This is a genomic window from Embleya sp. NPDC050154 (assembly GCF_044460165.1).
Classification (GTDB): Bacteria; Actinomycetota; Actinomycetes; order Streptomycetales; family Streptomycetaceae; genus Embleya.
Window position 1 is genome coordinate 1 of sequence record NZ_JBITJP010000023.1, and the last position, 115,343, is coordinate 115,343.

The 115,343-nt window shown below is 70.2% G+C and carries 84 protein-coding genes, 10 pseudogenes and 4 CRISPR repeat arrays; of the genes and pseudogenes, 49 read left to right on the forward strand and 45 right to left on the reverse strand.

Annotated elements, in window-relative coordinates; translation table 11 throughout:
- Window positions 1-174: 174 nt before the first annotated feature.
- Window positions 175-1,729: a CRISPR direct-repeat array (repeat unit 29 nt; unit sequence CGGCTCACCCCCACCTGCGTGGGGACTTC).
- A gap of 361 nt (window positions 1,730-2,090) precedes the next feature.
- From ACIBSV_RS36910 to ACIBSV_RS36985, 16 genes are all read right to left on the reverse strand, one after another.
- The gene (locus ACIBSV_RS36910) at window positions 2,091-2,609 is read right to left on the reverse strand and encodes an ATP/GTP-binding protein (protein ID WP_395871013.1); all 519 of its coding nucleotides are present in this window, start codon (window positions 2,607-2,609) and stop codon (window positions 2,091-2,093) included.
- A 317-nt stretch (window positions 2,610-2,926) separates the two neighbouring features.
- Window positions 2,927-3,361, reverse strand: a complete 435-nt coding sequence (locus ACIBSV_RS36915; protein WP_395871015.1) for a hypothetical protein — start codon at window positions 3,359-3,361, stop codon at window positions 2,927-2,929.
- A 530-nt stretch (window positions 3,362-3,891) separates the two neighbouring features.
- Window positions 3,892-4,509 (reverse strand): hypothetical protein, encoded by a 618-nt coding sequence (locus ACIBSV_RS36920; RefSeq protein WP_395871017.1) that lies wholly within the window; start codon window positions 4,507-4,509, stop codon window positions 3,892-3,894.
- Window positions 4,510-4,804: 295 nt separating this feature from the next.
- A CRISPR array of direct repeats spans window positions 4,805-5,626; the repeat unit is 29 nt; unit sequence CGGCTCACCCCCACCTGCGTGGGGACTTC.
- A gap of 217 nt (window positions 5,627-5,843) precedes the next feature.
- A complete protein-coding gene (locus ACIBSV_RS36925; protein WP_395871019.1) occupies window positions 5,844-9,989 on the reverse strand; it encodes a LysM peptidoglycan-binding domain-containing protein in 4,146 nt (1,381 codons plus the stop codon).
- Window positions 9,986-10,762: a pilus assembly protein TadG-related protein gene (locus tag ACIBSV_RS36930; RefSeq protein ID WP_395871021.1), complete on the reverse strand. Its 777-nt coding sequence runs from the start codon at window positions 10,760-10,762 to the stop codon at window positions 9,986-9,988. The genes ACIBSV_RS36925 and ACIBSV_RS36930 overlap by 4 nt, the downstream gene beginning before the upstream one ends.
- A complete protein-coding gene (locus tag ACIBSV_RS36935) occupies window positions 10,759-11,187 on the reverse strand; it encodes a TadE/TadG family type IV pilus assembly protein (protein ID WP_395871023.1) in 429 nt (142 codons plus the stop codon). Before ACIBSV_RS36935 ends, ACIBSV_RS36930 begins: the two co-directional genes overlap by 4 nt.
- 283 nt (window positions 11,188-11,470) lie before the next feature.
- Window positions 11,471-11,890, reverse strand: coding sequence for a TadE/TadG family type IV pilus assembly protein (locus tag ACIBSV_RS36940; RefSeq protein WP_395871025.1), 420 nt, complete (start codon window positions 11,888-11,890; stop codon window positions 11,471-11,473).
- A gap of 1 nt (window position 11,891) precedes the next feature.
- Window positions 11,892-12,104: a hypothetical protein gene (locus ACIBSV_RS36945; RefSeq protein ID WP_395871027.1), complete on the reverse strand. Its 213-nt coding sequence runs from the start codon at window positions 12,102-12,104 to the stop codon at window positions 11,892-11,894.
- A 34-nt stretch (window positions 12,105-12,138) separates the two neighbouring features.
- A complete protein-coding gene (locus ACIBSV_RS36950; RefSeq protein ID WP_395871029.1) occupies window positions 12,139-13,029 on the reverse strand; it encodes a type II secretion system F family protein in 891 nt (296 codons plus the stop codon).
- Window positions 13,026-13,946, reverse strand: a complete 921-nt coding sequence (locus ACIBSV_RS36955; RefSeq protein ID WP_395871031.1) for a type II secretion system F family protein — start codon at window positions 13,944-13,946, stop codon at window positions 13,026-13,028. The genes ACIBSV_RS36950 and ACIBSV_RS36955 overlap by 4 nt, the downstream gene beginning before the upstream one ends.
- A 5-nt stretch (window positions 13,947-13,951) precedes the next feature.
- Window positions 13,952-15,565, reverse strand: a complete 1,614-nt coding sequence (locus tag ACIBSV_RS36960; RefSeq protein WP_395871032.1) for a CpaF family protein — start codon at window positions 15,563-15,565, stop codon at window positions 13,952-13,954.
- On the reverse strand, window positions 15,555-16,409 hold the full coding sequence (locus tag ACIBSV_RS36965) for a MinD/ParA family protein (RefSeq protein WP_395871034.1): 855 nt from the start codon (window positions 16,407-16,409) through the stop codon (window positions 15,555-15,557). The genes ACIBSV_RS36960 and ACIBSV_RS36965 overlap by 11 nt, the downstream gene beginning before the upstream one ends.
- On the reverse strand, window positions 16,406-17,038 hold the full coding sequence (locus ACIBSV_RS36970; protein WP_395871036.1) for an SAF domain-containing protein: 633 nt from the start codon (window positions 17,036-17,038) through the stop codon (window positions 16,406-16,408). The genes ACIBSV_RS36965 and ACIBSV_RS36970 overlap by 4 nt, the downstream gene beginning before the upstream one ends.
- Before the next feature lie 963 nt (window positions 17,039-18,001).
- Window positions 18,002-18,449: direct repeats of the CRISPR family, unit length 29 nt; unit sequence GAAGTCCCCACGCGAGTGGGGGTGAGCCG.
- Between the two features lie 25 nt (window positions 18,450-18,474).
- Complete coding sequence (locus ACIBSV_RS36975) at window positions 18,475-18,879, reverse strand: DUF6009 family protein (RefSeq protein WP_395871038.1); 405 nt, start codon at window positions 18,877-18,879, stop codon at window positions 18,475-18,477.
- Window positions 18,876-20,384, reverse strand: coding sequence for a phage/plasmid primase, P4 family (locus ACIBSV_RS36980; protein WP_395871040.1), 1,509 nt, complete (start codon window positions 20,382-20,384; stop codon window positions 18,876-18,878). The genes ACIBSV_RS36975 and ACIBSV_RS36980 overlap by 4 nt, the downstream gene beginning before the upstream one ends.
- Window positions 20,381-21,415: a bifunctional DNA primase/polymerase gene (locus ACIBSV_RS36985; RefSeq protein ID WP_395871280.1), complete on the reverse strand. Its 1,035-nt coding sequence runs from the start codon at window positions 21,413-21,415 to the stop codon at window positions 20,381-20,383. The genes ACIBSV_RS36980 and ACIBSV_RS36985 overlap by 4 nt, the downstream gene beginning before the upstream one ends.
- 1,163 nt (window positions 21,416-22,578) lie before the next feature.
- On the opposite strand from ACIBSV_RS36985, the gene ACIBSV_RS36990 reads away from it, so the two are divergent.
- The 6 genes from ACIBSV_RS36990 (at window position 22,579) to ACIBSV_RS37015 (ending at window position 35,108) form a co-directional block, all read left to right on the forward strand.
- Entirely contained in the window at window positions 22,579-22,770 is a 192-nt protein-coding gene (locus tag ACIBSV_RS36990; RefSeq protein ID WP_395871042.1) for a hypothetical protein, read from the forward strand.
- Window positions 22,771-25,258: 2,488 nt separating this feature from the next.
- Window positions 25,259-26,500 (forward strand): hypothetical protein, encoded by a 1,242-nt coding sequence (locus tag ACIBSV_RS36995; RefSeq protein ID WP_395871044.1) that lies wholly within the window; start codon window positions 25,259-25,261, stop codon window positions 26,498-26,500.
- A gap of 265 nt (window positions 26,501-26,765) precedes the next feature.
- A complete protein-coding gene (locus ACIBSV_RS37000) occupies window positions 26,766-27,521 on the forward strand; it encodes an AAA family ATPase (protein WP_395871046.1) in 756 nt (251 codons plus the stop codon).
- Window positions 27,518-28,453, forward strand: coding sequence for a ParB/RepB/Spo0J family partition protein (locus ACIBSV_RS37005; protein ID WP_395871048.1), 936 nt, complete (start codon window positions 27,518-27,520; stop codon window positions 28,451-28,453). The genes ACIBSV_RS37000 and ACIBSV_RS37005 overlap by 4 nt, the downstream gene beginning before the upstream one ends.
- Before the next feature lie 761 nt (window positions 28,454-29,214).
- On the forward strand, window positions 29,215-30,111 hold the full coding sequence (locus ACIBSV_RS37010; RefSeq protein ID WP_395871050.1) for a hypothetical protein: 897 nt from the start codon (window positions 29,215-29,217) through the stop codon (window positions 30,109-30,111).
- A gap of 1,655 nt (window positions 30,112-31,766) precedes the next feature.
- Window positions 31,767-35,108 carry a hypothetical protein gene (locus ACIBSV_RS37015; RefSeq protein ID WP_395871052.1) on the forward strand — a complete coding sequence of 1,114 codons (3,342 nt, stop codon included), beginning with the start codon at window positions 31,767-31,769 and terminating at the stop codon, window positions 35,106-35,108.
- Window positions 35,109-35,301: 193 nt separating this feature from the next.
- On the opposite strand, the gene ACIBSV_RS37020 is transcribed toward ACIBSV_RS37015, so the two are convergent.
- The gene (locus ACIBSV_RS37020; RefSeq protein ID WP_395871054.1) at window positions 35,302-35,973 is read right to left on the reverse strand and encodes a nucleotidyl transferase AbiEii/AbiGii toxin family protein; all 672 of its coding nucleotides are present in this window, start codon (window positions 35,971-35,973) and stop codon (window positions 35,302-35,304) included.
- Window positions 35,970-36,161: a hypothetical protein gene (locus tag ACIBSV_RS37025; protein WP_395871056.1), complete on the reverse strand. Its 192-nt coding sequence runs from the start codon at window positions 36,159-36,161 to the stop codon at window positions 35,970-35,972. Before ACIBSV_RS37025 ends, ACIBSV_RS37020 begins: the two co-directional genes overlap by 4 nt.
- A gap of 228 nt (window positions 36,162-36,389) precedes the next feature.
- On the opposite strand from ACIBSV_RS37025, the gene mobF (ACIBSV_RS37030) reads away from it, so the two are divergent.
- The 10 genes from mobF (ACIBSV_RS37030) to ACIBSV_RS37075 all read left to right on the forward strand — a co-directional run bounded on the left by mobF (ACIBSV_RS37030) (window position 36,390) and on the right by ACIBSV_RS37075 (window position 48,214).
- The gene (gene mobF / locus ACIBSV_RS37030) at window positions 36,390-37,844 is read left to right on the forward strand and encodes a MobF family relaxase (protein ID WP_395871058.1); all 1,455 of its coding nucleotides are present in this window, start codon (window positions 36,390-36,392) and stop codon (window positions 37,842-37,844) included.
- Window positions 37,845-38,763: 919 nt separating this feature from the next.
- Window positions 38,764-39,174, forward strand: coding sequence for a hypothetical protein (locus ACIBSV_RS37035; RefSeq protein WP_395871060.1), 411 nt, complete (start codon window positions 38,764-38,766; stop codon window positions 39,172-39,174).
- A 524-nt stretch (window positions 39,175-39,698) separates the two neighbouring features.
- Window positions 39,699-40,385 carry a hypothetical protein gene (locus tag ACIBSV_RS37040; protein ID WP_395871062.1) on the forward strand — a complete coding sequence of 229 codons (687 nt, stop codon included), beginning with the start codon at window positions 39,699-39,701 and terminating at the stop codon, window positions 40,383-40,385.
- Between the two features lie 318 nt (window positions 40,386-40,703).
- The gene (locus tag ACIBSV_RS37045) at window positions 40,704-42,002 is read left to right on the forward strand and encodes an aminotransferase class III-fold pyridoxal phosphate-dependent enzyme (protein ID WP_395871064.1); all 1,299 of its coding nucleotides are present in this window, start codon (window positions 40,704-40,706) and stop codon (window positions 42,000-42,002) included.
- A gap of 360 nt (window positions 42,003-42,362) precedes the next feature.
- Window positions 42,363-43,601 carry a hypothetical protein gene (locus ACIBSV_RS37050; protein WP_395871066.1) on the forward strand — a complete coding sequence of 413 codons (1,239 nt, stop codon included), beginning with the start codon at window positions 42,363-42,365 and terminating at the stop codon, window positions 43,599-43,601.
- Window positions 43,602-43,717: 116 nt separating this feature from the next.
- Window positions 43,718-45,103, forward strand: coding sequence for a UDP-glucose dehydrogenase family protein (locus tag ACIBSV_RS37055; RefSeq protein WP_395871068.1), 1,386 nt, complete (start codon window positions 43,718-43,720; stop codon window positions 45,101-45,103).
- Window positions 45,100-45,594 (forward strand): GNAT family N-acetyltransferase, encoded by a 495-nt coding sequence (locus ACIBSV_RS37060; protein ID WP_395871070.1) that lies wholly within the window; start codon window positions 45,100-45,102, stop codon window positions 45,592-45,594. Before ACIBSV_RS37055 ends, ACIBSV_RS37060 begins: the two co-directional genes overlap by 4 nt.
- A 210-nt stretch (window positions 45,595-45,804) precedes the next feature.
- Complete coding sequence (locus tag ACIBSV_RS37065) at window positions 45,805-46,641, forward strand: SDR family oxidoreductase (protein ID WP_395871072.1); 837 nt, start codon at window positions 45,805-45,807, stop codon at window positions 46,639-46,641.
- 439 nt (window positions 46,642-47,080) lie between these two features.
- On the forward strand, window positions 47,081-47,398 hold the full coding sequence (locus ACIBSV_RS37070; RefSeq protein WP_395871074.1) for a hypothetical protein: 318 nt from the start codon (window positions 47,081-47,083) through the stop codon (window positions 47,396-47,398).
- Between the two features lie 534 nt (window positions 47,399-47,932).
- Entirely contained in the window at window positions 47,933-48,214 is a 282-nt protein-coding gene (locus tag ACIBSV_RS37075; protein ID WP_395871076.1) for a hypothetical protein, read from the forward strand.
- Between the two features lie 468 nt (window positions 48,215-48,682).
- On the opposite strand, the gene ACIBSV_RS37080 is transcribed toward ACIBSV_RS37075, so the two are convergent.
- A complete protein-coding gene (locus ACIBSV_RS37080) occupies window positions 48,683-49,399 on the reverse strand; it encodes a hypothetical protein (protein WP_395871078.1) in 717 nt (238 codons plus the stop codon).
- Between the two features lie 440 nt (window positions 49,400-49,839).
- Here ACIBSV_RS37080 and mobF (ACIBSV_RS37085) point away from each other — a divergent pair, with 440 nt between their 5' ends.
- Together mobF (ACIBSV_RS37085) and ACIBSV_RS37090 are read left to right on the forward strand one after the other, a co-directional pair.
- Window positions 49,840-54,576 (forward strand): MobF family relaxase, encoded by a 4,737-nt coding sequence (gene mobF / locus ACIBSV_RS37085; protein WP_395871080.1) that lies wholly within the window; start codon window positions 49,840-49,842, stop codon window positions 54,574-54,576.
- 483 nt (window positions 54,577-55,059) lie between these two features.
- Entirely contained in the window at window positions 55,060-56,694 is a 1,635-nt protein-coding gene (locus ACIBSV_RS37090) for a hypothetical protein (RefSeq protein WP_395871082.1), read from the forward strand.
- A 931-nt stretch (window positions 56,695-57,625) separates the two neighbouring features.
- Here ACIBSV_RS37090 and cas6e read toward each other — a convergent pair.
- From cas6e to ACIBSV_RS37120, 6 genes are all read right to left on the reverse strand, one after another.
- Complete coding sequence (gene cas6e, locus ACIBSV_RS37095) at window positions 57,626-58,330, reverse strand: type I-E CRISPR-associated protein Cas6/Cse3/CasE (protein WP_395871084.1); 705 nt, start codon at window positions 58,328-58,330, stop codon at window positions 57,626-57,628.
- On the reverse strand, window positions 58,327-59,196 hold the full coding sequence (cas5e, locus tag ACIBSV_RS37100) for a type I-E CRISPR-associated protein Cas5/CasD (RefSeq protein ID WP_395871087.1): 870 nt from the start codon (window positions 59,194-59,196) through the stop codon (window positions 58,327-58,329). The genes cas6e and cas5e overlap by 4 nt, the downstream gene beginning before the upstream one ends.
- Entirely contained in the window at window positions 59,193-60,389 is a 1,197-nt protein-coding gene (gene cas7e / locus ACIBSV_RS37105) for a type I-E CRISPR-associated protein Cas7/Cse4/CasC (protein WP_395871089.1), read from the reverse strand. The genes cas5e and cas7e overlap by 4 nt, the downstream gene beginning before the upstream one ends.
- A gap of 37 nt (window positions 60,390-60,426) precedes the next feature.
- Window positions 60,427-61,089, reverse strand: a complete 663-nt coding sequence (gene casB, locus ACIBSV_RS37110; protein WP_395871091.1) for a type I-E CRISPR-associated protein Cse2/CasB — start codon at window positions 61,087-61,089, stop codon at window positions 60,427-60,429.
- 29 nt (window positions 61,090-61,118) lie between these two features.
- A complete protein-coding gene (gene casA, locus ACIBSV_RS37115) occupies window positions 61,119-62,753 on the reverse strand; it encodes a type I-E CRISPR-associated protein Cse1/CasA (RefSeq protein WP_395871093.1) in 1,635 nt (544 codons plus the stop codon).
- Window positions 62,754-62,917: 164 nt separating this feature from the next.
- Window positions 62,918-65,731 carry a CRISPR-associated endonuclease Cas3'' gene (locus ACIBSV_RS37120; protein ID WP_395871095.1) on the reverse strand — a complete coding sequence of 938 codons (2,814 nt, stop codon included), beginning with the start codon at window positions 65,729-65,731 and terminating at the stop codon, window positions 62,918-62,920.
- Window positions 65,732-66,461: 730 nt separating this feature from the next.
- Between ACIBSV_RS37120 and ACIBSV_RS37125 the strand changes: the two genes are divergently transcribed.
- On the forward strand, window positions 66,462-66,710 hold the full coding sequence (locus ACIBSV_RS37125) for a hypothetical protein (protein ID WP_395871097.1): 249 nt from the start codon (window positions 66,462-66,464) through the stop codon (window positions 66,708-66,710).
- Between the two features lie 45 nt (window positions 66,711-66,755).
- Here the strand turns inward: ACIBSV_RS37125 and ACIBSV_RS37130 are convergent.
- Window positions 66,756-66,944, reverse strand: a pseudogene (locus ACIBSV_RS37130) (hypothetical protein); the annotation flags it as partial.
- 280 nt (window positions 66,945-67,224) lie between these two features.
- Here ACIBSV_RS37130 and ACIBSV_RS37135 point away from each other — a divergent pair.
- The 4 genes from ACIBSV_RS37135 (at window position 67,225) to ACIBSV_RS37150 (ending at window position 71,152) form a co-directional block, all read left to right on the forward strand.
- Window positions 67,225-68,673 carry an ATP-binding protein gene (locus tag ACIBSV_RS37135; RefSeq protein ID WP_395871282.1) on the forward strand — a complete coding sequence of 483 codons (1,449 nt, stop codon included), beginning with the start codon at window positions 67,225-67,227 and terminating at the stop codon, window positions 68,671-68,673.
- Between the two features lie 80 nt (window positions 68,674-68,753).
- On the forward strand, window positions 68,754-69,059 hold the full coding sequence (locus ACIBSV_RS37140) for a hypothetical protein (protein ID WP_395871100.1): 306 nt from the start codon (window positions 68,754-68,756) through the stop codon (window positions 69,057-69,059).
- Window positions 69,060-70,139: 1,080 nt separating this feature from the next.
- Window positions 70,140-70,433: a transposase gene (locus ACIBSV_RS37145; protein ID WP_395871102.1), complete on the forward strand. Its 294-nt coding sequence runs from the start codon at window positions 70,140-70,142 to the stop codon at window positions 70,431-70,433.
- Window positions 70,430-71,152, forward strand: coding sequence for an IS3 family transposase (locus tag ACIBSV_RS37150; RefSeq protein WP_395871104.1), 723 nt, complete (start codon window positions 70,430-70,432; stop codon window positions 71,150-71,152). The genes ACIBSV_RS37145 and ACIBSV_RS37150 overlap by 4 nt, the downstream gene beginning before the upstream one ends.
- 152 nt (window positions 71,153-71,304) lie before the next feature.
- Here the strand turns inward: ACIBSV_RS37150 and ACIBSV_RS37155 are convergent, their stop codons facing one another.
- A complete protein-coding gene (locus ACIBSV_RS37155) occupies window positions 71,305-72,528 on the reverse strand; it encodes an IS4 family transposase (protein ID WP_395871284.1) in 1,224 nt (407 codons plus the stop codon).
- A 165-nt stretch (window positions 72,529-72,693) separates the two neighbouring features.
- On the opposite strand from ACIBSV_RS37155, the pseudogene ACIBSV_RS37160 reads away from it, so the two are divergent.
- Window positions 72,694-72,894 (forward strand): annotated as a pseudogene (locus ACIBSV_RS37160) (integrase core domain-containing protein); the annotation flags it as partial.
- A gap of 155 nt (window positions 72,895-73,049) precedes the next feature.
- On the opposite strand, the gene ACIBSV_RS37165 reads toward ACIBSV_RS37160, so the two are convergent.
- The 3 genes and pseudogenes from ACIBSV_RS37165 to ACIBSV_RS37175 all read right to left on the reverse strand — a co-directional run bounded on the left by ACIBSV_RS37165 (window position 73,050) and on the right by ACIBSV_RS37175 (window position 79,606).
- Entirely contained in the window at window positions 73,050-73,742 is a 693-nt protein-coding gene (locus tag ACIBSV_RS37165) for a hypothetical protein (RefSeq protein WP_395871106.1), read from the reverse strand.
- Window positions 73,743-74,161: 419 nt separating this feature from the next.
- Window positions 74,162-77,208: pseudogene (locus ACIBSV_RS37170) on the reverse strand (Tn3 family transposase).
- Between the two features lie 955 nt (window positions 77,209-78,163).
- Window positions 78,164-79,606, reverse strand: coding sequence for an erythromycin esterase family protein (locus ACIBSV_RS37175; RefSeq protein WP_395871108.1), 1,443 nt, complete (start codon window positions 79,604-79,606; stop codon window positions 78,164-78,166).
- Window positions 79,607-80,236: 630 nt separating this feature from the next.
- Between ACIBSV_RS37175 and ACIBSV_RS37180 the strand changes: the two genes are divergently transcribed.
- The gene (locus tag ACIBSV_RS37180; protein WP_395871110.1) at window positions 80,237-80,527 is read left to right on the forward strand and encodes a hypothetical protein; all 291 of its coding nucleotides are present in this window, start codon (window positions 80,237-80,239) and stop codon (window positions 80,525-80,527) included.
- Between the two features lie 169 nt (window positions 80,528-80,696).
- A CRISPR array of direct repeats spans window positions 80,697-80,909; the repeat unit is 28 nt; unit sequence GGAGCATCCCCGCGCTCGCGGGGCCGAC.
- 545 nt (window positions 80,910-81,454) lie between these two features.
- Here the strand turns inward: ACIBSV_RS37180 and ACIBSV_RS37185 are convergent.
- The 3 genes from ACIBSV_RS37185 to ACIBSV_RS37195 form a co-directional block, all read right to left on the reverse strand.
- Window positions 81,455-82,171, reverse strand: coding sequence for a DUF899 domain-containing protein (locus ACIBSV_RS37185; RefSeq protein WP_395871112.1), 717 nt, complete (start codon window positions 82,169-82,171; stop codon window positions 81,455-81,457).
- A 943-nt stretch (window positions 82,172-83,114) separates the two neighbouring features.
- Window positions 83,115-83,498, reverse strand: coding sequence for a peptidase inhibitor family I36 protein (locus tag ACIBSV_RS37190; RefSeq protein WP_395871114.1), 384 nt, complete (start codon window positions 83,496-83,498; stop codon window positions 83,115-83,117).
- Window positions 83,499-83,669: 171 nt separating this feature from the next.
- Window positions 83,670-85,163 (reverse strand): BTAD domain-containing putative transcriptional regulator, encoded by a 1,494-nt coding sequence (locus ACIBSV_RS37195; RefSeq protein WP_395871116.1) that lies wholly within the window; start codon window positions 85,161-85,163, stop codon window positions 83,670-83,672.
- A 133-nt stretch (window positions 85,164-85,296) separates the two neighbouring features.
- On the opposite strand from ACIBSV_RS37195, the gene ACIBSV_RS37200 reads away from it, so the two are divergent.
- From ACIBSV_RS37200 to ACIBSV_RS37210, 3 genes are all read left to right on the forward strand, one after another.
- A complete protein-coding gene (locus ACIBSV_RS37200) occupies window positions 85,297-85,497 on the forward strand; it encodes a hypothetical protein (protein ID WP_395871118.1) in 201 nt (66 codons plus the stop codon).
- A 161-nt stretch (window positions 85,498-85,658) separates the two neighbouring features.
- A complete protein-coding gene (locus ACIBSV_RS37205; RefSeq protein WP_395871120.1) occupies window positions 85,659-85,823 on the forward strand; it encodes a hypothetical protein in 165 nt (54 codons plus the stop codon).
- 107 nt (window positions 85,824-85,930) lie between these two features.
- Complete coding sequence (locus ACIBSV_RS37210) at window positions 85,931-86,650, forward strand: GGDEF domain-containing protein (protein WP_395871122.1); 720 nt, start codon at window positions 85,931-85,933, stop codon at window positions 86,648-86,650.
- A 107-nt stretch (window positions 86,651-86,757) separates the two neighbouring features.
- Here ACIBSV_RS37210 and ACIBSV_RS37215 read toward each other — a convergent pair whose 3' ends face one another.
- Entirely contained in the window at window positions 86,758-87,015 is a 258-nt protein-coding gene (locus ACIBSV_RS37215) for a hypothetical protein (protein ID WP_395871124.1), read from the reverse strand.
- Between the two features lie 416 nt (window positions 87,016-87,431).
- On the opposite strand from ACIBSV_RS37215, the gene ACIBSV_RS37220 reads away from it, so the two are divergent.
- The gene (locus ACIBSV_RS37220) at window positions 87,432-87,557 is read left to right on the forward strand and encodes a hypothetical protein (protein ID WP_395871126.1); all 126 of its coding nucleotides are present in this window, start codon (window positions 87,432-87,434) and stop codon (window positions 87,555-87,557) included.
- A gap of 482 nt (window positions 87,558-88,039) precedes the next feature.
- On the opposite strand, the gene ACIBSV_RS37225 is transcribed toward ACIBSV_RS37220, so the two are convergent.
- Window positions 88,040-88,399, reverse strand: coding sequence for a hypothetical protein (locus ACIBSV_RS37225; RefSeq protein ID WP_395871128.1), 360 nt, complete (start codon window positions 88,397-88,399; stop codon window positions 88,040-88,042).
- A 264-nt stretch (window positions 88,400-88,663) separates the two neighbouring features.
- Window positions 88,664-89,386: a DUF6193 family natural product biosynthesis protein gene (locus ACIBSV_RS37230; RefSeq protein WP_395871131.1), complete on the reverse strand. Its 723-nt coding sequence runs from the start codon at window positions 89,384-89,386 to the stop codon at window positions 88,664-88,666.
- Window positions 89,387-90,168: 782 nt separating this feature from the next.
- Here ACIBSV_RS37230 and ACIBSV_RS37235 point away from each other — a divergent pair.
- Window positions 90,169-91,059: a hypothetical protein gene (locus ACIBSV_RS37235; RefSeq protein ID WP_395871133.1), complete on the forward strand. Its 891-nt coding sequence runs from the start codon at window positions 90,169-90,171 to the stop codon at window positions 91,057-91,059.
- A pseudogene (locus ACIBSV_RS37240) lies at window positions 91,017-91,157 on the forward strand (IS5/IS1182 family transposase); the annotation flags it as partial. The gene ACIBSV_RS37235 and the pseudogene ACIBSV_RS37240, both read left to right, overlap by 43 nt.
- A 48-nt stretch (window positions 91,158-91,205) precedes the next feature.
- Here the strand turns inward: ACIBSV_RS37240 and ACIBSV_RS37245 are convergent.
- Complete coding sequence (locus ACIBSV_RS37245) at window positions 91,206-91,541, reverse strand: hypothetical protein (protein WP_395871135.1); 336 nt, start codon at window positions 91,539-91,541, stop codon at window positions 91,206-91,208.
- A 277-nt stretch (window positions 91,542-91,818) separates the two neighbouring features.
- Between ACIBSV_RS37245 and ACIBSV_RS37250 the strand changes: the two genes are divergently transcribed.
- From ACIBSV_RS37250 to ACIBSV_RS37270, 5 genes and pseudogenes are all read left to right on the forward strand, one after another.
- A complete protein-coding gene (locus ACIBSV_RS37250) occupies window positions 91,819-92,022 on the forward strand; it encodes a hypothetical protein (protein WP_395871137.1) in 204 nt (67 codons plus the stop codon).
- A complete protein-coding gene (locus ACIBSV_RS37255) occupies window positions 92,019-92,510 on the forward strand; it encodes a hypothetical protein (RefSeq protein WP_395871139.1) in 492 nt (163 codons plus the stop codon). Before ACIBSV_RS37250 ends, ACIBSV_RS37255 begins: the two co-directional genes overlap by 4 nt.
- Window positions 92,503-92,724, forward strand: coding sequence for a hypothetical protein (locus ACIBSV_RS37260; protein WP_395871141.1), 222 nt, complete (start codon window positions 92,503-92,505; stop codon window positions 92,722-92,724). Before ACIBSV_RS37255 ends, ACIBSV_RS37260 begins: the two co-directional genes overlap by 8 nt.
- A gap of 163 nt (window positions 92,725-92,887) precedes the next feature.
- Window positions 92,888-93,979, forward strand: coding sequence for a tyrosine-type recombinase/integrase (locus ACIBSV_RS37265; protein WP_395871143.1), 1,092 nt, complete (start codon window positions 92,888-92,890; stop codon window positions 93,977-93,979).
- 66 nt (window positions 93,980-94,045) lie between these two features.
- Window positions 94,046-94,126: pseudogene (locus tag ACIBSV_RS37270) on the forward strand (hypothetical protein); the annotation flags it as partial.
- Between the two features lie 598 nt (window positions 94,127-94,724).
- Here the strand turns inward: ACIBSV_RS37270 and ACIBSV_RS37275 are convergent.
- Window positions 94,725-95,315 carry a DUF6891 domain-containing protein gene (locus ACIBSV_RS37275; protein ID WP_395871145.1) on the reverse strand — a complete coding sequence of 197 codons (591 nt, stop codon included), beginning with the start codon at window positions 95,313-95,315 and terminating at the stop codon, window positions 94,725-94,727.
- A gap of 216 nt (window positions 95,316-95,531) precedes the next feature.
- Between ACIBSV_RS37275 and ACIBSV_RS37280 the strand changes: the two genes are divergently transcribed.
- The 3 genes and pseudogenes from ACIBSV_RS37280 to ACIBSV_RS37290 form a co-directional block, all read left to right on the forward strand.
- The gene (locus ACIBSV_RS37280) at window positions 95,532-95,732 is read left to right on the forward strand and encodes a DUF5131 family protein (protein WP_395871286.1); all 201 of its coding nucleotides are present in this window, start codon (window positions 95,532-95,534) and stop codon (window positions 95,730-95,732) included.
- Between the two features lie 1,195 nt (window positions 95,733-96,927).
- A complete protein-coding gene (locus tag ACIBSV_RS37285) occupies window positions 96,928-97,215 on the forward strand; it encodes a hypothetical protein (RefSeq protein ID WP_395871147.1) in 288 nt (95 codons plus the stop codon).
- 5 nt (window positions 97,216-97,220) lie between these two features.
- Window positions 97,221-97,333, forward strand: a pseudogene (locus ACIBSV_RS37290) (AAA family ATPase); the annotation flags it as partial.
- Between the two features lie 484 nt (window positions 97,334-97,817).
- On the opposite strand, the gene ACIBSV_RS37295 reads toward ACIBSV_RS37290, so the two are convergent.
- A complete protein-coding gene (locus tag ACIBSV_RS37295) occupies window positions 97,818-98,198 on the reverse strand; it encodes a hypothetical protein (RefSeq protein WP_395871149.1) in 381 nt (126 codons plus the stop codon).
- Window positions 98,199-98,387: 189 nt separating this feature from the next.
- Between ACIBSV_RS37295 and hisC the strand changes: the two genes are divergently transcribed.
- Window positions 98,388-99,557: a histidinol-phosphate transaminase gene (hisC, locus tag ACIBSV_RS37300; protein WP_395871151.1), complete on the forward strand. Its 1,170-nt coding sequence runs from the start codon at window positions 98,388-98,390 to the stop codon at window positions 99,555-99,557.
- Window positions 99,558-99,609: 52 nt separating this feature from the next.
- Here the strand turns inward: hisC and ACIBSV_RS37305 are convergent.
- Window positions 99,610-100,035: pseudogene (locus tag ACIBSV_RS37305) on the reverse strand (IS481 family transposase); the annotation flags it as partial.
- 119 nt (window positions 100,036-100,154) lie between these two features.
- Here ACIBSV_RS37305 and ACIBSV_RS37310 point away from each other — a divergent pair.
- Window positions 100,155-100,784 (forward strand): annotated as a pseudogene (locus ACIBSV_RS37310) (serine/threonine-protein kinase); the annotation flags it as partial.
- Between the two features lie 249 nt (window positions 100,785-101,033).
- Here ACIBSV_RS37310 and ACIBSV_RS37315 read toward each other — a convergent pair.
- The 3 genes from ACIBSV_RS37315 to ACIBSV_RS37325 form a co-directional block, all read right to left on the reverse strand.
- Window positions 101,034-102,083 carry a CU044_5270 family protein gene (locus ACIBSV_RS37315; RefSeq protein WP_395871153.1) on the reverse strand — a complete coding sequence of 350 codons (1,050 nt, stop codon included), beginning with the start codon at window positions 102,081-102,083 and terminating at the stop codon, window positions 101,034-101,036.
- Window positions 102,080-102,730 (reverse strand): RNA polymerase sigma factor, encoded by a 651-nt coding sequence (locus ACIBSV_RS37320; RefSeq protein ID WP_395871155.1) that lies wholly within the window; start codon window positions 102,728-102,730, stop codon window positions 102,080-102,082. Before ACIBSV_RS37320 ends, ACIBSV_RS37315 begins: the two co-directional genes overlap by 4 nt.
- 79 nt (window positions 102,731-102,809) lie before the next feature.
- On the reverse strand, window positions 102,810-103,655 hold the full coding sequence (locus tag ACIBSV_RS37325) for a hypothetical protein (RefSeq protein WP_395871157.1): 846 nt from the start codon (window positions 103,653-103,655) through the stop codon (window positions 102,810-102,812).
- A gap of 140 nt (window positions 103,656-103,795) precedes the next feature.
- Between ACIBSV_RS37325 and ACIBSV_RS37330 the strand changes: the two are divergent.
- Window positions 103,796-104,217: pseudogene (locus ACIBSV_RS37330) on the forward strand (TSUP family transporter); the annotation flags it as partial.
- A 716-nt stretch (window positions 104,218-104,933) separates the two neighbouring features.
- On the opposite strand, the gene speB reads toward ACIBSV_RS37330, so the two are convergent.
- Entirely contained in the window at window positions 104,934-106,001 is a 1,068-nt protein-coding gene (speB, locus tag ACIBSV_RS37335) for an agmatinase (protein WP_395871159.1), read from the reverse strand.
- A 2,666-nt stretch (window positions 106,002-108,667) separates the two neighbouring features.
- Between speB and ACIBSV_RS37340 the strand changes: the two genes are divergently transcribed.
- Window positions 108,668-109,330, forward strand: coding sequence for a ParA family protein (locus ACIBSV_RS37340; protein ID WP_395871161.1), 663 nt, complete (start codon window positions 108,668-108,670; stop codon window positions 109,328-109,330).
- On the forward strand, window positions 109,330-110,382 hold the full coding sequence (locus ACIBSV_RS37345; RefSeq protein WP_395871163.1) for a ParB/RepB/Spo0J family partition protein: 1,053 nt from the start codon (window positions 109,330-109,332) through the stop codon (window positions 110,380-110,382). Before ACIBSV_RS37340 ends, ACIBSV_RS37345 begins: the two co-directional genes overlap by 1 nt.
- A 901-nt stretch (window positions 110,383-111,283) precedes the next feature.
- On the opposite strand, the gene ACIBSV_RS37350 is transcribed toward ACIBSV_RS37345, so the two are convergent.
- Complete coding sequence (locus tag ACIBSV_RS37350) at window positions 111,284-111,547, reverse strand: 4a-hydroxytetrahydrobiopterin dehydratase (protein WP_395871165.1); 264 nt, start codon at window positions 111,545-111,547, stop codon at window positions 111,284-111,286.
- A gap of 148 nt (window positions 111,548-111,695) precedes the next feature.
- Between ACIBSV_RS37350 and ACIBSV_RS37355 the strand changes: the two genes are divergently transcribed.
- The 5 genes and pseudogenes from ACIBSV_RS37355 (at window position 111,696) to ACIBSV_RS37375 (ending at window position 115,247) form a co-directional block, all read left to right on the forward strand.
- Window positions 111,696-112,259: a hypothetical protein gene (locus tag ACIBSV_RS37355; RefSeq protein WP_395871167.1), complete on the forward strand. Its 564-nt coding sequence runs from the start codon at window positions 111,696-111,698 to the stop codon at window positions 112,257-112,259.
- A gap of 498 nt (window positions 112,260-112,757) precedes the next feature.
- On the forward strand, window positions 112,758-113,321 hold the full coding sequence (locus ACIBSV_RS37360; protein ID WP_395871169.1) for a hypothetical protein: 564 nt from the start codon (window positions 112,758-112,760) through the stop codon (window positions 113,319-113,321).
- Window positions 113,291-113,725, forward strand: coding sequence for a tyrosine-type recombinase/integrase (locus ACIBSV_RS37365; RefSeq protein WP_395871171.1), 435 nt, complete (start codon window positions 113,291-113,293; stop codon window positions 113,723-113,725). Before ACIBSV_RS37360 ends, ACIBSV_RS37365 begins: the two co-directional genes overlap by 31 nt.
- Window positions 113,726-113,859: 134 nt before the next feature.
- Window positions 113,860-114,188 (forward strand): annotated as a pseudogene (locus tag ACIBSV_RS37370) (helix-turn-helix domain-containing protein).
- 576 nt (window positions 114,189-114,764) lie between these two features.
- Window positions 114,765-115,247, forward strand: coding sequence for a hypothetical protein (locus tag ACIBSV_RS37375; protein ID WP_395871173.1), 483 nt, complete (start codon window positions 114,765-114,767; stop codon window positions 115,245-115,247).
- Window positions 115,248-115,343: the final 96 nt, after the last annotated feature.

Sequence of the window (115,343 nt, forward strand, 5' to 3'; positions counted from 1 at the left end):
AGGCCCTGCTTTCATGCGCTCTCAGCGCCGAGACCACTCCAACGAGAACCCAAGTCCTATAACCCGACGCCAAGTTCGGTATGACAACGGCTTCTAAGAACGCGTTCAGCGCGGTGGCGGCGGCCTCGAGCGGGGTGAGCTTCTCCGCGAGTTCGAAGTACAGCGCGGTGAACTCGGCTCACCCCCACCTGCGTGGGGACTTCTAGGTGTCGAGCTTGATGGCCGGGACGACGTCCGGCTCACCCCCACCTGCGTGGGGACTTCGAACTCCTTGAGCTTCAGCCGGAGTCCTTCGGCGGCTCACCCCCACCTGCGTGGGGACTTCGGCCGCCGCTGCCGCGCAGGCCCGCGAGGATGCGGCTCACCCCCACCTGCGTGGGGACTTCCCGGCGTTGTTGCTCGACCATTCGGCCTGGAACGGCTCACCCCCACCTGCGTGGGGACTTCGCCCCTGTTTCCGTCAGGGGCGCCGTCCGCTTCGGCTCACCCCCACCTGCGTGGGGACTTCGGATCATCGCTCGCCCTGGAATCCCGTCGAGCCGGCTCACCCCCACCTGCGTGGGGACTTCGTCGTCGTCTCCAGGTACCACGTGCCCGCAGTCGGCTCACCCCCACCTGCGTGGGGACTTCAACTCGTCTACGTCGTCCGCCGTTTCGATCAGCGGCTCACCCCCACCTGCGTGGGGACTTCGAGATCCCCGGACACCGGCCCCGCGGAACCGCCGGCTCACCCCCACCTGCGTGGGGACTTCGGCGTCGGCGTCCGGCAGGACCAGGTCACCGGCGGCTCACCCCCACCTGCGTGGGGACTTCGTCCGCCACGGTCGCGCTCCAGAGCGAAGGCGCGGCTCACCCCCACCTGCGTGGGGACTTCCACGTCGCGTCGATCGCGCACGCCCGGAGGGACGGCTCACCCCCACCTGCGTGGGGACTTCATGGCTGACGAGCACTGCGGGCAGAACCAGATCGGCTCACCCCCACCTGCGTGGGGACTTCGCCAACGAAGACGGGACGTTCGCAGACGCCTCCGGCTCACCCCCACCTGCGTGGGGACTTCGCGAGATCCCGAGCCTCGTCGAGACGTGCCTGCGGCTCACCCCCACCTGCGTGGGGACTTCCACGCGGCCCGCCCGGCGGCGGTGGGTCGGCCCGGCTCACCCCCACCTGCGTGGGGACTTCTCCATGCCGCTCGCGTCCGGGACGACGAAGTACGGCTCACCCCCACCTGCGTGGGGACTTCCTCCGCTTCGTGACGCTGGGAGCGCTGACTCACGGCTCACCCCCACCTGCGTGGGGACTTCCACCGCGTGCTGGACGCCGATCGCCTCCTGACGCGGCTCACCCCCACCTGCGTGGGGACTTCGCTCGGCGTACAGCTCGGTGAGGTGGACGGCGTGGCTCACCCCCACCTGCGTGGGGACTTCTCGTCCCGGTCGTTGTCGATGATCCCGAGCGACGGCTCACCCCCACCTGCGTGGGGACTTCTTGTGGGCGTCGTACAGGTCGTAGGCGGCGGCCGGCTCACCCCCACCTGCGTGGGGACTTCAACGGGTCGATCACGGTGATCCGCAGCAGGGCCGGCTCACCCCCACCTGCGTGGGGACTTCGATGCCGGGCACGTGGTTGTACCCGCAGACGAGGGCTCACCCCCACCTGCGTGGGGACTTCGCGAAGGACGCCGTGGAGGCGGCCGAGAGCGCCGGCTCACCCCCACCTGCGTGGGGACTTCCCTTGCTGACCTGCACGTTCTCGGGGGCTTTGCTGATTCGTGATGCAAATCGGGCTATTGAGGCAAGGTCCTTGCCTGAGTTCGCTCGTACGGCAACGGCCTCTGCCAGAGGCAGGCATTATCGAGCGGTCCCCCTGTGCGTGACGACTCCCGAAGAGATGCGCATGTCAGTTAAAGGTACCGGCGCGGCACCGACGGATGCGTCGACACCGCCGTCTACGCGGACTTCTGCGCACGGCACAACAACGGCGAGTTCCTGCACCACTCGCCCGCGATCAAACGCAAGAAGGACAGCACCGTCGAAAGGGCTTCCGACGCCATCGAGCCGCGGGCTCCGAGATCGATCGTGGTCCTGGTCGGGCTACGAGATGAGGGCCTGCATCTCGCCCGTGCGAATGTCGCCGACGGTGGTGGTCCGCGCGGCAACCAGCGTCCCGGTCTGTCCGCCGCCCGCCCAGGTGACGGTCCAATGCGTGGTCGCGGTCACCGTGCGAACGCCGGGGCGGGTGTAGGTGTGTCCGCAGTCGGGGCTGGGTTGGGCGCCGCGGGCGGGGGTGTACAGGGTTCCCGGGGTGGTGCAGACGACGGTGGCGCCGTCGCCCATGGTCCAGGTGATGCGGTCGACGACCGCGGTGGCGGTGACCGACAGCCCGGGGACCGCGGCGGTCGCGGTGGCCGGCCCCCACGTGGAGGGGGTGGCGTCGACCCACAGCCAGGTGGGCAACCCCACGAGGCCGGTCTTCCCCGGGCCGGGCGTCAGGTGCAGAGTGGGCGCGTCCAGCGGGATCTGCGCGGACGCCTGCGCACCGAGCTGGGCGGGTGTCGGCGGCGCGCCCCCACCGGCTCCGGGCGGTGGCGGGGGTCCGGGCCGCTCCGACATGCAGGCTCCACCGGGACCGAGGTTGGTCACGACCGTGGGGGTTCCGGGGCACAGGGTGTTGTCAGGGTCGTTCGGATCCACCGGTGCCGGTGGATCCTGGCCCGACGCGCCACCGGATCCGCCACCGGACCGGCTGCCCGACCCGCCGGTGTTCCCGACTCCAGGCGTCGTGGGGCGGCCGGGCGTCTGCACGTCGACCACGACCCGCTCGGCGTCCAGGCGGACATCGGTGTCGGGCGGCGGTTGGGGCGGGGGAGTCGGCGCCGCAGCGGCGCTCGGCACGCTGGTCGCCACGATGGCAATCACGAGGACGGCCCTCAGCACGTGCGGTCCCGCTGCGCGCGCACGTCCGACACCAACCACCCGCTCGGCTGCTGCTGTTGCACGGTGTAGCTCTTGATGTACCGCGGCGACTGGGTCGGGACCGGATAGACCTCACCGGTGTCCCGGCGCGTCACGACCAGGCGGGACACGTCGACGCAGTCCTCAATGACCACCGACGGCGGGGTCGACGTGAGGGACACGCTCACGACGTGCGGAGCACGCTCGCCCTGTGGCCCTCGAATCACCGTGCCACGCTCGCGTCCGACCGACACCACAGTCTCCAGGATCGTCATCGCGCGGCCCGTGGAGACCGTCCGCGCGGTGGCGGGGTCCAGGTCCGCACCCGCCTCCAAAGCAACCTGGAGGTCCACGTACCTGCCGTACACCTCGAGCGCTTGGTCCCGCGCGACCGTCTCGGGGTTCGGCATCGCCGAGGTCTGGCTGGACGGCGGCGCCACCGTTGGCGGGGTCGACGGCGACGCCCTGTCGTTGTCTCCGCCACTGCATCCCACCGCGAATAACAGCCCGGCTATCGCGGCCCCAGCAGTACTGCGTCCCACGCGTCCCCCTCGGTCGGTGCTCACACACCGTACCGAAGACATGCCGCGCTGCCCATGACCCTGACGTTCGAACACAAGTTCGAATAGTGCAAACCTGCTGCGCACCGGGTGCGGTGTGGTGCGCGATGATCCCGGCGTACGCACCGGTGTGGGGTTGGTGGGGCCGATGGCCGACGACACGGGACGACGACTCGGCCGAGGGCCGGCCGCACCGTCCGACGAGGATCGTGGTGATCGCGAAGAACCCACCCGGCACCTCGGCGTGTTCGAGCACCTGGCGGTTGTCCGGACCACCGCCGCGCGCCGGGCCTGGGGCACGGCCACAAGCAGGGCTGAACGGGCTGGACCGCGACTCGCGGCGTCGTAGATGGTCGACAGGTACAGGCGCTGCCGGTCGTTCAACCCGTTCCACGCCTCGGCGGCGCGGCGCCGGCGGACGTCGACGTCCCGAGCATCTCCACCGACCCCGGCAACGCGGGCGCCGAACGCGCCTTCCGATGCGCCGCCTTCGGCGCGGCCAGCACTGGAGCCGGAGCCTGGGCCGGGTCGGACGCCGATGGTTCGTCAACCCGTGCCGGGACATCAACGGCGACCGGTTTGGCCTGCTCGCCAACGCCGACCGGGCCGACCGGGGGATCGACGGCGGGGATCGGGACCAGGCGGGCGAGCGCGCGCAGGCTGGCCAGGGCGCGCAGCGCGGCGACGGCCGCAGTCGCCTCGCGGTGCGCGACACGCAGCTGCTCACCGGTCAGGCCCAGGCCGCGCAGATCGGCGGCCAGGCCGCCGTCGCGCAGACCCGCTCGCACGTCCTCGAGCGCCGCCCACGTCTGGTCCCGCAGCTCCTCCTCGGTCGGCCCGTGCCGCCGCCGATACGCCGTCTGTTGACATGCCCGCGAGCAGCACCGGCGCGGGCGGCCGCGCCGTGTCTTGCCGCCGAGCGTGGTCCCGCACACCTCGCACCGCCACGCGCCCGCCTCGGCGGCCGCGCTCTCAGGCGTCCCCCCAATTTTCGTCACTCCTCAAGTGTGATGTATCCAGGAGAGGCAGAGGAGAGGGGATTCACCCCGGAGGGTGGATCCCCACCCAGGTGGGGATGGCCGCGATGCGCCATGGACCGACCGACGATCCCGTGTCCCACGCGCTGGGAGACGGAACTCCGAACGGATCCGGGAGCGCGGTCCCTCGCAGAGGGCTGGCCTTCTACAGGCACCGCGCTCGTGCGCAAGATCGTCGACGGGCAAAAGAACAGCGCCTTACCGACATCACGATGGGTGCGGCCGGTCGCGAGGCGCGCGGCAGGACCTGGGTTCGAGGCTCACCCCCACCTGCGTGGGGACTTCGCCGGTTCTGCGGATCGTGTTGTCCGAGGCGGCGGCTCACCCCCACCTGCGTGGGGACTTCGCGTATCCCGAACTCCAGGCCCTGGCCCAGGCCGGCTCACCCCCACTTGCGTGGGGACTTCCCCTCGAACCGGGCGCCCCGCAGGTCAACGCCCGGCTCACCCCCACCTGCGTGGGGACTTCTCCTGCGTTCACCCTCCGGCCGATTCGACGCGCGGCTCACCCCCACCTGCGTGGGGACTTCCACTGGTGGCCGTCGGCCGCGGTCTGCGGGTACGGCTCACCCCCACCTGCGTGGGGACTTCGTGGCCACTCCCTCACCGGAGGCGCCACCTACCGGCTCACCCCCACCTGCGTGGGGACTTCACGCCTCACCGTGAGGCATAGCGAACAGCGGTCGGCTCACCCTCACCTGCGTGGGGACTTCACCATCACGTGATGCGGGCACGTGGCCGCGTGCGGCTCACCCCCACCTGCGTGGGGACTTCTCACCACCGTGGCGCGCGTGTCGGAGGTACTGCGGCTCACCCCCACCTGCGTGGGGACTTCGACGGCGACCGGGTGGACCGCGTGTTGCGGGCCGGCTCACCCCCACCTGCGTGGGGACTTCTTCGGCCGCCTTCGCCAGGCCGCCGCGCACGACGGCTCACCCCCACCTGCGTGGGGACTTCCGGGCGCGGGCGGTCCGCCCGAGCCGCGCAAGCGGCTCACCCCCACCTGCGTGGGGACTTCCCGAGTACCTGCCGCCGCGCGCGGGGGTCACGCGGCTCACCCCCACCTGCGTGGGGACTTCACTTGTTGACCTGCGGCTTCTTGGGGACGTTACCGATACGTGATCGAAAATCTGGGTAATCAGGCAATGGCTTGCCTGATTTGCCTTCCGCGATCGAGTGTTCGGGCACCTGCCCCTCTGCCCTTCTCGGAAAGCCTAGCTGGGTCGAACTCGGTGGATCGTCGGTGGCGCGCACGGGGCCATTGACCGTGCGTGCGCGGGTCGGGTGGCGACTCCCCTACCCCGCGGCGCGGGAGTTGGTGGTTCGGCGGCGGGCATCGAGGAGGGAGCGGAGGAGGTGGATGGTGTCGTCTTCCATGTCGCAGCCGAGGTCGTCGAGGAGGCGGTTGAGGCGGGCGGCGTAGGCCTCGAGTTCTTCGATGTCGCCGGACAGGTACGCGGCGCGGAACATCAGGCGGTAGAGCATCTCGGATTCGGGGCAGACCTCGAGGCCCTTGCCGAGGGCGAGTTTCGCACCGCGGATGTCTCCGTCGCGTAGGCGGAGTTCGCCCAGGCGGGCGGCGACGTCGACGATCGACGAGGTCATGTCCTGGCGCAGGTACTCGGCCCAGATGTAGCGGCGCGGGCTGGTGCCGCCGAACGGGCGACCGCGGACCAGGGACAGCGCCGTGGTCAGGTCGGGGCCGCCCAGCGGGCCCAGGCGCATGCCCTTCCGCGCCAGCCGTTGGAAGCGGGTCCAGTCGCAGGTCACGCCCGGGGCGAAGCGGTAGCCGGCGTCGCCGATCATGGGCAGGTAGGGGTCGCCGTCGGGGTTGGTGCCCAGCCAGCGGCGGAGTTTGCTCATCGCGGTGTGGCGGTTGGTGGCGGAGCCGCTGTCGGGCCAGATCGCGGCGTCGACGTCGCTGTGGCCAAGGCCGGGGTTGAGGACGAGGTAGGCGGCGAGTTCGGTGAGGCGGGCGCGTTTGCTGGCCTCGGCCGGGTCACCCACGCCGACGATCTCCACCGGTCCCAGGACGCGGATCTCCGGTCCGGTGTGGCGCGTGGTGGGCACGCCGGTCAGCGCCGGTTCGGTCTCTGCGGATGTGGATGCAGCGGGCTCTGCGGAGGGGGAGGTCGTAGGCAGGATCCTCGAGGAGGTCTCGGCCATGGTCTCCTCCCATGCCTGGGCCCAGGCGGCGTCCTCGTCGTCCGGGGTGGGCAATGAGTCCAACCAGGCGCTGACGTCGGCGTGGTCGTCCTCGGTGGATGGCATCGGGATCGAAGTCGGATCGACGTCTACCGCTTGGTCGTCGTCGCCCTGGGCTTCGGGCTCGACGGACCCGAGGAAGGACCTGAACGGGGCGACGGGCGGGGCGGTGGAGGCGGAGACGGGGATGGACCCGGCAGTGGAAGTGGGCTTGTCGGCGGATTCGGTGCTTTGGGTGTCATGTTCCGCTTCCGCGGCCGGGGCAGGCGCGGCCTCGAAGACGGTCACGTCATCGGTCGACTCCGGCCCGGGGCCGACCTCCGGCTCCGGCTTCCGCTCAAGGCCGTCCGCCACCGGACCCGGATCGCCGACGGCGTCGTCGGCCGCGCTGTCGCCCGCAGAATCCGCGCCGCTGTTCTCGATCGGCGGTACGACGCCGATCGTCGGGTTGTGCAGCGGCTTCGCGGGCGGGTTCGGCGACGTGGGGCTGCCCGGGAGCGGGAACGCGGGTACCGCGGTGGGTACTCCGCGAGCGACCAGCGTTCCGCTGTCGAAGGGCGGCTCCGCGTAAGCCGTCACGCGGATGACACCGCTTTCGGGCGCGGCCGCCACAGCCGTGTCGGCCGCCGTCGACGCGGCCGAGTCGTTCGGCGGCGCCACCACGGAAGCCTCCGCGACAGCGTCCCCGGTCGCCTCGTCGGTCTCCGGCGCGGGGTGGCCCTTCGTGTCGCCGGCGGCGGTGAAGATGCCCACCAGGTCCGCGAGTTCCTCGTCGGGCAGGCGGTGGAGGGTGACCTCGGCGTCGAGGCCGGCCAGCGCGGTCGGGTCGAGCCCGGTGGGCAGGGTGTACCAGTGCTCGGGGGTCTCGGAGCCGGCAGGCGCGGGGGCGACGACGGCCCAGGCGGTGCGGGTTGCGTGGCCTTCCAGGCGCCGCAGCGCGGTGATCGCGTCGACGTCGAAGGGCTCCCGGGACAGCACGATCTCCGGGGGCCAGGTGTCGGGGGCGGCGCCGATGGTGCGGGCCGCGCGGGCGGAGGGCGTGTACTCGCGGGTGAGGACCTCGGCGCACGCGTCGTGCCATCCGGCCAGGCGAGACAGGGCTTCGGCGGGTGAAGCCGCGCGGAAGACCTTCTGTCCCGGGAGCGGGTCGAGCGAGCCGAGGTCGTCGTCGAGGCCCACGACGGTCACCGAAACGTCCTCCCCGCGAGGCCCGGTCAGCAGGGCGACGGCCAGGGTGCGCAGGATCTGCCGCTGCTGCTCGGGGGTGCCGTCGAGGAGGGTGACGGGGCAGGACTCCAGGTCCAGGAGGACCTCGCCGATGGCCGTACGGGCGATCGGGGCCAGTGCCGGGCAAGGGGCGGGCAAGACCCGGGCGCGCTCGGGGCCGACCAGGGGCGCGTCGACCGGGCAGAACCAGCGGGTGGTGTCGCCGTCGACGGCGTTGAAGGGCGCGATGGGCGGTTCGGCGGTACGCAGGCGCAGTTCGAGGCCGGCGACGGTGAGGTGGCCGGTGGTGAAGGCGGGCATCGGGCGGCCCGCGTCGGCGAGTTCGATGCCCAGGGTGCTCAGGGCCAGGTCGAGGAACTCGGCGCCTTCGGGTCGTTCCGCCGCGCGAAGACGCTGCTCGTACGCTGCCGGGCCGGGGGCGGGCATGGCGATGCGCCGGTGGGCGCGGCGTTGACGCTGCTGGAGTCGTCGGCGCACCCCGACGGCGGCGATCAGCCCGGCACCGGCGAGCGCGCCGACACCAATGCCGATCGGGACCAGGGACGAAGCCTCGTCACCGTCGTCACCGTCGTCGCCGTCGTCGCCGTCGACGGCAGCGGGTGCAGCGGGCGCAGCAGGTGCGACGGGCTGTGCCGGGGGCGCGGGGGTGTCGGCCACTGCGGATGGTTGCGTCGCGGGCGCCCCCGTGGACGGCGGTGCCGGCGCCTGAGCCGTTTCGACCGGCGCGGGCTGTCGGGCACCGGGGTCCTGCGCGGGCGGCGCCGGCACGTCGGCAACCGGAGGCTTTTCACCGGGCGGCTGAGCGGGCGGAACCTGAGCAGGCGGAATCTGGGCCGGCGGCACCTCAGCGGGCGGCACCTGCTCAGATGGTGCCGCAGTGGCGCCCCCCGCACCAGGCGCCGCGCCAGGATCTGCCGCACGTGTCGAGGGCGCGCCGGGCACGGTGTCCGGAGCGACCGCCGCAGGAGGAGCTTGCGTATCCGGAGCGGCTGGCGCGGCCGGAGCAGCCGGTGCGGCGGGAACAGCCTGCGTCTCCGAAGCCGTCGGCAAGTTCAGCACCCACCCGGTCTCGATGACGTCGGGATCGGTGAGCGCACCCCCGTCGGGCTGCGGACGGTGCTTGTTGGCCGCGAACAGCGACGTCCAGTCGGGGTCGCCCAGTTCGCGCTGCGCGATGTCGGAGAGGGTGTCGCCCGAGCGCACGGTCACGGTGCGGGGCGTGTCGCCGGCGGGTGCCCGCGCTGGGGCGACGGGGTCGGCGCTCTCGGGCGCGGTCGCGGCGGGTGGCGTGGTGGCGGGCGGTGTGGTGGAGCGGGCGCCGGCCGGCATCCGCAGGATCCAGCCGACGTCGATGTCGTCGGCGGCGCGGAAGGTGTGGCCGTCGGTCATCACGCGGCCGTCGTTGAGTTCGGCGATCTCGTGCCAGCGGGCGCCGTCGCCCAGGGTGCGTTCGGCGATGTCCCACAGGGTGTCGCCGCGTTGGACGGTGTACGTCGCCCCGGCCGGGGCGGCGCTGCCTCGCGCGGTGGCCGGCGCGGCGGGCGTGGCCTGCGCGGTCGATTCGACGCCGGCGGGCGCGGACGCGGCGGCCACCGGGGCGGCGTGCGCGGCCAGGGCGGGCCCGCCGGACATGGTCAGCGCCAGGCCGCCGAGGAGGAACGCGGCCAGGCGTTGACTCCAGCGGAACCCGCGTACCGCCCGGCGGGTCCGGCCGCGCAGCGCCGCCGGGATCTCCCAGAGCACGGAGCCGGCCAGGATCGCCCACGCGAGCCAGCCCACCGCGAGCGCGGCGACGTAGGCGATGCCGGCGTCGGCGGGCCGCTCCAGGAGCGCCTCGAAGGTGAGGTCGTCGCGGTCGGGGAAGCGCGGCGCCAGGGTACGGGTGGCCAGGAACAGAACGGTGGGCATCGCGGCCAGAACCGCGGCCAGCGCCACCAGACTTGCCAGGGCCCGCAGGGGCGCGATGGGGGCGCGGCGCCGGCGGTCGGGGGTGGGACGGGTGGCGGTCATGATGTGCTGCCCTCCGGTGCAATGACGCCGTGGACGAGGGTGACCCGCGCGGTGGCGGAGACGGATCCGTCGGTGAGCATCCCGCTGAAGACGGGTTTGAAGGGAACGGTGACGGTGACGGTGAGCGTGACCCGGTCGGCACCGACCGACACGGTGCCACTCGCGCCCGCGCGGGCCAGGTAGGCACGGGCGGTCGCGGCCGGGACGCCGGGGTCGGGGCTCATGTGGACCGCGCCGTCCTGGATGGCGGCGGCCGGGTCGATGGCCTGCGCGGCGGCGCGCGCGGCCTCGGCGGCGAGGCTGTCCGCGCGCTGGACGGCGCGCAGTCGGCCGCCGCCGTCGACGACCAGGGCGATCAGCAACAGGACCGCGATGGCGACGCCCGCGAAGAGCAGACTGATACTGCCCTCGTCCCGCGCCCCTTGGGCCCTTCGCCGTCCCGGCAGCGGCGACTGCGGCTCGGGCACCGCGCGACGTGCCCGCGACCCCGGCCGCGTCCCGGGTCCGGGGCGGCCGGCCGGTTCGTCGGGCACGCCCGCGTACGCGGAAGCAACGTCGACGCAGCCCGCAGTGGCGCGATCGCGGTGCCGCCCACACGAGTACGCGGGAGCGGTGTCGACCCCGCCCACCCCGGCACAAGCGGTGTCGATCCCACCCACCCGACCGGAAACGGCGTCGACCCTGCCCACCCCGACGAAAGCCGCGTCGCTCCCACCCACCCGGCCGAGATCCTCGTTGTGCCCGCGCCGACCCGCGAGCATGGCGCCGCTCATCCCCGCGCCCGATAGGTGTCCAGTGGGGACACGAACGTGGAAGTCATCGACTTGGTCCCCAGGTTGGGCAGGCCGGGCGCGGCGAGATCGCCGAGCGGAAGGCGGCAGGTGACGGTCGCGGTGACGGAGGCGACGGTTCCCACGGGCGCGTTGAAGCCGGAGGTGTCCACGGTGACCGTGGTGCTCGCGCAGTGCAGCCCCTGCTGGGACAACGTGGCACCGGCCGCGCTGACGGCACGGCTCTGGGCGTCGCCGGCCGTACGGGCCGAGGTCGCGGCGCGGGCGGCGGCCTTCGCGGCGGCGTCCACGGCCGATCCCGCCAAAGTGACCCGGCCGGCCAGCACGCCCAGCAACAGCAGGGCGAGCAACGCCGGGACGAGGATGGCCACTTCGAGAGCGACCGAGCCGGTGTCGCGACCGTCCACGCGAGCGCGCCGCGCCAACCCCGACACGCGAGCGGTCGCGACGGCAGTCGCGGAGGCGGTCGCAACCGCGGATCGGGGGGCGGTCGCAGGGGTGGGGGCAACCGCGGACACGGAGACGGTCACGGTCACGGAAGCCGCCCCACCTCGGGCACGGTCGCGGCGCGGGCGAAAGCAGTGTGCCAACACGGGTGTCGTCCTCCTCTCCGGGTTCCGGGAACGGCGGCGTGTCACGGGATGGTCGGATACCACGGGGTGATCGGTATCTCGGGGTGATCAGGGTGTGTCACGGAACAAACGGGTTCCACCGCTCCACCGGCGCCTGCGCGTCCTGCATGATCGTGATGTCCGGCAGCAGCGGCACGATCGACAGGCACTTGGCGGTGACCCGCACCCGCACCGTGTCGGCAGTACTCCCCGACGTGGACACGCTCGGGTTGCGCAGGCCCAGGTTGTCCGCGGCCTGCCGGGCGCGTTCCGCCGCGCTCTGCGGGCTGCCGATCCGATAGGCGCGGCCGGATTCGACGCCTTCACGAGCGGCGGCCAGCGCCGCCTCGCGGGCGAACCACCACAGGCAGCCCTGCAGGGTCACCAGGATCAGGGTCAGCACCACCGGCATCAGGATGGCCAGTTGCAGCGAGGTGGTCCCGCCGTCCGGCTCCAGGTCCCGATATCGGCGACGGACGCGGCGGAGCGGGTGGAGCATGTCAGAAGCCATTGATGATGCTGATCTTCCCGTTCACGACCTTCGTGATGACCGCGATCAGCCCCACCGCCAGTACACCCACCCCGGCGGCGATCAAGGCGACCTCCAGGCTCGTGAGCCCGGCGTCGGAGCCCTCCTCCTCGACCTTGCGCCGGTAGCGGTCGCGCACGGTCAGGGCGAAGGTCAGGGCGAAGTGGAGCGCGGCGTTGTACATGGGTTCCCTCCGTGTGGTGTTCGGGGCCCGGGGCTCAGATCGCGACGATCTGGAGGATGGCCGGCAGGCCCAGGAAGATCGTCAGCAGGATCACCAGGACGGTGCCCGGTACCACCAGGCGTTCCGAGTCGGTGTTGGCGCGTTCGTGCTCCGCGGACAGCAGTTCGGTGCGCAGCGCGGCGGCGCGGGCTCGGAGGGTGCCGTAGACGGCGGCGCCCTCGACGCCTGCGAGTTCGATGATGTCGGCGACGTCGGCGAGTTCGGGCAGGTCGAGGTCGCCGGCGAGGTCGCGCAGGGCCTGCCAGGGGTCGGCGCCGTGCGCGCGGGCGCGGGCGAGGGCGTCCTGGATCCGCAGGAACGCCCACCCGTTGCCGACCTGCGCGGCGTGTTCGAGGGCCTCCGCGGGGCCGGCGTCGCCGGCGCGTTGCAGCGCGACCAGGTCGAGGTAGGTGGCGGCGGCGTGTTGGAACTCCACCCGGGCCGCCTTGGCCTTGACCGCCAGTTCGCGGTCGGGGGTCTGCCACATGACCACGCACAGGACCAGGCATGCCCCGACGGGCACGACGAACGGCAGCGTGATCCCGAGCATGCTCACCGCGGTGGAGAACAGGACCGGAAGGAGCAGGCCGAGCAGACCCATCGCGGCCTTCGTGCGCAGGTGGTCGCCGGCGCTCTGGCCGACCAGGGCCAGGCGGGTGTGCGGGACGGAGACACCCGGTACGCGCTGGGCCAGCCGGGCCAGGGCGTCGCCGAACGCGCTGCCGGTCCCGGTGTCGCGCGCGGCGAGGGCGGCGGCGGTGGGCCGGCCCGTCAGGCGCTCGGCGGCTGCGGTCAAGTCCGGTGGAGCTGGGCGCAGTTCGCGGATCAGCAGGGCAATGCCCGCGCCGACCAGGGCGCCCGGGATCAGGTACCAGGTGGAGATCATCGGGCGGCCTCCGGTTCGGCCACCGCAGGGGCGACGGTGACGACGCTGCGGTCGTCGTGCACCAGGATCCGCGGCGCCGGCTTGTACGCGGTCACCGACCGCATCCACAACAGGACACCGGTGAAGCAGACCATCAACACGACCAGCGAGGTCTGCCCGACCGCGCTCGCGTACGGCTTGGCGTAGTCGCGGTTGAACGCCATCAGCCCACCCATCGCCACGGTCAGGTAGGTGATCCAGCGGACCGTGGCGCGGGCGCTGGCGCGGTCGGCCTCGATCGAGCGGCGCTGGCGTACCTCCTCGCGCACGGTCGTGGCGAAGTCCCGTAGCGCCAGGGCCAGTCCGGGGCCGCGGTCGTCGGCGCGCAGGATCAGCGCGGCGGCGATCTTGTCGGCGGTGGCGTCCTGGAACGCGTCGGCGAAGCGGTACAGGGCGTCGGCGGGCCGCCATTGGGCCTGCAGGCGCGAGACCAGGTCGCCGACCTCCGACTCGATCGGAGCCGGACAGGTGCCCCGGGAGGTGAGGATGGCGTTCTCCAGACCTGCGCCCAGTTCGACCAGGTCGGCCAGGCGCCGGGTCCACTCGGCGAGGGCGTCGAGCCGGTCGATCCCGGAGTAGTCGGCCCGGGTCGGCGCCATCAACCATGGCCAGCCGAGCACCGCGACCGGCACCAGGACCACCGCGACCAGCCACCCGGTCACCAACCACGCCGCAACACCGGCAACCCCGGCCACGACCCGGCGAACGTTGCGTGCGCGCACGGCGGCCGGCGACAGCGGCGTGCGTACACGGCGGGTCCGCCCGGGTCGGGGCAGGCGTAAGCCCTCGGTGGTGCCACGCCATCCCCACCACAGCAGGACGAGTCCGGCGACGACCACCGCCGTGCACACCCCCGCCCACAGGGCCTGTGCGTCCATGTCGGTCAACCCCCCACGAGGTGCATCGGCGCCCACTGCGGGGCGGCGTTGAGCCACAGCGGGTCGAAGCCCGCCCGGCGCAGGGCCGCGGCGTCGGTGGGCGCGGTGAGCGGTACCGCGCGCGGGTCCTCGCCGCGCGGGCCGAACACCGTGTTGGTGGCCGGGCGTCCGTTCTCCCCCATGCCGGCCATCTGCAGGACGTGCGAGACGAAACGGTGCCGGCGTCCGCCGATGCCGCTCTCGTCGATCATCCGGACGAACACGAGGTAGTCGACAGCGTTCGCGGCGAGTCGGTAGGCGAGGCGGTCGCTCATGTGTTGGCCGTATTCCAGGCAGAGTTCGGCGATCCGGTCGAAGATCATGTGCGGCTCGCGGACGTGGAGGGTGCACATGGAGCCGCCCTCGCCGTTGGTCATCACGCGCAGCATCGGCACGATCTCGCTGGAGCGGACCTCGCCGACGATCATCCGGGAGAGGGTCATCCGCAGCGCCGGGGGGATCATGTCGCCGATGGTGATCTCACCGGACGAGCGGCCGTCGGTGCCGCGCTCGCCGTTGCCCTCCCGGGCCTCGAACGCGATCACCTGTTCGAGGTGGCCGAGTTCGTGCAGGAACAGCTCGTACTCGCTCTCCAACGTGCCCACCCGCTCGCTCGCCGGGATCTCCCGGGCGAGGGCACGCAGCAGCGAGGTCTTCCCCACGCCCTGGGTGCCGCAGATGATCACGTTCTTCTTGGCCCGGATCAGGGCGCCGAGGAAGCGGGCCAGGACGGGTTCGAGGGTGCCCCAGGCGACCAGGTCGTCCAGGGTGACTGTCTTGACCCGGTGGCGGCGAATGGTCACGCAGGTGTGCTGGGTGACCTCGATGACGGCCTGCAGACGCGAACCGTCGGGCAGGCGCAGCGCCAGGAACGGCGAGGACGTGGACAACGTGCGCTCACCCGCGCCACTGCGGCGGGCGAGATTGCGCAGCAGCTCGCGCAGTTCCTCGTCGGACGCGGTCAACGGCGCGACCCTGCGACGGGGGCGGTCCGCGTAATCCACCCACACCGTCTCGAAGCCGTTGATCAGGATGTTCTCGACCGCGTCGTCGTTGAGGTAGGGCTCCAGCGGGCCGGCGCGGAAGAGCCAGTCGAAGACGGCGCGGGTGTAGGCGCGGTCCTCGACGGGGGTGGTGGCGGTGCCGCGTTCGCGCGCGGTCACGTCCGCCCATTCGGCGACGACCTGGGCGATCAGCGCGCGTCCGCGTTGTTCGCGGTCCGCCTCGGGCAGGCCGGGGCGGGCGCGGTCCTGTTCGTGCAGGCGTTCGGCGGCGCGTTCGCGCAGGACGCGGACGGCGGCCAGGTCCAGGACCACTTGGGGGGCGGCGGCGCCGAGGGCGGGGCCGGTGGCGGTGCCGCCGGCGTTGCTGTTCGCGGTGGCGGCGCGAGGGGTCGCGACGGGGCCGGTGGGGAGTTGCATCGTCCACGCGGCGGCGGTGATCCGGGCCGGCGGCGAAGCGGGCGTTTGGGTCTGCGGCGCCGGCGCTGCGGGTGCTGCGGGCGCGCCTGCGGGTGCGGGCGGCTGCGGCGTGTCTTCGGGGGTGGGCCGGTGATGCAGGGGAGAGGCGTTACCCAACACGATATTGCTCCCCCGATCCCGATCCCAGTCCCGGTCCGGGCCCGCTCCCGGGTACCCACAGACGCACCTGGCGGGCCCGGGCGTGCGAGAGGATCTCGTCCGCCCCGGAGGCGATCTGGCGCATCAGCCGCGAACGCATGGCCCGCTTGTCCACCTCGCCTCGACCGTCCGACAGCGCCTCCGCGGTACGCGTTTCGTACGGCAGGGACATCAGCAACGGCAGGCCCAACAGCTTGGCGATCTCGCCCGCCGGGTAGTCCGGGCCCTCCACGACGGCCAGTCCCAGCGCGTCCGCGCCGGTGCCGTTCGCGTCCAGATCCCGACGCAGCGCCTCGACGCGCACCCGGGCCGCGGTGGCCGAACGCAGCGTCCCGCGCACGACGACCAGGACCACGTCGGCCTTGCGGGCCAGGACGGCGGAGGAGCCCAATGTGCCCGAGCGGCCCAGGTCCACGACCACGTCGTGCGGCATGTCCGGGCCCTCGAGCCAGGCGAGCAGGCGCGCGAGGGGCTCCCAGGTGTGCGCGAGCGAGGCCGCCTGGGCGAAGTCGGCGAGACCCGGCAGGAGCAGCCGGTTGCGTTCGCCGCCGGTGAGGTCGATCAGCTGCTGGAAGAAGAACTCGTCCAACTTGCCCTGCCGGTGGGCCAGTCCGAGCTGGTGCAGGCCGTACTGCGCCGACACTCGTCCGCGCAGCGCGCCGGCCAGGACGGCGCCGCCGTCCGGGTCGGCCTCGATCAGCACCACCCGCAGGCCCGCGCGCAGCGGCCACGACAGGGTCAGGCCCAGCGCGGTCGTGGTGGCGCCGGGCGCGCCCACTCCCCCGACCACCGCCACCACCGTCACGGCTTGGCTCCCGGCTGCAGGACCACCAGCGCGACGAGTTCGGTCGAGGCGCGCGCGGCGACCGTCGCGGCGTCGCCCTTGGGCACGGCGACGTCGACCACCACACGCCCGGACTGGTCGGGGCTGCCAACCGCGAACACGGTCGCGGCGACGGTGGCGGGCGGCGTCAGCGCCTGGCCCTTGCTCGCGTCGGACTTACCGGGCGTGGACACCACCCAGACCTTGCGGCCCGGCTGCAACGGCGTGGTCGGCAACTGCCCCGGCGTCAGGGCCATTCCCACCAGGATCTCGTCCGGTTGCAGCAACGGCGCGTCGGTGACCTGCCCGCGCGACAACAACGTGTCCGGACGCAGTTCCACCGCGGCGCGCTTGCCCACCACCGAACGCTTGTCCTTCACGGAAACCGTCTGCACGCCGCCGCCGACCGACACCATCACGGTACGCACGTCCGCGTCCGTGACCACCGCCCCGTAGGGCACGGCCCGCGCCACGGCCAACGCCTCGACCCGCTTGTCCTTCGCGGTGAACAACGCGGCCCCGCCGACCCCGCCGACCGCGACCAACGCCACCGCCAGGGCCATCACCCCCGGCCGACGCCGCCGTTGCCCCAGCCCCTTGGGCGGCGTCACCAACGAGGCCTCCGGCGCCGCCCCGTCCCCGGCATCACGAGACCGACGCGCCGTCGCGGATTTCACGCACACTCCCCCTATATCCCGATACACACCATCGGCGACCGAACGGGGGCATAAAGAATTCCCCCGTCGGACAAGCCAACATACTGTTCCGGCCAACAGGACGCGATCGTTCTGTGACGCAATCCCCACCCCCGGTAGGTGCGCCCGACGACCGGCTTGTGACACGCGGGAAGAAAAGCCCTCCACCACCCACATTCACCCCGAAGCCCCGAAACCGTGCCAGGCCACCGAATCCCCCGCGCCCCGAACTCCCGTCGCAGGCAGGGCAGTCCGCTTCCCCACGACGCACACGACCACCACACCGCGATCCTCCGTGATCAACAAACGGGGCCACACCGAGCAAATCCGGCCCGAGAGCACGTAATCGGCCACATTGTCGATCGAATGACGGGACCAGCACCCGAGCGATGAATACATCCACTGCAGGAAGACAATTGCGACACGCCTGTGTGGGTGATCCGAAAACGATCTCACCGCCGGCACCCTCGCAAACGTGACACGGGCCGGAGCTTCGAGAGCCAGTACCCCACGGGGACGGGATCCCCACAAGAACCCCACCGCGCTTGCCCGATGCGAGCCGTCTGGTCCAGAAAGGGGAGAATGACCCCGTAGTCGAAAACCACCCACTGGACCATCACCTGGACCGGCGGCGGACAAACCGGCACCCTCACCACCACCATCAACAACATCCGCACCGGCGAAATGCAAACACTCACCTGCTGAACACCACACCACACCGCACCACAACCACCGCCGACGAACCCGCCCACAGCCAGAAACAACCAAAACCACGCCGACCGCGAGGCACCATGCGCGATACAGGCAAACTCCTTGCCGCAATCGCCCTTCCGAGGACACGAAACGGTAACGCCCGACCAAACCTGCAGGTCAGGAAGGGAAGTCCCCACGCGAGTGGGGGTGAGCCGTCCCCGATGCGGTGCCGATGTCCATGATTCTCGAAGTCCCCACGCGAGTGGGGGTGAGCCGCATTGCTCTCGGCATAACTTGCTCCGGCTCGGCGAAGTCCCCACGCGAGTGGGGGTGAGCCGATGGCCGACGAGATGGCCCGGTACGTGATCGAGAAGTCCCCACGCGAGTGGGGGTGAGCCGTCCGTCGCGTGCTTGTCACGGGCGGTCTGGAGGAAGTCCCCACGCGAGTGGGGGTGAGCCGTACGGCATGCGCACCCGGTGGCGCACGGTGCCGAAGTCCCCACGCGAGTGGGGGTGAGCCGCTGGGAGCCGTACGCCATCACGGGCGGTACTCGAAGTCCCCACGCAGATGGACGTAAGCCGACGTCGCGTCCGGGACTTGAGCGGAAGTCCCCACGCAGGCGGCGCAAGTCCGACCCACCCCGCCGATCCGACGCCGCCTACCCCTTCGGCAGCGTTATCCCCAGCTCCCGCATCGCCTCCGACGGCGGACCACCCTCCGACCGCTCCGTCTTGTACCCGGGCACCCGCGGCTCGAGCGTGCGCGGATCCACCGCCTCCGACGGCGCCCCCGACACGTATGCCCCGTCCGGCACCCGATCACGATCGTGCGGCGCCAGCCAAAAGACCCGCCGCCGATACGTCCCCGACGCCGGCGAGCTCCTCGCCCCCGGCCCCAGCAACGCGTACCCCACCATCCGCCCGTCCCGATGGAACGCCGGGACCCCGGTGCGGCGCGGCAGGCGGTCCAGCACCTGGCGCACGTAGTCCAGCCCCGTCGGGTCCTCGAGCCACACGATGTCGATCTCGTGGGCGATCTGCTTGGCCGTGATCAGAGCACTCACGACGTCTCCTCGTGCTCGCCGAGCAAGCCGATGCCCGGGTAGTACTTGCGCTGATTGGACGTCATCATCTGCCTCGGCGACGAGAGACCGACCGCTTCCCGGATCCTCACCGCGAACGCCCTCGCGGAAACCGGCGTCGCGTCCTCGAAGCCGCACCACGTCTTGTACGCCGCGTACAAACCGGTCTGCTCCGCCCGCATCGTGGTCCCCATCCGGCACCGCTCCGCGACGAAACGACCGATGTGGTCCTCGGTCTCCGCGTACGCGTGCGTGGCCACCCGCACCCGCGGCGGCCCGGTCAGGTCCCGGTCGCTCCCCAGATACCGACGCGCCCCGTCCACCAACCAGGCCAGGATCCCCGGCCCTTCCTCGGACACCAGCACCTGCGCGAGGTTGTCGACCCGCTGCTCGTCCGCAACCACCCGCTCGAACGGGATCAACCGCATCCGCCGCCAGAACGCGAAACCGCCGGTGCCCACCTCCGGCCGGTGGTTGCCCAACAGCCAGAGCTTGTGGGTGGGTTCGAAGCTGAAGAAGTCCTGCCGCATCCGGCGCGCCTTGAGCCGATCACCACCGGTCAGGAGCTTGAACCGCGCCTCGTCGAACCGATCGCCGGGCTTGAGCTCGGAACACACGATCACCCGCCGCCCGTGCAGCTCGGCCAGGTCGGTGGGATGCCCCTCGAACGGCTTCGCCATCAGGAAACCCGGCGGCGCCGCGTCCGCGTAGTCGCCCAACAACGTGACCAAGACGTCGAGCAGAACGCTCTTGCCGTTCTTGCCCAGCCCGTACAGGAACGGCATGATCTGCCCGCCGACATCCCCGGTGACCGAATATCCCAGCAACAGGTGCAGGAAGTCGATCATCTCCGCGCCCTCGGCATCGTCGCCGAAGGTATCGGTGAGGAACCGGTTCCAGCGCGGCGTGGCCATCACCCGCGGCGCCACCGTGCACGAGCGCGAATGACGGTGCTTCTCCGGGTCCGGCGCCACCACGGCCCCGGTGTGCAGGTCGACGATGCCGCCGGGCGTGCACAACGCGTACGGCTCCGAGTCCAGATGCTCGGCCTTGAGCACCATGCCCGGCGCCGCCTGCGCCTGCATCAGCATCGCCTTGAGACCGGACGTGGACAACGACCGACGCCGATGCCGGCGCAGATCCGCGTCCGTGTATCTGCCCTCGGCGTCCGTGACGGCCAGTGTCTCGGCCATGTCGCCGGCCGCCCACAACACCCCGTCGTCCTCGTCCAGTTGCCAGCGGTGGCTGTCCCACCGATACCAACCCAGGCCTGGGACGTGCCGGAAGTCCCGCCCGTACAACGCGACGAACGACTTAGCGTTCCCCCGGTCGCTGAGCGAGTCGGGCACCAGGCCGCGCGCCGTCACCGTGCCGGGCAACACCCCCTGCGTGGCGCCTCCCTGAGCGGGGACCGACGCCGACTGCTGGGCCAGGATCTGCGCGGCGACCGCCGCCGCGTCGAAACCGCCCTGCGGAGCGCCGTTCACGGGCGACCCCCCAGGCGCAACGGCCGTACGACGCCGGCAGCCATGCCGGCGCGGATCGTGGCCAGGGACCGCTGCTCGTGCCCGGGACGGGCGTACCGCGCGGCGTCCAGCAACAGCCGCTCGCCCTCGCCCGACGCGAGGTGACCGGCCGCGACCAGACCACCGACGGTGAACGCCGCCCGATTGAGCTTCTCGTTGAACCCGGCGCCGAACGCGGTCGCGGCGCAGTCCGCCACCTCCTGCACCGCCTTCGCCAACACCCGCGCCGCGGCCTCGCGATGACCCCCCGCAGCGGCGACCGCCTCCCGGGCCCGCGAGGGCACAGCCGCGGGCACCGGTGTCGCGGCGGGGCGGTCGGCGTGCCCGGTCCGCTCCAACTCGAGGGCCAGCCACGTCGGGAGCAACGCCGGGACACGACACGACCCCACCGGCGTGTACGTACCCGCGTGGGTAACCGTCCCGGGCGCGACGATGTACCCGCCGCCCGCACGGACGTCGACCTGCCACGCGAGCGCGCGCCCCGTGCTCGACCCGGTCGAACACAGCCAGCGCCGCGACGGTGGCGTGCGATACCAGACGTGCAAACCCCCGGACGGCGTCCGCACGCGCAACGTGTCCACGTCGGCCGCCGGATCCGGAGCGCCACGCAGCGCCGCGAGCAACGCCAGGGTGTGGAAACCCGTGGCCAGCCCCGTCAGGTCCACGTCGTCGCCGATCGCGATACCGGGCAGGAGTCGATCACGCGCCGGCACGGACGGCCCGTGGGCGTCGACGTCGATCACAACCAGGTTCGCCGGCCCGCACGCCACCGCCACCCCCAGCCGCGAGTCGCTCCCCCACCAGGAGCGGATCCGCTCGGGATCGAGCGTGGCCGCGTGGAAGCCGTGACACCACCGACCCGCCGGAACGCACGGACAGTCCACGTGGCTGTGACCCGGCGCGTGACAGGCCGCGCAGTTGGCCGGCGGAGTCTTGCGCCGCGGCGCAAGGGGATGCACCGGCCAACCCGAACGCGCACACCAGCGCGCCACGCTCAACCCGTCCGGCGCAGCCGACCCGTCGGCACCCCGCTCGGCCGTCACACTCCCACCACCCTCCGAGGGAACCGGCGCAGCGACCGAAGCCCTCGCCCGACGACCCGCGCAGCGCCCGAACGGACCCGCCGACACCACGCCGGCGGTCCCGGACATTCGGCCGGAGGGTGTCGGGCATCCACCCGTTCCCCGCCGCGGGCTGCGCCTGTCGATCGAGATCCATCCTTCAGTCGCTGAACGAAAGTGCAGGTCAGAGCAGTGAACGGGATCGAAAGCGACTGAAGCGACTCACATCCCGATATTGCTGCGACACGACAGGCTAGCGGACCGCTTCCCCCGAGACCCCACCTCGGTTCCCCCGCGTGTCAGCGACCGAGCGACCGAAGGGGCAGCGACTGAGCCGCTTCGGTCGCTGCTTTGGTCGCTGACGAAAAACCGCAGGTCAGAACATGTACAACCACAAAAACAGCGACTGAAGCGACTGAAGGTCCGTATCTATGACGCGCACACGCACACGCGCCAATGTCGTCATAATGCAAAAGTTGAGTCGCTTCAGTCGCTGATCGCCCACGACGAGCTCTCTGACCTGCGGTTTCGCACAGCGACCGAAGCAGCGACCGAAGCTCGCCGGTCGCTTCACACCCCGGATCGCTCGGTCGCTGAGCCGCCGGACGCGTACCGATCCGCGATTTTCGCCGCCGACACGGTCGCTGGACTCGGGAAGTTCGGTCGCTTCAGTCGCTTCGGTCGCTCGTCGTTGATCGCTGCAGCGACCGAGGACACCACGAACACGCGCATCGATCCACCATCCGGCGGCTTCATCGCTCCATCTTCGTCACCCGATATGGAAACCTCGGTCGCTTCGGTCGCTGCCGCAAGGCCTCCGGCTCCCCACACCGGAGACGGCCCACCGCCCCCCACCCCGCCACATGTCCACCACCGACAAAGCGCGCGGTGCCCGAAAGCAGGACGACGAACAACAACCACACCGAGGGAACCCGCTCACGCTCACCGCCCCGAGATCGCGCCCGCCCACGCGGCGATGCACCCGCCACCCCTCAACACCGCCCACCACCACGCGCCCACGCCCGCCCCGGACCACGAACGCCCCCGTCGAACTCGCCGACCACATAGAGCGTGCCAACCGGGAAGGACGCGCCGTGGTCCTGGACCGCAACCACGAACTCGTCTACAGCGACCGGGAAGAGATCGGCCGCAACACCACCATCCCCAGGAACGACCCACCGCTGCCCGCCCACGGAGCCCCACCCTCCGGCCCGCCGCGCGACCAGCCCCAAAAGGACGGCTACGACCCCGGCAGCGGAGTCGACAACGGATCGACGGTCAGTTGACACCCCAGCACACGACGCGACACCGCGCCATCCCCACCGCCCTCGCCCTCCTGACGAGCCTCCTCCTGGCCCTGCTCACCGGATGCGGCGACGCCTCGGCCCGCGTCGGCGTCGAAATCGACGGCAAGGCCTACGACCGACTCGCCAACGGCATCAAGGACCTGGGCGAACACGACCGCGAGGGCGCCCTCCGCGACCTGACCACCTTCGCCTGGGACCAACGTCTACGTCTTCTTCGAAGGCGCCTCCAAGAAGGACATCGAACCCGCCACCGGCGACCGGATCGACCTCCCCGACGGCATCAGCGCCAGCGGCTCCGACTACTACTCCGGCGCCGGAGCCCTGTTCGTCTTCACCCACACCAAACACGCCACCCGCGCCTTCGCCGTCCCCTGGGGCGGCATCACCGAAGGCGGCGGCCCCTGGCACGCCACCGCCCGCCTGATCCCCGGCAACCCCGGATCCCTCACCGTCCAGGCCTGAACCCACCATCCACGCTCGCCGGCCGCACCGGCAGCCGACGCCCGGCACCGAATCACCCACCCCCCGGTCAGCCGCCCGAACCCGCGTCGCCCCGGCGCACCCAAGCAACCGACCCACCGGGCTCGCCCGCCGCATCCGCAGCAGCCGTAATCGAGGACACCGGCGGGACCGACCATGCGGTGCTCCCCATTGCCGGCAAGTGGACGGTCGCTGCCCCACCTTCATGAGCAACCTCGGCCCGGGAGCCCTCTCCGAGGCTCCTGACGCCGAACCCGACCTCGTGGCCGAGATCCTCAGCGTTCGATAGCTCGACCCGGGAGATGCAGCCACCATACCGACGGCCCGCGACAGGCCTCTCGTCGTGTGCCGACAGCGCGCCCGGCTATGTGCCCGCCGCGGCGCTGCGGCCCCGGACCGACCATCGCCCGGCCACGGGTGGCCCGGGGCGGTCGCGACGACGAACCCCCGGGCCTCGGACCACGGTTCCGCAGCGACGATCGTCCGTGGCGGGTCGTCGACCCTGACACGTCGCGAGCGACGGGCCAATTCACGCAGGCGCGTACATGCGCCGGCAGGCGACACACCCGAGAACGTGTCGCCTGCCGGCGGGTTACCCCCGACATGCTCCGAGCGGACAACGCCGGCGACAGCACCCCCGCAACCGTTCGGGCCCTCGGCCGACACCCCGGTGTCGTGTCGCACCGCACCCCGCCCGCCGACACGACACGGGTCCGGCCGTCGCGAACACACGCCACATCACATGAACTTCACCCGGAATCCCGTCACCCAGCCGGTCCTGCGACAACGCGCACGCGACGCGGACAGCGGACCACGACCCGACTCGGCGCCACCCGACACGGTTCGACGCAGATACCCGACACGACCCCGCGCGCCACGACAGGCACCGACACACCTGTCGGCATCCCCGGACACGACACCCGCCACCTGTCGGGCGACACGACACCCCCGACACCCCAACACCCGCCACGTGTCGGCCGACATGACACCCCCGACACCCGCCATGTCGCCCGATACACGTCGCCCGAACCGACCCTCCCGACACGGCGACCATCGCGATCGCGTCCGGACACGAGAACCAACGTGAGGCGTCGGATCGACCAACCCCGCCCGACCGAGCCCGAATCGGGGCGCGTCCCGAGATGCGACGGCACGGTTTCGGCGAAGACCACACACGCGATGTCACACGCCGGCGCTCCCGGACACCTCCTGCGGATATGCACACACAGGAATCCGCAACCTGGCCCTGAGGCGCGGGAGTCCGCACACACGATGTCTTGACACCGGACCACCCGGCCGGGCGACACGCCGACCGGCGAGTTGTCCCGTGTTCGCGCACCGAGCCCCCCGAAGGGACTAGGGTTCCCATGAAACTCCCGTGAGTAACGGAAGGCTCACCACGACATGAAGAAGCCCCCTGCCAGGAGGTGCAACTCCCCGGGGGCGCGGCCGACTACACCTAAGAGAGAACGTCGACATGAATGAGAGTACCGGCAGACACCCCCCGATGCACAAGAGCCCGCCAGTGACACGCCGCGCTTCCTCAGCGCTTGATGTCCGGCGGGCCGTGCTGTTGCAGGTTCGCGTCTGCTCCCTCTCGTCAGAGGGGGCGGTCGTGATCTAACTCTTTCGAGCGGAGTCTCCCAGCACGGAGACGGTCCGCTCTTTCTGCTATCCGCAACCTGCCAGGGTCGCGGGTCGCCTTCGTACGGCCTCTCTCAGTTCCACCCGAGAGGACCGACGCCCGTCGCTGCCCGGCTACCACACCGGTCACGTGTCGGGCGTGAACCCATTTTTGCGAAGTCCCGCTCTACCCAGAGCACATACGGGGCTTCTGCATGCCCTCACGAGGAGGTCCTGCGTGCCCGAGTCTATGCATACTCGTGGCGCCGCGCACGCTCTGGTTCGACTTCGTTCGCGTGTCGCGCACTATAAAAAGCCGCATACCCCACAATTCCGGGCTTCTTTGGGGGGGGCGCGCGGGTGGATGCCCGTCGTCGAGTGGGCCGTTCGTGTCCGGCTGCACCCGCGCCTGAACGCCACGAGCCTGATCCTGGCCCGCGCGTTGTGCGAATACGCGGACCACGACGACGGCCGCGACATCCGCCCCGGCCACGCACGTCTGATGACCGCAACGGGCCTGTCCCTGCCCAGCGTCCGCCGACACCTGCGGTGGCTGCGCGAGGCGGACCTGCTCGAACACGTCGCCCGGGGGACCCGCTGCCCGGGCGGCGTGCGCCTCGCGGCCGAGTACGCGGCCATCATCCCCGCCGCCTGGGACGAACGGGAACTCGCCCGCCTGGAGGCGCTGTACGCCCTCGAAGCCGCTCCCTCCCCCACCGACGAAGCAACCTCTCCCCCGCCACCCGCGGGCGACGTCCCGGCGTCCGCGACACCGATCGGTGCGCCCTGCACGGATACCCCACCAAACCCCTCTCCCGACCCTGGTACCGATACCTGCGTTGACGATGGGCTCAACCGCGCGGGCACGCACGGGCGTACGCGCGAAGCGGCCGCAACTCCCCGCCCCCGCCGGGAAGGACGACGACCCGCCCCTCGCCCGGGCACCCGACGCTGGAGGCGCTGGGAACTCGCACGCCAGGTCCGTTCCCGGGTCGTACTCGTCGCCCGCGAGCGGATCGGCCGGCTGGCGTCGGCACTGCGCGACGTCGCGGACCGGGGCTGGACCGCCGAGGACGTCGTCGCCTGGCTGATCGTCTCCCCACTGCCCCTGCTGGTGCTGTTCCCCGTCGCCTGGCTCCGAGCCCGTCTGGAGGGCGCGACCGCGCTGTGGCCCGAACCCCCGTCCGTCGCACAGGCAGCAGCGAGCCAGCGGCGGGACGACCTGCGGCTGAGGCAACAACGCGAACTCCGCGCGCGCCTGGCCGCCGACCGGGAGGCCGCCGTGGCGACCGAGGACCGACGGGAGGACTTCGCGCCCGTACGTGTCGCCATCAGAGCACGCGCGTCCGCGTGGGCTGCCGCGGTTCGCGCCGGGGGAGTACGTCGGACCGTATCGGCGAACCCCGCCCGACGAGGAGGTGGACGCTCCGAGTACACCGTGGCCGAACCCCGCTGGCGAGAGCCCGAACGGACGTTCCGCGCGGCCCTGCCCGTCGAGTCGACGACCCCGGGCGAGACCAGAAGCGACACCGTGCACGCCGCAGCGGTCGCCCGCGCCCGCGCGGCCCGAGTTGCGAAACCGGCCCCGATGCCCATTACGGCGTAATAAGCCGCGCCACCCCGGGAGTACCGGCCGCACCACCCCGAACAGGCACCCACGCCAGGCTCATTACGGCGTAATGGCATCACTCCTTCGGCGGCCTCCGAGACACGGCTGATCGGGCGCTTTATTGCGGCGTAATGACGCGGCTCGGACAAAAGGCCGAGCCCCTCCGCCATGGTGGGCCTTCCACATGGCATAGTTCGTCCCGCTCACGCCCGCACCCAAGGCGTGCAGGGCACCGGGGAATCAGACCGAAAGGGCAGTACCCGTGGCAAGAGTTCATGTTCTGCTGAACCAAAAGGGCGGGGTCGGCAAGTCCACCCTGACCGTCAACCTCGCGGCCGTCACCGCCGACGTGCTGAGCCGGCCCAATATGGACGTCCCGCCGGTCCTCGCCGTCAGCATCGACCCGCAGGGATCCACCACCTGGTGGGCCGAACGCGTCGGCGACGAGCTGCCGTTCGACTTCGTCCAGGCCCACCGCGAACCACAACAACTCGCGCGGCTGAAGGAAATCGGCGGCTACCAGCACATTTTCGTCGACACCCCCGGCTGGCTGGGCCCCGACTCCACCAACTACGAGCCCGGGCCCGGCGGCGACCCGCTCGGCGACGGGCGCGCCGGAGCCGCCCTGCGCGCGGTCCTGTCGGCCGCCGACGACGTCATCGTGCCGATCGAGCCGGAAGGCATGTCCTTCCTCCCGACCGCCAACACGATCGAGAACATCGTCAAGCCCCGCGGACTCCCCTACACCGTCGTCGTCAACAACTGGGATCCCCGCGACGGCCTCGCCGACCTCGAGGACACCCGCACGTTCGTCGACAGCCAGGGCTGGTGGCGCACCCAGACGGTGGTCCGCCACTACAAGATCCACGCCAAGGCCGCCGCCGAGAGCCGCGTCGTCACCCAGTACCCCCGCAACAGGATCTCCCTCGAGGCCCGCGAGGACTTCTACCGCCTCGCCCTCGAACTGGGTTTGGGCGGCGCCACCCGACGCCTCGACGAGATCGCCGCGAGCGCATGAGCGTGTCCAAACGCCAACGCTCCCTGGCGACACTCCTGCCGCCCAAGACGGGGGAGGGGGCCACGCCCCTCCCACCGACACCGGCCACCGCCGCCGAGGCCCTCGCGGCCCCGCCCGTCACGGACCCGACGCCCCCCACACCCGAGGGCGCCCCGTTCGCGATCCCGCTGACCCACCTCGCCTACAACCCCGCCAACCCCCGCGAGACACTCGGCGACGTCGCGGACCTGGCCGACAGCATCCTGGAGAAAGGACAACTCCAGGCCGCCGCCGTGGTTACTCTCGGCGCCTACCGCGAGGCCAATCCCGACCTTGACCACGCCTTCGCACCCGACGTGCGCTACATCGTCGTCGACGGCAACCGACGCCTCCTCGCGGCGGAACGGGCCGGACTCGCCACGCTCAACAGTGTGGTCGACGACACCCTGGCCACCAGCGCGGTCGAGATCCTCGAATCCGCACTGGTCGCGAACATCCACCGCAAGGCCTTCGCCCCCCTCGAGGAGGCCAAGGCCGTCCAGGAACTCCTGGACATCCACGGCTCCCAGGACAAGGTCGCCAAGCGGCTCTCCAAGTCCCAGGGATGGGTCTCGCAGCGCATCGCGCTCCTCGGCCTCCTCCCCGAGTTGCAGAACCTGCTCCGCAACGGCGAACTCAAGGTCGAGGACGCCCGCAAGATCGGACGCATGGCGCCCGACAAGCAAGCGGACGCCGCCCGGACCGCCCAGGATCATTACGGCGTAATGAAACCGAAGGCGACCCCACCGGAACGCACCGACGCCGCGCCGGCGGCGCCGCAGCCCCGGACGGACCACTCCAGGGTCATTCGACTCGGCCCGCCCGCCGACCTGGCGGCGTCCCTGCAACAGCACTTGTCGGCGGAGGACTTGGAGAAGCTCGTCGAGCTCCTGCTTACCCGCGTCGCGCGCTGACCCGCACAACCCACTCAGCCCGCCCGACCCGCCGGGGCTCTTCTCATTACGCCGTAATGAGAAGAGCCCCGGTTCGTGTGGCCCGGACCCCGTCACCGCGGCTCATTACGCCGTAATGGATCCCGGCAATCGGGGGAGTGGGGGGAGAGGGCTGCAGCCAGAGAGGAGGCGTCCCCACTGCCCGCTCTCCCGACGTCGCCGCCAACTCGACTCCCGGCCATGTCGAGACGTCGAACGGGCGGCCAGGCCTTCGCGCGTCGGATCTTCATTACGCCGTAATGAAGTACCGCGCGGGGGCTCGTCCTCGTTGCTCATTACGCCGTAATGAAGACGCGGCCCCGGGGAGCGGATCGCGGCCCCACGAGAGTCGTCCGCCGAGTCATTACGGCGTAATGACTCCCCCTCACGATCGCCGCCGACTCGCTCCGCGCCTTCGGATCCCCACCCGTCATTACGGCGTAATGAAGGCCGGATCAACCACTTTCGCCCGGCAGGGACCGGCGTCATTACGCCGTAATGACGGGTGGGCAAGGTCTGGGCCGGCCTCAGGCAAGGATGTAAAGCCGCAGGTCAAAGCCATAGGCATCGATCGCATCGGCGTATTTGAAACCCCAGCCCGGGCAGCGGAGTCGTAATAACAGAAGGCTGTGATGGAGCGAGTGGTACATCCCGCGACGAACCTCAACACCCCATCGGACGTCCCGTCCGACCGGCGCGGCAGCACCCCAAGGAGCCGAGTGGGCCACATAAAGTGCTGTGACATGACCCCTCGCGCCCGCGATCTCGTCGACGGATTCATCACGGATCTGCGCGAGCGCCACAGGGACGGGACGATCGGCACCGCCACGCTCCGGCAGCGCGTCACCTTCCTCGAAGACCTCCTTGCCTACGTCGAGCACGAGCACGCAGCCAACACCCCCGCCCCCGCCGCGACGCTCTTCGATCCCCCGACGTACCAGGCCTGGCTCGACGCCGTCGCCCAAGGCCACCGGCGCCGGCGAGCCACCTCCGCCGGTGACCGTCGCGGATCCACCGCGACCATTCGCGCCGCCGCGGCCTCCCTGCGCGCCCTCGCCGGCTGGGCCGACGTCCCGCTGGAGACCACGCCCCACCCCCGCCAACCCGCCCGCGCCCACCTCGACACGGACCACCTGCACCACCGCACGACACTCCTGGAAGGCCCACGCCCTCACCGCGTTACTCCCGCCCTCTGGGGACGCCCCCGCGCCCTCGTCCGCGTCGTCATCGACACCGGAGCCCGCGTCGGCGAAATCGCCGCCATGACGGTCCACGACCTCGACGACCACCTCACCCGAGCCCACATCATCCCCAGACCCCCGGGTGCCGGCGCACCCGAACCACCCCACACCGCACCCCTGGACCCCCGAACCACCCGCGCCCTCCGCGTCTGGACCCTGGAGCGCACCCGCTTGACGACCGCACTCGAGGGCGGCCCGGTGCACGCCCTGTGGGTCACCACGGTCCCCCACCGCGCCGGCGGCCCCCTACGCCCAGCCGGACTCCCCATCGGTGCCCGGGCCCTGGAAGGCGCCTGGGAACGCGTCCGCTTCGCCCTGACCGAAGCCCGAGCAGGCCGCTACGATCCGTCCCCTCCGCCGGACCTGCTCACGGACTGGCGGCCCGCCCCACGGAACTGACCCGCCCTCAAGGCCTCAGACACCAGACGCTGTAGCAGCTCAAACGACCCGCCCGAGTGAACCGGCGCCCTTGTTGCGCCGAGCACCTCAAGTGACTCACGACCCGCTTCAGGAGCTTGCGCAACATGCGAGACCCGAGAGGCCACTTCTGGCGAGGAAAACGACTACGGCTGATCACAGGGATGACCGCGAACCTTGGCTCCGTAAGTGAGAGCGTGGACGAGAGGCCAGCGCTGCTTGAGGAGGGTTCCCTTGATGAAAGAGGCTGCTCAGCGGATACAGGAAGGTCACCTGCCTCAATTGCTCGATTTCATCACGAAATGGCAATGTCATAGAGAACGCGCAGGTCGGGAAGGGAAGTCCCCACGCAGGTGGGGGTGAGCCGCGGGAGCGTCATGAGTTCGATCGCGTTGTTGGGAAGTCTCCACGCAGGTGGGGGTGAGCCGATCGCAACCTTCGCGCGGGAATCCGTCAGCAGGAAGTCCCCACGCAGGTGGGGGTGGGCCGCGCGTAGCCGGCGCGGGCAGGGCGGCGCCGGGAAGTCCCCACGCAGGCGCGGGTGAGCCGCCTGGCGACGATGGGGACGGCTAGGTGCCTCGGAACCCCCGCGACGCGCGTGGGAGGAGTCGGCCATCTTGTCGTGTCCGTTTCTTCGCAGTGGAGACCCCACGGAGGGGGTGGCGGGGTGGGCTTGCCGGTGTCGGCGGGTGCGCTTACCCCTGCCCGCCGGGGAGACCGACACCGGGTTGCCAAGGAGCGTGAGGTGTCGACCGAGGCGACACGCGTGTCGCCTCGTGTGGGCCGGCGCCGACATCGCGCCCCCATGCGCCGGCAAGAACGGAATGTTGCATCGAATGGCCCGACACTCCAGGTCCGAAGCTGCGCGGACCCGACACCGTTGTCGTCTCCGTTTCGGGAGTCCTGGCGACATCCGACCTGGGCGGCCTGCGTGGCGACTGTCGTCAGCTTGTGTCGGCCGCCACGTCCGACACCGGTTGAGCGCGTATCGCGGGGTTGATCGACGCCTGTGGCCGTCGCGGTCGGCCGCCCCGCGCTGCTCGCGGTACACGTACGTACGATGCTCCGTCCCGGCCGTGGCCTCCGGAGCGACATCGTCCATGACGGCGGCGGCACCTGCTCGCGGTCGGACGCGGTCATGAGCGCGGCGAGTTCGCCCTCGATGGGCCCGCGTGAGAATCCTCGACGATGTCGCCGGTTCAGCCTGCCCGACACCCGACATGTCGGGAAGTCCCCGCGGCGGGCCTGTCGGCTCACCTCCCCTGTCGCCTCGTGTCGGGTAACCCGACATGTCGTGTCGGGTGGATCGGCGTGGGCGGCGTGTCGGCCGACACGCCCGTGTCGCCTCGTCTCCGGCCGGGCCGTGTCGGGTGGCGTCGGCCTCCGGCAACCCGACACGTGTGTCGGCGGATTCGCACGGCGAGCATGTCGGCCGACACGCTGCTGTCGCCTCGTGTCCGGCCCCCGCCCACGTCACCACGGAGAACACCGGCCATCCACGCGTCACAACCCACACCGGAAGCGCACCTCTCCGCACGACGGGAGCGATGGGAGCTACGGGAGGAACGACGTGAGCGGGCGCGATCATGGCCGACGGTAGGACGAAAACGTCGAAGAGCATCCAGATCCGCCTCGGCGTGAACGCCAGTGTCCACGGTGTCGATCCCGCCGACGACAACCTTGTGGCCATCCTGCGCGCGTACGACTTCCGGCCGCGTCCGGACGATCCGCACGTATGGGAGCCCTCGCCGGGACGGTCGAACGCCGCGCTGCTCTCCATGGAGACGATCCTCCGAGCAAGAACCGATTACGTCGTCGCCCTCCAGGAGATGCCCGAGGATCCCACTCGGCTCCCGAGCTCCGACCAGTCGGCTGCCACGACGAGGCCCGATCCGCCGGCCGCCACCTCGGACGGCGGTCCGACGGGCCCCACTCCGGAGTCCCCCACACGCCCGGACCCCGTCCCGCCTCGCTCCGACGACATCACGCCGCTCCTCGACGACAGCGACCTGCGGCCCACCACCCAACAGTCCCGCACCGATACTCGTCCGGTCCCCCAACCGCCGAACGCGCTGTCCGCGGAGCCGGAGCCGATACCCGCGACACCGCCCCGGGTACCGGCCGGCGCGAACGGACCCCCCGACGACACCCGACACCCGAACCCCATCTCCCCCGACCCGGCGTCGAACCCCGGTCGAACCCTGGACCCCAGCGGGTCGAACCGCGCGCCCGGCCGACCCGAACCCAAGCCCTACGCCACTCCCCGCCAAGCCCACACCCAGGCCCGGAAGATCGACGCAGCCGCCCGCGCGTGGCAGGCCCACGACGACGGCCGCTTTCCCACCTCGGAAGACCTTCGCGAACTCCGGGAAGCCGTCATCACCGCACACCGCGCCACCTGGGTTGCGCACGGCGTCCATCTCGGCGATCCCGCCGACAACACGGACACCCCCGCCGTCTCCCCCGACCAACTTCGCATCGTCGCGGCATACATCCACACCCTGGCCACCCACATCCAGACCCTGGGCCGAGCACTCGACGCCCGAGAACAGGCCCCCGAACGCGCCGCCCTCCGTGACCTACGGGACCTCACCCACCGGCACCAGGAAGCCGTATATGCCACCATCCGGCACCTCGACACGGACAGTCCGCGAACCACCGGATGGGCACAAGCCCACACCACGCCGCCGACCCGGGCCACACCGGCCACCACCGGGGCCCTCACCGAGAACACCGCCGTCACGGGGCCCGCCGCCGTCCAACCGACCAACACCCAACCGCCCCGCCAACCGGCAACCCGCACCGACCCACCCACACCCCCGCACCCGAAAACCGAGTACGACCACTGGCACACCATCACACTCCCACCCGCCCGCAGACGCCGTCACGCTCGCAACGGCAACCGAGACTCCATCCACACCCGGAACCACAAAGCACTCATCGCAGCCTGGCGCACCGCCAACGCCCCCCGCGTCCCACCCCAAACCACCAGCCAACACATCCGCGATCTGCGCGACCAAGGCGACCGCCACACCGCCGTCTCCCGAGCCGCCGCGAAACTCGCCGCCGCGCCCCAACGCCGGATCGAACGTGAGGCCCTGCACGAACTCCGCGTCGCCGCGGAACTCCACGCCCGCCATCTCTACCGCCGCGCCGACGCCCTCGCCCCGCCGCGCCCCCGACTGCGACTGCCCGCCGTACGCTTCCCCCTCACCGCACGCGGCCCCCGCCAACGACCCGATCCCGAGACCCTCCTGATCCGCGTCGCCGAGGCGGAGGGAAACGCTCGACAAGGAATCGCCGGCCGCGACATCCGCGCCAAGGCACACCTGCACACCACCGGTCCCGAACACGACCGCCTCGTACACGACATCCGCGCGGAGCACGCCGCCGCACACCAGGTCATGCGGGACGTCCGCGATCGCACCTGGTGGCACCGGGCCGACCCGGGGCAGATCGCCGCCGTCTGGCAACGCGCCGTCGAATGGTCCGCCCACCACGACGTCCTCGCCGCCGGCATCCTGCGCGAAATGCGCGGGCGCATCAGCCAGCACCACGGCGTGCAACTCCCCACCCCACCGGTCAACGGCATCAACCTCAACGCCGCTCTCGACCGCGGCCACCCCGCCCCCGCCGAAGGTCCCACCGCCCGCTGGACCTACACCGTCCGCGACCCCCTCCTCCACACCCGCCCCCTCGACCAGGGCGAACACGCCGCCCTCGCCCGCGACACCCCACACACCGTCGGCCGCCGCGTCCTCGCCGACCTCGCCGCCCGAGGCGCCGACCCCGACGCCCTCGCCCGCGCCGTCGTCGAGATCGTCCCCGCCGACCGGCCCGACGCCAAGCCCGTCGTCGTCACCGCCGCGCAGGTCCGCGAGATCGGCCGTGACCAGGCGGGCCGCGACCGCGCCGAACGCGACCTCGCCCAAGACGCGGCCGCCCTCAAGTCCTCCCTGGACAACCGGTGGTGGGAGGACGCCCGCCCGGTCGAGGTCGGCTGGATGTGGCGCGCCGTCCAGGACTGGGAACGCGGACCCGCCCGCACCGACGCACTCGCCTTCCTCACCGACCGCGTCCAGGCCACCTTCGGCGTCACCCTCGACCCCGACACCCCCGCCGTCCTGGTCACCGAACGCGTCCGCGAGCACGCCCCCGCGCCCCTGGACACCACCGGCGCCCCCGAACGCGCCGTGGCCGCCCACGCCGCCCACCTCTTCGACCGCGCCAACCGCATCGAGGCCCGCGTCGCCGCCGGGAACATCCCCACCGACGACGCCCCCGCACAGCTCCAACAGGCCCGCTCCCACCGCCTGCGCGCCCGCCACCTGGCCGGCCTGGCGAGCGACCCCGACGAGGCGCGCCACCTGCTCGGCGCCGCCCGACCCCCGGCCATCGACATCGACCGCTTCCACCAGGACATCGCCGCCGAATACCGCCGAGCCTGGGGACGCCCCCTCACCGACGACGAGTCGGTCCAACTCCGCTCGATCCTCGAGCGCGGAACGGCGAACAGCGGTACGAACACCACCGAAGACACGGCACAACCCGTCGCGACACCACCCGTCCCACCGCAGTCGGACGTCCCTGCCCCGGCGAAGTCGGACGTCCCCGCGAAGAACTCCGGCCCCCCCGAATCGACCACCGGGGAACCGGAGCGTCGCGAACAACCGCCCCGAGCAAGCGAACCCGCGCCCCGGGAGCCCGCAACCCGGGAGCCCGCACCGGAAACGGCCAAGCCGAGACCCGCAACCGAATCGATCGAGCCCGCCCTTCAACAGCGGACGTCCGAACCGCGGGCGGCCCGGCCAAGGCCCGGCCGCAGAACCATCTCGATGGTCCGTCTCGCCCTGCAAACCGCAGACGACGCGCTGGCCGCAGCACCGAGCACCCGCCCCCGCCGTCCGCGCGTCGAGGACATGACCGCTCCGGCCACCCGAGGCCTCCCCGAGACATCGGTGCCCTGGTTGAACCAGTGAACGTCCCAGCCCGGGCTTCGCGAACCACGCCGCAGGAAGCGTTGATTCGTACCCGGCCGAGCCCATTCACCGGCGTGCCGTCGGCCGGGACCCACACCCGCCCCACGTGCGGACTCATGCGACGGCGGACAACCAAGCGCCAACCGGCGCAGGCAAACGGTGTCCGCGAAAGAAACCTCGGCCCCGAAAAGCCCTACAAGGACAGACCCGGATCCGGCCGCTGCGCGACATCGCCGGAGGCAGGCGACACCCCACGCTCCCGGTGGCCTGAGGGCTCCTCCAACGCGGTGCCGCTCCGATCCAACGCTTCCGCAACCCGGCCCAGCCTCCCGCCTCGATCCGCACCGAGACGCTCGCGCAGGACACGAACATCCACGAGATCACGTGGCCTACCGGTCGCCTCCTTCGTCGTGATCAGATCGCGGATATCGGCGACCGTGATCCGCAGACCGTCGACGTCGAGAACACGCGCCCGGCCGATCAGGCCGTCGTACCCCTCGGGGAGCCCGGTGGGCGCGAGCAGGACATCCACCCGACCCCGAGCGGTGTACAGGTGGAGGAACGGATTGGCCTCGAACAACTCCGGCGTCAGGGGCCGCCGTTGCGCGTGGATCTCGTGGGCGTCGGCGTAATGGACGACACGGGCGTCCAACGCCCGCAAGGCGGTCGCGAGGTTCTCCAGGTTGTCCGTACGTCGATCGGGGACGATGTCGATGTCCATCGTGAGCCGGTCCGGAACGGCGTACACCACCATCGCGTAGCCACCGACCAGGACGTACCGCACGTCGTGGTCCTGCAGCACGCGCAGGAGCGCCTCCGGATCGAGGTGCGTATCGGGCCACTCGTCGTCCGGGGGCGTGGTCACAGGTCCGGGATCTGCTCGTGGCCGGCGGCGGCGAGTTTCGCGGCGAACGCGTCCAGACGCGCCCGCCCCTCGCGGACACGATCCTCGCCCTGAGCGGCCAGGACACGTTCGAAGCCGGCGTCGATCCGCAACTCGTCCACCTCGTCGACGGTCTCGCCCCTCGCAGCCGATTCATCGTGTTCGCTCATGACCCCATCGTCCCACTCCCGCGTGCCCGCACGGGCGAAGGCGGCCCTTACGAGCGGCCCGGCCCCGATGAATGAACCCTCGTTCACCGTGCGGCCCCGGGCCGGCCCACCACCGAGCCGCGACGACCACACACGCCTCGAAGCACCACCGGCGCACCTCGCCCAGGCCTGCCCACCCCTTGCCCAACCCACCGTCACACCGGGTGACCGTCCGACACTTCCCCCCACATGCTGACCATCGCCCCACGCAGCGACGTCACCTACCTGTCCCGACAGGTAGGGCAAGGCGCCGAGCACTACCTCCTCAGCGGCGTCGCCCTGATCGGCGAACCCCCGGGCGAGTGGCTCGGCCGCGGCGCGCACGACCTGGGCCTGCACGGCGTCATCGACCATGCCATCCTCGAAGACCTCTACCACGACTTCGTCGACCCCCGCCGCCGTGACGAACTCGCCGCGGCCATCGCCCGAATCACCGCCCCGCCCGGCACCCCCGAGTGGATCGTCGCCGCCGACGCCGCCCGGGACACCGTCCGCCTGGGGCCTCGGCCCAGGGACTACACCACCGGCACCCGCGCCGCGATCACCCGAGCCCTCGCCGCCGAACCCGACGCCACACCCGCCCGCCGCCGACAGATCGAAGCCGGAGTACGCGCCCGCGCACGCACCGCCGTCAAATACCTCGACCTCACCTGGTCCGCCCCCAAATCCTGGTCCATCCTGCACGCCGCCCTCCAACTCGCCGGCCGCGACAACGACGCCGACCAGGTCTGGGAAGCCTGGCTGACCGGAATTCACACCGGTCTCGAATACCTCCAGGACAACGCAGGCTTCGCCCGCGCCGGCCGCCACGGACGCACCTCCACCGGAGCCTCCACCGGCCGCTGGATCGGCGCACACCGCTGGACCGTCGCCGCCTTCTCCCAACACACCTCCCGCGACGAGGACCCCCAACTCCACGTCCATACCGCCGTCCTCAACCGCGTACACGCCGACGACGGCGTCTGGCGCACCCTGGACAGCCGCGCCATCCACCGCCACAAACAGGCCGCCGGACACCTGTGCGAACGCGCCGCCGAAATCGCCCTCACCCACGCCCTCGGCGTCGAATTCGCCACCCGCCCCGACCGCCGCGCCCGCGAGATCGTCGGCATCCCCGAATCCCTCCGCGCCCGCTTCTCCTCCAGACGCCGCGCGATAGCCGCCGAAGTCGCCATCTACGCCGCCAGGTTCACCGCCACCTACAGCCGCGACCCCTCCGCGTACGAACTCACCGCCATCGCCCAACACATCACCCTGCTCCGCCGCGAGGACAAGAAGCGAGTCCCAGTACCCCGCACCGAACTCCTGACCCGCTGGGCCGAAGCCGCCCGTCGCGACCCGGGCATCGCCCTGACCGACATCCCGGCGGCCACCCTGCACCGCGTCGGCCCGACGGACGCCGAACAGCCCAACCCCTCGGCGATCGTGGCCCGCGCCATGTCGACCCTCGACGCCGTGAGGGAAGCCTGGACCCGTCCGGAATTGGTCGCGGAATTGTGCCGCCAACTCCCCGACCGCCTCGCCACCGTGAACATCCGCCGGCTGGTGGACGACCTGGCCGACCGGGCCCTCCTGGGCATGGGTCTATCGAACGCCGACGAGTTGCTCCTTCCCGTCACCGCAGGCGGCCCCGTCGTCCCGTAGTCCGGGTCCGAGCGCCCGCGTGTGGGGGAGCGCGGGAGACCCGGTCACTTGGCTCCCGCGCGGTTGCGCAGACGGATTCCGTCATATCCGAGTCGACATCGTGGTGGCCCCGCGACCCCACTCATCACCGACGCGATGCTCCGCCGAGGTACCCGAAGCAGAACTCGCGGGGCCATACAGGCCACCCGGCGGGTTCACCATGCACCCGCTGGCTCAAGGTTCTCGACCCGCACGACGTCATCGATCCAAGGGCTCTCGAAACCGATCCGGAATTCCCCACACCTAGGCATCATGTGCGGGTCGTTGAGGGTCGGCGGTCGTCCGTCGAGTGGAGGCTCGGGTTGGGTGAGATGGGATGTCGTATTCGGCTTGTGGTGGTGTGTTCTGAATGGCAGTTCGTGTGGTTCGGTGGGCGTTTCGGTGGTTGTCGGGTGGTGGTCGGGTGACAGGCGCGGGCGAGGAGGAGGGGGGTGGGGATGGGTGGGTCGGTCGGGGTTCGGTGGTGGGTTGCGGGGCTCCGCCCCGGACCCCGGTCCTCTCTCGGAGGGGTGGGGGTGGCTCCCTCCTCGGTCGGACCCCCAAGGGCGTGCCGGGAACCTCCCCGGGGTGTCAAGGGCCGGGCCGCGCGGGCGCGGTCGCCTGCGGCGAGCCCTTGACACCCCGGGGAGAACCCCGGCGCGGCGGAGCTGTCCGACCGAGGAGGGAGCCACCCCCACCCGCGTGGGTGGGGTGTCGACCGGCGTCGGGCGGATGCGACATCGACGGAAGTGATGTGACTCAGGTCACATGACTTCCCATCAGATTGTGACCTGCGTCACTGTGGTGCCTTCTGAAAGATGGCATAATTAGTGATGTCGGAAGGGACCTGGCAGAAACTTCCGCGAAACCCAAGAAACAGTCGAACGAGGATGAGGAAGACATGACGATCAAGAAGACCGCCCCGAGGGCCGTCATCGCGAGCAGCTTCGGCGAGAAGATCGGCTACATCGACCCGAAGGGCGAGTTCAAGGAGCGGGTGGACTCCGAGGGAACCAAGTACCTCGTGTTCACCCTGCTGGTCTTCGCGATGGTGGACGAGTACTTCGGCGAGGTGAAGCGGCGCGAGTTCGAGGTGTGGGCCCAGGGCGAGGACGTCAAGACGCTTCAGGCGGCCTTCCCCAACGGGGCGGGCGGCGCCACGAAGGAAGAGGCGGTCGCGATCGTCGCCGTCGCGGACGAGTGGTACCGGAACTACAAGAACGAGCAGAAGAATTGGGTTCACGTGATCGGACTGCGCGCTGCTTCCGTGACCCTGCCCAACGCCGTCACCCCGTCGGACACCGCGAGCTGACCGCGTATCCCTCCCGGGGCGGGAACCCGCCCGCCCCGGGGGGCGCCCGGCCCCGGCGTGGAAAAGGACGCCCCCTGCGGGGGCGGCAGCCCGGTGGTCCGGTGCGTTTCCTGCGGGCCCGGCTCTCCGCTTCGCTCCGGCCGGGCCCTTCGGGCACCGGACCAAGGACGCGCCCCGCAGGGGCGCGACAGCCTCATGCGCCTACGGCGCGACAAAAACGCCGCCCCTTCGGGGCGGCCACACGACACCCGACACGGTCGCGCACGCGAAAGAACGGTCGCGCAAGCGAAAGACGACCACGACACAACCATCGGCAATCACAGACACTCCGACCGGTCCGCGAACCGTCCGCGACACGGGCCGTGCGGGCGACCGACGGGAACTCTGGCAGTCCGCCGGCCGCCCTACGCCCCTCGGCCCAAGGGCACAATCGACAAGCCCATTCCGAGAGGCGATATCCGCATCCTAGACAATGAATTGCCCATCCCGGGTCGCCCGTCAGGCCACGGATCGAGAGGACGGTCATGACAACACTCGACGGCCGCGAGGTCTACACACGCCGGGACCTGATGGATAGATACGGCATGGCGCTGTCCCCCCTGGAGGAGTGGTACCGCAACCGCCGACGGACCGGCCACCCGGAGGCGGCCGGCACCACCGGCCACGGTCGCGAACTGGTCTGGGACGCGGCCGAATGGGACCGCTGGTACCGGGAACGACAGGACACGGACGGCCTGATCACCCGCGCCGGCCTCGAGGAACGTCACGGTCTCGCCCGCAGCACCCTCGAACGCCTGTGGGCACTGCGGGAGGACAACGGACACCCGACGCCCGTCAAGACGCTCGACCGCGTCATGTACTGGGACTCCGACCGCTGGGAGGCCTGGTACGCCGAACACAAGAGACGCACCCAACGACGCGAGATTCACGCCGATCGCAGCGGCAACCCCGACGACCTGCTGACCCTGGCGGAGGCCGCCCGCGTCCTCGGCGTCACACCCGTCAGCATCGCCCACCACCCCGAGCGCATGCCCCGCGGCTGGCCCCGGCCGGTCGAGGAGGAGCAACTCCCCAGCGGCCGCCTCCGCCGCCGGTACCGCCGCGCCGACATCTGGACCTACGCAGACACCCGCACCGCCGCCGGCCCTCACCGCAAGCACCCCAACAGGAAACACCGCCCCCGGGACACGACCGACCCCGCCCCGGAGTGAGCGACCGCCTCTGCGGGCCGGCACCCACAACAGAAAACACACCTTCCACACGGCCGGTCGCCGACACCCCCCAGGGTGCCGGCGACCGGCCACATCCATAAAAGAAAGAAATCAAAGGTCGGGCACGCGAAAAGCCCCTTTTCCGGCTCTCGAGCCTGGCAGACCCCGGGCGGTTCCGCGAAATCGCAAGCGATTTCACGGCCCTCGCCCGGCGCCCGCCGGTCGGCCCGAGCCGGAAAAGGGGTTTTCCGCATACCCCGAAAGACCACCACACCAAGGTGATCGACCCTCCGGCACCACAGGAAGGGAACACCACCCATGAACCGGAACACCCCCCGCGACCGACTGCTGACGTCATCCAGGCCCATGCCCGACCTCGACGTCGTCACCGCGGACGGATCCTGGCTCCACCTCGCCGAGGGCCGACGGATCCTCGACGGATCCAGCGGACTCATCTGCGTCAACGTCGGCCACAACAGCCGCAAGGTCCTCGCCCGCATCAACGCGCAGTGCCTCCGCACCTCCTTCGGCGGCCCCGCCGTCGTACGGCCCAACACCCAAATGGAACTCACGGAACGCCTGTGCCACGCCGTCGGACGCCCCCGGGACTCCGTTGCGCTGGTCACCTGCGGCACCCTCGCCGTGGAGATCGCCGTCAAGCTCGCCCGGACCATCACTCGCGTCCGCGACGGAAAGCGACGCGGGGACATCCTGACGTCCAACCTCAGCTACCACGGAATGAGCGCCCTCACCCTCGGACTCGCCGGCAACCACGCCAGGCGCCCGCGCCCGGAGGACGCCCTCGGCCTCGGCCCCGCCTTCCCGGCGCCCTACCCGCCCGCCCACAACCACCCCGAACGCCCCTGCGACGCCTCGTGTGCCGACGAGGTGGCGCGGGTGATCGACGCCAGGGGCGCCGAGAACGTCGCCGCCGTCCTCCTGGAACCCGTCAACGGCACCACCGGCGGCGCCCACGTGCCGCCCGACGGCTACCTCTCCCGCCTGTCGCGGATCTGCCGGGAAAGGAACGTGCTCGTCATCCACGACGAAGTCCTCACCGGACTCTGGCGCACCGGCACCCCCCTGGCCGGCCACCACTGGGACGACGCCGCACCGGACCTGTGCATCCTCTCCAAGGGACTCGGAGCCGGCTACACCGCCGTCGGCGCGGTGCTCGTGTCCCCCGACCTCGCACCCCTGCTCCATCACCCCACCGCCGACCCCCTGCCCGCCATGGGCACCATGGCCGCCCAGCCCCTCCAGGCGGCGATCTGTCTCGGCGTCCTGGACGAGCTGGAATCCATGGACCTCGACGCCTTCCGCGCACGCGGGCAACGCCTCGGAACGAGCCTGCGCGCCCTCACCGACCTGCCCCTCGTGCGTGACGTCCGGGGCCTCGGCCACTTCTACGGAGTCGAGCTCGAACCCGGCGTCCTCTGGCCCCTCATGCGCGAGGCCGAGAAGAACGACGTGCTCTTCTACCCGTTCACCGGAGCCAGCGACCCCCGCAGCGAGGGCCTGGTCGTCGCCCCGCCGCTGAACTCCGCGGACGAGGACATCGACTTCCTCACCGAGGCACTCCACCGCGCCGCGGCCACCCTCGACCCCAACCGCTAGACCCCACCACCGGCGACACCGCCGCCCACACGACCAACACACCTTCCACACGGCCGGTCGCCGACACCCCCCAGGGTGCCGGCGACCGGCCACATCCATAAAAGAAAGAAATCAAAGGTCGGGCACGCGAAAAGCCCCTTTTCCGGCTCTCGAGCCTGGCAGACCCCGGGCGGTTCCGCGAAATCGCAAGCGATTTCACGGCCCTCGCCCGGCGCCCGCCGGTCGGCCCGAGCCGGAAAAGGGGTTTTCCGCATACCCCGAAAGACCACCACACCAAGGTGATCGACCCTCCGGCACCAGAAAACAGACCACACGGCGTCAAGCCCGAGCGGGCAACGCACCGAACCGAGGAGAACCGACATGTTCCTGCCCCACCCCGTCATACACTCCCTGACCCCCCGGCAGGTCGCCACCTGGGAAGCGCACTTCTCCCCCGAGGCCGGCGGACAGCGTCGCCCGGCCATCGAGGAAGGCATCTGGCGCCGCACCCAGGAGCCGGCCAACGCCGAACAGTCCGGCTGGACCGAGGACGAGTCCGGGCGCCGCCGCGTCGTCCACTACCGCCTCCACTACGGCATCGACCTGACCCAGCCGACGGAGCGCCTCGTCCTCGAGGAGCTCTACCTGTACGCGTCCTGGCTCGCGCCCGCCGCCGAGATCGCCGCACACCGCCGCGACCTGAACGAGTGGCTCGGCGACGGCCGCTGGAAGTCCGCTGGCAACGACACCTGGCGCCGCGGCGACCTCCAGGCCACCGTCACCGAATACACCGTCCACCCGCAGGACGAACGCGCCGACCGGGACACCCCCGAGGGCTTCACCTCGATCGACGTCACCATCACCTCCGCGGACTACACCCTCACCCGAGCCTCGCGAAACCTCCCGTGGGATGTGCTCGCCGGCGGAATGCGCGTCAAGGACCAGCGCGGCAACCCCACCTACGCCGACGACCTGTCCGGCCTGCTGGAGTACCTGCCGTTCGTCGTCGAGGCCGGATGCGGAACCAGCATCGAGGCCGGCATCCCGCCCCTGCACTGGCTCCACGAGGTCTACCGGGTCACCACCCGCACCGGCAACGACCTCACTCAGGGCTTCGCCTTCACCCTCGACCCCACCACCGACATCCTGATCAAGGAGGTCCTCACCGACACGGCCCGCAAGATCAACGACATGGTCTCGATGTTCCGCTCCGTGGTCGAAGCCGAACCGACCGACGCCCACCGTGCCCTCAAGGCCCTCCACGACGCCGGACACCTGGTCGGCCCGATCGCCACCCACAACTTCGACCGCATCTTCGCCCGCGCCGGACTGCCCGAGGCGTTCATGCGCCGCTACGACCAGCACACCCCGCACATGGAGTTCCCCGAAAACGCCCGCGCCCTGCTCGTGATCGGTCTGCACGCCGACCGGCGCCGCGTCCAGGAACGCGCCCGCGCCCGCGGCCTCCAGATCGTCTATCTCGACACCGAGGGCGTCACGGAGAACGGCGTCTACAAGCCCTATCCCATCGAGGGCGCCCGCGACGGCGACATCGTCGTCCGCTCCGCAGCCATCCCCGCCCTGCTCAACCTCGTCGAACTCCTCGACCTGAACATCTGAGCCGAGCGGGGCGCCCCGCCCCGCCCACCACGTCCGGGGGCGCACCCTGCCCGGTGCGCCCCCGGACCACCTCACGAACCCGAGCACCAAACTCCCCGACCAGACAAGGACCCGACATGCGCGTCTCCGTAATCGGCTGCGGCCACCTCGGCATCCCCCACGCCGCCGCCATGGCCGAAATCGGCCACCAAGTCATCGGCGTCGACGTCGACCAGGCCAGGATCGACCGCCTCAACGCCGGCGAATGCCCCATCCACGAAACCGGACTTCCCGAACTGATCGCCCGCCACACCACCGGCGGACGCCTGCGATTCACCACCGACATCCGCGAGGCCGCGGCCTTCGCCGACCTCCACTTCATCGCCGTCGGCACCCCTCTCCACACCGACGGCCGTACCTACGACACCGGCCAGGTCCTCGACGCCATCCGCCGACTCGCCCCCCTCCTCCAACGACCCTGCACCGTCGTCGGGAAGTCCACCGTCACCGTCGGCACCACCCGCCGCCTCACCACCCTCACCCATCACCTGGCCCCCGCAGGCGAACACGTCGACGTCATATGGAACCCCGAGTTCCTCCGCGAGGGACACGCCGTCGACGACACCCTGCACCCCGACCGCCTCATCGTCGGCCTCACCACCACCCGGGCCGAGAATACGATCCGCACCCTCTACGCTCCCATCCTCGCCGCCGGCACCCCCCTGTTCGTCACCGACCCCCAGACCGCCGAACTCGCCAAGGGCGCCGCGAACACGTACCTCGCCCTGAAGATCTGCTACATCAACGCCGTCGCCGACATGTGCCAGGCCGCCGGCGCCGACGTCTCCCAAATCGTGGACATCCTCGGCATCGACCCCCGCATCGGCAGCGCCGGCATGAGGCCCGGGATCGGCTACGGCGGCGGCTGCCTCCCCAAGGACGTCCGCGCTTTCACCGCCTCCGCCCGGGAACTCGGCACCCCACACGCCGCCGCGCTCCTGCGCGCCGCCGAGAAGATCAACGAAACCCGCACCCACGTCGCCCTGGACCTCATCACCCACGCCCTGGGCGAACACCCCATCCGCGGCTCCCACATCACCGTGTGGGGCGCCGCGTTCAAACCCGGCACCAACGACACCCGCGAATCCCCAGCCCTCGCCCTCGCCCTCGCCCTCCGACGCAACGGCGCCACCGTCACCGTCCACGACCCCCAAGCCGTCCCCACGGCCATGGCCCACAACCCCGAACTCGACTACACCGACGACCTGCCCGCCTCCCTCGACAACGCCGACCTCGTTGTCCTGGCCACCGACTGGCCCCAATACCTCCAGGCCGACCCCCGAACCCTCGCGGACCGCCCCGCGAACCCCCTGCTCGTCGACTGCCGCACCACCCTCGACCCCGAACCCTGGCGCACGGCGGGCTGGACCATCCACCAGATCGGACGTCCCGCGAAAACCGAACCGAACCCCCCAACAGGGCCGCAAGACAACCCCATCGCACACGGAGGTCTCACACCGTGAACGACGACGACATCGTCCTCCGCCGCGCGGACAGCGCCGACGCGCTCCCCGCAGCCGACGTGTGGCTGCGCTCCTTCACCACAGCACTGCCGTCCGTACGCCGCGTGCACGACGAAGCCGACGTACAGGCCTGGTTCTCACACGTGCTCATACCGCACCAGGAGACCTGGGTGGCGCTCTCCCACAACACCGTAGTGGGACTCATGGTGCTCAAAGACACAGAACTGAAACAGCTCTACCTCGACCCGGCATGGCGCGGACGAGGCCTCGGCGACCGGTTCATGACCCTGGCCAAACAGCAACGGCCACACGGCCTGACACTGCGTACCTTCCAGATCAACGAACCGGCGCGCCGGTTCTACGAACGCCACGGATTCACCGAGACCGGACGAACCGACGGGCAGCTCAACGAGGAACAAGAACCGGACATCCGCTACGACTGGAAACCTCGGACCCGACAGCCCGAAAGGAACGACCAGACCCGCAAGTGAACCGCCCGGCCGCCCTCACCCAGACCATCGGCCCCGGCGGCCACCGCCCGAACAGGCACACCGACAGGCGGGACGGTCACCCGAACCCGGGTGACCGTCCCCCGGCGAATCCGGCACGGCGAACCCGGACCACGCGCCAACCCCACACAACGACCCGGAAAACAGACCCGACTCCGCCGGCGCCCACCGAAGCCCCTCTACCGTGCGCACATGACACTTCTGATCATCGGCGGCAGCGGATTCCTGGGCACCGAGCTGATCCGGCAGGCACGAACTGCCGGACACACCACCGCCGCGACATACCATGCGAACAAACCCGATGAAACCTCCCAAACCGCGTGGTACTTCCTGGACCTGACAGACACGGCACGCCTCGACGCCATCATGACGCAGGTGAACCCACGCCTTGTCGTGAACGCAACCAGCGCCAAGGCCGCCTGGGCCGTCACCGCAGAGGGCCCCGTCCACCTCGCCATCGCCACAGCCAAACGCGGAAGCCGCCTGCTCCACGTCTCCAGCGACGCGATCTTCTCCGGCGCCCGGATCCACTACGACGAAACCAGCACCCCCGACCCCATCACCCCCTACGGAGCAGCGAAAGCAGCCGCGGAAACCGGTGTCCTCGCCGTACACCCCAACGCCATCATCGCCCGCACATCCCTGATCATCGGCCACGGACGCTCCACCCACGAACAGACCGTCCACGAACTCGCCGCCGGCACACGCGACGGCGCCCTGTTCACCGACGACATCCGCTGCCCAGTACACGTCACCGACCTCGCCACAGCCCTCCTCGAACTCGCCACACTCGACACACACGGCATCCACCACCTCGCCGGCCCCGACGCGCTCAGCCGCCACGAACTCGGAACCCTCATCGCCCAACGCGACGGCCTCGACCCCACCCGACTGCCCCGAGGCCTACGTGCCCACAGCACACTCCCCGGCGCCCTCGATGTACGCCTCGACAGCCGAACCACGCAACAAAAACTGACCACCACACTCCGCGGCGCCCGACAGTTCTGCCAACAACCCACCAACTCCTAACCCGCACACCAGCGCAAGACACCCTCGACCCCCACACCTCCACACAACCCGATCAAGTGCACCAGGCCTCACACCTAGTGCACTCTCCGAGTGTCCATGGGGAGGGTGCCGTGACGGGCACGACCAAGGCCGGCTCGACCGGTCACGACCGTAGGCGGTGTGGAACCTTCTCGGTACGGTGTGTGATCACCGACCGAGGGGGACTCCTGGGACGCAGTACGGCCATAGCCACGCTATCCGCGCTGCTGTTCGCAGTGGGATGCAGCGGCGGAGACGACGACAAGGCTCGCCGCCATCGACCCCGCCACCGCCGTCCAACCAGGCCCCGGCGACGCCGAACCCCGAGGAAGTCGCGCGAGCCAACACCCTGGAGGTGTAGGGGCGGTTCACGGATTACCAGAACACGATCGCGAGCGGGACTCGGTTGGATGATGCGTCGTTGGATCGGATCGCGACCGGACGGGCCGCCGCGCTGATTCGACAGTTGGCGTCGAGCACCGCCAAGGATGGGATCACCATCCAGGGACCCACAACCCGGTCGACGCAGATTACGGTCGTGTCCCTGACCGCGTCGGTGCTCCAGGTGATGCTGGAGGACTGTGTGGACGTCAGCCGGCGGCGGGCGGTCAACCGGGACGGCACACCGGCGGAGATCGCGACCCAGTCGCCTCGGTTCATCACGGCGGTCACCGTCACGCGTGACGCGGCAGGGTGGCGGGTGGCTGACGTGAACGCCCGGCAGGATCGGACATGTTGAGCCGCGTGATCTCCGGGGTGGTGGTCGTACCCGTGCTGGTGATGGCATTCGCTGTGCCCGCCGCAGCCGGGAACGGGGACAAGGACAACGACGATCACGTCGATACGAGCCTGAACAGCCTCGGCGAGGTCGTGGTCACCGCTCGGTCCGGCGACAAACCGGGAGCCAAACCCGGCACTGGCGGAACTGGCGGCACTGTCCCGGCTGGGACCAACTCGGCCTCGGCCCCGGCGCCGGTCGATCCGTTGGACCCGACCGACACCGAGTGCCCCGGGGCCGTGACCGTCGTGCAGGGGCAGCAGTGTCCGGGTCGGCACGTGGACCCCACCCCACCCGGAGAGCCTGCGGCTCCGCCCACCCCTGGGGAACTGGGGGCCCGCGCGGCGGCCGAGATCCCTCTCGACGCACCGGTGCTGCACCTGACTCCCGGGCCCGGTAAGACCGGTCTCGTCGGGTTGCCGACCTGGTTGTGGATCGACGCCCCCCGCCACCTGGGGACCCGCCACTGCGACCGCCGCCGTTCCCGGTCTGTCCGTGACCGCGACGGCCGTGGTGGACCGGATCACCTGGACGATGGGCGACGGCGCCACCGTCACCTGCACCAGGCCCGGAACCCCCTACACCCCCGCCCGAGGCGCACAGCCCAGCCCGGACTGCGGACACACCTACACCCGACCCGGGGTGTACACGGTCTCGGCCGCCACCCACTGGACCGTCACCTGGGCCGGCGGAGGCCAGACCGGCCTGCTGGAGGCGACCCGCACCACCACCGTGGGCGACATCCGAGCCGGCGAGATGCAGGCCCTCACATCCTGACGAACCGTCAGGCCATATCACCGGCCCTCCGGTCCAGCGCTCCATCGCATCGCGTCCAACGGTTCTGATGCTGTGACGAATGCGCGATGTGCAGGTTGCCCGTCCGGTATCGGGCCAGCGGGACCCGTTCCCGCTACTGCGGCCGGACCCGCAGGCGGCGGGCCTACGAACTCCGCCGGCACGTAGCCGAGCTGGGCGCCGCAGTGCCCGACCCACGCGTGGTCCAGGAGGTGATCGACCGGACCGACGTGCGGACCCTGACCCGGGACGTCGTCCGCCGCGAGCTGATCGAGGCACCGACCGCCGTCGACCGCGTGCCGTCGACCGCCCAGGAGTGGCGGCGGCGCGCGACCCTGGCCGAACTGCTGCGCGTCGTCGCCACCAAGGACTGCCCGCTCTACCCACGACCCGCCGTCCCCGGCGCCCACTGGCTGCCGCGCCTGGTCGGCGAGGTCGCCTGTGCCACCATCACCCGCGCCGGACTCCAGCGGACACCCGTCCTGGCATCGACTGTGCCCCGACCTCGCCCCGGACGACGTGCTCGCCTGACCCCGCGGACGAGGACGCCGTACAGGACGTGCTCGTGGTGCTGCCGGCGCTCCGGGTCGACGAGTCCGTCACCGCCTCCCCGACCCGCGGCCGCATCCGCCGGCCGGCGATGGCCGCGGCGACGGTCGCCCCGAGCAGACCGAGCAGCAGATCCCCCATGGTGTCCCGGTAGATCGACACCGACTCGGGCGTGTCGAGAACGAACGCCCCGTACTCGAAGAACTCCCACAGGATCGCCGCAATCGCCCCGGCGCCCGCGCAGCACCAGGTGACCGCCCACCCCGGCAACCTGCTCCACCGCCGCAGCGACACCGCGCACGCCGTCCCGAGCACGGCCCAGTTGCCGAAGTGGCACGCGTCGTCGAACCAGGCGACCCGGTCGTACAGATCGGCCGCGTTCCCGGCGACGTCCACCACGAACGGCAGGGTGATCAGCGCGTCCACATCCCACGGAAACGCCTTCCGGCGCCGCGCAAGCCACCAGATCGGCAGCGCCATCACCGCGACCGGATAGAGCACGGCCCGCATCCCCATCGCCTTGTCGGCGAACCGCGCCCACTCGTCGAACACGACAGCAAGCGTCAACAGCCCGCCCAGCAACACCTTCAGCCCGATGGCCACCACCCGAGAACCCATGCGGCAACCCTCCTCCGGCCGCCACTCCCCCGGCATCCGCGCTGCTACTCAACCCACCGCCTGAGTACAGCGAAGAAGCGGCCGAGATGGACAACCCCCAAGGGGCCGCGGTGCGTCCGCTCGCAGCGGCGAGGCCCGCAGCTCGTGGCGAAGTCCCCACGCGCAGGGGTGAGCCGCGATCCCGGTCCGCCGATCACGGTCGTGGAGGAAGTCCCCACGCAGGTGGGGTGGACCCGGGAAGCTCCGACGCTCCCCGCCTTGCCCGTGGTATCGCCCCTGCGCGTGCTCCCTTGCCCGATACCGTTCGGCGCCTTGCCCTGGTTCTGCTCGCCTCGCGGCCGTTGGTGGGCGGGCGTCGGCGCTGCCTAGCATCCGGGCATGACGGCTCGGGGGATGGACCAGGCGCGAAGTCGCGGCGCGCGGGGGGTGGTCGCGCCGTGATGACGTTGCACAAGCTCGGGCCGGGTGGGTGGGAGTACCTCGTCGATTCGGTGAGTGTCGCCGACGAGGGGCGTGGGCTCGGGCAGGACCTTGTCGCCTATTACGCCGCCACCGACAATCCGCCAGGGACGTGGACCGGTGCGCTCGCCGAGGTGCTGGGGGTTGCCGGCACGGAGGCGAACCGGGAGCAGATACGGAATCTGTTCGGGCTCGGGCGACACCCGATGCTGCTTTGGGAGTTCGCTCGCTCCCTCGCCGGCACGCTCGGCCCGAGTGTGGATGTCGAGGCTCTCGCGCGGGCGTTGGGGCGGCATCCTTCGGTGGTGGAGCGCGTGTTGCCCGGTGCGGACGTCGCCGGCCGTGTCAACGAACGGATGGCCGTCGAGGGCGTCGACGTCACGGGCGCGGCGCGTACGGCGCTGCGCAACCGTATCCGTGACGAGGAGAAGAGCGCCGACGCCCGGCGCGTCGCGCGGCTCGCGCACCGTCTGGTGAAGGGTGACGCCGACGAGCGGGTCTTGGCCGACGTTCTCACCCGTACGGCTCCCGCCGACCTGGTCGCCGCAACCGACGGGCTTCAGCTCGGTCGTGCCTTTCCCGTCCATCGCAGTGTCGCCGAACGCGCCCAAACCCGCTTCCAGAAGCACAAGGCCGCCCATCCCCAGGCCACCGAGGCCGAACTCGCGCAGGCCGAGGCCGAGATCCTGCGCGAGGAGGACGTTCGTGGCGAACGCCAGGCGGTGACCGGGTTCGATCTCGTGTTCTCGCCGCCCAAGAGCATCTCCACCGCGTGGGCCCTGGCCGTGGTCACCGGTGACGACGCCACGCGGCTCGCCCTCGAGGAGGCGCACAACGAGGCGGTGCGGGCGGTCCTCGAACGGCTGGAGAGCGACGTCGCGTTCACCCGGGTGGGTGCCGGCGGCGCGGCGCAGGTCAAGGCGGACGGTGTCGCCGCGGTGGCGTTCGTCCACCGCACCTCCCGCGCCGGAGACCCCGATCTGCACACCCACGTCATTGTCTCGACCAAGACCCTCGGGCCCGACGGGCGGTGGCGCTCGCTCGACGGGCGTGCGCTGTACGCGGCCAAGGTGGCCCTGAGCGAGCAGTACAACTCGACCGTCCTGGACGGTGTCACGCAGCGCCTGGGCTGGAAGAGCGGGATACGCGCCGATCAGGTCGAGCACGGCAGTCGCGCGATCCGCGAACTCGTCGAGATACCGGGCGAGCTCAACGAGGCCTTCTCGTCGCGTCGGGCTCAGGTCAAGGCCGAGTTCGCCGCCATGTACCGGTCGTTCCGCGAGGTTCACGGTCGTGAGCCGCGCCGCGACGAGGAGTACGAACTGTTGCAGCAGGCGACGTTGAACAACCGCCCGCGCAAGGAGATGGGCAGCACGGCGGCCGACGAGGCCGGTCGCTGGCGGGAGATCGCCGAGCGCGTCCTCGGCCCGGGGTACGCGACGTTCCTCGCCGGTCTGACGCGGACCGCCGGCACGCTGAGCGCCGACCGGATCGACGCGGAGCAGTACGCGGCCTGGGCTGCGGCGACCGTGGCGGGCGTGCAGCGCCATCGGGCCACGTGGACGGTGCGGAACCTGGAGGCGGAGGCGCAGCGGGTCACCCGCGACACGGCGTTCGCCTCCCCCGCCGATCGCGCCGCGACCGTGTCCCGGATCGTGGGTGTGGCCACCGCCGACGGCCACGTTCTCGACCGTGGCGCCGGCAACCGCATCGTGCGGATCACCCCGGTCTCGCTCGTCGCCGAACCCGCCGCCCTGCGCCGCGCGGACGGGGTCGGCGTCTTCCAGGCGCACGCCTCGACCCGCTACACCAGCACCGCGATTCTCGACGCCGAGCGCCGACTCCTCGCCCACGCCCGCGCGCACGGGGCGCCCACGCTCTCGCGCGCCGCGGTCGACGCGGCCCTGGTCGAGTCGGAGCGCGAACACGGCCACACCCTGGCCCCCGACCAGCAGGCGGCGGTCCGCCATCTCGCGCACAGCGGGACCTGGTTGACGTCGCTGATCGGCCCGGCCGGAACCGGCAAGACCACCACCCTGCGCGTCCTGGTCCGCGCCGCCGAGCTCGACGGCTGGACCGTGGTCGGACTCGCCCCCTCCGCCCGCGCGGCCCGCGTACTCGCCGACACCGCGGGGATCGCGACCACCGAGAACACCCACCGGTGGGCCGCGCGCCTGCGCGAGGGCAGCGTCACGCCCCACCCGCGCACCCTCGTCCTGATCGACGAGGCCGGCATGGCCGGCACCCTCGCGCTGGACGCCATCACCCGCGCGCACGTCGCCGCCGGCGGCATCGTGCGCCTGATCGGAGACCCGCAACAACTCGCGGCGGTCGAGTCCGGTGGCGTCCTGCGCCATCTCCAGCGGCACGCCACCGGCGCCGAACTCACCAGCGTCTGGCGCTTTCGCGAACCGGACGGCACCCCGCGCACGTGGGAGGTCGACGCCTCGCTGCGGCTACGCGACGGCGACGTCACCGTCGTCGAGGAGTACCTTCGCCACGACCGGGTCCACGACGGCTCGCTGCAGTCGATGACCGACCGGGTGTACCGGGACTGGCACGCCGACACCGCCGCCGGCCGCGTCTCCTTGATGATCGCGTCCACGAACGCCCTCGCCGGTGAACTCTCCGCCCGCGCCCGTGCGGACCGCGTCCTCACCGGCGAGGTCGAGAGCGGCGGCGTCCTGCTGGCCAACGGCAGCCGCGCCGGTGTCGGGGACCGGGTGGTCACCCGCCGCAACGAACGCACCATGGCGCTGTTCGCCGGCCGCGACTGGGTCAAGAACGGCGACGTCTGGGAGGTGACCGGTCGCGACGGCGACGGATCGCTGACCGTACGCCACACCGAACACGGCGGGACGATCACCCTGCCGCCCGCCTACGTGGGCAGCAGCGTCGAACTCGCCTACGCCACCACCACCCACCGCGCGCAGGGCATGACCGTCGACATCGCCCGCGCGCTGGTCAGCGCGGATCTCGGCCGCGAGAACCTGTACGTGATGGCGACGCGCGGATCCGCCGCCAATCACCTGTACGTCGTCGTCGACGAGGGCCTCGACCTCGACGGCCACGTCCCGGCCGGGCAACGCCGCACCGTCCGCCAGGCCCTGACCGCCGTGATCGCCCGGGGCACCACCGAGAACGCCGCGCACGACGACATCTCCGCCGCGCTCACCGCCCGTTCCTCGCTGGCCACGCTGACCCCGCGCTACCGGTACGCGCACGGCCTCGTCTCCCACCGGCTCGACGACGAGGACCAGGAGCGGGCGGTAGGCGTCGTCCGCGAGGTGCTGCCCGCCGTACTCGTCGAGCAGATCCTCGACGACGAGGCCTGGCCCGCCCTCGCCCACTACGTCACCCTCGCGGGAACCCGCGACCGCGATGCCCACGAGATGCTGATCCGCGCCCTCACCGACGACCGCGCCGTGACGCCGAGCGAGGTGGTCGAGGAGTTCGGCAAGGTCAACAGTCCGGCCCAGTTGCTCGCCTGGCGGATGGAGCAGCGGCTGTTCGGCGAGGAGAAGTCGCCGCGGTCGGGCGCGATGCCGTGGTTGCCCATCCCGCCGCGGGCGGAGTCGGCGCGTGATCAGGACGCGGTCGAGGTCATCGCGTACGCGCGGGCGACTTTCGAGCGAATCGAGGCTCGGGCGGCGCATTTGGCGGTGGCCGCGGTCACCGGTCCGCTGGTTGCCGGTGCCAATGTCGCCGGTACGGGTGCGGACCAGGTTTGGGCCGTGGCGCTCGGGGCGCTCCCCCGGGACGGCGCGGACCGTGAGCGCTGGCTGCGTACGGCCGCCGCCGTCGCCGCCTATCGGGAGACGTTCGACGTACGCGGGCCGCTGCCGCTCGACGAGGCCGTCGAGGGCGAATCCGTCCTCAGGACGCTGGCCCGCGACAAGGTCGCCGGCATCCTCGCCGCGCACCGCGGCCAGGATGCCGCCGGCCGGTCGGCCGTTACCGTGGCCCCCGGTCCGGGACGCGATTTGGCTGCTCTGGACAACACCGCGCTGGCTCGCGCCATCGACCGGGCCAGGAAGCTGCACGTCGCCCGGAGGAATCGGGCCACCAAACTGCACGCCCGGGCCGACGCCATTCTCGCCAACGCCGACGCCGGACAGGGCCCCGCCATCCGCGGCCTGCACGCCAACTCCGCCGAACTGGGCGAACGCGTGGACGCCATCGAACGCGTCGCCCTACTGGAGAAGGCGCTGCGCACCGCCCGGGACCGCCACGGCGCGGCGGTCGTCGCCGCCGGGACGGCCCACACGCTCGACGGCGTCGACCAGGAACGCGTGCGGGCAGGCCAGACCCGAATCGACCGCCTGGGCGAGGCACTCCTCCGAGCCCGCCACGCGGCGGGATCAGAACACGAATGGGACGCCGTACGCGCCCAACACACCTACCTGACCCAAACCCGCGAACTCCACCACGAGGCGGCCGTGGCCGTCGACCGCGCTGCCGGGCTGGCCGTGCGCGCGGACGCGGAGCAGCAGGGCGTACGGGCCCGTGAGGCTCGTGCCGAACTGGACGCGCTGTACGGACAACTGCGGGCGCGCGTCGGCGGCGACGGAGGCGGCCGGCTCGCCGGCATTGCACGCGCGCTCGACGCCGCCGGGACTTCGGGGCCGCAGCCGCGCTCCACCACGAGCAGGAGCGTCAGCAGCGCACCGAGCCACGGGCCGACAGGGTCGGCGATCGGGCCCGAGCTCGCCCGCTGAACCGTCGAGGCTGGGGAAGCGGGTCGGTCGAACGCGGTCGATGGACGCGTCGACCACCTGGTGGCGTGGTCGGTCGGCGTATGCCAGGCCACGGGGGTGGGGTTGTCCGGCGTTGAGTCGGCCGACGGGCGTTTCCCGCTGAACCGTCGCGGCCGGGAGAAGCGGGTCGCTCGAACGCGGTCGATCGCGGTCGATGGACTCGCCGACCACCTGGTGGCGTGGTCGGTCGGCGTAAGCGAGGCCACGCGGGGGGTTGGACCGCATGGAATCAGCCGATGGACGTCCCCCGCCGATCGGTCACGCGCCACGGCGGCGGCGCACCTACCCCCGCGACGACCCATGCGCGAACCACCCCGTCGAAAGGACAATCCCATCGGCGCGATCCACCCGCCCGTCGACGATGCCCGAACTCCGCCCACTCACGGCTCCCTCATCGACCGTTCCCTGCGTTCCTTTGTCGGCCCCTCGCGCGGACACGAACGCGTGGACCTCGCGTGGGAGGCGTGGACCGACCACCCACACGGCCGAGTCCCGGAGACCGACGCCGCGGCCCGCGCGCTGAACCGAAGCTGGCACGCCCTGCGCGTGGCACTACGCCAAGACGTCGACGCCGAACGGCTGGCCCGACGCTACGCCGACCTGGAAACGGCGGCACGCGTGACGCTGCCCCTCGCCCATCCGGAGGCGCGGCGGGCACTGAACGCGGTGCGCGAACGCGCCGGGGAACGGGCAACAGAACTACGACGGTTCGCCCGCCACGAACGCGCGGCCGGAGACGTGGCTTCGAACGAGGCTTGCGGCGACCGGACCCTTGCCCGCTCCCTTGCCCACTCCCCCGCTCAGGCCCTTGCCCGGGCCCGGGCGGCGGTACGGGAAATCCGCAGCGGACTGGACGCGGCCTATGCGGCGTGGAGAGCCGGCGCGGAGGTCATCCCGAGATGGGGCGACGTCTCCTTCGCCGCACTCGACCAGGCGTGGTCAGTGGCGCAGGAAGGCGTGTCGTTCGAGTCCGAGCCCGAGTTCGAATCCGAGTTCGAGGCAGTGAGTGAGAGCCTCAACGGCGCGGACGCCGCCGCGATCGCCGAACGGATCGAGGAACGGGGCGAAGCTTGCCTGACCCTCGCCCATCACGCCCGAACCCTCGCCGCCCGCCCGCAGAGTTCGGCGACCCGCGCCCACCTGCACGAGGTACGTGTTCACGCCGAACACACGGCGCGGGCACTGCGCGACTTGGCCCACCTGACGAACCCGCCACTCCCGTACACCGCCTCGTCCGCTCGCCCCGCCCGCCCACAGCTCACCGCACACACACTCGGCCCGCTGATCGCCCGAGCCCACCTCGCCCGCGCCGTCGTACCCGACCTCGCCAATGAGCAGCACTGCCAACGGTTTCGCGACACCTACCGAGCCGACCGCGTCCTCATGCGAGCCGTGTGGCACCACACATGGTGGACACGAGCCACTCCCGACGACATCGCCCACGCGTGGGCGACCACATCCCGATGGGCCACCTTCGGCAGCGCATACGCCGCGACCACCCTCCGACACCTCCGAGGCCGCGTCCGCCAATACACGGGCCTCGAAACGCGACCACCGAATCAACCACCGCTCACGGACCCGATCCCCACTCTCGCGATCGGCCCGATCCACCCACCCCACGGCGACACCGTGTGGTGGCGATGCGCCGCCCACGATCCGACCACCCGCCCCCAACTCCTCGCCGAAACCCGCGAACCCGCCACCGCGTGGGAGCACCCGGACGACGTGGCCGCCCGAGTACACGCCGACCTCGAACACGTACACCGACTCCGACCCGACGTACTACGCCGAGTACACATCACCACCACCCGCGAAGTCGGCGACCCGAACCGGCACCCGACCCACCAAAGCCACATCCGCGGCACCGACGTCGACCACATCCGCAGAAAAGCCGCGCAGCGACACCAACACGAGCACCACGTCACCCAACGCGCCACCCTCCTACGCCGCGACCTCGACACCGCCTGGCGATCAAACGCCACCCCCACCGAAATCAACGCCATCCAACGAGAGACACAAACCTGGCCCCCCGGCCCCGCCCGCAGCGACATACTCACGTTCCTACAACGCCACACCTGAGGGCTCTCCCACCCTGGCCACCCCACCTCACCGACGCACCACCCAGAGGCACGACTCCTATGCTTGAGCTTGCTCCCGAGACCGCCGACGGGCCCGCCCAATCACGCTCAGACTGCCTTCGACAACACCATTCGACAGACGATCAAACCGACCCAACGCAACATCCGAACAGCGCTGCGATCACACAAACTGTGTAATAACTCCCCTGCTTGAAGGCTCCTTCGACTGAAGCCGAACCAAGAAGAAACCTTGCCGCAATGACCCAATCAACATCACGAATCAGCAAAGCCCTCAAGAACCCCCAGGCCAGCAAGCAAAGTCCCCACGCGAGTTGGGGTGAGCCGACCGAGGCGGCGCTTCAGAGGGAGGGTGGCTCGTGGACCGCTCACCCCAGTCGGCCACGCCCGCACCCAGCACTACACAGCCGGCCCCGAAGTACGCCGAGCCCGCGTCGAAATCCACGACGAAGTCCATGCCGACCTCTACCGCGAGCCCTACCGCGACTGACATACGCTCAAGTCCACAGCACCACTGCGGAAGAGCCGCGCCCCAGCGGGCCCGGGGCCCGGACCTTAGAGGTCGCGGGTGCGCAGGTGCGTGACCATCTCCGCGACCTCATCGGCGAGTTCGCCAACAAGGCGGGCCGTATAGCGCGCCGGCTGCAGGGGATCGCGGCACGGGGCGACGAACCGGGTCGGGCTGTGCTCTCCACCTGGGCGGGGCCGGCAGGCCCCTCGGGGACGCCGTGCGCCCGTTGCGATCACAATCGGGTGATGACCGAGGTTCCCGCAGGACTGCGAGGCGTGTGAGGCGCTCCGGAGGGGCGGGAGCCCGGTCCCCAACTACCACCACGCTCATTGGGCGGACATCCTCCTGCGGCACACCGACAAGCACGTCGTGGGGCACGGCGCGGAAGGGCAGCCGCTGGTGTCTACTCTGTCGGCCGTAGGGGCGCAATCGTCAGCAGCCCGCACCCGTATGCCCGCCCCTTTCCGATGCCACCGATCACTGCGGCCCGCAGCGCGTCAGGATCGACGATTTCCGCGGTGCCCTCGAAGCGGACCCGGTGGTGGCGCACCTTCTGGGCGCCACCACCCTTGCCGCAGCGGCCGACAGCGGCGTCCAGCGGGTGGGAGAGGTGGGTGTGAATCTTGAGACCGGCGAGCCCCGCCCGGCGGTGCCACCAGTCGTCGGCGTGGCGGCCGTGGAGGGCAACGATGGGAGGCAGGTTCTTGTATACCTCCCGCGTGGTGTGGCCGGGGCGGCGGACGGGGTTGGCATCGCAGCGGTAGGACAGGCGGCGGCCGTGGGCGAAGGCGTCCAGGAGCGGTTCGATGTTACGAGAAGCCGAGTCGACCACGTATCCCTCCGGAAGCCGCTCGGGAGCGACTCTTGTATTGCTCTGGACCATGAGTACGACCTGTCGCTCGGCCTGATCGGCCTGATCGGCCTGATCGGCCTGCTCGGCCTGCTCGACCCGGTGCAGTACACCGAAGTGGCTTCGTGCCCCTTCGATTTCGGGCAGGTCCGGGAAGAGGGACATCACGCGCCGGTGCATGGCGACGGCGTCGCGCAGTTCCTTGCGTACGTCGGTCCGGGAAGTGTCGAGAGTGAGGCGGGCGAGCCAGGTGGTCATACGGCGGCCTCCGGACTGTGGGGCGAGGGCACGGCGGCGGCGTGGAGATGGGCGGCGAGGGCTTTGAGGTAGTTGTTGCCGAGTTCGCCGGTGTACAGGTGCTCGGGTGGACGCCAGGAACCTCGGTAGAGCCGGCGGGTGCGGAAGGTGCGCCGCTGCAGGGCCGTCTCGACCGGTTCGTCCTGGACGTCGGAGGCGGGGCGAGTGCCGTCGTCGGGATCTTCGGGATGGCGTGGGAGCCAGCCGAGGGGGCGGTCGGCGAGCAGCGTCACCACGGGAGCCGGAGCCTGCGCGGGCAAAGGGAGTCGAAGGAGGCTGCCGAGGACGTCGGAGCTGCGGTCGAGCAGGACCGGGCCCTCGGGTGGGCAGCCGCGACGGCCCAGGTACAGGGGCCAGCGCGGCGTGGCCAGTGCCTCGGCGCAGCGGTCGAGAACCCCCTCCTCCTGGCCGCTGAGCGCGCAGACGAAGGCGGCGTCGGCGAGGTAGAGCCGGTGGCCGTACACGGTGGACGTGTTGGCGCCGCGGGTGCCGCCCTTGGCCGTCTGCACGGTGTCTTTCGGGGCGAGGCCACCGCCGACGGTGTGCAGGTCGCGCAGCACGTAACCGGGGCGGTCGATGCGCACGGTGAGTTTCAGTCGTCGCAGGTCGTCGTTGGCTTGCCCTCGATGTCGGCCGAGCGCGCAGGACAGCAGGCCGAGCACACCGGACTTGGTGGGGAAGGCCGCGGTGTCACGCTCTTCGGTGAAGTGGCTGCGCTCTCCCCAGGATTGCAGCGGCGCGGCGAGGCGCAGCAGCAGCCCGGGCTCCTGTGGCGGCTGTGGCGACTGGAGCGGCCGGAGCGGTTGTGGCGGCTGTGGTGCGGTCACGCGCCGCCCTCCAGCGGGGCGAACGCGGCCGCCACACCGGCCTCGACCAGTGAGTCGAACGTGTCGAGGCGGGGCCCCAGTCCTTCGATCTCCCGACCGGTGCCGGCCCAGTGGGCGGCGAGGATGCGGTCGGTGCCCATGAGCGTGGTGGCGGTCTGTGCGTACTCGACGAGCTGGTCGCGGGAGGCGGTGCCGTGTCCGCCGCCCTGCGCGGAGCGCACGGGGGTCTCGAAGGCGGCGGCGAAGGACAGCGGGCGGTCGCTGCGGACGCTGATGTGGACGAGGTCCGGTGCGGTGTGCGGGGCGGTGGAGTTCTTCTTCGCCTGCGGCAGGGAGCGGATGAAGGAGGAGAGGAAGGCCCCGGCGATGTTGCGGGCGTCCTCGGAGACGTCCCGGGGACCGTCGGAGGAGGTGTGGACCTTGCCCATGTTGGTGACGAGTTCGCGCACGTCGATGGTGGCGAAGCGGTAGAAGGTGCCGGCGGAGAACTCGGCCTCGTTGAGGTGGCCGCTCCCGGTCTCGCCCCATGCCGCGTTCAGGTCGTCGACGGCGGTGAAGTAGTCGACCTGGACATCGCTGCGGTGGGTGGTGAAGGCATGCGCGACCTGGACCGCGCCGTCGACGTCCGCGTCGTCGACTTCGGTGAGCATGCGGCCGAAGGTATGGATGACCGCGTTGCCCCGACGGATGATCTCTTGCACGTCGGCTGCGGGGAGCGGCGACTTGTCGGACGCCTTTTCGATCTTCTTTTTCTTGATCTTGTCGGGGTGTTCGGCGGCGAGGTCGGCGAGTTCTTCGATCGACTCGGAGGACAGGTACACGAGTCCGTTGGTGACAGCCTCGTAATCCTCCTGGTCCGGCTTCCCCTCGATGCCGAACTTGATGCCGGAGGCCGCCACGATGTGAGCGCCGGCCAGACGTGCTCCCTGCTGATCCCAGCCGTGCTTCTCTTCGAGGACCTCGGCAACGGCTCTGCCGATCCGCCGAGTTCGGGTGGCGAACTGGCCGATCTCCTTCTGGAACTCCTGCCGCAGCGCCCTCTTCCAGGACTGGCTGCTGACGCGGGTGCGTCGCACGCCGCCGTAGTCCACCGTCTTGACGGCGTTGAGGTCGTCGCGGTTGAGCGTGGAGACGGGGACGCTCTGCAGGACGTGTACATCCACGAAGCAGGCGGGCAGGTGCGCGGTCGGCACGGAGGACTCCTTTTGGAGTGGTGTGCGAGGAGGGCGGTCAGGCGGTGGACGAAGATCCGGGCTGAGGCACGGCCTGGGCGACGTCGGTTTTGTCCTTCGTCTTCCACTCGTCACGGTGGAGGGCGCGGAAGTAGTCCTGCTGCCAGCGGGTTCCGATGTCGGCCGCGTGCCAGGGCCAGCGGGTCAAGTCGTTCAGCAACTGGGCCCAGTCGGGTTCGGCCTCGTACTGGCGCAGGAGGCGGGTGGCCGGGGGGAGGTAGCGGTGCAGCCCGGTGGGGCTCTGGCGGACGAGGAGGTCCAGGCGCCTGCGGGTGCTGTCGCGCCGACGTGAGCGTTCTTGTGCGGGAGCGTTGAGGACGGCCTCGGCGAGGGTGTGGCCGAAGCTGGGGCCGTAGGTATCGATCGGCTGCTCCACCTCCGTGTCATCCGCCGGCCGGTCGCGGACAACGTGGCGGGGCTGGTCGGCGATGAGCGCGGCGATCGCGTAATAGGCCCGGTCCCGCTCCCGGTTCCGCTTGTCCGGCAGCCAGTGCGCGATGAACTCATGCATCCCGGTCACCTGGTCGATGTCCTTGCCCACGCCGCGGCGCAGGCGCGCGTGTACCCCGGGGTTGTCGGCACACAACCGCCGGATCTCCTGTACGAAACTCAGGTGTTCGGTGCGGCGCGCCCGTGCGGCGGTATCGCGGACCTCTGTCATGGGGCACCTTCCGATCGGCGTGGTGGTGACTACTTGTTCTTGCGCTCGGGGCGCGTCATCCACAGCAGGCCACGGGCGTCGAGCACGGCTTGGTTGCCGCGGACGGTGCGGGTGAGTGGCTCGGTCGTGCGCGCATAGGCCTCCCGGGCCAGTCCCAGAAAGGCGTCGCGCGCGGCACGGATGTCCAAGCCGCCGTCATCGTCCGTGCCGGTGCGATCGAGGTGGTCGAAGCGAATCCAGAACTCGCGTTCGGCGGCGGGCCAGTACAGGGCCTCGGCCTGTGGAACGAGCTTGCCTGCGTGCTTGGGATCGCCCCTGGTGTACAGCGCCCAGGCCTTGCGTACCGCTTCGGTGAGGTTCTCTCCGTAGCGTTCGCCGAGCCTGCGCAGTCGACCGACCGCGACCTGAGCGTTGGCGTGCCGATCGGACAGGTGACCAACAGTCGCGGAGGTGAGGCCGCTGACGAACTGGGTGTTCTTGGCCTTGTTCTGGTCGAAGCCGAGTGCCCGGACGCGCAGTTGCTCGGTGAGCTCTACCGCCGTCGCGAATACCTTCGGTGGCTCCAGCGTGGTCTCCTCGCCCTCGGCCTCCGGCGGCCGGTGCAGCAGCAGACCGTCCAGGTCCCTCCACAGGGCTCGGTTCGCCTTGGCCCGCCGGGCGGTGCGAATCTCCTCCCCCGGCTTGTTCTTGTCGAGCCTGCGTTCCCAGATGAGGTACGGGTCGTCGAAGGCTCCGGGAAGGCGGTACGCCCAGGTGATGCGGGCGTCCGTGACGCGCTCTCGGCGAGCATCGGGCTGGAGTAGGAGAGCATGCCGCGAGGTGTCCGTCCACCAGCCGCAGGGGCCGACCGGCACCGGCGGAGCGCCCGCCGGGTCCGTCGGCTCGTCCCGCTCCCAGGGGCACGGATCTTCCTCACGCCGCACCTCTGTCCCCGGTCGCACGAGCCCGGCGAGCAGGGTGACCAGTAACGATTCCCCTTCCGGGTGGTAGGAGAGCGAGCTGAACAGCGGTCCGCGCTTGGCCTCGGAGATCCGCTCCCCGTGGAGTGCGCGGGCGGTGCACTTGCCGGGAGCGCCGTAGTAGTGCCACATCAGCAGGTACGGCACTGCCGTGGCCGCGGAAGGCGGGTGCGGGGCGCTGTCGCGAACGTGGCCGAACCAGGAGTGGTTGTTGCCCGAAGGCCGGGTCATCACCAGCTTGTTCACGCCGGTCGACTCGGTGCACTCGTCCGCCAGACGCGAGTCCTGCAGCCACGGACGGCCGGTGGCGTCGTCGAAGAGAAAGAATCGCTCGTGCCACCGGGAGACATACTTGTCGATGCCGTTCTGCGGCAGCGCGCAGTCCTTCAGGATGTGCGCGCGCCGGTGCATCCAGTCGCCGTTCCGATCCCGGTCGTCCTGATCCCGGTCGTCTTGGTCCTGGTTGCCTTGATCCTCGTGGTGCCGCCGCTCCTGGTCGAGCTTGGTGACCCGCGCGGTGAGCGCGTACAGCACCCGCAGGAGCGCCGACTGGGCGGCGGCAAGCGGGACATCCAGGGCTTCGATGTGCTGGCAACGCTCCAGAAGCCCCCGGAAACCGACGGACTCGGGGCCGTCGTGGCCGGGGAGCCAGCGCACGGGGATCCACGGCTCGTCGAAGAGATTCATCGCCTGTGGCGCTTCCACAGTTCTCCCAATCTCCTGTTCGTTCCTGTCCCGCAGGGCCGCACGACACGTCCGTCCCGTCGGAAGGGCGCGCACCAATGGTGTTGTCGAGGGCACCTTCCGTAGCCGTGGATTGTCGGCGATCGTAGGCGGTCACGGCTCGCAGCGCGGCCCGTTTCGGGGAATCAACCGAGTCTGACCAGGCCGGTCCTGGTGAGTTCGAGCCGCATGCTCCCGAGGAGTCCGGTATAGGTATCGCTGGCTCCGCTGACCACCACGGGGTATACGTGGTTCAGCCATGTCCGCTTCTTCCAGTGGTTGTACTTGATGTTGTCGAATCGATCGCGGCCGATCTGCGCCGAGATTCCGCCCTTGGGCGCCCAGTGCGGCGGAACCGAGATCGTATGTTGGGCCAGAGCGGCCACGGCCGGACTACGTTTCTCGGTCCCGACGAACGGCACCTTTTCCTTCCCCTCGGGATCCAGGTAGGCGGTCTTGTCCCGGAGGTGGACGCACAGAACATACGCCTGCTCGAACCCCATCGTGGCCGCGAGGTGCGCCTCGGTGAGACCGCGCTCGGCCCGGGTCAGCGCATACAGATCGTCGTGAACGTCCGCCGGGCTCGGGATGCCGGTGAGCCTGGCGTCGTGCAGCAGCCTGGTCTCGTGGCCGTGGGCCTCGGTGTCCAGTCGGCGCTGCCGCACAGCCGACACGTCGTCGAGGGTGGCCAGGTAACTGTCCGAGTCGTACACCTGGCGGATCAACCGCTCGACGTGATCGGGGAGAAGGAGTTCCGAACCGTGGGAACGGAGCGTCCGGATCGTGCGCTGCCTCAGCGCTCGGTCCATCGGCGAATCGGCCTGTTCCTGGCTTCCCAGGAGCAGTAGATGCCGACCGCGGGAGGCACGGGCCAGCAGCGAGGGCAGCGGGACCACAGGTGTGACGACCCACTCGAAGCGGAAGGGGAGATGTTCGGCGAAGGAAGCGGTGGTAACGAGCACCGAATTGTCTTGCGCCGGGTCCTGGTGCGCTGCTGTGCACTCCGCCACCAGTTCGCGGACCCGATATCGGGGGAAGCGCGAGTGCAGCAGCCGAAGCTCGCGGGGCATTGCGCGCCGGCGATGCAGATGTTCGAGCGCACGGAAGGTCCGCTGGGCTTCCTCCTCACTGCTGCAGCACACGAGGGTCGAGCCGCTGTCCCCGACTTCGCGCATGACGGAGTCCACGTACGTGTCTGCGCTGCCGGGCCACGGGTGGACTTCGGACACGGAGACGCGCAGAACCGAGTCCGCAGGAGGATCGACCGCGAATTTGGTGACCGCGCCGTCCTGTCCGTCGACATGCAGCCATCCCGGCTGTGGCAGTTCCGCCGACGAGCGCGCGCCCTCCTGTCCGCTCCGCGTCCCCCGAGCCAGTCGCGCGCCCCTTTGATAGGCCTGCACCAAGCGATGGGCACTCGCTCCGGCCAGGGTGTCGGTCAGCATCACGACGGATGCCCCGAGCGCCGCCAGCCACTCCACCAGCAGGCACAGGAGTTGATGCAGCCGGGGCTTTTGCGGACGCACGTCGTCCACCACGAGAACCTTCTCGCTGAGTGCGAAGAGCCGTACGGCGTTGTCCGGCACGGGCAGGACGGCCGGCAGGAATTGGTCGTGGGCGCCCACCCCGAGGGGAGCCAGTAGCCCGCGGCGTCGCAGGGTGAGCCACTGCTGTGCGACGGCCCGGGCCTGTGCAGTGTCGAAGCTGAGTTCGGGGATCTCCTCGGAGGCCGACTCGGGATCGCTGTCGAAGGCCGTTTGGTGAAGACGGGTGAGCATACCGGAGCCCTCCAAAAGCAGGCCCGCCAACGACGCCAACTCTCCCGACGCCTCATCGAGGTGAAGCTCTTCCGGCAGGGCGAGAGCAATACCCCGAGCCCCGGACGCCCGACCCAACCGCGAAGCCGCGACCAGCCCGAGCCGCCGGCGGGCCGGTCCGGCCGGAGCACTCACCAGCAGCATGCCGGGACCAGTGGGCTCGGCCGCTGTGAGCAGCTGTCGCGCGAGCCGACCGTGCACGGAGTCGTCCGGGAACTCGGCCGCACTCAACAGCTTCTCCCTCGCCGGGGCGGCAAATCCGCACCGCCCCAGAGCCCGCTGCTCGACCCCGATCCGGGCCACCTCCAAGGCACGCTCCCAGTGCTGGGTAAGGACCTTGCTGCAGCAGCACTCTTCGTCCTCGAGACGCCGAACCGTGTCGATCGACTCCTTGTCACTGGCCATCCAGTCCGCCACCATCACCGCGCCGAGCACCACGACTGCGAGCTCGGCCGGGAGAGTCCCGGTCGGTACCGGGACGTCGTGCGCGATCAGCGTGCGCAACACGCGGACGTGGTGCTGGCGTTGCTCCGGCCACTCGCCCTTCCCGGCCTGGGGTAGGAACGTCGCCGGATGCCTCAACTGCCGACGCTCCATCCGCGGGTGGAAGACCCCGTGGTGCCCGCCAAGCAACTGCCCGATGGCGTGACCGACCCGATCGCCGACCGGCCCCTCGGGATCGCCCGGCGGATAGCCCAACTGTTCGAGAATGCCGGGCAGGGTCCAGTGCGTGATCCGCTCGTGCGGACCCGCGCGGTTGTCGGTGCCGCCCGTGCCGTGCTGGTAGCCACAGTTGACGAATGCCTTCTCGAATCCCCCCGGGTAACCCTTCCGCACGGAGTGCTGGTACGACGGTGAAATCTTCCCCAAGTCGTGCAACGCCGCCCAAAAGGTCAGTTCTCGCATGGCATCGAGTTCCGACAACCCCAAGGCCCGAGCGACCCGGGCATGCATGCGCGGGCCGACAGCCGACTCCCACAAGGCCGCGAAGTAAGCGCCGGTGTCGACGAGGTGGCACACCACCGGGTATGGGGGCTTCATCCCTTGCTCCTTGCCCCACAGGCGGACATCCAGGAACCGGGGATTGCCGTGGCGGCAGCGGTTGTTCTCGGCGCCGACCCCACATTCGGTGGTGATCTCCATGCGAGTGTTGTAGCAGCCGTCATGAGCCAACCGGCGGCGAACGGCGAGTACTTGGCGTACAGTCGACTGTGGGTCGAGGAGATCCGGCACCACATGGCAGGGGATGCGTCCCCACGGCTAGTGACACCGCCCCGCGGGTCCGGCCGGCCCCGTGGCACCGATCTCCGAGGTGTCTACATGAACGAGTCCCAAAACCGTCGCAGCGGGTTCCTCAAGCTGGTCGTCGGCTCCTTCGTCGGCAAGCTGCTTGCGGGCATCGTGATGAAGTGGTGGTCAGGGCAGTAGTCCCGACCCACGGCCCGGACTTCGGTCCGGGCCATCCTTTTTCCGGAAGCCGGCGCGCACGAGCGGGTGTGTTGCCCAGCGCGGCGGTCGAGGGCGGATGTTCGTACGGGTCCGGAACACATGGGCAGGGCACAGGACACAGGGCCTTCGTGCCAGGCGAGCATGTGGGTGGCACTCCCCTACGCCTTCGCCTCGGTGACAGAGTTGGTGACCGGGATCCGCGCTATTCCCGGGGAACGGCCGGGCTGGCCGCCGGAGTTGTGTCCGGTGGAGTTGTCCCGGGACCGCTTGGCGGCGGCAGTGGTGGCCCGGTGTCGCAAGGAGCGGATGGAGCGGCCGACCCCGGGTCGGATCGGCAGGTTGGTGGGGAAGGCGATCGGCACGTTCGAGGACAAGATCGTCCGGTTGTCGCCACCGGCCGTTCCGATCCTCCCCGAGGACCGACATGCCGGGCAGGGGCGCCGACTTCCTCCGCGCCACCGAGCCGGAGCGCGCCGAGCGCGCCGCACTCGACCAGGGCGTGACCGTACGGCGCGGCCAGGGCAACACCCTGCGCGTCGGCACCGAGCCGGAGGTCCACCGCCGACTCCTCGACCGCTGCCGGCCGCTCGACAAAGCCACGGCGATCCCGGCACAGCGCAAGGCCCGCCGCGAGTACGCAAACCGCGTCTACGCGCTTGGGGCCGACAGCTGAATTCGCCCCCGGGCTCAGTCCTTGGCGTTGTTTATTCGGCGAGAACTATTGGGACCCCCGGTGTGCAGGCCGCTCGTCGTCCGCAGTGCAAGCGGCGGACGCGACTTTTCGGCGGACTCGGCCGGCGCGCTGAAGCAGGACGTCCATCGGGGCCAGATCGCTGATGACCGTGTCCACGTCGAAGGCGACGGTCCCGTCGATCACGGAGGTGGCGATCAGGACCACGCCGTGTGGATTCGAGGATCCGCGTGAGGTTCCGCCGGTGGTGGGGGTCGACCCGGGCGGTCGCGGTGGGGCGGCTTCCGGGCGGAGGGTGGCGTCGGTCCACGGGTCGGGAGGCGTTGACGACGCCCGTCTTGCCGGACCCGGGGGCGAAGTGCGCGTCGCGGGGTCGGAGGGTCTGTCGGGCGAATATCCGACGTACCCCGAAGGAGATCATTTATCATAAGCGGAGTTATCATAACTGGACTCATGTCAAGGAGATCCCGTGTCGAAGCTGCCTAGGCCCGACGAGATGTTCGACCGTGACTACGAGTGGTCGGCACTGGAGAACTTCGCGACGGACCCGAAGCCCGGCGCCACCCTGGGGGTGGTCTCGGGCCGACGCCGCCAGGGCAAGACATTCCTGCTCCGCGCGCTGTGCCAGGCGACCGGGGGTCTGTACTTCGCGGCGGACGAGGGCACCGACGGTGAATCCCTGCACCGGGTCGGACAGGTCGTCGCCGACTACCTCCGCCTCCCCGCCCCCCTCGTCTTCCACGACTGGCACGCCGTCGTCGACGCGCTGCTGTCCCTGGGCCGGGAACGGGCCGTGCCGGTCGTCATCGACGAGTTCCCGTACCTCGTGAGAGCGAACCCGCGCCTGCCGTCCATCATTCAGAACGCGCTCGCACCGCTGCGCGAGGAACGCGACGCCAGTCGCACCAGGTTGCTGCTGTGCGGGTCGGCGATGTCCTTCATGGGCCGCCTCCTCAGCGGCAACGCGCCTCTGCGCGGTCGCGCGGGACTGGAACTGCTCGTACCCACCCTCGACTACCGACTGGCCGCCGAGTTCTGGGGCATCGACGATCCCGAGACCGCCCTGAAGGTCAACGCCATCGTGGGCGGCACACCCGCCTATCGCCGCGAGTTCGCCCGCGACGACACCCCGTCGGGTCCCGACGACTTCGACGCGTGGGTGATCCGCACCGTACTCTCCGCGTCCAGTCCGCTCTTCCGCGAAGCCCGCTACCTCCTCGCGGACGAACCCGACCTGCACGACGCGGCCCTCTACCACTCCGTCCTTGCGGGCATCGCCGCCGGCAACCACAACCGGGGCGGCATCGCCTCCTACATGGGTCGCAAATCCGGCGACCTTGCGCATCCGCTGACCGTCCTCGAGGACTGCGGCCTGATCACCCGCGAACCCGACGTCTTCAAGGACAACCGCACCACGTTCCGCATCGCCGAGCCCCTGGTCACCTTCTACCACTCCGTCATGCGACCACTGTGGTCCGACCTGGAGCACACCCGCGACGCGACCGCGTTGTGGCAACGCAGCCAACGCCGCTTCGTCGGCAACGTCATGGGCCCCCACTACGAACAGACCTGCCGCCACTGGACCCGCCACCACGCGGGCCCCGGTCTCATCGGCGACCACCCTTACCGGGTCGGTTCCGGAACGATCAACGACCCCGCGCGCAAGGCGAGCCACGAACTGGACGTCGTCGCCTTCGGTCTCGACGAAGACAACCGCCAACCACTGCTGGCGCTCGGCGAGGCCAAGTGGGGCGAGACGATGGGTCTGCCCCACATCGAACGGCTTCGTCACATCCGGGCCCTGCTCACCGCCCAGGACCGCCACGGCGCCTCGACGGCGAAACTCGTCTGCTACAGCGGCGCCGGATTCACCGCCGACCTCCGCGAGCACGCCGCAGACGACGGCGACGTACTCCTCGTGGGCGTCGACGACCTCTACCACTGAGCAGCCGTGACCAAGTCATGCTCGTGCGCTCGGCAATGAGTGGACCTTGACGCGACAACCGGGATGCGGGCATCGGACCCATGACCGTCGTCATCGACGAGTTCCCCTTCCTCACGAAGGCGTCCCCCGAACTGCCCTCGCTCCTGCAACGCGCGCTCGGACCCAACGCGCGCCGCGGCGGCGCCCCGATCCGGCTGCTGCCGTACGGCTCAGCGCTCTCGCTCATGGGCAACCTGCTCACCGGGACCGCCCCCTTGCGCGGACGCGCGAGCCTCGAGTTGGTCGTACCCACCCTCGACTACCGACTCGCCGCGCGCTTCTGGGACATCGACGACCCCACCCTGGCCCTCCTCGTCAACTCCGTCGTCGGCGAAACCCCCGCCTAAGCACCCGAGTTCACCCTCGGCGACGCACCCGCCGACCTCGACGACTTCGGCCCCTGGGTGCAACGCAACGTCCTCAACCCCGGACGCCCGCTCTTGCGCGAGGCCCGCTTCCTCCTCGCCGAGGAACCCGACCTGCGCGACACCGCCCTCTACCACGGCGTCCTGTCCGCGATCGCCGACGGCAACCACACCCGAGGCGGCATCGCGAACTACCTCGCCCGCAAGTCCACCGACCTCGGCCACGCCCTCGCTGTGCTCGAGGACGCCGGCATGATCATCCGCGACCCCGACGCCTTCCACGGCAAACGCTCCGCGTACCGCATCGCCGAACCCATCGTGTCCTTCCACCACGCGGTCATGCGCCCGCAATGGAGCGACCTCGAGCGCTCCGGTCACGCCGCTGGACGTATGGGCCCGCTCCCAGGCCACCTTCCTCAGCAAGGTCGTCGGTCCGCACTTCGAACAGGTCTGCCGCGCCTGGACCCGCTGGTACGCCTCACCCGAAACCCTCGGCGGTCACCGCGTCCGCGTGCAATCGGGCACCATCCCCGACCCCGCCGCCAAGAACGGCCTCAAGGTCGACGTCGCCGTCTTGGCCCTGGAGTCCTAGCTCAGATACCAGCCGCAAGGTAGGTCGCGGATGTCCGCGCGAGTCCCGTTTCCCTGTCCTGGGCGACGTCGTTGGTCCGATCGGGTTAATTTAAGGCCAAGGGGCGGGGCGTGCCGCACGAGGCCCACCACGCACCGGCTCGCCACATCGGTCGCCGCGCCCAGGTACGGCCGCCCGACCGGGCGGGGCGGCTCGCCCCGGGTCCGCGTCTCGGCTAGCCCTCCCGGGGCGGTGAAAACCGGCACCGGGGAAGGGGGCCGGCCGCAGTCGGATCCCTCCGCAGGCGGCCCGGCGACCGCGCCCGGCAGCACCCCAATGCACGCACCAGGACCGGATAACTCCGGTCCTCGAAAAGTCACGCTGATCAATGCCGGACCAGATGCAAAGTCAAGCTGACCTTTGCAAGGTTCTGTCTGAGGTGCTCTATTTCTTCCGGACAGTGACCCGCGTAGGGTTGTCGAGATTCGGAAATGAGAGAGAACGTGCCACCCAGATATCCGCAGAAGTTCAGGGACGAGGCGGTCCGCCTGGTGATCGAGGGCCCGCGCCCGATCGCGCGTGTCGCCACCGAGCTCGGGGTCAACGAAACGACGCTCAGGGGCTGGGTGAAGCAATATCGCCTCTCCCTCGAGGGCAACGCCGAATCCGACGACAGCCCGAAATCGGACCGCGAGCGGCAGATGGAACGCGAACTGAGGAAACTCCGAGAGGAGAACGCCTTCCTGAAAAAAGCGGCGGCCTTCTTCGCGCGCGAGCAGGAGTGAGCGCACGATACGCGCTCGTCGAGGCGGAGAAGGCCGAATTTCGGATCGCCGACATGTGCCGATGGTTGGGAGTCTCCCGATCCGGATTCTACGAATGGCGTGGTCGCCCGGCCTCCGAGACCGCCGATCGACGAACACGCCTCAAAGCGATGATCCACGAGATCTTCACGGCGAACCACGAGACCTACGGATATCGCCGGATCCACGCCGTCCTGGCACGGTCGGGCGAGGCCGTCTCGCCCGAGTCGGTGCGGGCCCTGATGCGCGAACTCGGCCTGGTGGCCTGCCAACCACGCCCGTGGCGCCCGGTGACCACACTCGGCGACGGGTCCCACCCGCGGATCCCGGACCTGGTCGCGCGCGACTTCGGCGCCGACCGGGTCGGCGCCAAACTCGTCGGTGACATCACGTACATCCCCACCTGGGAAGGCTTTCTCTACCTGGCCACGGTCATCGACTGTCACAGCAAGGCGGTCGTGGGTTGGGCCATGGCGGATCACTTCAGGACGTCCCTGATATCGTCGGCGCTGGACATGGCCGCGGAGCGGATACGCATCGAGCCGGATGCAGTTTTTCATTCCGATCGCGGCAGCAATTACACGTCCGAAGAGTTCGCGAAGTCGGTCGCCGGTCACGGGATGAGGCAGTCCGTCGGCCGCACCGGTGTTTGTTGGGACAATGCCATGGCGCAATGCCGTTTAGCTAAGCAGCCGGGATGAGTAGGCGGATCGTTGGCGGCGAGCCATGGGTGATGTTGCTGTCATCTTCTCGTTTTACCCGGTACGAGTTATGTCTTGGCCTCTTCAGTGCGCGGGGACAGGAGCGTTTCCGTCGTTCTGGGTTCGGTCGTTCGGAGATTTCTTCGATCGCTTCAGCGAGCTTCTCTGCGAGCCGCCGAGGGGGAAAAAGCCGCCTGGTTCGAGACCTGGCGGCGCACTACGCGGAGGGAGCGGACGAACGAGATCCGGTCGGGGTCGAGGTCGGCTTGGTCTGCCGCCTCCCGCATGAGGTGGCGGATTGCGTAATGAGTGAGCAACATCCCCCATACCTCTTGTTTGACAAGGTCCGGTTTTCTCGATCTGAGGATCACGGCCGACCCGCGCTGATGAGTCTTTAGTTCATCCACTACCAGTTCGACCTCCCACCGTTCGTGATATGCAGTGGCCAGATCGACAGCGTTTAGATCATTGGGATCGATGACATTGGTGACGAGAGCGATCAACTCGTCGCCATCTCCCCTGTCCGGAACCTCGTACTCGACAACACGTGCGTAGAACCCTGCCAGATCCGTGACCCTGATCCGCCCGGAACGGATTTTGGCCGACGCCTTTCGTTTCTCATCGGAATCGGCGATGTAGGTCAGGTACGAGCCGTCGGGAAGCCACTTGATAATCGGCAGATGGACGTTGGCTCCAACACGAAACAGCGCGTCGGCTCCGGCGTCGAGAACCATGCGAAGGTGCCGGTAGCTGTACAGGCCGGCGTCGACCATCACCAGTATTCCGGGCTCGATCACCCCTGAGGAAAGAATTCGACCGGCCAGCGTCTCCTCGCCCTCGCCCCTGCATCCGATCTCTGCGGCAACCACGGCATGCGTTCCACACTCGGCCAGGCCGGCGAGTCGTACGAAGGGGAACGTGCAGCGTTCCTTCTTGCCCGCATAGCCAAAGTACGCGGCGTTCTCCTCGCTATCAGGGGCTTCCATGCCGAATCCGTCCAGAGACATCAACCTGCGCCCGCCCACCCACGCGCCTTGCGTTGAGCGCATTGCGCATGGGACCGCTACACGCTCATATAAATCGCGCATCACTTCCGAACCCAGTCGTTGCCGTGCCAGACACAACGCGCCCGGAGTCGGCACACTCCATCCGCGTCGCCACGTGCCCATATGGCGCAACCCATCGACGAGCTTACGCATGACCTCTTCGTAACCATCTCCATAGAAGAGCGCCAAGGCCATGACAAAATAAACCATCACGCGAGCTGGCAGCTTGCCGTTCCGCTGCTCTTTCCTGTCCCGAGAGATTACAACCTCATCCACGAGCTCACGTGGCACGAGGCGAGTCAATACGCCGACGCCGATATGGTCGGTCATGGAAGACGACACGGAACTCTCATCGCCTGAATCTTGGATCACACCGGCAAGATAGGCCACTCAAACACAGGATCTCAATCGATTCCAATTTTTCATATCTACACACCGCAAGCACCTGTGGACATGTGGATACAAAGACCGGCTTTCTTAGCTAAACGGCATTGTGCCATGGCGGAGTCATTCTTCGGGGCTTTGAAGAACGAATGGCTCCACCGCTACGTCTTCACCACGCACGCGAAAGCACGGGGTGAAGTCGTTCGATACATCGAGGGCTTCTACAACCGCCGACGCCTCCACTCCGGACTCGGCTATCGCACACCCCACGAAGTCCTGCACCCAGAGCGGGAATTGAACCTCGTGGCATAGAACAACAGCAATCAACCCGTCCGGAAAACGCGGGGCTCCTCAGTCGGACGCGAAGAAATCGGCGATTCGGTCGGCATCCGCGATATACGCCGGCCGAGCCTGGCGGCAGGTGTGTCGTCGATCGAATGTCGGACACCGGCCCGCCCTGCCCGTGTTCACAGTCTTTCGCGCAACCGGGCTTCCAGAGACGAGTAATCCTCGTCCGGGAAGAGCCTCGGAAGCGTGTGCAGCATCGTGGTCAGACGTCGCCGGGTGTGCACGTGTGCCGGGTCGGCGAGGGAGACTTCGGCGAAGAGCAGCTGCCACCCGTAGACCCCTTTCGCGACGAGGAGATGATCGAAGTACTCGCAGTAGTCGATGTCCAGTTTGTTGAGTCCATGGGTGATGGAGAAGTACCACAGTTCCGGGATCGTCACGCCCGGGAACAGGCGGATCGCGGTGAAAGAGTTGCCCGCCCATCTCGATTGGTCCTCGATCAGGCGCAACTGGGAGAACACCTCGACCTCGTCGCTCGTCGCACTCGCGGGCGCACTCGTGGGCGCACCGGCGTCGATCGAGTCGAGCAGGTGACCCGTCCAGAACTCTCCGGTCAGGGGAACGGTGTCCCGGGTTTGCCAGGAGACTCCGAGCCCTAGGAAACGCGCAAAGCGGGGACCCAGTGACCCGCCCAGATCGAAGCCGTCGCCTTTCGCGATCTCTTCAAAAATCTCGGATGGTTCGCCCGCCCCGGTCGCCACCCCCTTTTCCTCGATATCGAGTATCGAGATGGCACTCGTGTGGGTCAGGTCGGCAACCATGGCGAGAAGCTTCCGCTCGTATGGTGTGAAACTCGGCACCGCGGTATCCATGGTCTACTCCCCGTTCGTTGGTCGTGTGGCCCGGCGATGTAACCGTGTCGCAGTCGGACCATGTACACCGCACACCGCGCGGGGGCGTCCGGCGCCGGGCCATCCGCACACGATCGCACCTCGTGATTCACCAAGAATGTTGGGGTGGTCCGGCACGAGCAGCTGATCGCCGAGGGTGCCGCCCGCCCGGAGTCGACCACTACCGAACCGACCCGCCGACCCGGCCGACTTCCTGTAAGCCGCCGGGGAGCGTGACCTTCCCGCACAGATGGAAGCCGGCTCGGCTGATCCCGACGTGAAGGTCGAAAGCCAAGCTGACGGGCTGTCACAAATCTCCCCGATCGGCCGGGTTGAAAGGCGTCCGGCGGGCACGCACCGCCGGGCGGCGCCGCCCTTCGGCGTGCCCGCCCGGCGGTTCCTCACCCGTGGTCGGCGTTCGGTTCGCGCAACGGCCGCAACTCGTCGGGCAGTTCGGGCAGGGCGAAGGAATACCGCCCGAGCATGTTCACGTGGTCACGCACGAACGGTGAAAGACGGGCCACGTCCACGTCCCGGACATCGAAACCGTCGGCCCGCAACCGCTTGACCGCGGCGTCCATGTAGCGGGTGTTGAACAGGACCAGGGCGTTGAGGACCAGGCCGAGCGCCCCGAGTTGGTCCTCCATGCCGTCCTGGTAGTTCTGGTAGAGCTGCCCGGCCTTGCCGTGGAAGATCTTCCGGGCGAGCGAGTGCCGGCCCTCCTGGAGGTTGGCCTGGGCCTTGATCTGTCGCCGGTAGCCGGGCTCGTCCGCGAGCCGCAGGATGTGCAGGGATTTGGAGATGCGGCCGTAGTGCGCGATCGCGTCGCCCAACGGGGTGGGCCGGCCCTTGCGCGAGAGCATGCGGATGACGTCGTACGCGCGCACCGCACCGGTGTGGATCGAGCCGATGATCCGCAGGATGTCGTCCCAGTGGCGCTCGATCCTCACCGGATCCACCCGCCCGGGCAACCTGCTGGGAGGGCCCGGAGTCCGCCCGCGCGTCCACCCGCCACATCTTCTGGTCGGGCAGATCCGCCAGTTGCGGCGCGTACACATACCCGGCCAGGGTGAGGAGTCCGAAAACGATGTCACTGTACGAGGCGGTGTCGATGACGATCATCTCCGGACGTTTGCCGCCATCACGGTCGTAGAGAACGTCGAGTACGTACAGCGAGTCGCGTGGGGTGCCCGCCACGACCTTCCCGCCGAGCCCGGCGGCCTGGTCGTTGATCATGTACAACCACGTGGGCCCGCCCCGGCGCCCGCAGAAGCGGGGATTGGGCCGCGCGTACACCGACGGCACGGGGACGACGAACCGCATGCCGTCGACCGAGGCGACCAGGCCGCCGCCCCACGCCCGGGCGAGGTCGATCCCGGCCTGGTAGTCGATCAGCATGGCGTTCGCCGCCCGATACGTGGCCAGCCGCAGGTAGTTGTGGTCCACGTGGCCGAGCCGGTCGCGCGTGAGCGCGTCGGCGCCGCCGATCACCGGCGTGTACTCGACGTTGCAGCCGTGCGCCACCAGCAGGGCCGCGATCGTGATTTGCAGATCGGCCAGCCGGCTCTCCGAGCCGGTGATCGAGGTGAACGCGCGATCCGCGCCCGTCCACGAGAACACTTCGAGGATCGCCTCGGGCAGATCCACCCTCGGCATCATCGACTTCACCGCCGCGCGCAGCTCGACCAGGCCGGGTCGGGTTCCGGTTCCAGCGCGGTCAGGTGCAGCCGCCCGTCCTCGCCGAACGTCGCCTGCGTGTTCACCGGCAACCGTGACGCGACCTCACGATAGGTGCCGTCCAACAACTCGGCGCGGGCACACAGGTGTTCCCGGGCGCGTTCGGGAAGCCCCAGACTGGCGAGCACGGTCGGCCGGGTGCGCGTCCACGCCGCCCCGGACAACAGCTTCGCCCGCGGGTCGCCCCGCTTCGAGGAGTTGCGCGCGAAGATCTCCCGGCGCCGCAGCATCCGGTGGAAGTGCTCCAACACGCAGAACACGTACGCCTTCCACTCCACACAACCCGGCTCGAGCCCCGGCGCCGACAGCACCAGGCGCCGCCACGACCCGGCAACAGCGACAGGTCGACCTCCGAGGCCGCAACGTTCTTGCGCCCGAGCAGACCAGGCAGTGACCGCAACGCGGCCAACACCGGCGCGCCCTCCGGGGTCGCACCGAAGTCGACCACGCCCGTCAACGTCGGCAGGAACGGCCGCACCGTGGCGAACCGCGACACCAGGCGCGAGCGCCACGCCTCGTCCGCGTCGGAGTCCATCGGGGGCGCGAACTCGACGATCGAGGCGAGCGCGGCGGTCCACTCCCGGCGCGGCACCACCGCCTCGATCAACTCCCACACCGCGTCCACACTCTCCGCCAGCGGCGGACTCACCTCAGCGGTATCGGTGTCGACCCGCTCGGCGGTCGTCTCCATCAACACCCGCACCGCGGCTGCCAGCTTCGCCGACGCCCGCTCCACCCTTGGCAACGTCTTCATCTTCGCCCGCAGCGTCTCGCGCTTCGCCCGGGCCAGGAGCTTGGTGGCGATCAGCACGTCCAACAGGTCGAGCGCGTCGTCGACCGCCCGCGTCGTCAGGTGCACCACTGTGGCCAACATCGTCGCCAACCGGCGCGAGGGCGGATGCCGACGCAACATCGACGCCTTGCCGTCGACACCGTGCCGCGACAACTCCGCGAGTCTGCGCGGCGGCACCAACGACACGTCCACACCGGCGAACCCCAGACCCGCGATCTCCGCCGCCCGATCCAACGCCTTGTCCATCGCCGGCCCCGACACCCGCGCCGGTCCCCGCCGCAAGCGGCCCAGCTCCGAGGAGCGCGCGCCCGCAGGAACATCCAGCAGCGAGTCCAACACTGCGCGTTGCCCGGGGTCCAACAGGTCGTACAACGTCCTCCACAGCCGGGCCGTGGCCTCCTCCCGCGTCCCGGCGACCAGCCGCGCCAACGTCGTCACCCCGGGCAGCAACACCCGCCGCTCGCGTAACCAGGCCACCGCCGCGTCGAACAACGCCTTCGGGCCGTCGCCCGTCGTCCACGCCCGCGCGTCGACCCACGTGACCAGTTCGTCGACGACCTCGGCGAAGTCCCGCCACTTCTCCGCCCGCTGTATCTCCCCCGCGTGGGTGCGCGCGGTCCCGTCCCGCTCGCCGTAAAGGCCCACGCACGAGGCGTCCGCGGTTCCCAACTGCTCGGCCAGATACTCCGCCACCAGGGGCGGAACCCCACGCGGATCCGGCATGAACCGGCCGATGTAGCGAACCGACGTCAGCTGAATCGCGAAGCCCAGCCGGTTGTGGTCGCGCCGCTTGCCCAACACGACCTCGCGGTCCCCGTCGTCCAGGAAGAAGAACCGCTCCAGATCGACCTGAGGCGGACTGCCCCGAAACGCCCCGTACTCCGCCGCTTGCTTGTCCGATATGAACTCGACCGACACAACACCCCTCCGAAGATCGACAACCGATCCGCGAAGGCTGTGCCAACGCATCACCCCAGGTCAAAGAGTCGTTCGGCGGGGAGAAGGCTTAGCGCACGATCTCGCATGGATGTTCCTCGACCCCCAACTCGTCGACGCTGGCGGCCCCTTCAGCGAGCTCCACAAACTCCAGCAGCGCTGAAGCGAAGCAACCCCGCAGGCGGCCCGGGTTCGTCCGGTGCGGGAGCCCCTGCAGTTGCCGGCACCTGCACTCCGGTGGCAGAGCGGCCACAGCGCCCCTTCGGCCAGGACGAGGGAACATCCCCGCGGACGCGCGGGAACCCCGTGCGACACCAAGGTGGTTCAACCGATGATCCCCTCGATGCCTCTCGAGCGGTGATCGATCCGGGCCGGCCGGGGAATGCAAGGATCGGCACCGCCTCGGCCCTCGATGGCATGGCCGGCATCGGCAGGTACCGGAGGCATCCCGCACTTCCTCGGAACGTGCAAAGCACCCACCGCCACGGCTCCACGGCGACGGAGCCGAGGTGGCGGTCGCCGCCTGTACGGATTCCGCTGGTGACGGCCCCAGCCCGGGCGATCCTGTCGATCGTCGACTCGACGGCCACCCTGCTGGGCCACGCGCCGACACGTCTGCGCGTTCCCCACGCGTCACCATCCGTCCGCCCGGCCCGGTGTCCTCGAGTCGAGGCCACCGGGCGCGGACGCGGCATATCGGCGAAACACGTCTCACCGTCGTTGAGGTCGGTGCCGCCGATCACGACGACGCGCCGGCGCCGACGGCGGGAGCTGTCGGGATGCGCTCCCGTTGTGCCCGCGACCTCGACGGGCTCGCCGGGCGGAGACCGGCGTCGCGGACGGGCACGGTCCCCGGCCCGGGCTGTTCGGCGTGGGCGACGGCACCGGACCGCAGGGTGAACGGGCGACGATGGGTCGCGGCATCCGGCGGTGTGGATCAGCGCCGGTGCGAGGCGCTGATGTTGTGGAGATGGATCACGATGTCGTAGGTGGAGCGCAGCCGGGTGTTCTCGTACGCGTCGACGGGCCAGGAGGCGCCGATGTTCCGGATGGGGTGTGCGGTGGTGAGCCAGTTGCGGGCGGTACCGGGGGCCGCGGTGCGCGTGTCGAGGTACCAATCGCGTCGGGACACCTTCTCCAGGGTGTTCTCCCCGCTGCCCTCGCGGGTGGGGCCGACGTCGACTCGGCGCCAGGTCGATCCGGAGGCGGTGGGGTCGATGGCGTTGAAGGATCCTCGGCCGAAGGTGAATCCGGCGTTGACGTAGCGTGTTCCGAGCCGTTCGCGCAGGAATTGCCCCTGCGTCTTCGGCTGGCTCTCGGGTGCCGCGCTCTCGCCGGCGACGTGGGAATTGTGGGCGGAGAGGAACACCTTGGTGCCGGTGTGCCGCTGCCACCAGGCGGTGTTGTCGGCCATGACCTGGTCGCGGTATGTCAACGCGGCGGCGGCGTCGTTGGCGATGTCGAACCCGAAGAGGGTGGCGTTCTGGGCGATGGCTCGGGCGTGTTGGAGCATGAGGTCGTGTTCCTTGGCGGGGATGCCCGCGGGACGGTGCTCCAGGAGGGACAGGACGCGCCGGGTGTCCTCGCGCATGCGTGTGCGGTCGGCGAGGGGCAGGGCCAGGCGCGCGTTGAAGGTTTCCTCCATGGAGGCCGTGGGTCGGGACTCGCGGTACAGCCGTCGGACCTCGGGCAGCAGGTCGGGACGGGTGCGGGCGACGTAGGACGTGACGGTGTCGAACAGGGCGGGCCCGGCGAACTCGGGGCCGTCCCCGGCGACGCGGACGGGGCTCTGGGGGTGGCGCAGGTTCCAGGCTCGTATCCACCGGAACAGGTCCCGGGTCTCGGTGGTGTTCCACAGGCTGCCGCCGGCCTGGAACTCCTCGTCCATGATCGTGTCCAGGTCGCCTCCGCCGTGGCGGACCCACTCGTCCAGGCGCACCCCGGCGCTCCACTGGATCTCCAGGACGAAGCTCCGGAAGCCTTGGCGCTCCACCAGGTGCCGGAAGAGGCGGTGTTTGACGGTGTAGAACTCGCTCGACCCGTGCGTGGCCTCGCCCACGCCGACCACGTCCGCGCCGCGGATCATCGTGTCGAACGCCCGCAGATCCGCGTCGGAGCCGCCCGGGACGGTGCTGCCCAGCGGGTGCGCGGTACGCGCCAAGGCGCGCGCGGGACCCTCCTGCGACGAGGAGGAGTCGGCGGACACCGCCGACGAGGCCGGCGCGGCCTGAGCGGGCGTTCCCGCGACGGTTGCCGCCAGGCACAGCAACGGCAGGACGGGAAGCAGGATTCGGCTCAGCCGCCCCGACCTCGGCCCACAACGGCGAGTGGCCACCGGGATGTCGGTGTCCCCGGACGAGTGCAAAAAGTGTGATCCCATGACTCAGACGCTGGGCAACCAACCACGCTCGGCGCCTCGTTCGCGAGGCCCAGGACTCCGGTACCACCCGATGCGACACCCCCAGTACCCACACCATCCGGAAGACCGCAGGCGACGACGGCCACCGAGGACAGGCCACCCGGCGCCGCGCTCCACCCGCATCGTGATTTCAAAGTGACAACCGATCCAATCCAGGAACATCCCCGCGCTCGCGGGGCCGACGCCTCCTCAAATGACCAGGTGGGCGGTTACTCGAGGAACATCCCCGCGTTCGCGGGGCCAACAACGCGGAACCTACGTCTACGAGACTCTGGAGAGGCTCATCCCCGCGTTCGCGTGGCCGACCACCCGCGCGCCCGGCGCGTCCTCGTGGCCATGGGCTCATCCCCGCATTCGCGGGGCCGACCCGTATCGGAGATACCTGAAAGCATCGCCGGAATGATGTTCAAGATTTCTGAAGATACTTGAGCTGGAACATGCGGGTCCAGTGGCCTCGTGAGGGGCCTCGGAGCGTGGGTTCGGGTCGGACTTCAGGTGGGGCTGGACGGCTCCCGTCGGTCACCAGAGCCATATCGTGAGCGCGTCCGGACCGAAACGTCCCGGACGATCACGAGAACGGAGAACCGTGAAGTGGCGACACATCAGGCGCGATTGGGCTACATCCGGGAGAGCGTGGCCGAGTTCCGAGAGGGAAAGACCTCCCTCCGCCGGCTCGTCGACGACATCGAGTACGCCGTGGAATCACTGGAGCCCGGACCTGTACGTGACGACTTGCGTCCACTGGCCGGAACACTGGAGACGATCTACGCGATCGCGCTCGACCGTGGGGAACTCGACGAACTTCCCACGAGCACGGTCACGACGCTCAACGAGCTGATATCCACGATCACCTCCCTTGTCGACGCAGAACCGAGCCCGTAGTCACAGGGGCGAGGCCGGGGCAACGTGGGCGGACATCGGCTGGCCGGCGGGCATCGACGCGGACGCCGACCGCTACCGACACATTCTGTGTCGCCATCGACTGAAAAGCCCGTGTCGCCCGACACCAGTGGCCTTGTGAGGCGCCTCGGGGCGTGGGTTCGGCATTCGCAGGGGAGCATCCCCGCGTTCGCGGGGCCGACAGCATCGATCCGCGCACGACGCCGCTGTAGGGGGAGCATCCCCGCGCTCGCGGGGCCGACTTTCCGTCGATCTCGATTCCGAGTCGCCTCACAGGAGCATCCCCGCGCTCGCGGGGCCGACCCGAGCACAGCGGCCAGCGCCGGGTGGTCGAGAGGAGCATCCCCGCGCTCGCGGGGCCGACACTGGATGCCCTGGGCATCTACCAGCGGGTAACGCACTTTTCGTACGGTTGCATCCTGCTACCCATGCGTTAGCTTCCGCAAGATCGACTTCCCTCGTCTCCGAGGTAGTTCACCCGACGGACCTCCCACGTCGACGCCCGCCAAGACGGTGGCCGGTCCTCGAGCCGGCCGGGGACCGCCACGATCAACACCGACCCCCTCTCAACGCCGGCACCGGCAAGCAGCGGAAACACCCCATGTCCTCCCGGACCTACCCAAGCCATGAACGGCCGCAACTCCACGGCGACTCACACCGCCGACCGAGCAAAGTCCCCCGCGGACACCGAAGGGCCGGCCGGCCGGTCCGCCGCCGCGCCGGCTCTGCCCGGCCGCGAAGGCCGACACCCACGGCTTCATCGACTCGGTACCCATGAACGCGCCGGGAATGAGCAGCAAAGGAGGCGTCCCCGACGTACCGAGTTCGCCGTACACCTCGTGGTAGAGGCTCAGGCCGTTGATCGCCAGGTGCCCTTGGTGCGTGGGTTTCGTCGTCATCAGCGCGACCTCACGCCTCCCGCCGTCGGCCGTAGAGCCGCGCGACATCGGGAGAGTCGAGCCACTTGGAGTAGGTGGGCGACTGCGGCCAGCCGTCGGGCGAATCCTGCCACTCCTCCTGGCGGCCCCACGGCAGGATGTCGACCAACGGGAAGGTGTGGCTGAGCTGTTCCGTACCGCGGCCGGAGGTGTGCCAGGTCCGGTAGACGGTGTCCCCGTCCCGGAGGAACACGTTCACCGCGAACCCCCCACCGGGCGGCGCGTCCACGTCGGCACCGAACGAGCTGTCCGACGACGAGTACCATTCCATGGTGTTCCCGACTTCGGCCTTGTACGCCAGCGCTTCCGCGATCGGCCCGTTGGTCACGATCACGAAGCGCGCATCGTAGTTGTCGAGGAATCCCAGCCGAACGTACTGAGACGTCAGGCTGGTGCACCCGCCGCACTGCCACTGCGCGCCGTCGGACCACATGTGGTTGTAGACAATGAGCTGCGAACGCCCGTCGAAGACCTCGACCAGCCGAACCGGCCCATCCGGCCCGATAAGCGTGTAATCCGGCAGCTTGACCATCGGCAACCTGCGACGCTGTGCCGCAACGGCGTCGAGCTCCCGCGTGGCGGCCTTCTCCCGCACCCGCAACTCGTCAACCGCCGCCTGCCACGTCTCCCGGTCGACAACAGGCGGCAGGGCCCTGGCAGTCTGCTCGGTCATGGTTCCTCCCGGCATCAGATGAACGTACCTCTGATGTGTAGACCGAACCCACCGCCCGAACTCATCGCTGCCGGGTCGGATTCATCAAACCGAGTTCCGCGGCCAGCCACCCAGCCGAGCGGTCCCCCGGCTCATGGGAGTGGCGCCATGGTCCTCAGGGCCACTAGAGATGTTCAACGCGGAACCATCCCCGCGGACGCGGGGCCGACCCCGCGCTGCGCCCGTCGGCGCTCCTCTCACCGGAACCATCCCCGCGGACGCGAGGCCGACACCGCCACCCCGGTGGGGATCCGGTTGCCCGGGAACCATCCCCGCGGACACGGGGCCGACGTGACTTCCCGGGTGCCGTTGCCGTGGCCGCCGAAACCATCTCCGCGCTCGCGGGGCCGACTCGGGGGTGGACGGATCCGGCTTCGGGGAGAGGAACATCCCCGCGCTCGCGAGGCCGACGCCTGCATGCTCACACCCACATTGCGTTCGCTCCCCCGCAGAGCAATCGCGGCACGTACGAATACTGCACCCCGCACGCCGAAGCGCTGGAGCGCGAGAACCAGCGCAAGCACCTCGGCTGCCTCGTGCCGTGGCTCTGACCGCCCGCTCGCCACGCCCGGGACACACGTGTCCGGGGCGCTCCCGTCCCGGATGTCCGGGCACCGAACCCCCGGGGCGGGCCAGCATCACGCCCGGCGGGTGGGGGCGAACGGCGAACCCGGCGTCGCGGAGCGGTGGTTTCGTCCGGTCCGTCGACGAGGCGAGGCCGCCCTTCGCCGGTGGCGGGGGCGGCCTCGGTCGTGCGGCGGTGATGCTTCGACGGTTTCGGGATACGGACATCGAAGACGTTCGCGCGCGTCGGTGGACGGTGCTGCTTCAAGGCTCGGCAGGAGGGTCGGAGGGATGACGCCGCCCACGATTGGGGGACGGCACCGACGTTGGTCGAACCGCCTCCGGGGGTTTTCGGCTAGACGGCGGTGACCTTGTAGGCGCTGACCCAGGCTCCGATGCTGTAGTAGCCGGATCCGTCGATCACGATCCCGCCACCCTCGCAGTTCCAGGTGTCCCACAGCTCCACCCTGGTGGTGGCGCTTGCGCTTTTGGCCGATCGGATTTTGTCGTTCCAGTTGTCGCCGACGTAGATGCACGAGCCGACTTCTCCGGACCACGTCCTGTCCAGACCACTGAAATTGGTACTGGCCCAGCCCGTCCAGCTCCCGGACGCGAGCCGCGCGGACGACGACGGGGCGGATGCCGGTTGAGCGGATGCCGGTTGAGCGATGACGAACGTGCCGGCCAGAGCCGTGGCCGCGGCCGCGGCCGCGAGCAGAGTCTTGCGCATGGCAGGCATGGAATCTCCTTTTCGATTCGTGTCGTGTCCACCGGAGCGGGAGCCGAGGCTTCGCTCCCGTCGACACGTCCACCGGGTGGTCCGTCCGCGCCGGGCCGGGTGGGACCGACGGCGCGGAGCCCCGGTACATCGGGTGCGGCAAGACTCTGTCCGATCACGCTTACCGTTCGCTTACCGCTCGGCCGCGCCCGGGGGTTCGCCGTCAGCCGCGAGGATGTGCGCACGCGTACCCTCGACGAAGCGCCGGGCCGCGTCCCCTCCCCGGTCGGGTATCCAGGCCACTCCCGCCGTGCACGGCGGGAGTCCCGTGACGTCGACGTACGCGATGCCCGGCCTGGGGTACAACCGGCGGCTGGCGGCGGGTACGAACGCGACGCCGTTCCCGGCGGACACGGCGGCGAAGAGGGCCTCCACATTGGAGACACGGTCGTCGCTGTACACCACGCGCCCGCCGTCGGGGCGAGGGTCGACCGCCCAGAAGTCCCGCCACTCCCCCGGCACACGGGGATCGACGCTCACCACCGCGCGATCCGCGAGATCCGCGAGCGCGACCTCGGAGCGTGCCGCCAACGGATCCGTGGCGGCCACACACGCGACCCGTGGTTCCACGGCCAGGGGCTCCGCCCGAATCCCGGGTGCGACCGGCAGATAACACAGAACGACGTCGACCTCCCCGGACAGCAGAGCGGCGGTCTGTCCCACGAAGTCGAGATGACGAACCTCGACGACGACCTCGGGGCGGCGCTCCCGTGCCCCCGAGATCAACGCGCGCACGTGCGGCAGGGCCAGTTGGGCCTCGAACGAACCGAGTACCACGCGGCCCTCCCGCGCCGCCGACACGGAACCCCGGGCATCCGCCGGAGCATCCGCCCGAGACCTGGACCCCACCACCGGCGCGGGAGCGGAATCCCGCAACAGCTCCGCCTGCGCCTCGGCCAGGATCACGCCCGGTCCGACACCGAGTTCGTCGGCGAGCATCCGCCGCACGGACTCCAATCGGCGCAGCGCCTCCGCTCGCCGGCCGCCGAGTCGCAACCCGTCGAGCAGGGCCGCGTACACGCGCTCCTCGTACGGGTATTCCCTCGTCAGATTCTCGAGGCGCCCGACGACCGGATCCGTGGGATCACCGGCCTCGACCGTCGCCTCGGCGAGTTCCAGCGCCACCGCGATGCGGGACGTCTCCCATCGCACCACCAGCGGATCGTCGCGCAATCCGTGTGGTCCGTTCGCGAACAGGGGCCCGCGCCACAGGCCCAGGGCGCGATGCAGCAGCCGCGCCCGTTCTCGGGGATCGTCCGGGCGGGGCCCGTCCACCAGGCGCCGATATTCGCGGAGATCGCTGTCCGCGTGGACGTAGTCCAGGCGGTAGCCGCGCTCGTTCCTGCTGACGGTCACGGAATCACCACAGTGTTCCGCGAGCCATTCCCGTAATCGCGAGACGGTCGTGTGCAGTGTGCCCGGACTGCACCCTTCGGGGCCCCACACCACGGTGGACAGGCATTCGACGGAGAGCGTCTCCTCCGCGCTCAGGAGGGTCCCCAGGAGATTGCGTACAACCGGTCGCGTCAAGGTCATCGACGTCCCGTCGGACCGCACGTACAGGTCGCCCAGGATCCCGAAGTTCACATACGACCGGGCCACCGCGTCCTCCAGGCACTCGTCCATACCGCCGACCACCGCTCGCGCCCGCGCGAAGGTATCAACCGCCCGGCCGGGGCGCGGTGGATTTTTTCCGGCCATCACACGGCCCGCCGCCCTCACACAGGACACGAAACCGAGAACACGAAACGGAGAACACATGTACGCCACCCCCACGACCAGCTACGGCTTCGAGCTCACCATCGGCGACGAGTTCGACCCGGCAGACATCCCCCTGTGCTGCGACGCCGACATGACCGGGGTCGACGACGACGCCGACCACCTCACCCACAGGTGCGGCATCTGCGACACCACCGTCATGGTGACGCGCAGCGACGAATTGATCTTCGACATCAGCTGACCCGCCCCGGCCGCGTCGACCGACCCGGAACCGAACCTGCCCCGGGCACCGGCCGCCGCACTCCACCAGGGAGCAGCGACCGGCGCCGCAGGCCCGGGACGGCGAGCAAACGAACAACCCGAACCACCACCACCATTACGACGACAAAGAAGAAGACACCTGTGTCCAACGACCCCCGGCCCGACGACCGCATCCCACCGCCGCCCCCGCCCCTCGGACCCCTCGGACCCCTCGACGACGAGGAGGAGGAGATCGACATCACCCTCTGCCGATGTGCCGGCGAGGGGCGCGACGCCTGCGAGAACACCGGTGTCGTCCACCCCTGACCTGTGACCGGATCCACGAATCAAACGACGAGGAGGCGCACCCCACGCCTGGACAGCCGGGTGCGCCTCCGTGACCCGCCCCACCACGAGACGGGATCGCCACCATCATGCCCATCCACACCCCGCAACGACAGCGCTCCCGCGCCCTGTTGCTCACGGCCGCCGCCCTACCGCCGGCCCTCGCGGTCGCCGACGACGTCCGCCTGCGCCGCCGCCTCGAGGCCGCCGGACGCGACGAACTCACCGGCATCCACCGCCGCCAGGCCCTCACCGACCGCGGCAACCGACTCCTCCCCACCGACCACCGCGCCGACGACGTCCTGGTCCTGCTCGTGGACTGCGACCGCTTCAAGCAGATCAACGACCGCCACGGACACGACGCCGGGGACCGGGTCCTGGTCGCACTCGCGGGGCGCCTGCACCGGTGGTGCGCCGCCCGCCGCGGCCTGGCCGCACGCCTGGGCGGCGACGAATTCGGCGCGATCGTCCGCGTACCGCGCACCGACACCGGCCGTGAACTCCTCGCCCCGCGCGCCCGGTTGAACAAGCCCGCCCCGCACGCCGAGATGCTCCTGGAGGTCTCCTCGTCCATCGGCGCCACGCACGCCGCCGACCTGCCCGGGAGGCCGTGGACCGCGCTGCTGCGCGCCGCCGACGTCGCGATGTACCGCGTCAAATCCGGCGAGACGAAGTTTCCGTACCTCGGCACGCAGGCCGACGCGACCGTCGCGTCGATCCACGGCCGCCGCCCCGGGCGCCCGGGCACGCACCTGGCCGTCCCACACATCGCCGCCGACCGGCATGACGGCCTCACCCGCTCCCCGTGATGCGTCGGGTCGCCTCCGTGCCGGTCAGGCCGGTGAAGGCGAGGCGGGCTGCGGACAGGTGCGCGTAAGGCGAGGGCGAGGATCTCGGACGCGCCGGCTGCCGATCGCTACCCCTTGCGGGGCATGAGGCGGTCACACCAGGAGTATCCGAGGTCGCAAAGACTCGTGACCATGGCTGTTCTCTTGCCGCGGCGCAGAAAGTCGGCGACGGCTTTCGCGGAGCCGAAGACGCTCAACCACACAAGATCGTCCCTGTCGTACGTTCGTGTGTTGGGCAATTCACCCTGCCCTGGTCGAACGCAGTGAACGGTGCCGACGATCTGATACTTGATCTTGTTGCCCATCGGCGTCAGGAGAACCTTCACGCGTCCATCCACACAATCACCCCACCCATGGCGAACATGTCGACGACGTCGGCTCCGGACCACGTGTCGCGCCGGTGGGCGCACGTCGTGGAACAGACGCGCGATGGCGGCGCCTTCGTGGGCGTGCGGGTCGAACCCGGGTCGGTGCATGGGTGGTATCCATGGTGTTGCGGCTCCGGACCATCGTCGCGCGGCCCCATCGGCGGCCGACACATCGTCACCAACGGCCGCGTCGTCGCCTCTCATGACGTCCGCGCCCACACGGGGCCGAGCCGACCACGATCAACCTCGAGGTGCGGCTGCCCGCTTGGGCGAACCCGTCGCGGACGGGGATCTCACGGTGCCGTGCTCGGCGTCCGTCGGCGCCGCCCACGCCGCCGACCTGCCCGGCCGGCCCTGGGCCACGCGCCGCCGACGTGGCGATGTACCGGGTCAAGTCCGGCGGGAGCGCGAGCCCGGGCATGCAGGCCGACGCGGCCGTCGTCACCGTCAACGGCCGGCGCTCCGGTCGGACCGGCACGCACCCGGCCCTCACCGCATAGCCGTCCGATGGCACGGCTGCTCCCCCAGAACCAGGGATCACACCGCCCGGGTCCTCGGAGGACGACCGACCGTCGCCCGCATCACCCGACCCACCGATCGAAGGGGCACATGATGACGATCATCGAACGCGCGACCTCCCACACGACCCCCGGCGGCATGGCCGTGGTCCTCACACCCGGCGTCGACTTCGGCCGACTGGTCGTCGACGGCTGCTGCAACTGCTGCGACGCCGGACACACACCCGGGACTCCTCCGGCGGCGACACCCCCGAAAGCATCTCCGCCGCCGCGCGGACCTGGGGGCGCGATCACGCCAGGGCCTGCCGCGTGCCCCGCCCCAACACCCTCGGGCTGTACCGGTAGCCGTGTGACCACCGCGCCGGCCGGGTCGGTGGTTCCACGAGCGACCCGACCTCCACCGGACCCGAGGAGGTTCGACGGCGACGATCGAGCACACCTGCGACGGTTCTCACCGCCCGTGATCAGGATCCGCCGGGGGCGTTCCGCGGTTCGAGGAGGAGGCGCAGGCGGCGGATCTCGGCGACGAGCCGCGGGACGTCACGGCGCGCGTGGGCGATGAACAGGGCGTTCTCGTCCCAGCGTCCGTCGGCGACGTCGACGTAGCGAGGGTGTTGGACCAGGGTCGCGGCCACGATCTCCCGGTGGTCGAAGTCCGGCCAACGCTCGCCGAGTCCGGTGTCGGGGACCGTGCCGACCGCGACCAGGCTCATGGCGTAGTCGTCGTCGAGTTGGCGCACGTGCCACGGCCCGGGGGTCGCGCCGGCGGCGAGTTCCTCGATTTCGTCGAGGTCTTCGTCGGTGAGGGGCTCGGGAGTGTCCATCGGGCAGTCGGGTCCTCGCGTTCGATCATGGTTGCCCGAATCATGCCCGGGCATGGCCCGCGTCCGCCGGCCGATTTGCGACGCGGACGACGTCGACGACGCGGGTCGGGTCTCCGCCGGGACGCCGGAAGCGAGGAACGATCCGGGGTCGGGGGCCGGAGCGATGGGACGACTTCCCGGACACGGTCCCGGCGGATCGACCGCCTCGCCGTGCCGGCTCACCCGGCTCCCGGACCACGCTGCGCCCTCACCGGGCCGGCGTGATCAGGCTCCGAACGCGACCGGGCACAGCCCGGAGGGCAGCCGTTGTACGGCTGTTGCCACGGCCTCCTGCGCCGTCGTCGTCTCGACGAGGACCTCCCCCATGTAGTGGGCGCTCACCGTGTACCGGCCGTCCGGGTGGGCGTCGAGACAGACCGGGACGACGGTGAGGCGGGGACGGGTACTGCCGGAGAACCGCAGCGTTCCATGGCTGGTGAACGGGTAGAGCCCGCGCAGCGCCGGCTCGGCGTAGGCCGCCTCGATCAGCGCGTGGTACCCGGGCCGCTCCTCCTCGCCGGCCTCCGTGCGCAGGTGCCGCCACTCGGACTCGGCCAGCCGCGCCGGATCCGGTTCCGTCACGTCGAGGCGACCGGTCAGGTGCACGAACGGCGCGGCCCGGTGAATGTCGTCCAGGGCGGTTCCGTCGTGCCAGGCCCGCGCTGCCCGCACGATCTGCGTCAGGTCCCCCGTACTTCCTTCGACGAGTGCCAGGCCCTGGAACGACTCACAGCCGCGGACCGACCAGCGCCGCTCCGCCGCCCAGGCACTGACGGTCAGAGCCGTCCGATGCGGAACCACGCTCGCGACCGCCGCCTGGCGCAACGGGTCGGATTCCGACTCGGCGAAAGGAGGCCCTTCGTCGGCTGCGACCGCTCGGAGGGTCGCGCCGAGGCTGCCTGCGGCTACGACGTCGGGATACAGGGCGGCGGGATCGGTGGTGGCCATGGCTCATGATCGCGCTTTCGCGGCCACCGACGCAGGGCACGCCCGGGACCTCGTTCGGCAGCGACGCCCGGGCCAGGGCCTCGGGTCCGTCCGGCCCGATGATCGCGCGGCCGGGCTCGAGTCCTGCGACTGCGATCCCGATGCCGCCTGGTGGTCGCGGACCGCGGCGAACTCACCGGTATGCCCCGCCGCCGAGCGCTCACCGACCCTTCCGGGCGGGCACCGCGTCGACGACGTCCCGGTCCTGGACGGCGCCGCGTTCAGGAGGATCAACGACCGCTGCGGCCACGAAGCCGGGGACCAGGACGTCGCAACCCTCGCCCGGCGCCTGCACGCCGGTGCACCAACCACGGCGGCGTGGCGCGGTTGGGCGGCGACGAATTCGGCGTGATCGCGCGCATCCCGCGCGCGACGTCCACCGGGAGCTCGCCGACCTGCGCGCTTGGACATGCCCACCGTGTACGCGGACACGGAACCGCCGTTTTCGGTGTCTCGTTGGAGCGGCCCACACCGCCGACCCGCCGGGCCGGCCCCGGGCCACGCTTCTGCGTGCTGCCGATGCAGTGATGTACCAGGTCAAGTCCGGCGGGACTCCGTGCCTGTTCGCGCAGGGAAGCAGCGGTCGCCACCGTCAACGGCCGCCGTCCGGCAGGCCCGGCTCCCAGCTGATCCCCGCCGCCACGGCCACTGCCCAACCACCCGACCTCCCCGCGTCCGGCACCTGAGCCCGGGGCTGCGGCGAACGGCCGCCCGAATGCCTTCGAAGCCATGGAGAAAACCTCGTGAGCACCCACCGCACCCTGACCGCGAGCACCGTCGGCCCGGTCTGCCCGGACATCACAACCACCCTCGGCAGCGTCGACATCATCGTCGAACAGCGCCGCCGCGCCCGGATCGACCTGCGTACGACCCAGGACACCGGTCCGCTCGCCGACGCCGTCCGCGCCGCGACAATCCGCGAATACACCGCCACCGGCGGAGCCCCGGTGCTAGAGATCCACATCCCCAAGCCCCGAAGCGGCACGAACACCGTCCACGGCGGTGGCGTCTCGTACGGCACGGGCGTGATCGGGAACATCACCATCGGCGGCCGACACGTCGTCACCAACGGCCGCGTCGTCTCCGCCCACGGCGTCCGCGCCGACGGCGCCGAGGAGTCGGCCACGATCACTCTCGAGGTGCGGCTGCCCGCGCGCTCGTCGTTGCGCGCCACGACCGGGGCGGCCGACCTGCGCGTGCGCGGCCACCTCCAGGTCCTGGGCGCGCAAACGATCTCGGGCGACGTCGTCGCCGACATCGCCGACACCCTCGCGGCCCACAGCACCAGTGGCGACGTCCGCGCCGGCCACGTCACCGACCGCCTTCAGGCCACGACCGTCTCCCGCGACATCACCGTCGCCACCTACACCGGCAACGCGTTCGCCGCCCGCACCACCTCCGGGCGACATCGCCGTCACTGCCCGGCCCACCGCACGCGGCGCGCTGTCCGCGACCACCGTCTCCGGCGACATCCACACCCGCCGGCGCCGCCCGCCTCGACGTCCGCGCCGACACCGTCCCCGGCGACACCCGCCACCACTGAACCGAACCCCCGGCCGAGAACCGGGCGTTCACCACGCCGACGAAGGACCGCAAGGTCCGCGCCCGCGTCGAACACGTCTTCGCCCGCGTGAAGAACCGGAAGATCCTGTGCGACTGCCGCTGCAAAGGCGACGGCGTGTACCGGTCGGTCGGCGCGGTCGCCCGCATGCACAACCTCGCCACGATCGGATCACCGACAACGATCCGGGCCGGAGCCGTTCGCGAGCCACGTGGCCCTTTACGCGATCGTCAGGTATGCACGGATCTCCGCAATCAGCGCCGGGTGCATGGTGTCGTCGAGAGGTCCGCGAGTCACGAACTCGTCGATCGTCTGGACCCCGATCGTGTAACCCCCACCGAAGCCGACGTCCGAACACCACCCCAGATAGCGCACTCCCCCGCCCTCGTACACCAGCGAGCTGTCCGGCGGGCAGGTGGCGCAGCACCGGTGATCGCTTTCCCACCGCCACGTCTTCGCCACGTCACGCTCCCGGTCCGACGGCCCCACCGATCCGGTCCGGTCCGGGCGAGGCATTCGCTTCTCCCAGTAGAGCACGGCCGCGGCGATGACCACTGCGATGCACTATCTCGTCACAACCGGACGGCGAACGCGCCTTCAGGGCACAGCCGTTCACGAGTGCAGAGACAACCTTTGGTGATCGTCGCCGTGGGGCCCGATGGCCTCGTCGACGACATCACCGGCTGAGCGACGCCGCGAGCGCGCCGTTGAACCGCACGACGACGCGCAGCGAACACTCCCGGTCTCCGGGGCGGCCACCACCCTTCACAGCGCGGCCGCCCCGGAACCCCACCCACATCCGATCCGTCGATCGAGAAAGGGCCTCCTCATCGTGAGCGCCATAGCCCCCGCACGTCCAGACCCCACCACCGCCACCACACGCGCCGACCTCGCCCGCCGCCTCGAACTCGCCGCCCGGCGCGGCGACACCGACGAACACGCCCTGATCCTCACCGGCCTGCGCACCGCCGGCCTGGGCACTCTCGCGGCCGACCTCGCCGCCGCCGTCCCGGCCGGCAAGGGAGCCGGTCGATGACCACGCCCCGCGACGCCGACAAGCGTGTCGACCACGTCCTGGGCGCCCACGGCGCAGCCGCGCTCGTCAACGCCTGGATCACCTCCCTGATGCTCGACGACCACCTGCCGCGCCTGGTCGCCACCCGCATCGCGTGCGAACGCGTCGCCGACCTGTCTCCCTGGCTGATCGCCGCCTCCGGGCAGATCTGGCGCCTGCGTGAGGAGTTCGAGCCCACCTGCGACTTCACTCCCGAGCTGGTCCGGATCGTCGCCGCCCGTCGCCCGCACGGCCTCGACGCACGCGCCGGCCAGGCCGCGGTCCTGATGGCCGACGCCGAACACGACCCGCGCGGCACCGTCGGCGGGTGGCTCGACATGGACGACTTCGCGATCTTCTACGCCCTCGAGGACTGGCCCCATTCACGCGTACGCCGCGTCCGCGACGACGGGATCGTCATCGCCGTCTCCCAACGACGCCCCACGACGGACGCGGACGGCGATGGCTGACGAGTTCAGGGCCGACCTGTACATCACCGACACCGGCGGCAGGGAACGCCTCGTCGACCGCGTGTACTTCCAGGGCCGGGACTGGGACGACGCCTGGGACCGCACCGAGGTCCACCTCAAGCTCCTGCGCCTCGCCGACGGCGAGGCATGCCACGGCGAGTTCTACCGCGGCAACGCCGGCCTCGAGGAATACGGCGACACCGTCTCGCTGTGACCCGTGTTCATGAGGATGTTCGAAGGCGCGGTGCGCGAGGTCGAGTCGATCCGGCTGCCGCAGTGGGGCCGGGTCGTTCCCGCCAAGGGTGTGGTGCCGTGGCTGGTGGTCGGCCCGGACAGCGTGCCGGTGGAGCCGGTCCGGCCGGTACTTGGTGGACTTCGTGGCCCGGGACAACCGGTTCGGTTCGGTGCGGAGTTACGCGTATGCGCTGCTGAGGTGGTGGCGGTGGCTTCGCGCGGTGGGCGTGGAGTGGAATCGGGCGACGCCGGCCGAGGCCCGAGACCTGGTGCTGTGGCTGAAGCAGGCGGCGAAGTATCGCCGGGCGAGGCGTACGAAGTCGGCTGAGACAGCGGGCACGATCAATCCGGTCACGCGCAAGCCGCATCTCAACGACCGGTACCAGGCGAACACCATTCGGCATTCGAACGCGGTCGTGCGTTCCTTCTACGAGTTCTGGATCGAGTCGGGCGAGGGGCCGCTGATCAATCCGGTGCAGTTGGCCCGGCGTGGTCAGCGGCCCCACGCGCATCACAATCCACTGCGGCCGTTTCGGAACGAGGGAAAGCTCCGCTACAACCCGAAAGTCCCCAAGCCCAGGCCTCGGGAGATGCCGGAGCAGCGGTGGCGTGAGCTGTTCGCCGCTCTGAAGTCGAACCGGGACAGGGCGATCCTGTCGATCGGGGTCAGCAACGGCGCCCGTGCGTCCGAGATCCTCGGCATCCGGGCCGAGGACCTGGACTGGGGCGATCAGCTGGTGCGCGTGGTCCGCAAGGGCACGCAGGCCCGGCAATGGCTCCCGACCAGCCCGGACGCGTTCGTCTGGCTTGGGCTCTACCTCGCCGAGCTCTGCGAACCGCTCCGTCCCACCGACAGGGTCTGGCAGACCCTGCGGCGCCGTGACCACGGCCACGGGCTGCGCCGGCATCCACTGAACTATGAGGCCCTGCGGGCGGTATTCCGGCGAGTCAACGCGCTGCTCGGCGCTAACTGGTCGATGCACGACCTGCGGCACACCGCCGCACTTCGGATGGCCCGCGACGAGGCGCTCTCGCTCAGAGACGTCCAGGAGATCCTCGGCCACGCCGACCTGTCGACCACGGAGATCTACCTGGTCGAGGACCAGGCTGCGGTGATCCGCCGGGTCCAGCAGCACCTCGTCGAACGCCAACATCGTGCCCAGCAGCCTCCTGCACCCGTCGCCGCTGGCTACGACTCCACCGACCTCGAGGTGCTGTTCGGAGGGACCCTGTGACTATCGACCAGCTCGACCCCCAACCTGACCCTTGAGCGCGCAGGACTGCGGAACGTAGTCGGCGAGGTGCTGCGCTTCACGCCACACGACTTCCGGCGGATCTTCGCCACCGAGGCGGTCACCGGCGGCCTGCCGGTCCATATCGTCGCCAAGCTGCTGGGCCACGCCGACATCAACACCACACAGGCCTACATGGCCGTCTTCGACGAAGACCTCGTCCGCTCCTACCGATCCTTCCTCGACCGACGCCGGACCTTGCGACCGGAAGCCGAGTACCGCGAGCCCACCGAAGAGGAATGGCGCGAATTCCAGCAGCATTTCCACGCCCGCAAGCTCGAACTCGGCGAGTGCGGCCGCGCCTACGGCACCGCGTGCAAGCACGAACACGCTTGCATTCGTTGTCCCAGCCTGCGCTTGGACGTCAGAGCGCGCCCTCGACTGGCCGAGATCATCGCCAACCTCAACGACCGCATCCAGGAAGCCAAGCTCAACGGCTGGCTCGGCGAGGTCGAAGGACTCCAGACCAGCCGCGACGCGGCTGCCCGAAGCTCGTCATCCTCGACCGGATGCGTGAACGTCGGCCTGCCCTTCCACCAGGGGCCATCGGCCTCCCCATCATCGGAGAGCCCGGATAGTCAGAATCCTTGGGATCGGCCGGACCTGCTCATGTTCCTATTCGTTGGCGGTCCAACAAGGAACGCCCGCCGACGCTGCAGCCGACGTCGGCGGGCTGCATCCACCGAGGCTAGGGAGCGGTGGTCCAGCGGCGTTTGCGCCAGGCGAAGGGGAGAATCTCGATGCGGCTGTGGACGGCGCCATCCCATTTCACGCGGACGCCGTGACCCGTCAGGGCGTCGCATACCTCCCGGGCGACTGCAGCGCTGGCCGCGTCGGGTTTCGCGAGGTCGTCCTCGAAAGCACCGAACGCCAGCATCAGGCCTCCGCCTGCGACGCCGGACTCGAGATCCTGGCCGTGGTAGAAGACCGCTCCGCGTGCGGGAGTCGGCCGGGCCGAGGCGGCTTCGTGGGCTTCGGTCCAGCCGTCAGAGAGGGTTTCGCCCGCGTTTTGGAGCGCGATGATCCCGCGTTTGTTCAGCTCGTCGAAGGCCCGGTCGAGGGCGTCGTTTGCCGTGGGTTTGCGCCAGCGGGTCTCGCGTCGACGGTGCTCACGGAACAGTTGCGCAACGTAGGCCTTCAGCTCATCCCGAAGGGCTTGGTCGTCCGCTCCGAGCTGGCGTTCCACCCATGCCTTGACTTGATCTTCGTCCTTGAAGCCGCCCCAGACCGCCAGCGCGACGTGCTCCCGCATGCATTGGATGTCGTATTCGTCAAGCATCGCGGAAGCTTACAGGGAGCCTCTGTTCATCACCTGCGGCGTTGCGTGATGGGGCTACACGGCCAGCGCGCTCACCTGTTCGTGTGGCGGCTGCGCGATGCCGGGCCTGGTTGGCTCCAAGCGGGTGAGGAATTCCGGCGAGCAACTCTGTCCTTCTCGTGAGCCGGAGATGGGGACAGCTCATTTGATCCTTGTCACCACGATGAACGGGCTTACCTGCAATTTCGTAGTCCGGGAAACGGGCCGGAGGCCCGCCCGATGCACCCCGACTGGGCCCGCTCACTACGCGACCAATACCAAACCGCGAAGGTGCCGTTCTTCTTCAAACAGTGGGGCGGCCGCACCCCCACGGCCAACGGCCGCGAACTCGACGGCCGGACATGGGACGACCACCCCCGCGCCGGAGGCCGACCATGACCCGCACCCACACCCCGAGGAGGACGAACACCCACGGCCCCACGACCGGCTGCACCCAGCACTACCGAGGCCGCCGCACCTGCCGACACTGCCGCGCCCCACACACCACGACCCCCGCAGCCCGGGCCGGCGACGGCCGGGTTCGGGCTCGCCCCTCCCCTGGTCCGCACCCTGCGATCGATCCTCACCGAACACACCACCCCCGACGGCGACCACCTCGTCTGGCACTGCCCCGGCACCGTGCCGCCACCGCACGTGTCCTGGCAGGGCCGACGCCTGAGCATCCTCACCGTCTCCTGGCTCGTCCACCGCCGGCGACCACCCCAAGGACTCCTGCGCCGCGCCTGCAGACGACGCGACTGCGTCGCCCCCACACACATCACCGACCGCCACGACCGGAACGTCCAAGACGCCGTCCTCGGCACCCCGATCCGCAACCTCGACCCCGACAGCGTCATGCCGAACACCCACCGTCCCCACCGGTGGACCCCCTGATGGGAACCGACCGGCCACCCGCCTACACCCTCCCCACCATCTACGAACGCGGCTCCGGACGCATCACCCCACCGCGTGATCGACTCGCCATGGGCGAGGCCGCCTGGTTCTGCAACGACTGCGGCGCCGAACAATCCATCACCACCCGCAGCCCCGACGAGAGCGCCGCACTCACCGCCCAATGGCACGCCCACACCTGCGACCCGCTCCCCGAACGGTGGATGGTCGCCCCCAGCGACATGCCCTGCGACCTGTGCGGCCGATACACACGGGCCCGATCCGCACGCGACGGAAGGCCATGCCACCCGATCTGTGCCGAACGCCGAACGGCCCGACACACGGCCACGGTTGCCGCGCCCCCGCGGGCGGCACCCGAACGCCGGGCGAATCGACAGCCCGGCAGAACACCCGAACCGGCCCGACCCCCACGCGGCGACCGCGCGGGCACCCGAGCCGGGACCGCACGAACACCCTGGTAGACCGGCCGACCCCAAGGGCCCTCGCCCCGCGCGACAGCGCGGGGCGAGGGCCCTCTTTTGTTGTCCGGCAGCTCCTTCGACACGCTCATGAAGCAGGAGGCCACAAGCTCCAAGGACTCACCGCCACCGCCGGGGCGCACATCAACTGCGAACCCCTGCGCCCCGACGGCGACAAGACGTTCTCCCGGGTCGTCGCCAAGGAGGTCGGGGCGATCAGCGTCATGGCACGGATCACCGACCACACCCAGGGACTGGCGACCCCGGTCCTCTACGGCGTCGAGGTGGACCCCGTGATCCAGTCCACCGTCGACGAACCCGACGTCTTCGCCCGCCGGATCACCCACATGCGCTCCTACCTCGGCGCATACACCGGGGCGTTCCGCAAGGGCGACACCGTGTACCTGTCCGGGAGGCTCGTCCACATGCAGGGCAGCGAACACAGCGGCTTCGGCATCGAACTCACCCCGTGGACCGCCACCGAGTCCTACCTCGCCAACCTCGCCCGATGATTCGGACCAAGACGTTTACCGACCCCGGTTCCGCGCGGCCATCGTCGACCGCCTCACCTTCGGCGGCAACCTCATCGAGCCCGGCACCCACTCCTACTGCCTCGCCACCACCCGCGCCAGTCGTGGACACGGTGGCCGCGACCCGACACGGTTGCGGATTTCGGCCGAGAAGCCTGTTGTTCCAGGCCGGCTCTCCCCCTGTGCCGGACGCTTGGGTCCGAACGTTCCCGGGCGACTTCCGGCGGCCCGACAGCACGTCTCCGCAATACACGCGAGCACTGCCGGACACGTGACGGCCGACACGGGCCACGCCTTCCGCCCAACGGGGGAAGCTCACACCGAAACACTGTGACCCAAGGGGCGACCCGGCCCAGGACAACTGGGCCGGCCACCTCGCGGCCCTTGATGCCGAGACACGGACCCTCCGCGCAGACCGACCACTTCGCCATGTGTCAGGTGACAACACGGCGCTCGGCCCGGTGAACGCGGCGCCGATCACAAGAATTTCGGTAGAGCCGGACCGTATGACCGACGACACGGCTTTGAAGTTTGGCGGATCCTCATCACGGTGTGAGTCGCCATTCGAGGTGCCTTGGCCTGGGCTATTGCATGATCGTGCGCGGCAGGTGCGACGGCGTGCCGACGCAGCTGTAGACCTGCAGGGTGTAGCCCCGTCCGATGGTCATCATGGTGGGATTGTGCAGGCTCCGGTAGGAATCCCCACCGAGCTTCGCCATGTCCGAGGCCGTCTCGGCCGGCCGCCAGCTGCCATTGGCCCCGTCCCACTCACTGCTGTCGATGGTGAGCTCGGGCGCCGCCGCCTGTGTCCATCCGGGCCACGTGCAGCCCTGGCTGCGCGCTTGGACGAGCTGCTCTCGGCTGCCGCCGGCCTGGCCGGTCAGCGCGAACTCCGCCCTGCCGCCCGGGGTCGGCGCGAGCTTGCAGAACACCTGCCAAGTCGTGTGCTGGGATCGCAACTTCATGAACCCGACGGGGGTGAACCCCCGACAGCTCCACCGCCGTCCTGTCCAGGACACGCGGCCCCGCGGTCGTGGGGCCCTCGCTCATCGGATAGCTGCGGCCCGAATCGCCGGCTAGCCTCTGTCACGACCGGAATGTGATCTTCCGATTTCTCGCCCGCGCGGGCGACGACCCATTCCGAAGGGGCAGCGATGAACGAGGTCCTGCGGCTGGCCCGCCCCGACATCCTGGCACTCGAGACGTACGTCACCGGCCGCGACGACGCGGACGTGGCAGGGGTGTCGGTGTATCTCGACGCGAACGAGAGTCCCTACCCCCCGTTCGCGCACGGCGGCGAGTCCGGGGACGACGGCCCATGGCCCTCGAACCGCTATCCGGAACCCCAACCGGCCTGGCTCCTGGAACGGTTCGCGTCCCACTACGAAACGTCCCCGGCCCGGCTGCTGGTCAGCCGCGGCGCGGAAGAGGCCATCTCCCTGCTGGTCCGGGCGTTCTGCGAGGCACGCGTCGACCATGTGGTGGTCAATCCGCCGACGTTCGGGATGTACGAGGTCGCCGCACGCATCCACGGAGCCGGCGTCCGTGCCGTGCCGCTGCTCACCGGCGACGGGTTCCGGCTCGATGTGGACGGCATCCTGGATGCCGCGTCCTCGGGTGTCAAGCTGGTCTTCGTGTGCACCCCCAACAACCCCACAGGCACCCCTGTGCCGGGCGAGGACGTCATGCGCCTGGCCGAAGCCCTGCGCGGCAAGGCGCTGGTGGTCGCCGACGAGACCTACCTGGAGTTCCACGGCGCCGCCTCGCTCGGCGGACTCGTCGGCCGCCGGCCCAACCTGGTCGTCCTGCGCACGCTGTCGAAGGCGTACGGGCTGGCGGGCGAACGCTGCGGCGTCACCATCGCCCACCCCCAGGTGATCGCGGTCCTGCGCAAAGTCCTCGCCCCCTACCCGCTCACGCAGTCGTCCCTGCGGGTCCTCTCCCGCGCTTTGTCACCGGAGGGCATCACCCACGCCCACGAGAACATCCTCCGCGTCCGCGCCGAACGCACGCGCATGGAAGCCGCGTTGGCCCGGACGCCGGCGGTGCTGCGAGTCCACCCGAGCGTGACGAACTTCGTGCTGTTCGAGACCCGGGACCCCACCCTCCTGGTCAAACACCTGCACGCCGCAGGCGTGAAGGTCCGCGACCGCAGCGACCAACCCGGCCTCGACCGATGCGTACGCGTGACCATCGGAACGCCCGCCGAGAACAACGCCATGCTGGCCGCCGTGCACCGGTTCAGCCCCACCGGCGAGCACATCTCTTCTGCCGCACGTCCCGAACCAGCGGCGGGGGCCATCAGCGTCCGCGACCCGCACTAGGAGCCGTCCGGTCGATGTTGTGACTGTCGGATGGTCGAATCGTTGTTCCGGCGACGGCGCGGTGTAGGCCACTTGCTGCGGTGAGGGCGGTCTCGTGTACCTCGATGTAGGCAACGCGGGAGTGGTCGTCGAGGACGGTGTGGACGAAGGCGTAGCCCATCTTCGGGCTGCTCCCCTTGTTCTTCGGCGTCCCGGGTGTCGCCGCTCGATTCCGCTCGCCCTGCTTGCGCCCGACATAGCGCCGGCCGCCGTCGGGGATGTTCCCGAGCTTCTTTACATCGACGTGCACCAGCGCCCGTGGGCGCAGGGGCTCGTGCCGGCGGATTGGTTCACCGGTCGCGGTCGACATGCGACAGTTCAGTCGGGCAGCGGTAAGGACGCGGTGCACAGTTGACGGCGCAATTCCGAGCCAGGCAGCAAGCGGAACCGGCCCTTCCCGTGCTCGGATTCCCAGGCTGAGGCATCGCCTGGTCACCGCCAGCACGTGACATGTTTACGGAGCAGGCCCGATGTCTTGGTGGTTGGGTAGTGGTGCGTGGTGTCGGAGGGCGCGTGTTCTGGTGGAAGGGGGTTCATGCCCGGCTGGGGGCGGGCGGAATGGGCCAGGTGTTCCTGGGCCTGTCGCCGGGTGGGCGCGCGGTGGCCGTGAAGGTCGTACATCCGCACCTGGCGCACCACGAGGAGTTTCGGCGTCGCTTCCGGCGGGAGGTGACCGCCGCGCGAACGGTCAGCGGGGCGTTCACCGCACCGGTGGTCGCCGCCGGCCCGGATGACGCACCCCCGTGGATCGCGACCGTCTACGTTCCCGGGCCGACGCTGGCCGAGGCTGTCGCCAGGGCCGGGCGGTTGCCGGAAGACTCGGTGTGGCCGCTGGTGGCCGGGTTGGTCGAGGCGCTGCGGGCGATCCACGCCGTGGGCCTGTTCCATCGTGATCTCAAGCCGTCGAACGTGCTGCTCGCGGCGGACGGCCCGAGGGTGATCGACTTCGGGATCGCCCGGACGACGGACGCCACCGCGCTGACGAGAACCGGGGCCGCGATGGGAACGTGCGGCTTCATGTCTCCGGAGCAAGCCGAGGGCGGCGAGGTCGGGCAGGCCGGCGACGTCTTCGCCCTCGGCGCTGTGCTCGCCTTCGCCGCCACTGGAACCGAGCCCTTCGGCCACGGACCGCCCCTGGCGGTCATGCACCGCGTTGCGGATGGCCCACCAATGCCACGGCTTCCAGGCAGACTTGCTGTATGCCAAATCCTCTCGGCAAGCGCGGATGAGGTCGATGAATCTCGGTGGTAGGTCAGGTGGACTGTGGTTCTCAGCCCCCGGTCTGCCGGACGGCGGTCACCGACGCACCCGCCGCACACGCGGCCTCGACGGTGACCGCGCCCGACGCGTAGCCGATCGGCCTGCCGGCGGCGGAAACGACGGCCGTGCCCCGGCGCGGGGAGCGTCGGGGCACGGCCGTGAGGTGGTGGGCGTCGGTCAGGTGGTGCGCGTGATCGGTGCGGTGGGGATGGTGTCGACGATGCTGCGCTTGAGGGCTGCGCTGTGGCCGGTGACCGTGCCGGCGGGGAGTTTCTCGAGGGGGCGGATCAACACCGTGCGTTCGCCCAGGAACTCGTAGGTGTTGCGGTCGAAGATCCACTCCGTTCGGTCACCGGCGACCTCGTCGGTGCGGGCCAGGGCGATGCCGGTACGGCCGATGGCGTCGGTGGACTCGGGCACCACGACCACGCCGGGGATCCGGGCCGCCGTTCGGTACAGCACGTCGGCCAGGCCCGGCGGCAGCACCTGGTTACGGATCAGGTCGCCGATCGTCTTGAACGCCTGGGCGTCGGCGCCGTTGCCCTGGCCTTCGGTGTCCGCGTGGATTCGGGCGAGGAGGGCGTCGGGGTCGCGGGGCAGGGAGGCGAGGAAGTTGTAGGTGGGCGCGCCCATGTGGGGGTCGAAGGTCGGCGGTTCCGCAGCCTGCCAGGTGCCGTTGATGGTCCACGTCCGGCTGCCGTCCGGGGAGGCCCAGGACCGGCGGGTGCTCGGCTCGTCGACGCGGGTGTTGTCGCCGTCGATTATGGCGTGGGCGGATCGGGTCTCGGTGTAGAGGTACTGGTCCGGCCCGGGCGTCTGCGCGGACGCGCCGGCGGCGAACGAGATCCGGTCGACCACCGCGGCCAGATCCTTGGCGCTGCCGGGGACGACCTTGATCACCGTGAGCGGCGACTTGCCGTCCGGGGTTGCCCGAGTGGCGGAATCGTCGTTGCCGCCCAGGGGGTTCAGCGCGATGGTCGCGGCGACCGCGAGCGCGGTGACCGGTACGGCGATCCACGCCAGGCGGCGGTAGGGACTACGGCGCGGACGTGGCGCGGGGTGGGGGTCCGGCGCGCCCTGCGGGCGTGCCATCGCGTCGATCTCGCTCATCAGGTGTCCTTCGAGAAGTCGGTGGCTGCCCGCGGACAGGACGGGGTCGCCGGCTGCCTCGAAGAGGTCGGCGTCGTCGGCGTTTTGCTCGGGGCGCCGGGGTACTTCACGGTTCATCGGCTTTCCTTTCTCACGGGCCCGACCGCGGCGATGCGGCTGCCCTGTTGTTGTCCCGGGCGGGGAGAACGTTGCGGGTTTTCGGGAGCCGGTGGGGACAGCGCGAGCAGTTCGGCGGCGGCGAGCTTGCGCATCCGGACCCGGGCGCGGGAGAGCCGGGCGCGGACCGTTCCCTCCGCCACGTCCAGGGCCCGGGCCGCCTCGGCGGAGGTCAGTCCGGACCAGACGCACAGCATGAACACCTCGCGGTCGATGCGTCGCAGCTTGCCCAGGGCCGTCTTGGCGGCGGCCAGGCGCTGCGCGTCGGCCATGCGGCCGACGAGTTCGTCGGCGAAGTCGGGGACGTCGTCCTTGGCCGGCAACCTGGCCATCGCCTCGCGGTGCCGGCGGGTGGCGCGGCCGCGGTTGCGCAGGACGTTGATCGCGATCCCCATCAACCACGGCCTGGGGCCGGAGCCCTCGTCGCGCAGTCGCTCCCGCAGCCGCCAGGCCTCCAGGAAGGTCAACGACACGATGTCCTCGGCTGCGGCCCAGTCGCCGGTGACGCGAAAGGCGTGAGCGTAGACAACTCGCGCGTGCTCGGTGAACAACTGTCGGAAGGCCGCCGGATCACCGGCTCGCAGTTTCGCGTGCATCGAATAGTCCACGCTGGTGCTTGTCCTCCCGACCCGCCGCCGTTGCGTGACCTGGGTCACACGATCACGGCGACGGCCTGCCGCCCGCACGTTACGCCCGGCGCGACCCGGGGCGGCGGTTCACCGTTCGGCGTCGATCTCTCGGATCACCGGGGTGCGCATCGCCACGAGGGCGGGGATCACCGTTGCCGACGTCGACCCGCTGCCGGCCGACGCCCTCCACCATCTCGGTGTCCGGGACCGACCGCGCCCATTGACCGAGGACCACGACAACGCGTGGCGCGCCGGCCAGTGGAAGATCAAGACCGCCGTCCCCGCCGAGCGACCCGGCCGGCCGGCTCCTGCACGAGGCGGACGCCGTCGGACTCCTCCACGCGGGCGGGCTGTACCCGTCGACGGCGCGCACGGACACCGCGGGAACGGCGTGTGGAACGCGATCGGATGGCTCCCCGGATACACCCTGTGGCAGGTGTTCGCCCCCGCTTGCGAAGGCCACCTCCCGGCAGACCACGCAGGACGACTGCTCGACATCGCCAACACCGCGTTCGCCGAACTGCGCCGCCTGCACGCCGCCGGATGGCGCCACGGCGACGTCACACCGTTCAAAACCCTCGTCACCGCGAACGACGAGGTCGTCTTCATCGATTGGGACCGCGCCCACCACCGGGACCTGCTCCCGCTGCCCTTCCCCTACCGGGGCGGCACGGACCACGCCACCGCCCCCGAGATCGACCGCGTCCTCGCCGACACCCACGTTGACCTGACCGAGGAAGCCGAGACCTACAGCCTCGGCGCCGCGATCCGCTGGGCCTTCACCGGCGAAACCCCCGCCACCACCAGACGCGTCGGCCTCACCGTCAGCCCCGACGAACTCCTCGACGACATCGCAACCGGCCGCCACCGCCGACCTGGCCACACCCGAACTCGAGACTCTCATCGAACACACCACGCGCCACGTTCCCCGACAACCGCGCCGAAACCCGACTTTCCACGCCATCCGACGCGCAGACCCGACGACCTCTGTGCGCTGACCGGCCGACCGGGCTGTTCGAGGGTCCTCCGCGCCAAACGACGTGCTGCGCCCGAACCCTGCGTGGTCCGGCGCCCGGTCGCAGCACCGGGGCGCAGCCCTCACCCCGCGCCACCGGGAGGCTGGCTGCGGCGGTCGGCGTCGTCGGCGGGATCTACGGGATCGGCGGCGGCTCCCTGCTCGGCCCGATCCTGGTCGGACGCGGCACGCCCGTCGCCACGGTCGCACCCGCGGCACTGGCCTCCACCTTCGTCACCTCGGTGGTCGGCGCCGCGACGTTGGCGCTGCTCTCCCTCACCGCGACCGGCGACGTCGCCCCCGACTGGCCGACCGGCCTGGCCTGCGGACTGGGCGGCGGATACCTCGGCGCCGCCCTCCAACCCCGCCTGCCCGAAACCCCCTGCGCCACCTGCTGGGCGCCGTCGCCGCAGGGGTCGGCATGCTCTACGCCTTCCAAGGCCTGCGCTGAGAACGCCCGCACGGAGGCGCCGCCCAACCTCACGGCCATTCCGACGCTGACACCAGGGCTCATTGCCTCCCGAACCGATGTCGAAGTGCCGCCCGAGCTCATGGACGAAGCCAAGGTCACCACCGTTTCGGGACCGGCCGCTGTCGACGGCATTCCGGCGTCGACGGCATCCATGCCGACCGGTGTGCGCGTTCCCCTTCACGTCCGGGGCTTGCGCCACCCGATGCCCGCCTCTCCCCCAGCCCGACGAACTTGACGGCCGTAAAGTCCGGCCCGGACTGCCGAGGGCGTCGATCCACGCAGGACGCGCGTCCGGGTGAGACGATGCGGCCGCAGTCGCCCGTTACCGAGGCCGAGGCGACAGCCGCAGAACTTGACGGCCGTAAAGTCCCGGCGCGGCGGACACCCCGAGGGGAAAGCGCATGGCGACGAACTCGGTGGGAGGGAACCGGGCGGCGCGATGATCCACGGCGGCGGCGCGCTCGGCTTCGGGGGCGACCGCGTGTTGCCGCTTGCGGAGCGCTTCGGCGATACCGTCCGACTCACCGTCGAGACGCGGGCCTCTTTTCATCGAGCACGAGGCCACCCTCGTCGGCTTCGAGCCGAATTCGAGCGTTCGCCGAACTCGGCCGCCACCACGTTCGGCAGGGCCCGTACCCGGTCGACGTTCACGGGCGGCTTGACGCCCCTGAGGCACGGGGTGTCCGACGGAGGTCCTAGCGACCGTGTGTGCGGCCGTTGTCGATGTGCCGGAGTTGTTCGTCGGCGTCTCGTCCGTGCAGCAGCGGTTCGCGGCGGTCCCAGGTGGTGCCGTCGCGATGGTCCTTGCGGCGTCGGGCGATGGCGGACAGCGCCTCGAGGACGACCCGGTTGCCGAGCAGGGCGGTGACGTCGGCGTGGTCGTAGGGCGGCGAGACCTCGACCAGGTCCAGGCCGACCACGGGTAGTTCGTAGCACAGGCGCCGGACCGCGTCGAGGAGCTGCCGCGGTGAGAGCCCACCGGGTTCGGGTGTGCCGGTGCCGGGTGCAGAGCCGGGGTCGACGACGTCGACGTCGACCGAGAGGAACACTCCTTCGCAGTCGTCGAGGGCGATGCCGGCCGCTTCGGACAGGCAGTCGTCGAGTCCTCGCTCGACGATTTCGGTCATCTCGAAGGAGCGGAGCCCGTGTTGCGCCATCCACTGCAGAATCGGCGGGTCCGGCCAGTAGCCGCGGAGTCCGATCTGGAGGAAACGGTCGCCGCGCAGGGCGCCGGATTCGATCAGGCGGCGCATGGGGGTACCGTGGGCCACGAGGGAGCCGAACTGGGTATCGGCGGTGTCGGCGTGGGCATCGAAATGGATCATGGACACCCTGCCGAAGCCGAGGTGTCGGGCGACGCCGGTGTGGTCCGGCCAGGCGATGGTGTGATCGCCGCCCAGGACGATCGGGATGGCGCCCGAGGAGGCGATCTTGAAGACGGCCGCTTCGATGCGCTTGACCGATTCCTCCATGTCGCCGTTGTAGACGGCCACGTCTCCGGCGTCGTAGACCTTCAGGTCCCGCAGGGCGTCGACGCGCAATGCCAGGCTCGGCCGTGATCCGGTCTGTGGCAGGTAGCACGCCTGGCGGACGGCGGACGGGCCGAATCGTGCGCCGGAACGGTGGGAGGTGCCACCGTCGAGCGGGGCGCCGAGGACCACGACGTCCGCATCGGCGTAGCCGGCCGGCGCGTCGAGGTCGCATGCCTGAACCCCGAGGAAGGTGATCGGGGGGCCGAACATCGTGACGGGAGGGTTCTGCATGGTGGTGCCTCTCGAGGACGTCCCGGTGCGATGTGCTGTCACGACCGGGTGATCGAAGCATTCGGATGGATCCACGCGGAGGACCTCGCGATTCCTCATTCGTGTTGCGAGATGCTCCCCGGGGAGGGCGCCCGGACCACGAATGCGGCGCATCGTCCGAGAGTGAGCGGTGGCACGGACGGCCCCGGACATCCGTTCCGGACTTGGATCCTGTTGAACGACCGTCCCGGTGGCAACCGCGGAGTCTCCGACGTTCAGTGGCCGGGCAGACCGAGTACCCCGTGCTCACGGTCGTCGAACTGCGACGCGCCGGACGGACGATCGGCGATGAGGTCTGCCCTCCACGCCTGCGACTGCCGCCGATGCGGGGCGGCCGCTGACGACATTCCGCCGTCGAAGACAACCCGGCCGACAGGTGTGCGCGTTCCTCCTTCGCGTCCGGGCCCTACGTCACCGGACGCCCGCCTCCTGCGGCCCGACGAACTTGACGGCCGTAAAGCCTGAGTCCGGGACCGCCAGGGAGCGTTGGCCCGCGGAGGACCACGCCTGGAGAGACGATCCTGCCGTGGCCTCGCTCGCTCTCGAGGCCGAGGCAACGAGTGCGGAAATTGACGGCCGTAAAGTCCGAAGTCGAGACCCCGGCGGAGTCCGCCTCGGAGAATCCGAGGGGTCGATCTGCGGTTTCGCTCGCACAGAGGAACTTGGCCGCCAGCACGTCCCTGCTCCAGAGGCAGAAAGCCCCCGAGCTCACGATCCAGGACGTGTCGACCCACTCCCCCACATGTGCCGGAACCTCCAGCGAACCTCGCGGACCCGAACCGAACGTCCAGCGCGCCGGCGGCGATCGCACCGGGTCCGCACACGGACAGGCCGGGCCCTGCACGTCCGGCATCCACAACGACCTTCGCCGGCAACTCGCACGGCCGAGGGACGCGACCTGCAGCGGCCGGCATCCGATCGTCGGCCCCGTTCAAGACGCGACGCCGGTCGTGGCGGCGACCTGCGCGAAGCGTGCACCCGACACGACGTGTCGCCCCACCGGCACGAGCGTGTCGGGTCACCCGACAACGGCTTCGCGACCATGTCGGCCGACATCATGACCGCTCCATACACCCGACACGACTGTCGGGTGCCGGTGTCGGGTTGTTCGGAGCCGACACCACCCGACAAGCCCCTCGTGTCGGCCCTGCGGATACGAGGCGCCACGAACGTGTCGGCCGACATGACGGCTTCCCGCCCGATCCATGTGTCGGGTCGGGAGCAGGCGCTGCCTGCCGTAGTCGTCCCGACCCGCTTCGCCTGGTGGGCAGGCCGGACAGCAGAACGTTGCACGAGGTTGCGCTGCACGGCGTGGGGCCCTGTCGGTGGGTGACGGCCGCGCGAGTGTGGCGTGAAGTCTCGATCCGCCGTGTGTGTCGGGCGAGCTCACCCGGTCGGACATGGCGGAGCGACGCGAGGCGGTCTCGACGACGGCCCCGCTCGGACGGTGGCACGGGTCGTCCCGGCAGGTGTGTCGCCTTCGTGTCGGGCGGCGCAGGCTCTCGGATGTCGCCCACAGGGTTTCGTGTCCGGTGGAGGGGCGGGCCACCCGACACGAGCCGGCGGCCCCGTAAGGGATCCGCCGCCACCTACCGACAACACGGGAGCGATTCGTTCGTCGTGTCGTGTCTGCTGAGCTCAGGCTTCGCCAACGGATCGGCAGGGCAAGGGCCTCGTTGCCTCGGCGGGCAGCGGCGTCCCCAAGGACATCTTCGATCCACGGCGAGATATTCGCTCCGACAACGCGTGTGGGTCGCGCCTCGGGGCCCGACCCACGCCCGTCCTTCCCGGGGCCCGACGGACTTGACGGCCGTAAAGTTCGAATCCCGGGCCCGCCGAGCAGCCGCCTGTTGGTTCCGAGCACGCATCCGGAGAGCGAGTCGAGCCGGAGTTCCACTCCGGAGCCAAGGCGACGACGGCCGCGGAGACTTGACGGCCGTAAAGTCCGGGGTCGGATCATCGCGGAGTCCGACCCGCCCGAGGAGTCCCCGAAGAGGACCGGGTCGAGGTCGCGTTCGCACCGGCAGGAACTTGACGGCCGTAAAGTCCACGCCTCCGGAGACCGCGGGGCTGTGCCGACACGCCTGTTGTGGCTGTCCGTCGTCGACGCCCTGCCGTGGCGTTCGGTGCCAACGGGGCAGTGCCGCACGGCACTCGATCCCGACGAGCGGACAAGGGACAAGGCAGCCGAGAGGGATCCGATCCACCTGAGGGCCCCACGCATCGGCATCTCCCCTCATACGCGGCCCGATCCCCGGTGACAGAAGTCCCGGATCCCGTGCAGGTGATCCTGCGTGCCAGTCACCGGCATCCGCAGATACCTGCACCGTCGTGGCCGACCCGGCCGGTACCTGCGAAAAGGGACGACAGCGGGACGCCGCCGCAGGTGGTCCATCGAGGGCGATGACGCCCGGGAATGCCCGGAACCGGGTCGACCCGTTCACCTGCCGGCGGCGCGAATCGGCCCGCCGAAACGAGAACTTGACGGCCGTAAAGTCCTCGTCCCGGACCGGCCGACCGTGTGAGATCTCGCGGTTAACGCCGGGTCCCGCACGATCACGACCCAGTTGTCTGGAAAACTGCTCCCTGCCCGAAGTACCGGAACCCACGGGAAGCAAACGGAGCAGATGGCCAGCGTCTATGTCGTATCGCTCGACCCCCAGGCATCAAGTGTCTGGTGGGCGAACCGCATCACCAACCTGCCCTTCGATTTTTCGCAGGAGCACGAGACCCCGGAGAACCTCGAAGTCCTGAGGGGGACCGGCGCGAAGGTCCACGTCATCGCGAACCAGAAGGGCGGCGTCGGCAAGACCACGACGACCCTGAACCTGGGGGCAGTGTGCGCGGACGTCCTGGGGGAGAGCGACAAGGGTCTCCAGCACGTGTTCATCGACACCCCGGGCAGCCTGCAGGACGAGGAACTCCTCCGGAAGGCCCTCGAGGTCGCGCACGATGTGATCGTGCCGCTTCCTCCGGAGGCGCTCGCGTTCGACCCGACCGCCCGCACCATCGCGAAGGTCATCGAACCGACGGGGCTGCCGTTCCGGGTGGTCATCAACAACTGGGATCCCCGCGACGGCCTGGTCGACCTCGACCAGACCAAGGAGTACGTCGCGGCCCAGGGCTGGCCCGGCACCAAGACGGTGATTCGCCGCTACAAGGTCCACACGAGGGCCGCCGCCGAGGGCCAGGTCGTGACCCAGTACGCGAAGAACAGGGTCGCGATGGAAGCCCGCGAGGACTTCTTCCGTCTCGCCCTGGAACTCGGATACGGCGGGGGGAGCAACTGATGGCAGGGCAACGCACCAGCCTGGCTTCCCTCGCCGGACAAAAGGTCGAGGACATCCCCGGCCGCACCATGCCGACGCTGGTCAGCCTCGAACTCGGCAGGATCGTCCCCACGCCGCTCAACCCGCGGACCGAGTTCGGCGGCACGGAAACACTGCGCGAGCTCGGCGAGAGCATGCGGCGCCGGCAACTCCAGCCGATCGTCGTGGTCTCGCGGACCCTGTACCTCAAGCTCTTCCCCGAACACACGGACAGGATCGGCACGACCACCTACGTCATCGCCAACGGCGAGCGCCGCTACCGCGCCGCGACCCAGGTGGGACTCGGCACGATCGAGGCCGTCATCCGGGAAGGCATCGCCTCCTCCCGGAAGGAATTCCTGGACGCGGTGCTCTCCGAGAACCTCGACCGGATGAACTTCGACCCGATCGAGGAGGCCCGCGCGGTCGAGCAGATGGTCGTCGAGTTCGGCAGCGCCCGCGCGGTCGCGGAACACCGCGGCAAGCACGAGGCATGGGTCTCCCAACGCCGTTCCCTCCTGCGGCTGTCGCCCGCCATGCAGGCCCTGGTCAGCTCGCGGCAGATGCCGGTCGAGAAGGCCCGCAACCTGGCCAAGGCCATCAAGGACCTCGGGCTCGACGACGCGAGCCAAGTCGCGTGGTGGGACGAAGAGCGGGCAGCCCGCGCTTCCGTGCCCAGGGGCCGGAAGGAACTTGCCGCTCCCTCGCCGGCGAGCGTCGAACAGCCGGAGGACTTGACGGCCGTAAAGCCTCAGGTTTTGCCCCCGGTTCGCGAAGCCGTCGATCTCCCCCGGGCGTCGACGAGTTCCCCCGGCCGGCCGCCGGCCGCGTCGCCCGTGGCAGCGAGTCCCGTCACACCGCCCGCGACGGGAGTCCGCGAGATCGGGAACTTGACGGCCGTAAAGTCCTCCCCGCCAGGACCGGCGCCCGCGCTGCCGTGGGACTCGCCCGAGGAACTGGACCGGATACTCCGCGAGTACATGACTCCCGAGAGCCGAACGGCCCTGGCGAAGCTCCTCAGCATCGCGGACTGACCCGGTACCACCGGCCCCGGCGAACCACGGTTCGCCGGGGCCTTTCCACAGCCTGCCATCCGCCTCGAGAACCCGACGGCCGGACCGTCTACGGTGCTCCACGCCGAACCGCCGGTGCCTCGCCGGTTCCCGGCCCCCACGGCTTGTCGGCACAGGTGAAGCGCTGCGAACACCGGGGGAGAGGGCCGGGGTTGTCCTGGAGGCACATCCCTTGACGTCGCTTGCGGACTTGACGGCCGTAAAGTTCCCCCGCCCGGAGAGCCGGTGTCTCGCGTCGAGGATCCCCTGAGCACTCGATGCCCCGTACCTTCCGGGTGATCGATGCCTTGCCTTGGGCGCGTATGTGCGAAGACTTGACGGCCGTAAAGTCCGACAGGACCCCGGGGACCCCGTGTTCCCAACCGACGCATCCCGCCGTTGGCGAGCCGGACGACACTGCGGCGCATCCGCAGCCACGAACCTCGTACATCCCCGGTCGTGATACCACTCCCGTCCATGCGTGCCCCAGGACCGCGCCGGATGCGGGCTGCCCCCGCCGGAAGGACACGCAATTGCGAGTCGGCGGCCCGGTACCACCGTTCACCGGCATCGCGCGCGATCAGCGACCCCTGTCGGCTCGCCCCTGCGCTGTCGCAATTACGCAGATCGACATGCCCACTCGAACCTGCTTCGGTCTCTGTTGCGGCGTTCGCGACCCTGAGCTCGCGACGACTTGCTCGCCAACGGAGGCATCGGGTGGTGGTCGACGGGATGGGTACGTCGGGAGACGGGGACGGGGGAGGGGAGTGGCGCTCGACGAGAACGCGCATCACCCATCATCGGCGAGACTTGACGGCCGTAAAGCGTCGCCCCATCGGAGAACCGACTCCCACGTGAGGTCGGCGATGACGTGCTCGGACGGTCAGTCGACCGGTACGGCGCCGTGTGCCGGTGCGGCGGCTTCGATTCGGCGGGCGAGTTCGAGGTCGTGCTCGGCGACGCATCCGCCGAGGTCGCTGGAACTGATGCTGATGTGCACCGTCTTGTAGCCGAGGGTCGCGTCCCAGTGGTGGCCCCTGGCGTGAATTGCCGAGACACGTTTCGTCGCTCTCGGAGAAATCCGGAGAAACACCACCGATTCGGAGAAGCAGCCGGCCTTACGGTGCGTGTTGTGGCCTCGTTCCACTCCGGCTCACCGCGAGGCGTGGCCGGGCACCGGCTGTCGACCCGACGGGGAAGCCACCCGTTGTCGTCGCAGCGCATCGAGCGGCCCCGGGGCCCTCGTCGGCCGACTTCGAGGCAACCACTCGCGCTCACCCACGATGGGAGGTCTCGTGACCGACAGCGAGGCGGCGGTCGAGACCGTCACCCTGCCCGCCTGGAGCATCCACCTCGTGCCCGTGGAGCACCCGCGGCCGTGGCGCCTCACGGTCGTCTCGGCGGGGATGCACGCACCGGCCGTGCAGCTCGACCGCGTCGCCGTGCACCTCACCGAGGCCGAGGTGGCCGCGCTCGCGCAGACCCTGCTGTGTCCTCGGCACCCCCAGGAGCCGCAGCCCGGCCGGGCGCGCGTGGTCCGGGACGGATTCGGCCTTCTCCTGCGGGTCGTCGTCCACCCGATCGACCGTGAACCGGGCGTGGTTGCGCACATCGGGGAACACCACCGCCGGGTCCTCCTGGGCGACATCGGCCGACACCGCCCCGACCTGATCCCCGCCACCACACCGCCCGAGCCTCGGCTGTGCCTCGACCCGACACCGGTGACCGGCCTGACCATCGACCAGGTCGCCGAGCTGCACGGGCGCCTCGGTCGAGGGCTCGCCAGCGAGGGCATCCGCGCCGCCATAGCCGACCGCATCGTCCGCCGCCGGATCCACGACCAGGAGACCAACAGATGACCGGCGACATCGACGACCGGTTCACCGCCGAGCGGGCCGGATGACTGGGCGGTGACTGACGGTGCGAAGTCGGCGCGCACTGCGGGAGAGCGATCACCGGGACGTGGGGGCACCACCCGGATACAACCGGCGCCGGCGCCGAGGAAGGCCCGGCCGGCCTGGAGATGCCCGCTTGAGCGAGCCGGTCGCGATGCCACGGGGTGGCCGAGACACACGATCAGAGCGCAAACCAGACGCGCCTGTCCGATGCTGGCACGAACCGTGATCGGCATGAGTTCGCCCGGTGCGATTGAGGATGGTCCTCGGGCGGCTTGAGGTTTGCGGACAGCATTATGCTTCGAGCTCGAATCACTTCTCCAGGAACGAACGTGCGAGTAAGGGCGATTCGGTTCATGAACGCTCGACGGTCCCGGTTCGCGCGTGTTCCGAGACGGGCCAGACGCTGTTGCTCCGCGCGCTCTCCGACTGCGGTATGCCCACCCGTGGTAGAGGCTGCCCATGACGATCACGGTCCCGTCCGATCCGATACTGGCCGCCCAAGTCGAATCCCTACCGCACGCGGGGGTGTTCGAGCCGAAGTGGGACGGCTTCCGTTCCTGGGTGGCCCGCCCGACCGGTGGCCCGGCGCGGGTCGTGTCCCGGCGGGGGACCGACCTGTCGGACGCGTTCGCGGACATCGCCCGGGCCGCCGATCGGGATCTGCCGGACGTGGACGTGCTTCTGGACGGCGAGCTCGTGGTCTGGCACGACGGGAAGCTCGCGTTCGATCTGCTCCAGCGGCGGATGAACCGCACCCGTGCCGAGTTCCTGGAGTTCGTCACCGACCCGCGCTACGGGTGGCCGGAGACTTGCCGGGAGCGGGTGGGTGCGGTGCCGAGGCAGTTGCTGCACGAGTGGAACACCGTGCGGCACGGTTCGGATTTCGAGGGGCGTCCGGAGCGGCGGCCATTGTCCTACGACGAGGTGCAGGCGTTGTTCGACGTGCGGACGGACGGGTCGAGTCCATTCGCGCGACCGGTCGCAAGGGCGCGTTGGCCGCGCACCGGGACGCGGTGTTGTTGAAGGTGATCTACGCGTTCGGGCTCCGGCGTCGTGAGGCCGCCCGGCTGGAGCTGGTCGATCTTCGGCGCAATCCGCGGATTCCCGCGTTCGGGCGGTGCGGGGCGTTGTTCGTGCGCTGGGGCAAGGCGTCTCGGGGTGGTCCGCCGCGGTGGCGCACGGTGTTGACGGTGCCGGAGATGGATTGGGTGGTGCCGTTGATCGAGCAGTGGGTCGAGGAGTTGCGGCCGCGGTTCTCCCCGGGCGCGTTGTGGGTGACCGAGCGGCGGAGTCGGATCAGTCTGCGCGGTGTGGACGAGGCGTTCGCCAGGGCGCGTAGCGCGGCGGGGCTGGCACCGGAGCTCGAGTTGCACTGTCTTCGGCACAGTTACGTGACCCATCTGATCGAGTTCGGGTATCCGGCGTAATTCGTCCAGTCCCAGGTCGGGCACGCCTACGCGTCCACGACGGCCTTGTACACGGGCGTCTCGGACGAGTACCGCAACCGGCTGCTGGCGCGCTCGTTGCGTGAGCGACACCCGAATCTGTGGGAGGAGCCCGAGTGATCCGCAAGATGGGCTACGCATGGCACTTGAGGCTGCGCATGGCGGAGCGGGGCATGTTCGCGACGTCGGACTTGGTGCCCCTTCTCGCGGAGCGTGGCGTGCATCTGTCTCGTGAGCAGGTGTTCCGCCTGGTCACACAGCCGCCCCAGCAGCTCTGTCGATGGACACGTTGGCCGCGCTCTGCGACATCCTCGCTTGTGGGCCGGGCGACCTGATCGAGGTTCAGGTCGCCAACGCGCAGGTCCGCAAGGCGTCCGGCGGCGGGGTGGTCGAGCCGCCGACTCCGGTGCGCCGCACGACGATCGGCCGTCCGGGGGCGACGTGACCACGGCGCACGGTCCGCTGTGGCGGGCCGAGATCGTCGACGCGCTGTGTGCGTGTTTGCCCACACTGACTCGCGAGCGGGCCGACCAGATCGTCACCGCCGCCCGCGCGGACAGGCAGAAGGACGCAGCGCACTACCTGCGGGAGAACCACGACGTGCTGGCCGGGGAGTGTCCGTTGCAGGTCCCCATCTCGGTCGTCCGGATCGCCTGGCACCTTCGGGCCGCGGGACACACGCAGGTGTGGCGGCCGCGCTGTCGCCGTTGTGATCGGGAAACCCCGGCCCTGCCGAAGACGACCCCGGGGGGCGTATCTGCGGCACATGCAGTACCCATGACCAGGCGGGGACGTGCGTGCGATGCCGCGAACACCGGCGGCTGGTCGCTCGCCGCCCCGAGGGGCGGATTTGCGGCCGGTGCTACGCCCGGGACAAGCCCCCGGAGACCTGTGGAACGTGCGGCCGGCTCGCCGAGGTGGTCACTCGGGACGGGCTCGGGGCGGCGGGGTGCAGCACGGCAGACTGGAGACGTGGCTGAGGCGCTACCTGGCGACCCTCCCGAGTGCCCACACCGCCGTCGTGGCGCCGTTCGCCCACTGGGACCTGATCCACCGCCGCCGTCGCAAACTACGCGGGCAACCGTTCGGCAGGAACGCCGCCCTAATCGTGCGTGGCCAGGTCAAGGCCGCGGCGAGCTTCCTCACCTGGCTCGACGAACAGGACATACCCCTGGCGCGGGTGGGGCAGGGCGACCTCGATCGTCTGCTGGACGGCTGCAGCATCCACGTCCGGGACAGACTCCGGGCGTTCGTCCGCTTCGCCGTCGCGCGCCGACTGGCGCCGCCCCTGGCCATCCCGGGCACGCCGCGCTCCGAACCGTCGGTGTTCATCGAGGAGATCGATCGCGCCGCACAGCTTCACATCTGCCTGACCGCGACGACGATGTCCCACGCCGCTCGAATCATCGGCGCGTTGGCACTGCTGGTGGGCGTCCCTGTCGACCGTTCTCTGCGATTGGCCCGGACGCAAGTTGGCGTCACCGGCGACGGCGAGGTCGCCTGACGATCGGGGACAAGCCGCTGCGGCTGCCTCCGCGATTGGCCGCTCTGGTCGTCGAGGCGCTGCGACACGAGCCCGAGCGTCGGTCCCTGAGCCGAG

Coding starts and splice junctions, on each gene's coding strand:
- ACIBSV_RS36910 (WP_395871013.1), bottom strand. CDS start 2,609: ATGTCGGAGCGGCCCGGACCCCCGCCACCGCCCGGAGCCGGTGGGGGC.
- ACIBSV_RS36915 (WP_395871015.1), bottom strand. CDS start 3,361: ATGCCGAACCCCGAGACGGTCGCGCGGGACCAAGCGCTCGAGGTGTAC.
- ACIBSV_RS36925 (WP_395871019.1), bottom strand. CDS start 9,989: ATGACCGCCACCCGTCCCACCCCCGACCGCCGGCGCCGCGCCCCCATC.
- ACIBSV_RS36930 (WP_395871021.1), bottom strand. CDS start 10,762: ATGAGCGGCGCCATGCTCGCGGGTCGGCGCGGGCACAACGAGGATCTC.
- ACIBSV_RS36940 (WP_395871025.1), bottom strand. CDS start 11,890: ATGCTCCACCCGCTCCGCCGCGTCCGTCGCCGATATCGGGACCTGGAG.
- ACIBSV_RS36945 (WP_395871027.1), bottom strand. CDS start 12,104: ATGTACAACGCCGCGCTCCACTTCGCCCTGACCTTCGCCCTGACCGTG.
- ACIBSV_RS36950 (WP_395871029.1), bottom strand. CDS start 13,029: ATGATCTCCACCTGGTACCTGATCCCGGGCGCCCTGGTCGGCGCGGGC.
- ACIBSV_RS36955 (WP_395871031.1), bottom strand. CDS start 13,946: ATGGACGCACAGGCCCTGTGGGCGGGGGTGTGCACGGCGGTGGTCGTC.
- ACIBSV_RS36995 (WP_395871044.1), top strand. CDS start 25,259: ATGCCCGTCGTCGAGTGGGCCGTTCGTGTCCGGCTGCACCCGCGCCTG.
- ACIBSV_RS37005 (WP_395871048.1), top strand. CDS start 27,518: ATGAGCGTGTCCAAACGCCAACGCTCCCTGGCGACACTCCTGCCGCCC.
- ACIBSV_RS37010 (WP_395871050.1), top strand. CDS start 29,215: ATGACCCCTCGCGCCCGCGATCTCGTCGACGGATTCATCACGGATCTG.
- ACIBSV_RS37025 (WP_395871056.1), bottom strand. CDS start 36,161: ATGAGCGAACACGATGAATCGGCTGCGAGGGGCGAGACCGTCGACGAG.
- mobF (WP_395871058.1), top strand. CDS start 36,390: ATGCTGACCATCGCCCCACGCAGCGACGTCACCTACCTGTCCCGACAG.
- ACIBSV_RS37035 (WP_395871060.1), top strand. CDS start 38,764: ATGACGATCAAGAAGACCGCCCCGAGGGCCGTCATCGCGAGCAGCTTC.
- ACIBSV_RS37040 (WP_395871062.1), top strand. CDS start 39,699: ATGACAACACTCGACGGCCGCGAGGTCTACACACGCCGGGACCTGATG.
- ACIBSV_RS37045 (WP_395871064.1), top strand. CDS start 40,704: ATGAACCGGAACACCCCCCGCGACCGACTGCTGACGTCATCCAGGCCC.
- ACIBSV_RS37050 (WP_395871066.1), top strand. CDS start 42,363: ATGTTCCTGCCCCACCCCGTCATACACTCCCTGACCCCCCGGCAGGTC.
- ACIBSV_RS37055 (WP_395871068.1), top strand. CDS start 43,718: ATGCGCGTCTCCGTAATCGGCTGCGGCCACCTCGGCATCCCCCACGCC.
- ACIBSV_RS37065 (WP_395871072.1), top strand. CDS start 45,805: ATGACACTTCTGATCATCGGCGGCAGCGGATTCCTGGGCACCGAGCTG.
- ACIBSV_RS37080 (WP_395871078.1), bottom strand. CDS start 49,399: ATGGGTTCTCGGGTGGTGGCCATCGGGCTGAAGGTGTTGCTGGGCGGG.
- mobF (WP_395871080.1), top strand. CDS start 49,840: ATGACGTTGCACAAGCTCGGGCCGGGTGGGTGGGAGTACCTCGTCGAT.
- cas6e (WP_395871084.1), bottom strand. CDS start 58,330: ATGACCACCTGGCTCGCCCGCCTCACTCTCGACACTTCCCGGACCGAC.
- casB (WP_395871091.1), bottom strand. CDS start 61,089: ATGACAGAGGTCCGCGATACCGCCGCACGGGCGCGCCGCACCGAACAC.
- ACIBSV_RS37120 (WP_395871095.1), bottom strand. CDS start 65,731: ATGGAGATCACCACCGAATGTGGGGTCGGCGCCGAGAACAACCGCTGC.
- ACIBSV_RS37125 (WP_395871097.1), top strand. CDS start 66,462: ATGCCGGGCAGGGGCGCCGACTTCCTCCGCGCCACCGAGCCGGAGCGC.
- ACIBSV_RS37135 (WP_395871282.1), top strand. CDS start 67,225: ATGTTCGACCGTGACTACGAGTGGTCGGCACTGGAGAACTTCGCGACG.
- ACIBSV_RS37140 (WP_395871100.1), top strand. CDS start 68,754: ATGACCGTCGTCATCGACGAGTTCCCCTTCCTCACGAAGGCGTCCCCC.
- ACIBSV_RS37145 (WP_395871102.1), top strand. CDS start 70,140: ATGAGAGAGAACGTGCCACCCAGATATCCGCAGAAGTTCAGGGACGAG.
- ACIBSV_RS37155 (WP_395871284.1), bottom strand. CDS start 72,528: ATGACCGACCATATCGGCGTCGGCGTATTGACTCGCCTCGTGCCACGT.
- ACIBSV_RS37165 (WP_395871106.1), bottom strand. CDS start 73,742: ATGGATACCGCGGTGCCGAGTTTCACACCATACGAGCGGAAGCTTCTC.
- ACIBSV_RS37175 (WP_395871108.1), bottom strand. CDS start 79,606: ATGGGATCACACTTTTTGCACTCGTCCGGGGACACCGACATCCCGGTG.
- ACIBSV_RS37185 (WP_395871112.1), bottom strand. CDS start 82,171: ATGCCGGGAGGAACCATGACCGAGCAGACTGCCAGGGCCCTGCCGCCT.
- ACIBSV_RS37190 (WP_395871114.1), bottom strand. CDS start 83,498: ATGCCTGCCATGCGCAAGACTCTGCTCGCGGCCGCGGCCGCGGCCACG.
- ACIBSV_RS37195 (WP_395871116.1), bottom strand. CDS start 85,163: ATGGACGAGTGCCTGGAGGACGCGGTGGCCCGGTCGTATGTGAACTTC.
- ACIBSV_RS37200 (WP_395871118.1), top strand. CDS start 85,297: ATGTACGCCACCCCCACGACCAGCTACGGCTTCGAGCTCACCATCGGC.
- ACIBSV_RS37210 (WP_395871122.1), top strand. CDS start 85,931: ATGCCCATCCACACCCCGCAACGACAGCGCTCCCGCGCCCTGTTGCTC.
- ACIBSV_RS37225 (WP_395871128.1), bottom strand. CDS start 88,399: ATGGACACTCCCGAGCCCCTCACCGACGAAGACCTCGACGAAATCGAG.
- ACIBSV_RS37230 (WP_395871131.1), bottom strand. CDS start 89,386: ATGGCCACCACCGATCCCGCCGCCCTGTATCCCGACGTCGTAGCCGCA.
- ACIBSV_RS37255 (WP_395871139.1), top strand. CDS start 92,019: ATGACCACGCCCCGCGACGCCGACAAGCGTGTCGACCACGTCCTGGGC.
- ACIBSV_RS37260 (WP_395871141.1), top strand. CDS start 92,503: ATGGCTGACGAGTTCAGGGCCGACCTGTACATCACCGACACCGGCGGC.
- ACIBSV_RS37275 (WP_395871145.1), bottom strand. CDS start 95,315: ATGCTTGACGAATACGACATCCAATGCATGCGGGAGCACGTCGCGCTG.
- ACIBSV_RS37285 (WP_395871147.1), top strand. CDS start 96,928: ATGGCACGGATCACCGACCACACCCAGGGACTGGCGACCCCGGTCCTC.
- ACIBSV_RS37295 (WP_395871149.1), bottom strand. CDS start 98,198: ATGAAGTTGCGATCCCAGCACACGACTTGGCAGGTGTTCTGCAAGCTC.
- hisC (WP_395871151.1), top strand. CDS start 98,388: ATGAACGAGGTCCTGCGGCTGGCCCGCCCCGACATCCTGGCACTCGAG.
- ACIBSV_RS37315 (WP_395871153.1), bottom strand. CDS start 102,083: ATGAACCGTGAAGTACCCCGGCGCCCCGAGCAAAACGCCGACGACGCC.
- ACIBSV_RS37325 (WP_395871157.1), bottom strand. CDS start 103,655: ATGAGAGTCTCGAGTTCGGGTGTGGCCAGGTCGGCGGTGGCGGCCGGT.
- speB (WP_395871159.1), bottom strand. CDS start 106,001: ATGCAGAACCCTCCCGTCACGATGTTCGGCCCCCCGATCACCTTCCTC.
- ACIBSV_RS37340 (WP_395871161.1), top strand. CDS start 108,668: ATGGCCAGCGTCTATGTCGTATCGCTCGACCCCCAGGCATCAAGTGTC.
- ACIBSV_RS37345 (WP_395871163.1), top strand. CDS start 109,330: ATGGCAGGGCAACGCACCAGCCTGGCTTCCCTCGCCGGACAAAAGGTC.
- ACIBSV_RS37360 (WP_395871169.1), top strand. CDS start 112,758: ATGACGATCACGGTCCCGTCCGATCCGATACTGGCCGCCCAAGTCGAA.